General features: G+C 40.4%; 89 protein-coding genes, 1 pseudogene and 1 riboswitch (1 of these 91 running past the window's edge). Of the genes and pseudogenes, 53 read left to right on the forward strand and 37 right to left on the reverse strand.

Annotation, left to right across the window (positions count from 1 at the left end; genetic code table 11):
- The 11 genes from H5114_RS13790 to rfbD form a co-directional block, all read left to right on the forward strand.
- On the forward strand, positions 1-653 hold a 653-nt coding region (locus H5114_RS13790; RefSeq protein ID WP_182723234.1), incomplete at its 5' end, for an O-antigen ligase.
- Positions 646-1,284 carry a PIG-L deacetylase family protein gene (locus tag H5114_RS13795; RefSeq protein WP_182723235.1) on the forward strand — a complete coding sequence of 213 codons (639 nt, stop codon included), beginning with the start codon at positions 646-648 and terminating at the stop codon, positions 1,282-1,284. The genes H5114_RS13790 and H5114_RS13795, both read left to right, overlap by 8 nt.
- The gene (locus tag H5114_RS13800; RefSeq protein WP_182723236.1) at positions 1,269-2,138 is read left to right on the forward strand and encodes a UDP-3-O-(3-hydroxymyristoyl)glucosamine N-acyltransferase; all 870 of its coding nucleotides are present in this window, start codon (positions 1,269-1,271) and stop codon (positions 2,136-2,138) included. The genes H5114_RS13795 and H5114_RS13800 overlap by 16 nt, the downstream gene beginning before the upstream one ends.
- A 120-nt stretch (positions 2,139-2,258) precedes the next feature.
- Positions 2,259-3,104: a 3-hydroxyacyl-CoA dehydrogenase family protein gene (locus H5114_RS13805; protein ID WP_182723237.1), complete on the forward strand. Its 846-nt coding sequence runs from the start codon at positions 2,259-2,261 to the stop codon at positions 3,102-3,104.
- Between the two features lie 107 nt (positions 3,105-3,211).
- Complete coding sequence (locus H5114_RS13810) at positions 3,212-4,423, forward strand: glycosyltransferase family 4 protein (protein WP_182723238.1); 1,212 nt, start codon at positions 3,212-3,214, stop codon at positions 4,421-4,423.
- On the forward strand, positions 4,423-5,334 hold the full coding sequence (locus H5114_RS13815; protein ID WP_182723239.1) for an NAD-dependent epimerase/dehydratase family protein: 912 nt from the start codon (positions 4,423-4,425) through the stop codon (positions 5,332-5,334). The genes H5114_RS13810 and H5114_RS13815 overlap by 1 nt, the downstream gene beginning before the upstream one ends.
- A 16-nt stretch (positions 5,335-5,350) precedes the next feature.
- Positions 5,351-5,899 carry a sugar transferase gene (locus H5114_RS13820; protein WP_182723240.1) on the forward strand — a complete coding sequence of 183 codons (549 nt, stop codon included), beginning with the start codon at positions 5,351-5,353 and terminating at the stop codon, positions 5,897-5,899.
- 103 nt (positions 5,900-6,002) lie between these two features.
- Entirely contained in the window at positions 6,003-7,937 is a 1,935-nt protein-coding gene (locus tag H5114_RS13825) for a nucleoside-diphosphate sugar epimerase/dehydratase (protein ID WP_182723241.1), read from the forward strand.
- Positions 7,938-8,100: 163 nt separating this feature from the next.
- Positions 8,101-8,988 carry a UTP--glucose-1-phosphate uridylyltransferase GalU gene (galU, locus tag H5114_RS13830; RefSeq protein ID WP_182723242.1) on the forward strand — a complete coding sequence of 296 codons (888 nt, stop codon included), beginning with the start codon at positions 8,101-8,103 and terminating at the stop codon, positions 8,986-8,988.
- A gap of 220 nt (positions 8,989-9,208) precedes the next feature.
- A complete protein-coding gene (gene glmM, locus H5114_RS13835) occupies positions 9,209-10,558 on the forward strand; it encodes a phosphoglucosamine mutase (protein ID WP_182723243.1) in 1,350 nt (449 codons plus the stop codon).
- Positions 10,559-10,764: 206 nt separating this feature from the next.
- Positions 10,765-11,643 carry a dTDP-4-dehydrorhamnose reductase gene (gene rfbD / locus H5114_RS13840; protein WP_182723244.1) on the forward strand — a complete coding sequence of 293 codons (879 nt, stop codon included), beginning with the start codon at positions 10,765-10,767 and terminating at the stop codon, positions 11,641-11,643.
- A 317-nt stretch (positions 11,644-11,960) separates the two neighbouring features.
- Here rfbD and H5114_RS13845 read toward each other — a convergent pair whose 3' ends face one another.
- Positions 11,961-13,460, reverse strand: a complete 1,500-nt coding sequence (locus H5114_RS13845) for an MBL fold metallo-hydrolase RNA specificity domain-containing protein (protein WP_182723245.1) — start codon at positions 13,458-13,460, stop codon at positions 11,961-11,963.
- Positions 13,461-14,040: 580 nt separating this feature from the next.
- Positions 14,041-14,262, reverse strand: coding sequence for a DUF2375 family protein (locus tag H5114_RS13850; RefSeq protein WP_182698138.1), 222 nt, complete (start codon positions 14,260-14,262; stop codon positions 14,041-14,043).
- Positions 14,263-14,735: 473 nt separating this feature from the next.
- Between H5114_RS13850 and H5114_RS20530 the strand changes: the two are divergent.
- Positions 14,736-14,988: pseudogene (locus tag H5114_RS20530) on the forward strand (TonB-dependent receptor); the annotation flags it as partial.
- Between the two features lie 342 nt (positions 14,989-15,330).
- Positions 15,331-17,811 (forward strand): S9 family peptidase, encoded by a 2,481-nt coding sequence (locus H5114_RS13855; RefSeq protein WP_182723246.1) that lies wholly within the window; start codon positions 15,331-15,333, stop codon positions 17,809-17,811.
- Between the two features lie 160 nt (positions 17,812-17,971).
- Here H5114_RS13855 and H5114_RS13860 read toward each other — a convergent pair whose 3' ends face one another.
- Positions 17,972-19,018: a diguanylate cyclase gene (locus H5114_RS13860; protein ID WP_182698136.1), complete on the reverse strand. Its 1,047-nt coding sequence runs from the start codon at positions 19,016-19,018 to the stop codon at positions 17,972-17,974.
- A 331-nt stretch (positions 19,019-19,349) separates the two neighbouring features.
- On the opposite strand from H5114_RS13860, the gene H5114_RS13865 reads away from it, so the two are divergent.
- Positions 19,350-20,483 carry an FIST signal transduction protein gene (locus tag H5114_RS13865; protein WP_182723247.1) on the forward strand — a complete coding sequence of 378 codons (1,134 nt, stop codon included), beginning with the start codon at positions 19,350-19,352 and terminating at the stop codon, positions 20,481-20,483.
- 8 nt (positions 20,484-20,491) lie between these two features.
- Positions 20,492-22,390: a bifunctional diguanylate cyclase/phosphodiesterase gene (locus H5114_RS13870; protein WP_182723248.1), complete on the forward strand. Its 1,899-nt coding sequence runs from the start codon at positions 20,492-20,494 to the stop codon at positions 22,388-22,390.
- Positions 22,391-22,510: 120 nt separating this feature from the next.
- Here H5114_RS13870 and H5114_RS13875 read toward each other — a convergent pair whose 3' ends face one another.
- Positions 22,511-23,092: a TetR/AcrR family transcriptional regulator gene (locus H5114_RS13875; protein ID WP_182723249.1), complete on the reverse strand. Its 582-nt coding sequence runs from the start codon at positions 23,090-23,092 to the stop codon at positions 22,511-22,513.
- Positions 23,093-23,284: 192 nt separating this feature from the next.
- Here H5114_RS13875 and H5114_RS13880 point away from each other — a divergent pair, with 192 nt between their 5' ends.
- From H5114_RS13880 to H5114_RS13890, 3 genes are all read left to right on the forward strand, one after another.
- Entirely contained in the window at positions 23,285-24,352 is a 1,068-nt protein-coding gene (locus tag H5114_RS13880) for an L-dopachrome tautomerase-related protein (protein WP_182723250.1), read from the forward strand.
- 328 nt (positions 24,353-24,680) lie between these two features.
- Complete coding sequence (locus tag H5114_RS13885; protein WP_182723251.1) at positions 24,681-29,603, forward strand: PAS domain S-box protein; 4,923 nt, start codon at positions 24,681-24,683, stop codon at positions 29,601-29,603.
- A gap of 3 nt (positions 29,604-29,606) precedes the next feature.
- A complete protein-coding gene (locus H5114_RS13890; RefSeq protein WP_182723252.1) occupies positions 29,607-30,560 on the forward strand; it encodes a diguanylate cyclase in 954 nt (317 codons plus the stop codon).
- A 97-nt stretch (positions 30,561-30,657) separates the two neighbouring features.
- Here H5114_RS13890 and H5114_RS13895 read toward each other — a convergent pair whose 3' ends face one another.
- Both H5114_RS13895 and H5114_RS13900 read right to left on the reverse strand, forming a co-directional pair.
- Positions 30,658-30,969: an EscU/YscU/HrcU family type III secretion system export apparatus switch protein gene (locus H5114_RS13895; protein WP_182698129.1), complete on the reverse strand. Its 312-nt coding sequence runs from the start codon at positions 30,967-30,969 to the stop codon at positions 30,658-30,660.
- A gap of 11 nt (positions 30,970-30,980) precedes the next feature.
- Positions 30,981-33,143, reverse strand: a complete 2,163-nt coding sequence (locus H5114_RS13900) for a hypothetical protein (RefSeq protein ID WP_182723253.1) — start codon at positions 33,141-33,143, stop codon at positions 30,981-30,983.
- Positions 33,144-33,533: 390 nt separating this feature from the next.
- Here H5114_RS13900 and H5114_RS13905 point away from each other — a divergent pair, with 390 nt between their 5' ends.
- Positions 33,534-34,262 (forward strand): VacJ family lipoprotein, encoded by a 729-nt coding sequence (locus H5114_RS13905; RefSeq protein ID WP_404948310.1) that lies wholly within the window; start codon positions 33,534-33,536, stop codon positions 34,260-34,262.
- Between the two features lie 47 nt (positions 34,263-34,309).
- A complete protein-coding gene (locus tag H5114_RS13910) occupies positions 34,310-35,431 on the forward strand; it encodes a response regulator (protein ID WP_124017935.1) in 1,122 nt (373 codons plus the stop codon).
- Between the two features lie 172 nt (positions 35,432-35,603).
- Here the strand turns inward: H5114_RS13910 and H5114_RS13915 are convergent, their stop codons facing one another.
- A complete protein-coding gene (locus H5114_RS13915; RefSeq protein ID WP_124017936.1) occupies positions 35,604-37,112 on the reverse strand; it encodes a peptide MFS transporter in 1,509 nt (502 codons plus the stop codon).
- Between the two features lie 534 nt (positions 37,113-37,646).
- On the opposite strand from H5114_RS13915, the gene H5114_RS13920 reads away from it, so the two are divergent.
- From H5114_RS13920 to H5114_RS13940, 5 genes are all read left to right on the forward strand, one after another.
- Positions 37,647-38,291, forward strand: a complete 645-nt coding sequence (locus H5114_RS13920) for an OmpA family protein (RefSeq protein ID WP_182698126.1) — start codon at positions 37,647-37,649, stop codon at positions 38,289-38,291.
- A gap of 25 nt (positions 38,292-38,316) precedes the next feature.
- Positions 38,317-39,150 carry a mechanosensitive ion channel family protein gene (locus H5114_RS13925; RefSeq protein WP_182723254.1) on the forward strand — a complete coding sequence of 278 codons (834 nt, stop codon included), beginning with the start codon at positions 38,317-38,319 and terminating at the stop codon, positions 39,148-39,150.
- A 66-nt stretch (positions 39,151-39,216) separates the two neighbouring features.
- Positions 39,217-39,810 (forward strand): thiol peroxidase, encoded by a 594-nt coding sequence (tpx, locus tag H5114_RS13930; protein WP_124017939.1) that lies wholly within the window; start codon positions 39,217-39,219, stop codon positions 39,808-39,810.
- Between the two features lie 30 nt (positions 39,811-39,840).
- Complete coding sequence (gene ltaE / locus H5114_RS13935; RefSeq protein WP_182723255.1) at positions 39,841-40,851, forward strand: low-specificity L-threonine aldolase; 1,011 nt, start codon at positions 39,841-39,843, stop codon at positions 40,849-40,851.
- A 236-nt stretch (positions 40,852-41,087) separates the two neighbouring features.
- On the forward strand, positions 41,088-41,456 hold the full coding sequence (locus tag H5114_RS13940) for an acyl-CoA thioesterase (RefSeq protein ID WP_124017941.1): 369 nt from the start codon (positions 41,088-41,090) through the stop codon (positions 41,454-41,456).
- A gap of 114 nt (positions 41,457-41,570) precedes the next feature.
- Here the strand turns inward: H5114_RS13940 and H5114_RS13945 are convergent, their stop codons facing one another.
- Complete coding sequence (locus H5114_RS13945; protein ID WP_124017942.1) at positions 41,571-41,936, reverse strand: cytoplasmic protein; 366 nt, start codon at positions 41,934-41,936, stop codon at positions 41,571-41,573.
- Positions 41,937-42,227: 291 nt separating this feature from the next.
- The gene (yiaY, locus tag H5114_RS13950) at positions 42,228-43,376 is read right to left on the reverse strand and encodes an L-threonine dehydrogenase (protein ID WP_124017943.1); all 1,149 of its coding nucleotides are present in this window, start codon (positions 43,374-43,376) and stop codon (positions 42,228-42,230) included.
- Positions 43,377-43,677: 301 nt separating this feature from the next.
- On the opposite strand from yiaY, the gene H5114_RS13955 reads away from it, so the two are divergent.
- From H5114_RS13955 to H5114_RS13965, 3 genes are all read left to right on the forward strand, one after another.
- Entirely contained in the window at positions 43,678-46,743 is a 3,066-nt protein-coding gene (locus H5114_RS13955) for an EAL domain-containing protein (RefSeq protein WP_182723324.1), read from the forward strand.
- 135 nt (positions 46,744-46,878) lie between these two features.
- A complete protein-coding gene (locus H5114_RS13960; protein ID WP_182723256.1) occupies positions 46,879-48,150 on the forward strand; it encodes a DEAD/DEAH box helicase in 1,272 nt (423 codons plus the stop codon).
- Positions 48,147-49,232: a GTP-binding protein gene (locus H5114_RS13965; protein ID WP_182723257.1), complete on the forward strand. Its 1,086-nt coding sequence runs from the start codon at positions 48,147-48,149 to the stop codon at positions 49,230-49,232. Before H5114_RS13960 ends, H5114_RS13965 begins: the two co-directional genes overlap by 4 nt.
- A 189-nt stretch (positions 49,233-49,421) precedes the next feature.
- On the opposite strand, the gene H5114_RS13970 is transcribed toward H5114_RS13965, so the two are convergent.
- The 3 genes from H5114_RS13970 to nadK all read right to left on the reverse strand — a co-directional run bounded on the left by H5114_RS13970 (position 49,422) and on the right by nadK (position 55,176).
- Positions 49,422-52,226, reverse strand: coding sequence for an FAD-binding and (Fe-S)-binding domain-containing protein (locus tag H5114_RS13970; RefSeq protein ID WP_124017947.1), 2,805 nt, complete (start codon positions 52,224-52,226; stop codon positions 49,422-49,424).
- Between the two features lie 88 nt (positions 52,227-52,314).
- Positions 52,315-53,967: an L-lactate permease gene (locus H5114_RS13975; protein ID WP_124017948.1), complete on the reverse strand. Its 1,653-nt coding sequence runs from the start codon at positions 53,965-53,967 to the stop codon at positions 52,315-52,317.
- 330 nt (positions 53,968-54,297) lie between these two features.
- Positions 54,298-55,176 (reverse strand): NAD(+) kinase, encoded by an 879-nt coding sequence (gene nadK, locus H5114_RS13980; protein WP_182723258.1) that lies wholly within the window; start codon positions 55,174-55,176, stop codon positions 54,298-54,300.
- A gap of 162 nt (positions 55,177-55,338) precedes the next feature.
- Between nadK and grpE the strand changes: the two genes are divergently transcribed.
- Positions 55,339-55,944: a nucleotide exchange factor GrpE gene (grpE, locus tag H5114_RS13985; RefSeq protein WP_124017950.1), complete on the forward strand. Its 606-nt coding sequence runs from the start codon at positions 55,339-55,341 to the stop codon at positions 55,942-55,944.
- A 125-nt stretch (positions 55,945-56,069) separates the two neighbouring features.
- On the opposite strand, the gene dxs is transcribed toward grpE, so the two are convergent.
- The 3 genes from dxs to xseB are packed head-to-tail and all read right to left on the reverse strand — an operon-like array spanning position 56,070 to position 59,114.
- A complete protein-coding gene (gene dxs, locus H5114_RS13990; RefSeq protein ID WP_182723325.1) occupies positions 56,070-57,935 on the reverse strand; it encodes a 1-deoxy-D-xylulose-5-phosphate synthase in 1,866 nt (621 codons plus the stop codon).
- A gap of 22 nt (positions 57,936-57,957) precedes the next feature.
- A complete protein-coding gene (ispA, locus tag H5114_RS13995) occupies positions 57,958-58,839 on the reverse strand; it encodes a (2E,6E)-farnesyl diphosphate synthase (protein ID WP_182698119.1) in 882 nt (293 codons plus the stop codon).
- 38 nt (positions 58,840-58,877) lie between these two features.
- Positions 58,878-59,114: an exodeoxyribonuclease VII small subunit gene (xseB, locus tag H5114_RS14000; protein ID WP_124017952.1), complete on the reverse strand. Its 237-nt coding sequence runs from the start codon at positions 59,112-59,114 to the stop codon at positions 58,878-58,880.
- Positions 59,115-59,451: 337 nt separating this feature from the next.
- On the opposite strand from xseB, the gene pomA reads away from it, so the two are divergent.
- The 3 genes from pomA (at position 59,452) to thiI (ending at position 62,920) form a co-directional block, all read left to right on the forward strand.
- On the forward strand, positions 59,452-60,219 hold the full coding sequence (gene pomA, locus H5114_RS14005) for a flagellar motor protein PomA (protein ID WP_124017953.1): 768 nt from the start codon (positions 59,452-59,454) through the stop codon (positions 60,217-60,219).
- 3 nt (positions 60,220-60,222) lie between these two features.
- Positions 60,223-61,149, forward strand: coding sequence for a flagellar motor protein MotB (locus H5114_RS14010; RefSeq protein WP_124017954.1), 927 nt, complete (start codon positions 60,223-60,225; stop codon positions 61,147-61,149).
- A 316-nt stretch (positions 61,150-61,465) separates the two neighbouring features.
- Entirely contained in the window at positions 61,466-62,920 is a 1,455-nt protein-coding gene (thiI, locus tag H5114_RS14015) for a tRNA uracil 4-sulfurtransferase ThiI (RefSeq protein WP_124017955.1), read from the forward strand.
- 168 nt (positions 62,921-63,088) lie between these two features.
- On the opposite strand, the gene H5114_RS14020 is transcribed toward thiI, so the two are convergent.
- Positions 63,089-63,313 carry a hypothetical protein gene (locus H5114_RS14020; protein ID WP_124017956.1) on the reverse strand — a complete coding sequence of 75 codons (225 nt, stop codon included), beginning with the start codon at positions 63,311-63,313 and terminating at the stop codon, positions 63,089-63,091.
- Between the two features lie 178 nt (positions 63,314-63,491).
- On the opposite strand from H5114_RS14020, the gene H5114_RS14025 reads away from it, so the two are divergent.
- The 4 genes from H5114_RS14025 to rlmM all read left to right on the forward strand — a co-directional run bounded on the left by H5114_RS14025 (position 63,492) and on the right by rlmM (position 66,824).
- Entirely contained in the window at positions 63,492-64,403 is a 912-nt protein-coding gene (locus H5114_RS14025) for a transcriptional regulator GcvA (protein WP_124017957.1), read from the forward strand.
- A complete protein-coding gene (locus tag H5114_RS14030; RefSeq protein WP_404948355.1) occupies positions 64,384-65,094 on the forward strand; it encodes an alpha/beta fold hydrolase in 711 nt (236 codons plus the stop codon). The genes H5114_RS14025 and H5114_RS14030 overlap by 20 nt, the downstream gene beginning before the upstream one ends.
- 164 nt (positions 65,095-65,258) lie before the next feature.
- Complete coding sequence (locus H5114_RS14035; RefSeq protein ID WP_124017959.1) at positions 65,259-65,639, forward strand: DUF423 domain-containing protein; 381 nt, start codon at positions 65,259-65,261, stop codon at positions 65,637-65,639.
- 96 nt (positions 65,640-65,735) lie between these two features.
- Positions 65,736-66,824 (forward strand): 23S rRNA (cytidine(2498)-2'-O)-methyltransferase RlmM, encoded by a 1,089-nt coding sequence (rlmM, locus tag H5114_RS14040; protein WP_124017960.1) that lies wholly within the window; start codon positions 65,736-65,738, stop codon positions 66,822-66,824.
- A gap of 122 nt (positions 66,825-66,946) precedes the next feature.
- Here the strand turns inward: rlmM and H5114_RS14045 are convergent, their stop codons facing one another.
- Positions 66,947-67,957 carry an isocitrate dehydrogenase gene (locus tag H5114_RS14045; RefSeq protein WP_124017961.1) on the reverse strand — a complete coding sequence of 337 codons (1,011 nt, stop codon included), beginning with the start codon at positions 67,955-67,957 and terminating at the stop codon, positions 66,947-66,949.
- Between the two features lie 451 nt (positions 67,958-68,408).
- Here H5114_RS14045 and H5114_RS14050 point away from each other — a divergent pair, with 451 nt between their 5' ends.
- Positions 68,409-71,243 (forward strand): prolyl oligopeptidase family serine peptidase, encoded by a 2,835-nt coding sequence (locus H5114_RS14050; RefSeq protein ID WP_182698117.1) that lies wholly within the window; start codon positions 68,409-68,411, stop codon positions 71,241-71,243.
- A gap of 85 nt (positions 71,244-71,328) precedes the next feature.
- Here the strand turns inward: H5114_RS14050 and H5114_RS14055 are convergent, their stop codons facing one another.
- The 5 genes from H5114_RS14055 to H5114_RS14075 all read right to left on the reverse strand — a co-directional run bounded on the left by H5114_RS14055 (position 71,329) and on the right by H5114_RS14075 (position 77,837).
- Positions 71,329-71,727 (reverse strand): DUF3192 domain-containing protein, encoded by a 399-nt coding sequence (locus H5114_RS14055; RefSeq protein ID WP_124017963.1) that lies wholly within the window; start codon positions 71,725-71,727, stop codon positions 71,329-71,331.
- 61 nt (positions 71,728-71,788) lie between these two features.
- Complete coding sequence (gene xni, locus H5114_RS14060) at positions 71,789-72,556, reverse strand: flap endonuclease Xni (protein WP_182723259.1); 768 nt, start codon at positions 72,554-72,556, stop codon at positions 71,789-71,791.
- Positions 72,549-73,913 (reverse strand): nucleotide 5'-monophosphate nucleosidase PpnN, encoded by a 1,365-nt coding sequence (ppnN, locus tag H5114_RS14065; RefSeq protein WP_182723260.1) that lies wholly within the window; start codon positions 73,911-73,913, stop codon positions 72,549-72,551. The genes xni and ppnN overlap by 8 nt, the downstream gene beginning before the upstream one ends.
- Before the next feature lie 62 nt (positions 73,914-73,975).
- Positions 73,976-75,532: a GGDEF domain-containing protein gene (locus tag H5114_RS14070; RefSeq protein ID WP_124017966.1), complete on the reverse strand. Its 1,557-nt coding sequence runs from the start codon at positions 75,530-75,532 to the stop codon at positions 73,976-73,978.
- A gap of 202 nt (positions 75,533-75,734) precedes the next feature.
- The gene (locus tag H5114_RS14075; RefSeq protein WP_182723261.1) at positions 75,735-77,837 is read right to left on the reverse strand and encodes a lipopolysaccharide assembly protein LapB; all 2,103 of its coding nucleotides are present in this window, start codon (positions 77,835-77,837) and stop codon (positions 75,735-75,737) included.
- Positions 77,838-78,091: 254 nt separating this feature from the next.
- On the opposite strand from H5114_RS14075, the gene H5114_RS14080 reads away from it, so the two are divergent.
- Complete coding sequence (locus H5114_RS14080; protein WP_182723262.1) at positions 78,092-79,921, forward strand: M61 family metallopeptidase; 1,830 nt, start codon at positions 78,092-78,094, stop codon at positions 79,919-79,921.
- Positions 79,922-79,999: 78 nt separating this feature from the next.
- On the opposite strand, the gene H5114_RS14085 is transcribed toward H5114_RS14080, so the two are convergent.
- Positions 80,000-80,557 carry a glutathione S-transferase family protein gene (locus H5114_RS14085; protein ID WP_124017968.1) on the reverse strand — a complete coding sequence of 186 codons (558 nt, stop codon included), beginning with the start codon at positions 80,555-80,557 and terminating at the stop codon, positions 80,000-80,002.
- Positions 80,558-80,575: 18 nt separating this feature from the next.
- The gene (gene rdgC / locus H5114_RS14090) at positions 80,576-81,487 is read right to left on the reverse strand and encodes a recombination-associated protein RdgC (protein ID WP_124017969.1); all 912 of its coding nucleotides are present in this window, start codon (positions 81,485-81,487) and stop codon (positions 80,576-80,578) included.
- 325 nt (positions 81,488-81,812) lie between these two features.
- On the opposite strand from rdgC, the gene H5114_RS14095 reads away from it, so the two are divergent.
- The 5 genes from H5114_RS14095 (at position 81,813) to H5114_RS14115 (ending at position 89,240) form a co-directional block, all read left to right on the forward strand.
- Complete coding sequence (locus H5114_RS14095; protein ID WP_124017970.1) at positions 81,813-82,757, forward strand: porin; 945 nt, start codon at positions 81,813-81,815, stop codon at positions 82,755-82,757.
- A gap of 196 nt (positions 82,758-82,953) precedes the next feature.
- Positions 82,954-83,643: a phosphate regulon transcriptional regulator PhoB gene (gene phoB, locus H5114_RS14100; protein WP_011638217.1), complete on the forward strand. Its 690-nt coding sequence runs from the start codon at positions 82,954-82,956 to the stop codon at positions 83,641-83,643.
- A gap of 174 nt (positions 83,644-83,817) precedes the next feature.
- Positions 83,818-85,113 carry a phosphate regulon sensor histidine kinase PhoR gene (gene phoR / locus H5114_RS14105; RefSeq protein ID WP_124017971.1) on the forward strand — a complete coding sequence of 432 codons (1,296 nt, stop codon included), beginning with the start codon at positions 83,818-83,820 and terminating at the stop codon, positions 85,111-85,113.
- Between the two features lie 757 nt (positions 85,114-85,870).
- Positions 85,871-86,842 carry a PstS family phosphate ABC transporter substrate-binding protein gene (locus H5114_RS14110; RefSeq protein WP_124017972.1) on the forward strand — a complete coding sequence of 324 codons (972 nt, stop codon included), beginning with the start codon at positions 85,871-85,873 and terminating at the stop codon, positions 86,840-86,842.
- Positions 86,843-87,458: 616 nt separating this feature from the next.
- Complete coding sequence (locus tag H5114_RS14115; protein WP_182723263.1) at positions 87,459-89,240, forward strand: M1 family metallopeptidase; 1,782 nt, start codon at positions 87,459-87,461, stop codon at positions 89,238-89,240.
- A 1,869-nt stretch (positions 89,241-91,109) separates the two neighbouring features.
- Here H5114_RS14115 and H5114_RS14120 read toward each other — a convergent pair.
- Complete coding sequence (locus H5114_RS14120) at positions 91,110-91,595, reverse strand: glutathione peroxidase (RefSeq protein ID WP_182723264.1); 486 nt, start codon at positions 91,593-91,595, stop codon at positions 91,110-91,112.
- Between the two features lie 151 nt (positions 91,596-91,746).
- On the opposite strand from H5114_RS14120, the gene H5114_RS14125 reads away from it, so the two are divergent.
- Positions 91,747-93,144, forward strand: a complete 1,398-nt coding sequence (locus H5114_RS14125) for a magnesium transporter (protein ID WP_124017975.1) — start codon at positions 91,747-91,749, stop codon at positions 93,142-93,144.
- 167 nt (positions 93,145-93,311) lie between these two features.
- Here the strand turns inward: H5114_RS14125 and H5114_RS14130 are convergent, their stop codons facing one another.
- Positions 93,312-93,473, reverse strand: a complete 162-nt coding sequence (locus H5114_RS14130) for a small highly charged protein (RefSeq protein WP_124017976.1) — start codon at positions 93,471-93,473, stop codon at positions 93,312-93,314.
- A gap of 272 nt (positions 93,474-93,745) precedes the next feature.
- Here H5114_RS14130 and H5114_RS20535 point away from each other — a divergent pair, with 272 nt between their 5' ends.
- Positions 93,746-93,877 carry a hypothetical protein gene (locus H5114_RS20535; RefSeq protein ID WP_259395305.1) on the forward strand — a complete coding sequence of 44 codons (132 nt, stop codon included), beginning with the start codon at positions 93,746-93,748 and terminating at the stop codon, positions 93,875-93,877.
- A 110-nt stretch (positions 93,878-93,987) separates the two neighbouring features.
- Here the strand turns inward: H5114_RS20535 and H5114_RS14135 are convergent, their stop codons facing one another.
- Together H5114_RS14135 and H5114_RS14140 are read right to left on the reverse strand one after the other, a co-directional pair.
- On the reverse strand, positions 93,988-94,413 hold the full coding sequence (locus tag H5114_RS14135; protein ID WP_182723265.1) for a copper resistance protein NlpE: 426 nt from the start codon (positions 94,411-94,413) through the stop codon (positions 93,988-93,990).
- 247 nt (positions 94,414-94,660) lie between these two features.
- Positions 94,661-95,788, reverse strand: coding sequence for a patatin-like phospholipase family protein (locus tag H5114_RS14140; RefSeq protein WP_124017978.1), 1,128 nt, complete (start codon positions 95,786-95,788; stop codon positions 94,661-94,663).
- A 342-nt stretch (positions 95,789-96,130) separates the two neighbouring features.
- On the opposite strand from H5114_RS14140, the gene H5114_RS14145 reads away from it, so the two are divergent.
- Together H5114_RS14145 and H5114_RS14150 are read left to right on the forward strand one after the other, a co-directional pair.
- Entirely contained in the window at positions 96,131-97,672 is a 1,542-nt protein-coding gene (locus H5114_RS14145; protein ID WP_124017979.1) for a DUF3369 domain-containing protein, read from the forward strand.
- 31 nt (positions 97,673-97,703) lie between these two features.
- Positions 97,704-99,068, forward strand: a complete 1,365-nt coding sequence (locus tag H5114_RS14150) for a sensor histidine kinase (RefSeq protein WP_182723266.1) — start codon at positions 97,704-97,706, stop codon at positions 99,066-99,068.
- An 87-nt stretch (positions 99,069-99,155) separates the two neighbouring features.
- Here H5114_RS14150 and H5114_RS14155 read toward each other — a convergent pair whose 3' ends face one another.
- From H5114_RS14155 to H5114_RS14175, 5 genes are all read right to left on the reverse strand, one after another.
- Complete coding sequence (locus H5114_RS14155; protein WP_182698105.1) at positions 99,156-100,871, reverse strand: proline--tRNA ligase; 1,716 nt, start codon at positions 100,869-100,871, stop codon at positions 99,156-99,158.
- Positions 100,872-101,049: 178 nt separating this feature from the next.
- On the reverse strand, positions 101,050-101,661 hold the full coding sequence (locus tag H5114_RS14160) for a DapH/DapD/GlmU-related protein (RefSeq protein ID WP_182723267.1): 612 nt from the start codon (positions 101,659-101,661) through the stop codon (positions 101,050-101,052).
- A 4-nt stretch (positions 101,662-101,665) separates the two neighbouring features.
- A complete protein-coding gene (gene tsaA / locus H5114_RS14165) occupies positions 101,666-102,457 on the reverse strand; it encodes a tRNA (N6-threonylcarbamoyladenosine(37)-N6)-methyltransferase TrmO (protein ID WP_220492579.1) in 792 nt (263 codons plus the stop codon).
- Positions 102,458-102,571: 114 nt separating this feature from the next.
- Positions 102,572-102,967: an Rcs stress response system protein RcsF gene (gene rcsF, locus H5114_RS14170; RefSeq protein ID WP_124017983.1), complete on the reverse strand. Its 396-nt coding sequence runs from the start codon at positions 102,965-102,967 to the stop codon at positions 102,572-102,574.
- A gap of 162 nt (positions 102,968-103,129) precedes the next feature.
- Positions 103,130-103,540, reverse strand: coding sequence for an H-NS family nucleoid-associated regulatory protein (locus H5114_RS14175; protein ID WP_124017984.1), 411 nt, complete (start codon positions 103,538-103,540; stop codon positions 103,130-103,132).
- A 432-nt stretch (positions 103,541-103,972) separates the two neighbouring features.
- On the opposite strand from H5114_RS14175, the gene H5114_RS14180 reads away from it, so the two are divergent.
- The 4 genes from H5114_RS14180 to H5114_RS14195 all read left to right on the forward strand — a co-directional run bounded on the left by H5114_RS14180 (position 103,973) and on the right by H5114_RS14195 (position 108,594).
- Positions 103,973-104,722: an electron transfer flavoprotein subunit beta/FixA family protein gene (locus H5114_RS14180; RefSeq protein WP_124017985.1), complete on the forward strand. Its 750-nt coding sequence runs from the start codon at positions 103,973-103,975 to the stop codon at positions 104,720-104,722.
- Position 104,723: 1 nt separating this feature from the next.
- Entirely contained in the window at positions 104,724-105,647 is a 924-nt protein-coding gene (locus H5114_RS14185) for an electron transfer flavoprotein subunit alpha/FixB family protein (protein WP_182723268.1), read from the forward strand.
- Between the two features lie 358 nt (positions 105,648-106,005).
- A riboswitch (Lysine riboswitch) is annotated at positions 106,006-106,222 on the forward strand.
- Positions 106,223-106,304: 82 nt separating this feature from the next.
- Complete coding sequence (locus tag H5114_RS14190; protein ID WP_220487625.1) at positions 106,305-107,861, forward strand: Na+/H+ antiporter NhaC family protein; 1,557 nt, start codon at positions 106,305-106,307, stop codon at positions 107,859-107,861.
- Positions 107,862-108,015: 154 nt separating this feature from the next.
- Positions 108,016-108,594 (forward strand): thymidine kinase, encoded by a 579-nt coding sequence (locus H5114_RS14195; RefSeq protein ID WP_124017988.1) that lies wholly within the window; start codon positions 108,016-108,018, stop codon positions 108,592-108,594.
- A 130-nt stretch (positions 108,595-108,724) separates the two neighbouring features.
- Here the strand turns inward: H5114_RS14195 and H5114_RS14200 are convergent, their stop codons facing one another.
- Positions 108,725-110,515 (reverse strand): acyl-CoA dehydrogenase C-terminal domain-containing protein, encoded by a 1,791-nt coding sequence (locus tag H5114_RS14200; RefSeq protein WP_182723269.1) that lies wholly within the window; start codon positions 110,513-110,515, stop codon positions 108,725-108,727.
- Positions 110,516-110,860: 345 nt separating this feature from the next.
- On the opposite strand from H5114_RS14200, the gene H5114_RS14205 reads away from it, so the two are divergent.
- Positions 110,861-111,367 (forward strand): TlpA family protein disulfide reductase, encoded by a 507-nt coding sequence (locus H5114_RS14205; protein ID WP_182723270.1) that lies wholly within the window; start codon positions 110,861-110,863, stop codon positions 111,365-111,367.
- Positions 111,368-111,427: 60 nt separating this feature from the next.
- Here the strand turns inward: H5114_RS14205 and H5114_RS14210 are convergent, their stop codons facing one another.
- Positions 111,428-112,621 (reverse strand): cation:proton antiporter, encoded by a 1,194-nt coding sequence (locus H5114_RS14210; RefSeq protein ID WP_182723271.1) that lies wholly within the window; start codon positions 112,619-112,621, stop codon positions 111,428-111,430.
- A 250-nt stretch (positions 112,622-112,871) separates the two neighbouring features.
- On the opposite strand from H5114_RS14210, the gene H5114_RS14215 reads away from it, so the two are divergent.
- The gene (locus H5114_RS14215; RefSeq protein WP_182723272.1) at positions 112,872-113,729 is read left to right on the forward strand and encodes a universal stress protein; all 858 of its coding nucleotides are present in this window, start codon (positions 112,872-112,874) and stop codon (positions 113,727-113,729) included.
- Between the two features lie 262 nt (positions 113,730-113,991).
- On the opposite strand, the gene H5114_RS14220 is transcribed toward H5114_RS14215, so the two are convergent.
- Positions 113,992-114,648, reverse strand: coding sequence for a 3-oxoacid CoA-transferase subunit B (locus H5114_RS14220; protein ID WP_124017993.1), 657 nt, complete (start codon positions 114,646-114,648; stop codon positions 113,992-113,994).
- A 13-nt stretch (positions 114,649-114,661) separates the two neighbouring features.
- Positions 114,662-115,343, reverse strand: partial view of a CoA transferase subunit A gene (locus H5114_RS14225; protein WP_182723273.1) — the 3' portion only. 23 nt of this gene lie beyond the right edge of the window; 682 of the gene's 705 nt are visible here — the last part of the coding sequence; the start codon falls outside the window, past its right edge; it ends in the stop codon at positions 114,662-114,664.

Consider the following 115,343-nt stretch of genomic DNA (forward strand, 5'->3'; position numbering starts at 1 on the left):
TGATAATTTATTTTTCTTTAGCTAAAACGAAATATAATATTTTGGTGGTTACTCTATCTTATGTGTTTTTATTTCTTGGTTTGGTTGCAACAGGCTCTAGAGGAGGAACTGTTATTTTAATATTTTGTACACTTCCCTTTTTAATTTATATGAGAACAACGGGATTATTTAAATATATAATGGCAGTTTCTATTATGTTCATACTTTCCTTGGCTTGGGTGTATTGGGAATTTGTTAGTAATTTTATGGGGCGATTACTATTTTTTGATTTAAATAACTCAAGCGAGGCTACCAGAATTAGTATGTATGAAAATTTATTTTATTTTTTAAAATTTGAGAACTCATTAAATCTACTTTTAGGTCTCGGTAATTTGAATTACTTATATCCAGAAAAAGGATTTTATCCGCATAATTTGATCATCGAATTAGTAGTTTATCATGGCCTTATTTACTTTTTTATTGTTGTATTCTTTTCGATTTATGCATTGTACAGTTTTATATCAAAACCATTGATGTTTAAAGTTTTATCTGTTTTCATACCTATAGCAATTGGCACTATGCTATCAGGAGATCTCACTGATAATTATATTGTTTTTTTGTTCATACCTGTTCTGTTTTTTTACTCTAATAAAGATGAGTTGTTTAATGATTAATAGTTATAAAAACGTTTTAATTCTAGCCCCGCATACAGATGATGGGGAGTTAGGTGCAGGTGGCACTATTAGTAAGTTAATTGAAAATGGTGCAAAGGTTACTTATGTTGCATTTTCGACGGCTCAAGAATCTGTACCTGAAGGGTTTCCAAAGGAAATACTTAGTAAGGAAGTTAAAAATGCAACAACTAAATTAGGAGTATCGAAAGAAAATTTAATAATTCTTAATTATCAAGTTAGACGTCTAAATTATTTCAGACAAGAAATATTAGATGAGTTAATCCAACTAAAACGTGACAATTCATTTGATTTAGTTTTGACCCCATCATTGCAAGACATACATCAAGATCATGCGACTATTACTCAAGAGGCAGTTCGAGCCTTTAAAAATATAACAATACTTGGTTATGAATTAATTTGGAATAATTTATCTTTCGATACTACTTGTTTTGTGAAGCTGGATGAAATGCATGTTGAAAATAAGTATATGGCTTTACAATGCTATGAATCGCAATCGAGTCGAGATTATATGAGTCGCGATTTTATTTATTCCTTAGCAAAAACTAGGGGGGTTCAAATTGGCTCTAATTATGCCGAATGTTTTGAGGTAATACGATGGGTTATAAATTAAAAAGAACAATTTCCTTGTCAGAAATTGCAAAAAAAACAAATTTAGAATTAAAAGGTTTTGACATTACTATTAATGGGGTAGGTTCTTTTTTTGAGTATGAATTTAGTGAATTAAGTTTTACTAAAGATTTAAAAGGCCTTAAATTGAATACTGCTTTGGTCGTAGATAAAGAGGCTACCCTTGAGCATGAAGATAAAGTTGGTTATTTGCTGAGCGAAAATCCAAGGCTGGACTTTATTCGTATTTTATCTTTGTTAGAATCTAGTATCGGTTTTGTGACGTATGATTATCCTAGTGAGATCCATCCAAGTGTAAAGCTTGGTAAAAATGTTGTGATAGAAGATGGTTGCCACATCGAAGCAGGAGTCATTATAGAACATAATGTTGTTATACATTCTGGAACTCGTATAGGTAAAAATACAAGAATTCGATCTTGTTCATCCATTGGAAGTGATGGCTTTGGGTTTGAAAGGTTAGATGATGGTATACCAATTAGGTTCCCTCATCTAGGGGGGGTTGTTATTGGTGAAAATGTCGAAATAGGCAGTTGTACCACAATAGCTTGTGGTACTTTATCTAATACCGTAATAGATAATTTTGTAAAAGTAGATAATTTAGTTCATATTGCACACAACTGTCATATTAAAAAGGGGGCATTTATTATTGCATGTGCAGAATTAAGTGGAGGTGTTATTGTTGGTGAGAATGCATGGGTTGCACCAAATAGCTGCACACATCAAAAAGTAACTATTGGGGATAATTCATTAGTTGGTTTAGGGGCTGTCGTGACAAAAAATGTTCCGGATAACACTGTGTTTGCTGGTAACCCTGCAAAAAAAATTAGGGATCTCTAGTGCAGGATTTTGATTAACATCAGGTTAAATCTTATTTTTAAAATGATTTATATCAAGGTTGAAATTAAGTACCTATTAATAAAATATTCTATTTAGAATAATGATTAAAGAATCTAATAAATGAAAGTAATGGTTATTGGCTCGGGGACAATGGGAACTGGCATCGCGCAATTAATGATGGCTAACAATTCTGTTTCTGAGTTAATTATATATTCTAGGGATGCTTTGAAACTAGAAATATTGAATGATAAGTGTATAAGTAGCTTAAATCGATTGGCAGCTAAAGGGAAAATAGATTTAAAAATAGTAAAAAATGCATGTAATAAAACGATTTTATCTACTGATATATCTAATGCAGCTTGTGTTGATTTAGTTATAGAGGCCGTTTCTGAAAGTTATGAAGTTAAATATTCTTTAATAGATGTAATATCAGAGTATCTATCTAGTGATACATTATTTGCCACAAATACATCATCCTTGTCGGTTACAGCTTTAGCATCGCGATTGCCTTACCCTGAAAGAGTTATAGGTTTACATTTTTTTAATCCAGCTCCAATAATGGAGTTAGTGGAAGTAGTAAAAGGCTTAGCTACATCATCAGGTACAATTAATGAAGCCGTAAAATTTGCATCCGTTTTAGGGAAAAAAGCAATTGTTGTAAATGAGTGTCCTGGATTTGTAGTAAACAGAATGCTAATACCAATGATAAATGAAGCAATTTTCATTTTAGCAGACGGTGTAGCAACCAAAGAGGATATAGACAAGTCAATGATTCTAGGTGCACATCACCCTATGGGGCCTTTAAAGTTGGCTGATTTAATCGGAAATGACGTTATATTATCAATTATGGATACATTATATCATGAAACAGGTGATAGTAAGTTTAGAGCTTCGCCATTACTTCGTAAAATGGTGAGAGCAAATCATTTAGGAAAAAAATCAAAATTAGGATTTTATAGTTATTGAAATAATATCTATAATAATCATTAGTCTTTAACTATTGATTTTATCGTTTTTACTTAGCAATAAAGCTAAATTCCAGTCTCAAATAACTAACTTAATAGGCGCTAACTTTGAATATTTGGTATATCCACCCTTATGCAGGAAGCCCTAAACATGGTATGTCTTTTAGACCTTACTATTTAGCTAGAAATTTTGATAAAGTGGCTTGTACAACAACTGTAATTTCATCACTTCATCATCATTTATCTGATCTTAAAATAAAGAGTCCTGGTCTTGTAGATGTTGAAGGTGTAATGTACTACCTTGTAGGTACCCCTCTATATTCGGGTAATGGAGTTAAGCGCATAATCAATATGTTAGCTTTTGGAATTGGTTTATTTAAGTCTGAATTTCGAAAGTTTAGCGAAACTAACAAACCAGATATTATAATTGCATCTACAGCCCACCCTTTTCATATATTTGCTGCTAAATATTACGCAAAAAAATATAATGCAAAACTGATTTTAGAAGTTCGAGATATATGGCCGCTTAGTCTCCAAGAGCTTGTTGGAATATCTAAGTTTCATCCGTTAAGTATTATAATTGACTTTTGTCAAAAATACGCTTATAAACACTGTGATTATTGCGTTTCTTTACTTGAGAATTCAGAGCCTTTATTTATTAAAGAAGGTTTGAAAAAAAACTCATTCGTTTGTATTTCTAATGGTATTGAACTGAGTGATAACTCATCACCCAAAGACGAACGGCTGCTATCGGATTTAGAATCTAAATTAAATAAGTTTGATACTGTTATCGGCTATACTGGTGCACTAGGCATACCAAATAACCTTGCACCACTTATTGAGGCCTGTAAACAGTTGGAAAAGTACAACATAGGTGTCTTACTTGTTGGTGATGGTATTGAAAAACAAAAACTAATTACTAGAGTTCGTGAATTGGATCTTGAAAATGTAGTGTTTTTTGGAACAGTTGCCAAAGATCAAATCCAACATATAGTTTCATATTGTGATGCCATGTTTATTAATGCCCAACCTAAAGAACTTTATAAGTACGGTATTTCACCAAATAAAATATTTGATTATATGATTAGCAATAAGCTAGTATTTAATGGAATTGACTCTCCTAATAATCCAATGGAGAAAGCGGGGTGTGAGATTCGTTTTTGTGCTAGCTCTCATACAGATTTAGCATCTAAGATCATTGAGTTTCATCAAATAAAACCTAGTAGAACGATTGAGTCAGCAAAATTTGTAGAAAAAGAATATACGTACGAAAAACTTGCAGCTAAGTATATCAATTTGTTTAGAAGGCTCTTGAAATAATGAAAGTCATTTTAACTGGTTCAAATGGTTTTGTTGGCGGTCATTTGTTAGCTTTCTTACGTGCTATTAAGTTTGAAGTTATTGTGGTAAGTTCAACCAAAAATAGTAGTAATAGTAGTAATAGTATTGATTTTTCATATGAAGATTTTTTCAATAATAAGTTTTGCTGTGATGGCGTTGATACCTTTATTCATATTTCTGGTGCGGCACACCGCACCTTTTCTGATGAAGAAGCAAGAAACATAAATTATATTCTTACAAAAAAAATTGTAGATAAATGCGTTGGATTGAAAATACCTAGAATTATTTTTTTAAGCTCTGTCAATATGTATAAAGAGCAAAGAAGTAGGGTTGACTTAACTACTAAAATTTGCAAGGAATTAATTAATACATCATCTACAAAACTACAAGCTGAAGATTACATTAGGTCAATATCCTCTAAAGACCTCATTAAATTTGTAATTATCAGAAGCCCTCTCATTTATGGTTTAGGCGTTAAAGCTAACTTTGCCTCATTAATGCGGTTCGTAGGCGGTGGTTTGCCATTACCTTTTAGGTCAATTAAAAATAATAAACGTAGTTTGGTATCGGTTTATAACTTAGTTGATTTAATCAAGGTTTGTATTGATCATCCTCAAGCAGTCAATCAAATTTTTTTAGTTTCTGACGATAATGACTTATCAACCGCTGAAATGGTTGCCTTAATGGCTATGGTGCAGAATAAGACAAACTTAGCTTTACCTGTGCCTGTTTGGTGCTTTAAGTTAGCAGGGAGATTTCTTAACAAGCGTGACGTGATTGATAGATTGACGGGTTCATTGCAGTTAGATATTACTCATACAAAAAATACTCTTAATTGGAAACCGCCATATTCAGTTGAACATGGTTTTAAACTCGCCGCTAAAAAATAATTTTTTGGATATATAAATGATACGTTTACTCGACTTTTTGTTTTCACTTTTGGGCTTGCTTTGCTTCCTGCCATTTCTATTTGTTCTATACATTATTGGTTTGTTTGATACTGGTTCACCTATATTTACTCAAGAACGGGTTGGTCGTAACAAAAAGCCATTCACGTTAGTGAAGTTTAGAACAATGACCGTTGATACTGCATCGGTTGCCAGCCACTTAGCCAGTACCACATCAATTACTCCTTTCGGTGGTTTTTTACGAAAAACAAAGTTAGATGAACTCCCGCAGCTTTGGAATGTGCTAAAAGGCGAAATGAGTTTAGTTGGTCCTCGTCCTGGTTTGTTTAACCAAGAAGAGTTAACCCAAGCTCGTGATGCTAAAAATGTTTTTGCTGTTCGCCCTGGTGTTACAGGACTTGCCCAAGTAAGCAAAATTGATATGTCGACTCCTGAGCTACTTGCTAAAACAGACCGCGAAATGATTGATACTCTTACGATTGCTAGTTACCTTAAATATATATTAATGACAGTTACTGGCAGTGGTAGTGGAGACCGAATTAAATAATGATTTTCTAATATTTAATTAGTTATAGTATTTTAAACATATTTTATTTTTCTGTTCTTATAAGTTGTAGTAAATGAACATTCCCTTGCTTAAGGAGCAAAAGATGGATTTTTTGCAAATCATTTTTTCTTTATCACGCGCTAAAAAACGCTTAATTAGCCTTATTGTCGATTCTTTATTTTTAATGGTAGCTTTTTTCGGCGCATTATTAGTCCGACTTGATGATGTTAACGTATTGAGTAACAGTGCCAACTGGGCTGTTATGTTGACGATTCTGCCTTTTAGTTTATTTGTATTTACAAAGCTAGGGCTATATCGCGCAGTGTTAAGATACATGGGATTACAGGCTCTTATGGCCATTTTAGGAGGCGTTGTTTTTTCAACGTTCTCACTGATATTAGTGTCATTTTATGCCAATGTTGCAATTCCTAGAACCGTGCCATTAATTTATATTGCTTTTGCCCTTGTGCTTGTTGGAGGGGCCCGTGCGTTAGTGCGTTCGTTAGTGGGCACTGGGATGAAACGTGTAGGTGAGCCTGTGATTATTTATGGCGCTGGTGTTAGTGGTCGGCAGTTATTGACCTCATTAGTACAAAGCCATGAATATTATCCGTTTGCTTTTGTTGATGATGATGAATCCTTACATGGTTCTGTGATTCAAGGAGTACATGTTCATTCCCCCTCTATTATTCGTAAATTGATTAAACAGAAAACGGCCACTAAAGTGTTATTAGCAATGCCCAGTGCTAGCCGATCTATGCGTCAAACGATATTGACCCGGCTTGAACCACTAGCGGTACAGGTATTAACTATTCCTGCTATGTCTGATTTGGTTAATGGATCCAAGCTTTATACTGATATTAAAGAAGTCGAAATTGATGATTTATTAGGGCGTGATGCCGTTGCGCCTAGACAAGATCTGTTGACTGCCAATATTAAAGACAAAGTGGTTATGGTCACTGGTGCGGGTGGCTCTATTGGCTCTGAGTTGTGCCGGCAAATATTAAAACAGTCGCCTAAAAAGTTAATTCTTTTTGAACTGTCCGAGTTCGCCTTGTATGCCATTGAACGTGAGTTGAATTCTATGGCGAAAGAGCTTGGCTTAAACGTTAGAATTTTGCCTTTGCTGGGTTCTGTGCAACGCGAGAATCGTGTTCAAGCAGTTATGGAGTCTTTTGGCGTACAAACGGTTTACCATGCTGCAGCTTATAAACATGTGCCTTTAGTTGAACATAATGTGGTTGAAGGTGTGCGCAATAATGTATTTGGTACTCTTTACACTGCTAGAGCGGCTATTGCGGCAAAGGTTGAGACTTTTGTATTAGTGTCTACCGATAAAGCGGTGCGACCAACTAATGTGATGGGCACAACCAAACGTATGGCAGAGCTAGTTTTACAGGCTTTGTCACGAGAAAATAATAAAACCCGTTTTTGTATGGTGCGGTTTGGTAATGTGCTTGGTTCATCGGGCTCGGTTGTTCCTTTGTTTAGAACTCAAATAGCTAATGGCGGCCCTGTTACTGTAACGCACCCTGATATCACTCGCTTTTTTATGACTATACCAGAAGCATCGCAATTAGTTATACAAGCTGGTGCTATGGGCAAGGGCGGAGATGTATTTGTACTGGATATGGGGAACTCGGTTAAAATTGTCGATTTAGCTCGAAAGATGATTCGTTTAAGTGGTTATGACGTTCGTAGTGATAATAATCCTGATGGTGATATCGCTATCGAGTTTAGTGGGTTGCGTCCAGGTGAAAAGTTATACGAAGAACTGCTGATTGGTGATGATGTTACCGGCACTGAGCACGAACGTATCATGACGGCAAACGAGTTATATCTGACCTGGAAAGAGTATTCTGTCATCCTTGACCGTTTAGATGCTGCTTGTCATGATTTTGACCATGAATTGATTCGAGACATTTTACTTAGTACGCCAACTGGTTTTGCACCAACCGATGGCATTTGTGATTTAGTGTATCAACAAAAAGCTAAAAATATTGCATCAGTAAAAAAAGTGATTAACATTGTTTCTTAAGTCTTCATGTTAATGTTTTTCTTTAGTTATTGTAGATGTTATTTTTGCAGATAGTTTGTTACCGTGTATTGATATCGTATTGATGATAAAGCTTTTGATCACGAATGTTTATTGTTTGCCTGAGTCTACAGCTTTTTTTGGATCATTTTGACAAGGATTGAATATGAAAGTTGTTATTCCTGTAGCAGGTTTGGGTACTCGCATGTTACCCGCCACCAAAGCCATTCCCAAAGAGATGTTGCCTTTAGTTGATAAACCATTAATTCAATATATTGTTAATGAGTGTATATCTGCAGGTATTAAAGAGATTGTGTTGGTCACCCATGCCAGTAAAAACGCGATTGAAAACCATTTTGACAAATCTTTTGAGCTTGAGTCTACGCTTGAGAAGCGGGTAAAACGTCAGCTACTTGAAGAAGTACAAGCAATTTGTCCTAAAGATGTGTCCATAATGCATGTGCGTCAAGGCGAGGCCAAAGGCCTAGGCCATGCGGTATTGTGTGCTTATCCGTGTATTGGTAATAGTCCGTTTGCTGTAGTGTTACCAGACGTTATTTTAGATGAATATACTGCTAATCAGAAAACTGAAAACTTAGCGGCGATGATAGCGCGTTATAAAGCGACATTTGCTAGCCAGATTATGGTGGCTCCCGTACCTGAATGTGACGTAAATAAATATGGCATAGCCGATTGTAATGGTGTTGAGATAACACCTGGTGACTCAGCTAAAATTAAAAGAATGGTTGAAAAACCTGACGTTGGTGAAGCTCCGTCGAATCTCGCGGTTGTTGGCCGCTATGTATTATCAGAAAAGATCTGGCGATTACTAGCTAAAACTCCAGCTGGTGCCGGAGATGAAATTCAGTTAACTGATGCGATTGATATGCTGATTGAACAAGATACCGTTGAAGCCTTTAACATGACTGGTAAGTCGCATGATTGTGGCGATAAACTGGGATACATGAACGCTTTTGTTGAGTATGGATTGCGCGATGCTAAGTTAGGTGCCGACTTCAAAAAAAGTGTTGAAAAGATTATGCTTGAACAGTAAACGTTAATGCATTGTTAACACCAAAACCAACTCTTTGTAGTTGGTTTTTTGCTTTTGCTCAATGCCTACAAGCTATGATGCGGTGTGGCTAGAACGATAAAATCTTAGTAGTAAAGCTGTACCTTGTACCTAGAAGCGATCCTTTAAGGATGTAATTCGCACTATCCGCTTAGCGGCCTAGGCACGATTATTTTTATATAATTTTTAGATTGGAGTTTTTATGTCTCGTAAGTATTTTGGCACCGATGGTGTTCGTGGAAAGGTGGGGACATTTCCTATTACGCCTGATTTTGCGATGAAGTTAGGTTGGGCTGCTGGCAAAGTATTAGCATCCACTGGTACCCAGGAAGTGTTGATTGGTAAAGATACTCGTAGTAGCGGTTATATGTTGGAGTCTGCTATTGAGGCTGGTTTGTCTGCTGCTGGTGTAAACGTAGCTTTAATTGGCCCTATGCCTACGCCTGCAGTGGCGTATTTAGCATCAACTTTTAGAGCTGATGCTGGAGTGGTGATCAGTGCATCGCATAATCCTTTTTATGATAATGGCATTAAGTTTTTCTCAAATTCTGGCACTAAGCTTAATGACGAGCAAGAGCTTGAAATTGAAGCATTGTTAGATCAAGCCCTTAATCATAATGCGATGGAATGTGTTTCATCTGATTTGTTAGGTAAAGTCCGCCGTATTACTGATGCTGCGGGTCGTTACATTGAGTTTTGTAAAGGTGTTTTTGCTAAAGATTTAACCTTAGCAGGCCTTAAGATTGTCGTCGATAGTGCTAACGGTGCGGCGTATCATATTGCGCCTAATGTATACCGTGAGTTAGGTGCTGAGGTGATTAGCATTAACGATAAGCCTAATGGCACCAATATTAACGACCATTGCGGCGCGACACATTTAGACAGCTTGCAAACTGCAGTCATGGTGCACGAAGCTGACTTAGGTATTGCGATGGACGGTGATGCTGACCGGGTGATGTTTGTTGACCATAATGGCCATGTTGTTGATGGTGACCAAATTTTATATATTCTGGCTAAAACAGCCAAGCAGCAAGGCACATTAAGTGGCGGTGTTGTTGGCACATTAATGTCAAACCTTGGTCTCGAGATCGCGTTAAAAGAAATGGATATTCCATTTAAGCGTGCCAAAGTGGGCGACCGTTATGTGGTTGAGCAATTAACAGCCACTGGCTGGCGCATTGGTGGCGAAGGTTCTGGTCATATCTTGCACCTTGACCATGCCTCTACTGGTGATGCTGTTGTGGCGTCATTATTAGTATTACAAGCGGTATTACAATCTGGCCAGTCATTAGCTGAGATAGTATCGGGTATGAAAAAGTTACCGCAAGTACTGCTTAATGTCCGCTTAACCGCTAACAATGCTGATGAAATCTTAGCGTCAGCAGCCGTAAAACAAGCAGTGATAGAAGCCGAAGCCGTACTTGCTGATAATGGCCGTGTGCTTCTGAGAAAGTCGGGTACCGAGCCTCTTATCCGCGTGATGGTTGAATCTACCGATATTGAAATGTCGCAAGCTCAAGCAGAACATATAGCTAAAGCGGTTCGGGCATAACGTTTAGGTAATGACCTGAAGACTAGCTTGTTCGCCACGGTCTAAACGTGGCGAACCTGAATTTATCTCATTACTATATTTAACCGTAATACTTGGTTTAATTCAGATCAACTTGCTGAAAGATCAATACTTTTACCTATAAAGAGAATGATAATGAATAATCATTATGGTCAATATTTAGATCGTTTAATTAACGAGGCTTAAGCATGAGAATATTGGTCACAGGTAAAAATGGCCAAATTGGTAGGTGCTTAGTTGAGCAACTTAGCATTATGTCAGATATCACCTTGTTGGCATTAGATCGTGACCAGCTTGATATTACAGACTCTATTAACGTCAATAAGGTTGTTGCTGAATTCATTCCGAATATCATTATCAATGCTGCTGCCTATACTGCGGTTGATAAAGCCGAACAAGAGCGTGAATTGGCTTATGCTGTAAATCGTGATGGCCCCTATAACCTTGCCGTTGCAGCGAATAATATCAATGCCATGATTATCCATATTTCGACCGATTATGTTTTTGCTGGCGATAGTGTTGCAGCTTATGTTGAGACTGATGACACCGAACCTCAAAGTGAGTATGGCCGAAGTAAACTCGCTGGTGAACAAGCCGTTGAACGAGCGTGTTCGCGGCATATTATATTAAGGACCGGGTGGGCATTTGCTGAGCAAGGCCATAATTTTGTCAACACCATGCTGCGCCTTACTAAAACCACCGATACCTTAAATGTTGTAGTTGATCAGTTTGGCAGCCCAACCTATGCTGGGGATATTGCCAACGCTATTATGATTATCACGAAACAGCTGGCTGATAGGAATCAAGCTTATGGGGTATATCATTATTCAGGGTTTCCTTATGTAAGCTGGCATGCTTTTGCTGAAAAGATATTCGAACTTGCGCTAGCGCAAGGTGTATTGAAACAGTCCATTCAAGTTAATCCAGTAACAACTCCAGATTACCCGACACCTGCAAAGCGCCCGGCAAACTCACGATTAAATTGTCAAAAAATCAATCAAGAATTTGGTATCGTTCAAAGTGATTGGCAAGCAGCGTTAGTCAGAATTGGACAGTATTCACGATAAAACTCATCGCTAAAACAATTCCTAATGCTATTTATAACAACTGCATTTGTGCTTGGTTACTCTGCTTTTTAATACCATCTTCGCTATATCCATGTGCCTCATCTCTTTGATACACAGCATAGTTCACCCTTGCTTATATACTTTTACCGATAATATTTTATGGAACAGATAAACTAAATCCCTGTATTTGCTCCAGTTAGTATTTCCGCTTTTCAATAGTTTCCTCCGTGTATCTATTCTCTGCGCTCGTTACCTCCTTTTATCGTCTGTTATCTCTCGCTATCTTAATCATCATCCGTTATCGCCATCTCTCTTTATCATTCCTTACCGATAACGATTTCTGCCGTGGGTATGAGTTTTCTATATTCCTGTGCTAGTGCCTGTTTGGCTTCTTCGTCGCCGTGGACGATTCTGATGTGGCTGGGTTTGTGGTGCATGCGTTTGACGAAGTTGATGAGGTTGTGTTGGTCGGCGTGGGCGGAGTAACCACTGATGGTGTGAATAGTGGCTTTAATATCAATTTTTAGTTCGTCGATATAAACGTATCCGCCTTGTGGGCCGTAGGTTTGTATGTCTCTGCCTGTGGTGCCTTTAGCTTGATAGCCGACAAACAGAACATCTGTGGTTGGTTTTGATAAAAAGCGGGCGAGGTAGTTGCTGATCCGTCCTCCTGTGCACATGCCTGATGCCGCGATGATAATGGCGGGTTTATTGACTGAATCTAAATAATTGATCACCGCGAGATGGTCTTGATGGCTGTCGATAGTCGTTAGCTGATTAAAGTCGAGTGGATGGCGTCCTTGAGCTAGTTTTCGTTTGGCTTCGTTATCCCATAGCATTTTGAATTGACGATACTTTTGGGTAAAGTTAGCCGCCATAGGTGAGTCGACGATAATGTCGATGTCTTGCCATGTCGAGTTGTTTTTATTGCGATAAATGATGTGTTCAAATTCGTAGAGTAACTCTTGAGTTCTGCCGATGCTGAAGGCGGGAATGAGCACTACGCCATTATCTTTTACGGCTTTTTCAATAATGTTTTTAAGCTGCTTGCTACGATCTTTACGGCCTTGATGATTTTTATCTCCATAGGTCGATTCAATCACCAAGGTATCTGCTTTATATGGGCTTTTGGGGCTAGCAAGTAAAGGCGCATAGCTGGCGCCTAAGTCACCAGAAAACACCACCCTATGGCTGGTCTTAGCACTGGTTTCAGCATTAGATGTCGAGCTGGCCTTAGGGCCACTTAAGTCTATTTCCACATAAGCAGAGCCGAGTATATGTCCTGCGGGTTTAAATTTAAGTTTGGCTTTGGTGTACCTTGGTGGGTTTTCTAATGTATTTATCCCCGCCGTTGTTGAAGTCAATCTTGACGATGATGATTCGCCAGGGTTGATTGGCAGTGTTATCCACTGACCGTAATCTACCGCAACAAGCAGTTTGTTGAGTCTATTAATGCAGGCTTGTATAAGTGTGGTATCGCGAGTAACCCCGACTTTTAAAGCATCTTCTATGACCAAAGGTAATAATGCTGCCGTTGCCGTTGTGGCATAAATCGGTTGGTTAAAGCCTGCTGCGAGTAAGTAAGGAATACGCCCGACGTGGTCGATATGGCAATGAGTAATAATCAGCGCTTTGATATTGTTGATATCGAAAGTGATTTGTAGCTGTTCTGCTGAACTTTGCCCGGCGGTTTCTGCCCCTTGAAATAAACCACAATCGATAAGATAGCTGCTGATATGCTTGCTGTGGTGATTCACATCCAGTTGGTGACATGATCCTGTTACGCCGTTTACCGCTCCGTGGTGAATGATCTGCATGTTAGTCCCTTAATTGTATTAAGTGCGATTAGTTAACTTAGCAGTAGGCATTGTATTTTGCGAGGTTCTGGGCTCTAGGTTCTAGGCCTCTACGCGGATAGTGCGCTGCGCTTCTGGGGACAGCTTCGCTGCTGAGAAAATAGATAACAAGCGGTATCAAGCGAACTAGACCATAGTGCGCAGTGCTTTATTTAGGTGCAATTACAATGGATCAAGTTAAAGGTCATTTATTTAAGATGATTCGATAATGACTTACAACCACCATCAACCAACCGTAAGGTCGCCGACTAAGTAAAACTTAATTCAACATTTAGCGAGATTGCTGCAAGGCCTAGTACTTAGTATTCTGCTTTTTAGGCATGATTTATTTTGGTTAGATTACTAGAGGGATTAGATTAAGAGGATAATCATTCCTGATATCACGCCGGACATCATATCGCTCACCGATCTTGGTCAATTTTAAAGGCATGCTCATGCAAACAAGTCTCTTAAACCAGATAAAAGTGATTGTCTTCACGTCAAGCTTGTAAAGTTACTTCTATGCTGGTTAGGCTGTTTCTAGTTATGAATGATATTACCTTTAGGCAACGTCATTAAACTCAGATGCAACTCGGTCGCCAAGTGCATTCAACATTTCAACTTCACCTTTAAATACCGCCACGATTATTTTATCTACTTTATATTCCATTGGGATAATCACACGCCCGTTAACGCCCACTTCGAGATTGTATAACACTTCGGCTATGGGCTTAATTGCGAGTTCTGCAGGGTAGTAAAGTACTGTTATCGTCTGTGTTGTCATAGTTGTATCCATACATTGTCTGGGGGCCCAGATGATCCTTTCTTATATCAAATAGCGTACAAACCTAGCGCTGTTATCATGATTTAACTCTTTCACAAATGAGAGGATTAACCGTACCGTATACTCAACACCTAATGAATCCGAATCATAGTCGTTTAGATGGATGCAGTAAAGCGCAACAAACCCTTATTCAACTGTTTAAAAAACAGTTGTTCTTGTTTTAGCCTATAGCTATTTTAGTGTGCGTAAAATATTGCAATCTTTTATCTGATGGCTTTTACAGTAGTAGGCGAGTGCCGCTAATAATTTCTCTAGGAGTGCAAGTTATCGCTGGTTTTTTTGATGTGAGCAAGTTGTTCGATAATGTCTTGTTAAAAGGAAGTTGTATGTTTGGTTATTTCGCGGCGTCATTCATTTTATCGCTAAGTATTATTGGGATGAATTGAAGCGAGTGCGGTGGATAACGTCACTGATTAGAGGTTTTCTCTGTAAATAACGACGGCTCCTTAGATACGGTTAGGTTAGTTAATGCACCAAGTGAAAGTCAGAACCGTGGTTTTGAAGTATTGCTGCATTACTATTGGGCGACATTAAGCTGACCGCAAGTTATTTGTATTTAGATGCCACAAAAGTTTCACCCGATGGGAAGGGGGCTGAAGGGCCATTGCATTAACTCTACGTCATTCTGGCGGTTTTGTTGCTATTGGGGAGAGGCATGGCAACTACTGATATCTGATCCCGTAACGATGGGTTTATTGCTAATGCAGGCGTAAGAGTCAAATTTGGTGATTAATCGCGTTTTACTAGTGTATGTTGATCCGTCACAAAACAGATGAACCGTCAGTCTAATACTGACGGTTCCTACTTCACTCTCATTCTCATTTTACTATATCTCCTCTTGAATTTATTTATCCTTGTTAAACAATCATTCGCATATATAAAAGATGACAATTATTGATACACAAAAAATATGCATTTATCGGTCAGTTTTGTCACACTGTTTTATTAGACTACGACACATGATAAATAACTAAAAACAACTAAAAATAGCAATAACAAGGACTCTTCATGAAAGCTTTTACTCTGGTATTAACCAGTTTAGCCATTGCTCTATCTGGCATGGCTCACGGGGCAGATATAGATGCCAAATACATTCAACGCTTAGGCCCAGTTAATCAACCGTCGGCAACGCCATTATCAAAAAGTGCTCATGCAGATGCGCTGCGAGCTAACCTAGTCGCTAACTTAGTTGCTAAGTCTGGACAAACCCAGGCAAAAACGGTTCAAGTATTTAATCAACAACTCACTTGGCAAGCAGCCTCTGCAAAGATTGAAGGAGAAGGTTGGTTAGCCTATAAGTTGCCGTTATCGACTCAGCGATTTACCCAAGGTACGTTAACCGTCAAAGGGCTTGAAAATCCGCAAGTGTATTTGAATGGGCAGTTGCTTAAATCTGCTGATAAAGTCGAACTTGAGCTGGCTAATGCTGACTATCAGCTGCTGGTGTTGGCTGATGGCCAAATGCAAGATGTGCCATTTAGCCTTGATTGGCAGGGCAAAAGTGAGGTTGATACCCTCGACTTTTCGGCCCAGAAATCACAGCGGGTGTCTGCGCAGCAATTGTTCGACTCAAAAGTTATCAGTGGCTTAACCTTATCCCCAAATGGTAAGTATCTACTGCAATCGACCATTGAATATCAAGCTAGCCAGGGTGACTCGGCTATTCAAGTGACCGAGTTACGTAAATTATCGGACAACAGTGTGATGTATCGCTGGCAAGATAATCGCCCAAGCAGCGCAGTATGGTCGAACGACAGTAAACAGTTAGCCTTTGTGGCCAATAAACAAATTCAATTACTCAATGTGGCAGATTTAACCATTAATGTTGCCGCCACTGATGTTGATAATGTGTCGGGTTTGCAGTGGTACGCTGACAGCCTGTTATTTAGTTGGCAAAAACCGTTTAAGGCCGATGAGAAAGCGACCTCAAAACGCTTTCGTGCATTAGAAGACCGCTGGAGTTATTGGCGTGATAATAGCCAAATATATCAATTAGATGTGGCTTCCGGTTTTATTCGTCAGTTAACCGATAACTCAACCAGCACAGACTTAGTTGACAGTAATCTTGATAAGAATACTGTGCTACTGACGCGATCTCCGGTTGATTATTCTGAGCCTGCGCATTCATTAACCCAACTGATAGAGTTGAGCTTAAATGACTTAACAGAAACTGTGATAGGTGAATACCGAAGCTTTAACGGTGCGATATATGCCGATGATGGTATGTATATCACTGCTGGGCCGCGTTTTATGGACGGCACAGGAATACAAGACCCCAGCATTGAAGTGAATGATTATGATGGGCAATTATATTGGCGTGATGCTAACGGTAATGTCAGTGCGTTAAGTAAAGACTTTGATCCTGCGATTGGCAGTATGACTAAGCTTGAAAATGATGATCTGATATTGACGGTAACCGAAGGCGATCGCGCACCACTGTATCTATTTGATAAAAGTAACCGCCGTTTTACTAAAATAGATAGCGGCGTGGATATGGTCGACAGCTTTAGTGTCGCCATTGAGCAATCAAGCCCAACCATAGTTGTTGCAGGCACGTCTGCTACCGTGCCACAAAAAGCCTATAAAATGACCTTGAACTCAAGTCGCAAACAGATGTTGTTTGATAGTCAACAGCTAAACTATGCCAATACCCGTTTGGGCGAGATTGAAGATTTTGATTTCACTAATCAGCATGGTCACAATATTGATGGTCGAGTGTATTTACCCGCAGACTTTGATGCCAGTAAAAAATATCCTGCATTAGTGTATTACTATGGCGGGACTTCTCCGGTCGGTCGCCACTTTACTGGGCGTTGGCCATTTAATTTATGGGCGGCCGAAGGGTATGTGGTGTATGTGCTGCAACCTAATGGGGCCATCGGTTATGGTCAAGCATTCAGCGGCCGTCATGTGAATGCATGGGGCAAATACAGCGCAGATGACATTATTGAAGGCACTAAAGCGTTTTTAAAGGCGCATAGCTATGTCGACCCTAAACGCGTGGGGAACATGGGCGCATCGTACGGTGGCTTTATGACTCTGTATTTAGCCACCAAAACGGATATTTTTGCCGCGTCAATGTCGCATGCTGGGATCAGTAATTTATCATCTTATTGGGGACATGGCTGGTGGGGTTATGGCTATTCTGGTGTCGCCAGCCGTGGTAGTTTTCCGTGGAATAACCCTGAGCTCTACGTTGAGCACAGTCCGTTATATCATGCCGACAAGATCACCACGCCGCTATTGCTGATCCATGGCAATGCCGATACTAACGTGCCAGTGGGTGAAAGCCATTATATGTACACTGCACTTAAACTATTAGGCAAAGAAGTTGAATTAGTTGAGTTTAATGGCCAAGACCATCACATCAATACGCGCCAAGCACGTTTTGACTGGTGGAATACTACTATGGCCTGGTTTGACTTAAAGTTAAAAGATGAGCCTGAGTGGTGGAATAGTCTTTACCCGGAGACAAAAGAGCAGCAGTAAAAGTAAGTGTAAAATAGCCTCGCATTGCGGGGCTATTTTTATCTAATTTGTCGAGAAACGCCTCGTGATCAGAGTGAAGGGAAGTCGCGGGTAATTCACTGCGCGAGTAAGCTATTCAGATTGATACCAGTCACACCCTAGATGCTATATTGCTATCATGTTACGGATGGACTCTATTTCTTCCTAGCGTTTTCGCTTGATAGAGGCACTTATCAGCATTGTTGATCAGTTCATCGATAGTTTCATCTTCAGTGAGCTGAGATATGCCGATACTGATGGTGACCTGGATTTGATGTTTGAGAAAGTGGATGGTGTGGTTTTGCACACTGAGGCGAATTTTTTCAGCGATGATACCTGCTTGCTCTGCCGATGTTTGTGGTAATATCACCAGAAACTCTTCACCGCCCCAACGAGCAATGCAGTCCTGTTGCCTGACATTGTCCGTAAATACTTTGGCTAATTCCATTAGCACCATATCACCTGCGTTATGGCCATATTTGTCGTTGACGCTTTTAAAATGGTCGAGATCGCACAGCAATACTGAGAGCGGTTCATGATTACGATCAATACGTGCTTTTTCTTGCTGTAATACCGCAGATGCATTGCGTCTGTTAGCGAGTTTTGTCAGCGGGTCGCTCATGGCTAATTGTTGGTATTTGGCGCTTAATTCGAGCACATTGCGGTAAAACTGCATGCTTGAATATTCGTATAATGCAGATAAAAATGTCATGGTTAAAAATGACAGTATCAGGCGAAGTTTAAATTCTGGGGTATAAGCTTCATGTGCAACAAGATGCTGCGGTAAAAACATGATGATGCAGACGATGCAGAGAAATATAGCCAGGTTAATTAAGCCTAAACGAAAGCCTAAAACATAAACTGAAACGGGTGCCACAATAAAAATCCATAAAGGACCCGTTTGTGCGACTCCGCCACTAAAGACTAAGTAGAACATTAATAAATACAGTGAGTAAATGATGATAATCGCACTGACTTTAATATTGAATTTTTTTAACGAAAACAAGGCGATTAGATAGGTGGTACAGGCAACAAGGAGGATGAGGGTTAAGGTGTTGTTATTACCCAATAAGCTAAGTAAGCACATACCGCCTGTGATAGAGGCTCCTACCAATGAAAATAACTTAATCACCCTAGCATGCAGTAGGTTACCGTTACTTTTACTTTGATCATTGATGGATGCAAGCAATTGTTAATCCTTAATCTCATTGAATTATCAGTTCAGTCGCAAACCATTTTGGGGATGCTGAAACAATACAAGGTTATGATCAATGGGTATGCATTTGGATTGCGCTAACGGGTTATTTATCTTAAGACACCTTGTAATTAAAGTGTACCTTAATTGTTAATTAAGGTGTATTTATATTGTGTGGTCATACGGATAAAAACATGATAATTAACTAGGTTTCCTCTAATATCATGCTCATTGAATATTCTCTTCAGCCATTCTTTATCATTATTGCTTGCGGTAATATTTCAATTACAACATATGAGATAACCTTTTAGTGAGGGACAACTAAATGCACACTTTTCAAACGGTATATCAAGATAGTCACTGGGTTACTCCTTTGCCGCAACATGCTGACACAACTCTGGTGTTGGCCTTTGGTTCGCCTGAGCTCATGTTAGACAATAAGCTTAATGATGAGCTATCAAGCGCTTTCCCAAATGCACAGATAGTTGGCTGCAGCACTAGTGGTGAAATCCAAGATGATTGTCTGTACGACAACAGTATATGTGTTACTGCGATTGATTTTGAGCACACCCAAGTGCACGTCGTCAGCCATTCGATAAATCAATTTGAGCATTGCGCTGAATTGGCAAAGCAGTTGGTAAGCCAATTACCTCTTGAAGGACTCAAACATGTTTTAGTTATTTCTGATGGCCATTTAGTGAATGGTTCTGAACTGGTTGATGGTTTACAGCAATACTTGCCTCAAGGCGTCATGGCAACGGGGGGCTTAGCTGGCGATGGTGAGCGTTTTAGCCAAACCACGGTTTGGCACAATAAACGCATAGAAAGTGGTCTGATTGTGCTGGTTGGACTGTATGGTGAACGGTTATCTGTTGGTTGTGGCAGTTTAGGCGGATGGCGTCCATTTGGGCCTAAGCGCCTGATCACTAAATCGACAAATAATGTACTTTATGAACTTGATGGTCGACCAGCATTAGATTTGTATAAAGAATTTTTAGGTGAGTTTGCCAGTGATTTACCTGCATCTGCTTTGTTATACCCGTTGGCGTTACAACAACACGGTGAGCAAGAACATGTAGTTCGGACCATATTATCAATTGATGAATTACAAAAAAGTATGTTGTTCGCTGGTAACATGCCCGAAGGTGCAACCTGCCAGTTAATGCATTCTAACTACGAAGACTTACTCGATGGTGCTCAACTTGCGGCAGATCAAGCTGGAGCGTGTTTTAAAGGAACGCCGCCAGAATTAGCCATATTAATCAGTTGTGTCGGTCGCAGATTAGTTTTAGGACAGCATGTTGAAGAGGAATTAGAAATTATTAAAGAAGGCTTACCAGCAAAATGCGCTATTTCAGGCTTTTACTCGTATGGTGAAATATCGCCTATTCAATCTATTGGTCGGTGTGGTTTACATAATCAGACCATGGCTGTGACGTTACTTTCTGAGAAACAGTGATATTAACCATGCATAAACTGCTATTACGCCAGCTTAAGCGTAACCCAAGAGACGAGTTATTTATTTCAGAAAATGATGCCCTTTTGAATTCAATATCCGATGCTTATACGCAACATGATCAAAGCGTAAAAATGTTAGAGCGTTCTTTATACCTTATTTCCAATGAGTTAAACGATCGTAACCAAACCTTAAAAGACCAGCTAGCCATGATGAAACAGGTTCAAGACAAGCTTGAACATTCTATTGGTTTATTAAATGCAACCGTTAATTCCACTGGTGAAATTTTATTTGTCTATGGATTAAATGGCGAGCTGATGTCATTTAATACTATGGGGCAGGATTTTATTGACGAACTCGGTTTTACATTAGATTCACATTGGGAGGACCTTCTTGGCATTTTCAAAGATAAAAATCATATGTTATCGATTATTGATAATCTCAACCGAGACCCATTTCAATACTTAAGTGGCACCATTGAGTTGCTCGATAAACGCTTCTTTGACTTTAGGTCTCTCCCACAAATTCAAGACGATCAAATTTATGGTCGAGTGTGGTGCTTTCGCGATGTGACAACGCAAAAGCAGTATGAGGCGACAATTGAATATCATGCTTTTCATGATTCGCTTACCGGGTTACCAAATCGTGCATTGTTATTGGACAGAATTAGTCATTCGATTGCCACCAGTAAAAGAGAACATAAAAAGCTTGCGGTATTATTTTTAGATTTAGATGACTTTAAAAAGATTAATGATACAGAAGGTCATGACGCTGGTGATTTATTGTTGAAAGAAGTGGTAAGACGACTGCAAACACGCTTGCGTGAATTTGATACTTTATCCCGCCAAGGCGGTGATGAGTTTATTATTGTATTAGAACAAATAGAGTCTGAAATGACTATAAAACAGGTCTGCCAAGACTTGTTAGCACTGATTAAACAGCCTTTTACTATCGGTTCGCGTCAGTTCGTTGTGACATCGAGTATCGGCATATCACTGTTTCCTAATGATGATGACAATGCAAACGCGCTGATCCGCAAGGCGGATTTAGCCATGTATGAGTCAAAGTCATTAGGTAAAAATAGCTTCCATTTTTACAGTCAGGCGCTTGAGAAAGAAGCTTTAACCCAACTTGCTATTGAGCAAGAGCTGCGTAAGGCCATTGAAGATAATGCCCTGCATTTAGTGTATCAACCTAAAGTTGATTTACGCACAATGAAGATTGTAAGTGTTGAGGCACTATGTCGCTGGACGCAGCAAGATGGCACTGTTGTACCACCCGATGTGTTTATTACAATCGCAGAGCAAACTGGGTTAATTATTGATATTGGTTGTGTGGTGATTTCTAAAGCCTGTTTACAGTTAGCAAAGTGGCGAGATGCAGGTATCACTGAGTTAGCTATTTCCATTAATTTAAGCTGTATTGAGTTTCAAAATGAAGCGCTCATTGCACACCTCATTGATTGCTTAAATCATCATCAATTAGAAGGTAAATATCTGATTATTGAATTAACGGAATCGATTTTTATGGAAGATAAATTCAATGTCAAAGACATTATGCTTAGGCTTAATCAGTATGGCATTACTTTCGCGCTTGATGATTTCGGTAAAGGTTATTCATCATTTAGTTACCTACAGTTTTTACCGTTGCATTATCTGAAAATTGATAAAGCTTTTTTACAATACGTTGAGAGCAGCAGTTCATCGGCAGCCATTGCCAAGACCATTATCGATATTGGTCATAATCTCGGTTTAAAAGTTATCGCAGAAGGGGTAGAGGGCCAGTTTATGCTGGATTACATTAAGACCTATAAATGCGATTTAGCTCAGGGGTTTTATCTGTACAAGCCAATGTTACCCGACGCTATCGCATCCATATATCTTGCCAATCATGCTTCTGTTGATGCTTAAAAGTGACAGTAAGCTATGACGGATCAGGTTGATTACCAACACAATCTCACCGCGCAATCACTCAGCACTTAAGCGTGGTTACTTTTGAGTTTATTTGCGGGTCATTTTCACTGCTTATTATTAGCTGTTATCGTCTTCGGATAGCGTTGCTAACCAGGGCAGCAGGGCGTTAATAGTGTTGATTTGAGTTGTGGCAGATTCGGCTTGGTAACCATAAATACGAATGCCAAATATTACCGTCATTAACTGGGCTGCGTAGGCTTTTGCTTGTATCTGGGGATAATATTCACTGAGGTAATCAAGGTAAATATGTTCAATTTTAGTCAGTTGGGCGCTGGCAAATTGATAAAGTTGATTCCCTTGTGATGCCAGCTCTAGCTGGGTTTTTATCAAAAAGCAGCCGCAATAATCACATGACTTTGATTGTTCAATTAGAGTATTTAACATCTGCTTAATTGCGTTGTTTACGCTGCAGGCATTGGCCATCGATAAGTGTATCGCTTTAACGGAAAAGGTGGCATAACGCGCTAGCGCAGCTTGGAATAAACCTTCTTTACTCTCAAATTCATAATATAAGCTGCCGGGATTTAATCCGGTGGCTTTGGTTATTTGCTGAATACTTGTTGCGGCATAGCCATTTTGCCAAAACAAGGTAATCACCTTGTCTAATACGTCTTCTCTTGCAAAATTTTTCTTAGCCATGACATCGTTCCTCAACCATTTCTTGGTTGATAATATCACTACTTGAATGGTTGTTCAAAAACTGCTTGTGTCTTCAGTGGAAAATGTCTATCTTGAATGCCTGTTCAGAAAAGAGTTTATGCAGATTATCTTGGCTAGCTTAAGTCCGTTACATGATGACGGTATCAATCTGCCCTTTAAGGAATCCTAATTATGTTAAGGCAAGTCTTTGTTGTGTCATTGTTGGCACTGCTTAGTGTTATTACATTCACTACTCGCGCAGGCGAATTTTCAGTTTTTCGTGAGTTAGATAAGCAACATCCACCCGGCAATGTTGCAGTATCAGCTAATGGCCGGGTGTTTATGAGTAATCATCACTTTTACGGTGTAGATTCGAGAATAGTGGAGCTTAACAAAGATGGTTTGATAGTCGATTATCCTGATACTGAGTTTAATCAGCATCTTAATCCTGTTTTGGGTGTAGTCGTTGATGAACAGGGGATTTTATGGATGCTCGAAACGGCTTCTGCTGAAGGGGTTGGCCGACTTATTGGTTGGGATATTCAACAAAACAGCTTATACAAAATGATTACTTTAAAGGCTCCTGTATTGCCTGAAAACTCATTTTTAAATGATCTTGCGGTAGATAGAAAGCATGAAGCGGTATACATCACAGATCCCGCTGGTGGCAGTAATGCAGGATTAATCGTGGTTAACTTAACGACAGGCTCAGCAAAAAGAGTGCTCGATGGCAGTATTTATACCCGCCCAGAAGATGTTGATACTGTGATTAATGGCAACACCTTGTCTATTGGCGGTCAACCGATCCGCATTGGAGTTGATGCATTAACCATAGACCCAGCTAATGAGTGGGTTTACTTTGGTGCCTTAAGTGGTGAAAAGTTATATCGGGTACACACTCAATATCTGCTTGATGCCAAATTGTCGCCTAATATGTTGCGCAGTAAAGTTGAGTTCTATGCCAATAAGCCTATTAGCGACGGGATCACCATTGATAATGGCGGCAATATTTATGTCACCGACATAGGCAATAATGCTGTGGGGTATATCGACATCGAGCGTCAATATCATATCTTGCATCAAGATGATGACAAGTTCAGTTGGTCTGATGGCTTTTCAACTACGGCCGATGGTAAGTTGCTAGTCACTGTGAATAAATTACATCAGTCTCCTGCGGTGAATAACCAGCAAGACAAAAGTGATGGTCGCTACTATATCATTCAATTTGATGCGTTAACCGCCACCACTGTTGGACGCTAACTGCATGCGCCTTCTATGCCGCTAGTGGCGTAGAAGGCAAGCCGTGACAGCGTATAACAAGTGTTTTTTGCTAAAGCAATGACGAGAAGCCGATTGCAGAGGTGAGTCTGCGCTTGTAAGCTCTTTGCCAAGCAGCTATCGCTTGTTACCTATATCTGTCGTTTGTCATTGCTTGTTACCGTTTTTCGCTTGTTCTCATCCCATCGATCCATATCTTCTGTTTTGTCGCCATTATTTGATCTGTAAAAACGATATATTTCAATGTCTAGTTGTAAAAAACTCGTTTATCGTCCAAAGTTAAACTCTGTGACTCTTAACTAATAATAAAATGGTCAGACTATCTAGTTATAAAAATGCGCTTAAATTGGGTATTGGAATATTTGCTTTCGGATTAACCATTAGTTTTGTGACTGCTGTTAGCGTTAAGAATCAAAATAGTACTATCATTACTAAAGCACTTGATGAACTGTCAGAGCAAGTTGCTAATACGATTATTGATCGTATTGTATTGTATCAATATGGTTTGCGAGGTGCTCGAGGCGCAGTTGCGACTTCAGGCGAAGACAGAATTTCTCGTAAAATCTTTAGAAAATACAGCTTAACTCGTGATATTGAAACTGAATTTCCAGGGGCGCGAGGCTTTGGTTATATCCGACGTGTGCCCGCAGCTGATGAGGCATCTTTTGTCGTCAAAGCGAAACTTGATGACTGGCCCGATTACAGTGTTCGTCAGTTAACTCCTCATAATGATGAACGTTATTTGATTGATTATATCGAACCCGTTGAGCGCAACCTTGCGGCGATCGGTTTAGATATTGCCTCTGAGCCAAACCGCAAGAATGCCGCCCAACAAGCGTATTTAACTGGTGAAGTACGCTTAACTGGCCCTATCACCTTAGTACAAGCTACAGGCCATCCGTTACAAGCCTTTCTTATTTTGATGCCTATCTACCGCACAGGTTTTATACCAGCAACTGCCGAGTTGAGGGAGCAAAATGCTTATGGTTGGAGTTATGCGCCATTAGTGGCCAATGAAGTGTTTGACCAAATCAATTTATCTCGCAAAACGACCAAGATATTGATTAATGATGTGACTGATAATCAAAAAAATGTCATGTTTTATGAAACCCATATTGATGATGCGAGCCCGTTATCGTCTTTTTCTGTTGTCGTCGATCGTGAGATATTTGGCCGTAAATGGCAAATATCTTTAGTGGCTTACCCTGAATTTGTCAGTGGTTTACATTTAACTTCGCCTAATATTGTTTTTACTTATGGTGTGATTGTCAGTTTATTGTTGGGGGGCCTTATTGGCTTTTACAGCTTTGCGTTAGGTCGTAAACGCCTTATTTTGGAAGACAATGAAAGACGGGCTAACATTTTAGAACATTCGCTAGATGCGATTATTAGTTTAGATTGTGATGGGGTTATCACCAGTTGGAATGAGGGCGCGGTAACCATTTTTGGTTATAAAAAGCAGGAAGTCGTAGGCCTTAAAAAAACCTCATTTATTGTTCCTAGTGATGATTATGCCGCTGAAATTGAAAAATTTAATCAGGTATTGAACGGCAAATCATTGTTAAATTTTACCAGCCAACATAAACGCAAAGACAATCAGCTATTGTCTACATCGATGACCTCTTTGGCTATTTACAATGAGTTCGGCAAAATTATTGGTGTCAGTCAGACCATTAGAGACATCACGATACAACAGCATGCTGAAAAGCAAATTTTAAGCATTAATGCCAGCCTTGAACGAAAAGTGACTGAGCGAACCCACGCGTTACAACAAGCTCTGTCAGAAAATAAAACCCTACTGGATAACATTAATCAGCAGCTGCTTTATTCTGAAACCGATAAAAATGGCACTATTTTAGCGGTAAATGATTATTTTTGTTCGATATCTGGTTTGACTCGAGAGCAGATGATTGGTCACAAACATTCAATTGTAAAATCGAATCAACATGACGATGCATTTTGGAAAAAAATGTGGCAAACCATTCATGCTGGCCAGACTTGGCATGATGAAGTTTGTAATCATGATAGCCAAGGTAACGCTAAATGGTTTGATACTGTTATTGCGCCAATAATGGATGATAATGGTGAGCTTGAGCGCTGTTTGGCGTTGAGAATTGATATTACTGAACGTAAAAACACTCAATTAGAAAAAGATACTCTTAGTTCTTTACTCACAAATGTGCTTGCTGCTGCATCAGAAATTGCCATTATTTCAACGGATAATGACGGTATTATTAGCATGTTTAATCGTGGTGCAGAATTATTGTTAGGATATCAGGCTGAAGAGGTTGTTGGTAAGCAAAGCCCTGCAATACTGCATCTTGCTGATGAAGTTAGCCAGCGCAGTGTCGAATTAACGGAAGAGTTTGGTGAAGACATCAGTGCTTTTGATGTGTTTACTTACAAGCCAAGAGTCAAAGGGCCTGAAACGCGTACCTGGACCTATATTCGTAAAGATGGCTCTGAATGCCAAGTCTCATTGTCGGTATCGGCTATGCGTGATAATCGTGGGGAGATCATTGGTTACTTAGGCGTTGCAGTTAATATTGATACTATGCTGAAGCAACAAGAAGAGTTGTTATCTGCTAGCTATCAGTTATTCAAAGCGGCTGAAGTGGCAGAGTTAGGGATCTGGAACTTTGACATAAAAACCAACGAGCTACAGTGGAATGATCGTATGTTTAGTATTTATGATTATTCATTAGACATCAGAGGACAAGGAGTAAATTATCAGCATTGGCGTAACAGACTTCATCCTGATGACATTGAAATGGCTGAAAAGGCCCTACAAGATTCGATTACTTTCAACATCCCTTATGCCCCCTTGTTTAGAATTATTACCAGCTCGGATCAGGTACGCTATATTCAGGCCGGAGGACAAATTAGTTTCGACAAATTAGGCGCGGCAGTGCGCATTGTTGGGATTAATCGTGACATTACCGAGCAACGCGAATTAGAGCAAACGTTACGTTTAGCCAAGGCGTCAGCAGATGCAGCTAATGCGGCTAAATCTGCCTTCTTAGCCAATATGAGTCATGAAATACGTACCCCAATGAATGCTGTATTAGGTATGCTTCAGCTTATTCAGCATTCTGAGATGACTCGACAACAGGCTGATTATGTTAGCAAGGCTGAGATTGCTGCTAAATCTTTATTGGGATTGTTAAATGACATTTTAGATTTTTCAAAAATTGATGCCGGTAAGTTAGAACTTGATTTGCACTCATTTGAACTTGAAACATTAATGCGTGAATTAGCAGTAATGCTAGCCACCAACGTGCATAACAAAAATGTTGAAGTGATTTTTGATTTAGACCCAAGCATTCCCTATCTTATTGAGGGAGATGAGCTTCGTTTGCGCCAAGTGCTGTTAAATCTGGCGGGTAATGCGATTAAATTTACGGCAGAAGGCCATGTCATCGTCGGTGTGCGATGCAACACTATTGATGAAAAGCAAGTTAACTTAACCATCTCTGTTACTGATACCGGTATTGGTATTAGTGCAGAGCAAGAAACTAAGATTTTCCAAGGTTTTGTACAAGCAGAGTCATCAACGTCAAGACGATTTGGCGGCACAGGATTAGGATTAGCGATTACTAAACGTTTAGTTGATTTAATGGGCGGAGAATTAGCATTAACCAGCCGTCTTGGTGAGGGCAGTCGTTTCTGGTTTGATTTGAGCTTTAATATCATTGAATTGGATAATAATGATATTTTTATCGATTTACAGGATAAGCATATTCTGGTTGTTGATGACAGTAAGATGAGCCGTAAGCTTGTAGCAAAAAACTTAGCCGCCCACGGTGCTGATGTTAATGAAGCACATAATAGCCATGAGGCGATTAAGCTTATTGGAGAAAGTATCTCTGCCAATAACCATTACGATGTGATTATTATGGATTGGTATATGCCAGACGGTAATGGCATCGAAACTGCTAATCATATTCAAGCTATGTTTTCCCCAGCAACTGCGCCAGCCATTATTATGTTAACCGCCTATGGTGCTGAGGTGATGGAACAAACTAAGCATTATAGCCAACAGCCTTTTGTCAGTATGCTGACCAAACCTGTCACCGCCAATTTAATGCTTGAGGCTGTTTACCAAGCGATGAATGGCGAAGATAACGCGCCTCAAACGAGAAGGATTAGCAGTTTGGCCTTAAACGGCATTAAGGTCTTAGTGGTTGAGGATAATGCACTTAACCGTCAAGTGATTGATGAGTTATTGCGACTTCAAGGTGCTGAAGTTACATTGGCCAAAAACGGTACAGAGGGAGTAGAGTGGGTGACTCAGTCAAATAATCAATTTGATATTGTGATTATGGACATGCAGATGCCTGTTATGGATGGACTTGAAGCCACGCGCCTTATTCGTGCAGATGGTCGGTTTAATGAATTATCGATTTTAGCCATGACGGCTAATGCATCCGCGGCAGATAAAACATTGTGCCTGGCTGCAGGTATGGACGATCATATTGGTAAGCCAATTGACATGACGCTTTTAATACCTTGTATGCTTAAGTTGATAAATAAAGCCGATGTTACTCAATATCGTTTAACTGCAAATAATCTTGATGCGAGCTTGCTTGACGTGGTTAACGATAGCGATGATGATTTGATTATAGAAAACCCTGAGTCTATTTTACGTCGTTTTGGTGGTGAACTGGCATTTTTTATTGATGTTAAACATCATTTTGCCACCGAAATGAAACAACAATCATTGTTACTGACTCAAGCATTTGCACAGCAAGATAGCGAGATTATTTGTCGTATTGCCCATACAATCAAAGGAACTGCGAGTAATATGGGCGCTAAGCGACTGGCTGCTTTTGCTGCCACGCTAGAAAAAAATATAAACAATGCGACCGCTGATTCAAATAGCGACTTCAATAAAAAAGTAGTCATTGATTCAGAGACTTGTTTAACAGAAATGCAAGATCATATAGACGATAGTATTCGTATGCTGGATTCGTATTTTCCTGATGAAAGCGCAGAATCAACCGTTGCTATTGTTGATAAAGTGGGATTTTTCCCCACAGCAATCGTAAATTTGGATAAGATAGATCGTTTGATGGCGTTGTTAGTAGAGCAAAATCTAGATGTCATAGACTATCTTGAGCAGCTGCTTAGCAGTGGTGTGCCTAATGAACAGTGGTTAAGGTTGAAAACTCAAGTGAGTCAACTTGAGTTTTTGGATGCAGTCGATACATTAAAATCGATATTGAAGGAGTGATACTTGTTCATAGATAAGTATATTTCTGGCGCAGAGCCAGTTAGAGGTAAAATACTGTTAGTTGATGATCAGGTTGTTAATATCAAGATATTGCATCAACTCTTACAAGATGATTACGACATTTATATGGCTCGTGATGGTAATCAAGCCATTGAGATGTGTAAAAAAGTCAACCCGGACCTTGTGTTGTTAGATATTGAAATGCCAATATTAAATGGCTTCGATGTGTGTGCGCATTTAAAAAATGATCCCGACACACAAGAGGTGGCGGTTATTTTTGTCTCTGGTCATTTTGATGAAGATAAAGAAGTTAGGGGCTTTCAGTTAGGGGCGGTTGATTTTATTCATAAACCCATTAACCCCGTTATTACCAAAGCACGAATTAAAAATCAGATTAGATTGAAATTAAACACCGATTTATTGCGCACTATAGCGTTAATCGATGGATTAACTGGGGTGGCCAATCGACGTCAGTTTGAGCAAGTTTTACCGGTAAGCTGGTCGCAATGTGCGCGTGAAAAACAGCCATTAACCGTTATTTTATTGGATATCGATTTCTTTAAACACTTTAATGATACCTATGGTCATACCGAGGGAGATGTGTGTTTACGTTTAGTGGCGCAGAAGATACACGACACTGTAAATCGTCCTTATGATCTCGTGGCACGTTTTGGTGGTGAAGAGTTTATCTGTATTTTACCTAATACCGATTTAATTGGCGGGACTTATGTGGCTCAGCAAATTGTCGACAGTATTGTGTCTTTGAAAATCCCCCATATAAACTCATCTATATCTGCTTTTGTGACCATTAGCGCTGGCGTTTCAAGTGTGGTGCCTGAGTATGATATGTCGAGTACAACCCTGATTGAAGAAGCTGATAAACAATTGTATATAGCCAAGGACCGTGGCAGAAACAGAGTATTAGGTAGCCAAATACAAGCGACTCTGAATGAGTAGGACTTTCTAGATATAAGTTGTTAGATGTAAGCTGTTAAAGCTGATAGCGTGTGGCTTAGTACTGAGCAGTATTGTGGCTTAGTAGCGAGAAAATACTTTACACTTGAGCGACAATTTTTTGATGCAGATTATTCCATTGCTCAGGAAATTTTCCATCTAGCATATAAACAAATGCGATTAACTCTGCAATTAATAGGTACAGTTCTTTAGGCACTTCGTCGCCTAGTTCCAGAAGTTGTAAGAATTCACTCAAATGTGGGTCCTGGTGGATATGGATCCCTGCTTCTTTAGCAATCAAAATTATCTCTTCGGCAACTAAATCCTTACCCGTAGCGGTAATTTTGGGCGCACTTTTACCATCAAAACTGAGTGCAACGGCCTGTTGTATTTTTTTCGGTTCTTGTGTCATTGTGCCCTCTGTTATGCCCTTGTTTTAACTAAATAGTGATCGCCTGGCAATAAGGTCGCCGGAATTGGCGCTAGCTGTGTCGTCAGCTTACCTGGGGTAAAGCCTATTTGAGTGATTTTATCTGATAGTGCTTGGTTAAAGCGCTCTACTTTTGTGAGTAGCATTTGGTTGTTGCCTTTGAATTGAATATCCAGCACATCGCCTTGTTTATTTGCACAAATTAATAATGAACCTTGTGCTAAGTTAAATTTGAGTTGTAACTTCCAGCCTGCTTTTTTGTCTTTATCTTGATCATTTTCTTGTTCGAATTTGCCTTCAAATTGCTCATCACGTTGATTAATAGAATAGGGCAAAGCAAAGTACCATGTCATGGCTTGATTAGGATCAGTACTTGCGTGTTGGTACAGCGCAATACTGCTGGCTAATTGTGCTAAAGAGTCTGCACCGCCTAATTTATCCAGCGCTGCTAATAAACCTGAATTGGCGCTGAGTTTACTTAAGGTTCGTTGTTGTAATTGTGCCAGATGGGCTTGAAGTTTGTCGCTGATCGCAGCGCCGGTGGATTTGGTTTTTACCCCGAGTAATAGCTGGAATAGGGTGGTGATTGCACTGCCGGAAAACAGCGCCGAGGGCTGTGAGCCGCTTGAGTGACTTATCTGAGGGTTCGCTAGGTTAAGTGATGCTAAACTGTATAGCTCGCTGCTCAGTAAGGCAGGGTCGCTTAATGCACTTAATGGGTGTGGACTGATTTGGGGTAAATGTTTGAACAGTTCACTGGCGAGATTATTAGCCACTTGTTGTGTTAGCTGCTGCTTTATCGGCATTGCCCCTGCTTTTGATAAGGCTTTATTCAGTACCTCGATTGGGGCTGGGTCGCTAGTTAACTTATTGGTGGCCTCGTGATTGGCACTAACCGTCGTAGGGTTTGCTTTAAGTATACTTTGTTCCGTTGTGTTGCTTAGCTGAGCTTGTTGGTTTGTCTGTGACGACAGGGGTTTCTGTGTGAGCGCTGCCGTCGTTTTTACTGTATTGCTATCTTGAGCTGTTTTTAGGCTAAGGTTGCTAGAACTGGCATTGATGTTTAGTTGATTAGCGTCAGTTTTTGCAGGAGCGACATTGGGTTGACTACCATCTGTTTTTGCCGGATTGATATTAGGTTGATTAGCTTCAGTTTTTGCAGGAGTGATATTGAGCTGACTACCTTCAGTTTTTGTAGGAGCGGCATTGGGTTGACTAGCATCTGTTTTCGCCGCAGTGATATTAGTCGGTAACGGAGTCGATTCGAGTTTTTTTAGAAACTGGCTAAGAATTTGCCCTGGTTCATTTTTGGTTATGATGATGTTGGCCGTTTGCAGTGGCTCGGTAATTTGAGGCGCGGTCAGTTTGGTTAAATTAACGCTGAGTTCTGCTATTACAGGCGTTAGTGCAAGTTGTAGTTGCTGATTTTGTAGCACGACTTTGGCTAAATATTGCCCTGAACTTAACGCGGAATTTGGCGCTAATGTAATGCTTGTGCCACTGGCAAACGTCAGTTGTCCTTGGTCTATTACTGCTGTAGGCAGAGGATAGCCCTGAGGCCTTGTCGCCAATGTTGCCAACTGTTGTGTTGATACGCCATTTTGTTTTGCAAGTGCTTCAAGGGCTTGCGGTAGTGCCAGCTGAATGGCTTGCGCCAACAGTATTAGCTGGGTGGAGACTGTTTGTGTTGGTAATGGGGGCGCTGAAACTGTAGACCCAGGAACAAGGGTTACTGGTGCAACGGAATTATTGATGAGTTCGGCTTGAACTTGTGGTTGATTAACGCTGGCTACGGCACGAGTTACAAGTTTGGCTTGGTCGCTCGCGATGACCACTTGTGCAGTTTGTTGTAATAATTTTTGCAGTTCAGCTGTCTTACTCAGTTGATACTGCTGATTTTCAATGGTGACATCGAGTTGTGCACTTGTTGGCGGTTGCGACACTTTTACAGGCAGTAATACCGAAGATAAATCTGATTTTGAAGGTGCTGAAGTCGACGAAGATGAAACCGATTTATCATTTGATTTTTTTGTGGGTACAGCATCACTATTACTTTGAGTTGGCTTTCGTTCTGCCACCGATGACTGACTTGCATCAGCAGGTTTAAATGTGACGTTATTGACCGCTTTTGGAGTCAGCGTTGTTGGCACAGCCATAGAGATCCTATCAAACAATCATGTTTATCTATCGAAATCAATCAATCTGTTAGTGAACAATATCAGCTTCATTTACAATTTTTTGATTGATATTGTAAAAAGGCGCAGTATCCTTAGCCCTCTGTTACCTTTATTGGGCAACTCATTATGGTTTTATGACCATTTGCTGATCGATTGCGGCTAACAAACACGTACAAGCAAGGCCTAGTTATTGAATATTGTAAAATATTAGCCTAATACTAGCTTGCTAAATTATATCGACTTGAACAAAAATTGCTTTAATAAAAAGACAGAGTTAGCAGTTTATTGAGCAGGACCTTTTGTCATTTTAAAGAGAATTATATGAAGTATAAATGGATATTACTTCAGGTGCTTGTGATTAGCATACCTATGTATGCCCAAGCCGAAGCACCTCAAGTTGTCGCTGCGCCAGTACCTGCGGTTGAAATTAAATATAATGATCCTCTTGATCCATTTGAGGAGGTTAACCGCACTATGTGGGATTTTAATTATCTGTTTTTAGACAGATATATTATTCGTCCAGTTGCTCATGGCTATAAAGATTATGTGCCTAATCCGCTAAGAACTGGGGTTAATAATTTTGTTTATAACTTAGAAGAGCCCAGCTCCCTAGTCAATAATACTCTGCAAGGAAAGTGGAAATGGGCTGCTAATGCTGGTGGGCGTTTTACCGTTAACACCACCATTGGTTTATTGGGCTTGGTAGATGTAGCCGACATGATGGGGATGCACCGTAAACAGGACGACTTTAACGAAGTTTTAGGTTATTACGGTACGCCCAATGGTCCTTACTTTATGGCGCCATTTTATGGTCCAATTGTGACAAGAGAATTAGCCTCTGATTGGGTGGATGGTCTATACTTTCCCTTATCGGAGTTAACTTTTTGGCAATCAGTATTAAAATGGGGCTTAAAAGGCTTAGATGCTCGTTCTAAGGCCATTGATCAAGAACGATTATTAGACAATGCTCTCGATCCATATGCTTTTGTAAAAGATGCCTATTTACAGCATATGGATTACAAAGTGTTTGATGGTGATGTGCCATCAAGTCAAGCAGACGATGAGTTACTTGATGAGTATTTAGATGAGCTAGAATAGTCGAGGCATACAGGCACCTCGACAGTGAATGTCTGTGAGGTTGTTGTATGGCGCTAACTGATGTCGAGATCCTCTTTGTTGAAGATGACCCGATATTTCGCCATGTCGTTGCTAGTTTTTTGCAAGGACAAGGTGCTCGGGTTACTCAAGCTTGTAATGGCTATGAAGGTATAGCCCTTTTTTCTGATTCTATTTTTGACATTGTTATTGCAGATTTAAGCATGCCAGGCCTTGATGGCTTATCTATGCTTAAGCAAATGCAAGATATTAATCCTGCTATACCTGCTATTGTTATTTCTGGTAACGATGTGATGTCAGATGTTGTAGAGGCATTGCGCATCGGTGCCAGTGATTATCTGACTAAGCCGATTGCAGATTTACTTATTATTGAACAAGCTATCATTCAAGCTATGATGTCAGCTGCGACGCCTATGAACGTGTCTGGGCAATTTCATTTACAAGAAATGAATGAGCTTTCATATCAAGAACTCACTGATAATTTATCGCTGCTTGAGCAAAATGCTCAAGCAGCCAAAAGTGTTCAGCAGCAATTATTTCCGGCTTCACATATCTATTATCCTAAAGCGGATATCAATTATAGCCTGTTTAAAAATAATGATATAAGTGCCTATTTTATTGACTCTACTATGGTGGGCGATCATCATTTAGTTATGTATATGGCCCACTTTTCGCCAGAGGACAATAGTGCTGCTTTTGGCTGTGTATTACTCCGCAGTTTTATTAATCAAAAACTTAAGCTGTTTAGAAATGGCCTAAGTAATACCTTAATTGAACCCAAGAATATGCTGACGTATCTTAATGAACGTATGGTTAAGTCAGGATTACATATTCATACCGATATTATTTATGTGTGTATCGATTTGAGCCAGTATTTGTTATCAATAGGCCAATCAGGTAAGGGCCTGCGGTGTTATTTACGCAATGGCAATATACTCACGCCCTTAGCTTTGCCTGAATCAGCGCCGCTTGGTAGCGCGATGTGGGATAAGCCCAGTATGCAAGTTAGAACTTTACTAAGAGATGAACAAATTTGTATTGGTACACATTTCTATGAGCATAAACAACAATTGCTTGATAATCGATTTACAGGCTTAGTGTATCAGTCAGATATTAAAGCGGGTGGCTTTATGCAGTTAGCGTGTCGCTGATCATTGTTAGAGGCTATCTAGACACTAGAAATCTAGAGCGCTGCGCTGCTAGGACGCTTCGCGGCTAGAGGCTATAAAAGCAAACAGCATAGCGAAGCGATTTATAAAAAAATCCCCTCACAAGAAAACTTGGAGGGGATGTTATTAAGAGTAACAATTACGTCAACACGAATTAACGTTGAATACCTTCGTGTTCAGCTGTGACTGCAATCTCTTCTTCTAACACTTCTTCTTCAGTGTCATTTTTACTTTCAGCACCGTGCATCCAGTCAACCAATTTGTTTGACATGAAGTACAAAATAATCCCTGAAATAACCGCAGTAATACCGATACCAGCAAAAATAGCCATCGCGTTTGCTAGCTGCTCTTCTACTTCACCGCCATGACCAATCAATGAACCAACTAGGCCACCAATTTTATTGGCTGCAGCGATAAATAGGAACCATGCACCCATCATTAACGAAGCGATGCGCAGTGGAGCCAGTTTGGTTACCATTGATAAACCAATAGGTGATAAACATAATTCACCCATGGTGTGGAAGAAGTAAGCTCCAACTAACCACCACATGCTTGATTTAACCGAAGCGTCGCCACCCATTTCGAATACAGCGCCCATCATAAATAGGAAACCAATCGCCAATAAGAATAAGCCTATAGCAAACTTAATTGGTGAGTTGGGTTCACTTTTACCAAGACGAATCCAAATTGAGGCAATCACGGGAGCAAAAACAACAATGAAAATAGCATTGAGTGATTGGAAATAAGTGGTAGGCACTTCCCATGAGCCAATCATACGGTCGGTGAAATTGTTGGTGAACAAGTTCATTAAGCCGCCAGCTTGCTCGAATCCCGCCCAGAAGATAATGGTAAATAAACCCATTACCATAATCACTTTAATGCGGTCACGTTCAATCTTGGTCAGTGGCTCACTTCTGATCTCACCTTTGGCTTCATTTTTTCTTTGTTCTACTCTTGCAGCCGGTTCAGTACCGATATCACCAAGTAATTTTTGAGCAAAGAAAAATTGAATAATTAAGGATAAAATCATACCAACACCAGCACAGAAGAAACCTGCTTGCCAGTTGTTGATGAACACGTCTTTACCATCGATAACAACGTCATGACCAAATGAAGTGTAAGCCCAGGCAACGATAAAGCCTGATAAGGCCGCACCTAGGTTGATCCCCATGTAAAATATCGTAAATGCACCGTCACGACGGTGATCACCAGCAGGATATAAATCACCTACCATGGTAGAGATATTGGGTTTAAATAGACCGTTACCTAAAATAAGCGTTCCTAAACCAATATAAAACACAGTGGTTTCTAAGCCTGGCATCCAGCTATGCGGTGCTGCAAGTGTAAATTGACCTGCTGCCATTAAGAAGCCACCAATATAAATGGCTTTACGTTGACCTAATACGTTATCAGCTAGCCAGCCACCAATTAATGGTGTCAAGTAAACTAAACCAGTAAAAGTACCATATAGTGATAGTGCGTCTGCTTGGGTCCAGCCTAAACCGCCACCTGCTTGATCGCTTTGCACTTTATCGACGAGATAAAGTACTAAAATTGCACGCATGGCGTAATAACTAAAACGTTCCCATAGTTCTGTTGTAAAAAGTAAGAACAACCCCTTAGGGTGCCCAAACAATGTACCTTGAGGTTTTGCGTCACTCATTAAGTCTTCCACCTTAAGCTTGTGATTGCCTGTGAGAAAAATATCGTCACAGAAATAATTGTTTGCAAGAGTTGTCTATGACTGACTTTTCCACGAACACCTGAAATAGCGGGTATTTGAATGTGATAAAGCAATACTGAGCAACTTTATTGTCTATTTTTTATAATAAATAATGTCATTTTGATGCTAAAAGCTGACCAAACATCAAAAAGCTAACCTTATATACCCTTTAAGAGGCGACAAAGTCAATGTTAATGCGGGGAACAGAGAGGTTAAGCTTGTTATCAATTGTGTCCAAGTAGACTGTTAACATGCTTGAATGTTAAGGGATTGTTTTTAAGCTTGCGCGATAATAGCACCTAGGCTGATAAGGTTTTCTAAGCTGGCGCCGATATCCTTATCATGCTTAAGTGACATTAGCGTGAAGCCTATCTAGCAAGGTATTGATTATAAAGTGTTGTCTTTTAATTTAACTTATAAACAGGTAAAATACGTCTCATTAACATATTTCGATGTCATGTCGAAGGGGTATTTATGGCTATCATTCGTACGTTGACATTGATCTTAATGGGGTGTTTTATCTTCACAGCCCATGCTTGGGTTGATACTGATTTTGACGGGGTACCAGACAAAAAAGATGCGTGTAATGACACACCTGCTAATAGTGTTGTTATGGCAAATGGCTGTATTGATACTGAGTTGTTGATTGTCGATGAAGATGCCGAAGATGATAGCGCTTTTGATGCGGAGCTAGGCGCAACAGTTACTAATAATGCTGCTCTTATCGCTGAACAATGTCGTCAACAGCGAGATCTCTCTGTGGCTGTTGATTGTTTTGGGTCTATTCTTCAACCAGTATATTTTGATTTCGATAAATCAAAGGTATTGTTAACTCAACGACCAACCTTAGTGAGAGTGCAACAATATATTGAGCAACACCCTGAGGTCGTCATCCGTTTAGAAGGGCATACCGATAGTATTGGTAGTGATGCTGTCAACCAGGCGCTATCACTTAAACGTGCTGCCACGATTAAAAATTTGCTGGTTAATGAATACCAATTTCAGCCAACGTCGATTGGGATTGTTGGAATGAGTAACAAAAATCCGGTCGCTGATAACGCCACTGTAGAAGGGCGGCAGCGTAATCGACGTGTAGAATTTATTATATCGGCAGAATAATACTGCTATTTAAAGGGAGAAGGGAATGGAAAACATAGAAGGTTTAGATGCTTTAGTGGAGCAGGCACCTGAGTTTTTGATGACTTATGGTCTTAAAGCGCTAGCTGCTATTGTTATTTTTGTCATCGGTAAGTATTTTTCCGGTGTAGCAAAACGCATAACAACCAAATTACTGACAAGCCGCAAAGTGGATGCAACAGTTGTTTCGTTTGTGGCAAACTTAGCGTGGATGTTGGTCTTTGTATTTACAATTGTCGCTACACTTGGTCAGGTTGGCGTGCAAACCGCTTCACTCGTTGCGGTTATCGGTGCTGCGGGCTTAGCGGTTGGTTTAGCATTACAAGGTTCTCTTTCAAACTTTGCATCAGGCGTATTAATGGTGCTTTTCCGCCCATGTCGTGTTGGTGACTTTATTGAAGCGGCTGGTGTTGCTGGCGTAGTTGATGAGATAACGATTTTTTCTACCCGTTTACGTACTGGTGATAACAAAGTTATCATCGCGCCTAACTCTTCGATTATGAACGGCACGATTACCAATTACTCGGCATTAGAAAAGCGTCGTATCGATTTAATTATCGGTGTTTCGTATACTGCTGATATCGCTAAAACTAAGAAAGTATTAGCGGATATTCTTGATAACAATCTACTGGTATTAAAAGATCCAGCTTATACCATCGGCCTTGCAGAACTCGCTGATAGTTCAATTAACTTTGTGGTTCGTCCATGGGTTAAAACATCAGACTATTGGCCTGTACGTTTTGAATTGCTTGAGCAAATCAAGAATGCACTAGATGCAGCTGAAATTGAAATTCCATTTCCACAAATGGATTTACATGTCAAAGAAGTTCCAGCAAAATAACATTGCAGGCAATTTAATATTTTAAAAACCAGCATTTGCTGGTTTTTTTATACAAGGAGTTTTTCCATGAAGCTATTTTCAACCTTTGCGGCGATCACACTATTATCCTCATCTGTGATAAGCGCTCACAGTTTTGCTGGCGAAAAAACCATGATTACCATGGGCGGTAACCCGGTTGCATTAGAGGGTAAGATGCCGAGCTTAAATAAGACTGCACCATCATTTACAGTGGTTGATGATAAGTTTAACCCAGTAAGCTTAAGTGATTTTAAAGGTAAAACAGTACTGATTAGTGCTGTACCAAGCTTAGACACTGGCGTATGTGCGTTGCAAACCAAGCGGTTTAACAAAGAATTTTCTCAATATGATGCTGATGTTGTCATGCTAACCATCAGTGAAGACTTACCATTTGCCCAAAAGCGTTTTTGCCAAACTGAAAATGTAGATAAAATTAAAGTGTTATCAGATTCAGTATGGCGTGACTTTGGTGATAAATATGGTTTGTTAATTAAAGACCATGGTTTATTGGCTCGTTCTATTTTTATTATTGATCCTCAGGGGATTTTAAAGTACCAAGAGCTAGTAACAGAAGTCAGCGAGCACCCAAACTATGATGCAGCTTTAGCGGCATTAACAGAAATATCGTCACTCGCTAAGTAATGGCTGAGTGAATGAGGATAGAGACGCAGTATGATTGATTTTCGAAGTGATACAGTGACTAAACCGACACAAGCAATGCGCTTAGCTATGTCGAATGCTGAAGTTGGTGACGATGTTTATGGTGATGATCCGACCGTGAATAGTTTACAAGACATGGCAGCCGAGATGTTTGGTTTTGATGGTGCCTTGTTTGTGAGCTCTGGTACCCAAGCTAATTTATTAGCTTTAATGTCCCATTGTGAACGTGGCGATGAGTATCTTTGCGGTCAACAAGCTCATAACTATAAGTTTGAAGGTGGTGGAGCGGCTGTATTAGGCAGTATTCAACCTCAGCCGCTGAATAATCAAGCCGATGGCAGCATTTTATTGCAAGATATTGAAGCCGCAATTAAGCCTGATGATGTTCATTTTGCTCAAACTCGATTATTGAGTTTAGAAAACACCATTGGCGGTAAGATATTAAGCCAAGACTATTTAGCCCAAGCACAAAGCTTGGCGTTTAATCGCGGTCTGAAAATTCATTTAGATGGTGCCCGTGTGGCCAATGCTGCGGTTGCACAAGGCATTGGTATTGCCGATATTACTCAATACTTTGACTCTGTATCGATTTGTTTATCAAAAGGCTTGTGTGCGCCGATAGGCTCGATTCTGTTGGGTGATGAGCGCTTAATCAGTAAAGCGACACGCTGGCGTAAAATGCTCGGTGGCGGAATGCGACAAGCAGGTATTATTGCGGCAGCGGCTAAGCTAGCGTTAACTGAGCAGGTTGACCGTTTAGCGGATGATCATCACAACGCGAGTACTTTAGCTTTATTGTTGGCAGACATGGATGAATTTACTGTTGATCTGAGCGCTGTGCAGACTAATATTGTCTTTGCTACATTGGCTGAACATATCGATCCTAAAGCGCTTGCGCTAAAACTGGCTAATAAAGGTATTATCATTAGCCCGAACAGGCAGTTACGCCTAGTGACTCATAAAGACATCAGCGCGAATGACATTAGTGTTTTTGTGAACACGCTAAAGCAAATTATTCGTTAATCATTAGTCGTTAATCATCTGCGGTTCATTATCAGGTAAAGGCCACACTCAGTGTGGCCTTTACCTTTTTTGGTGCGTGGTTGCATTTATTTTGGGCATTTTAATCATATATTTATTAAGGTTATATTTTATCTATATGATTTTTATAGAATAATACACTTGGCTTAATCATTGCTAATTGTTTAAGGGTATGCGCCTAACGACGCAAAATTAATTAGTTAGATAATGAGGTCACTATGAAATATTTCTCACGTCATATCATCATGCCTGTCCATCTCAATAGCACTAAAAGCTTATGCTGTGGTCAATTGTTAAGTTGGGTCAACGAGGAAGCGACTATTTTTGCCAGTTGCCAGATGCGCAGTCAATTCCACATCGCTAAAGTTATCTCGGAAATTAGTTTTATGGCGCCAGCACAAACTGGTGACATCATTGAGTTTGGTTTTGAGTTAGTGAGTTTAGGTCAAAGTTCAGTGACTGTGCGTTGTAAAATACGCAATAAAGTGAATCATGCACCGATTGCCTTTATTGATAAAATGGTATTTGTTAACGTAAATGAAAATGGTTTACCTATTCCACACGGTATGCGAGCCAATGCGGCTTAGTTGTTCTATTACTCACAGTAGGGTTGCGTTTATGTTGATTGAGCTGAAGATAAACAGCAAAAAATAAGGAGCTATGATAGCTCCTTAATATTGATGGTAAATAGACTTAGTGTATTACTCGACTTTAGCGATACGCTGTTGATAATCATTGATTAAATGCTCCATTATTTGATTTGGAGAAGCATCTTGGCAGCAGTTGTCTAAATAGATTTTAAATGTGACAAGGGCATGGCCATCATGCTTAAGGCGGCTACTTTGCATGGCAAAATAGGCTTCTTCATTATCGGCTTTTCGAACCACAAAATCGTCTAGTTCAAATGATTTGGTGCCTGAGAGGTTGTGCCATTTAGTGATACGGTCTAGAGCAATTTCACAAGATTGGTTTACTTCGATATGGTTGAGCCATGTTGCCGTTTGTTCGTTTTCTTTATAGTGCGGGCATCGAACGGTGTAATTATATATATGAGTAATCGCTGTCATTGTTTACCTACCTATTCGCTATCTAAGTGTTTTCATCATAGACCTTATTTTTTGTATTGGTCAATCCTTATTTCAAGAACTTAGATCTAAGCATCACTTTTTACTAAATTAAAAATAAGCTGTTGTCATTGTTGGTTTTTTACATTAAACACCAGCTAAAAAAGCCCGTAAATAAATACGGGCTTGGGGCTGCTTAACTAAACGAGTTAACCTTAATTCGACCTCAGAGATAAGTTAGCTAAAGTTGACATACTCATCCCTTTATATTGGTTTATGTTCTGTTATTGAATTTTATAGCGCGTTAGTGAAAATTTGGCAAATTTCTGCGTGTGTAGCCTGTTTTGGATTTGTAAAACCACAAGCATCCTTAAGGGCATTATCTGCTAGGGTAGGAATGTCTTCAGCTTTAACACCTAATTCAGTTAAATTTGCAGGGATGTTTACTGCTGTAGACAGTTGCTTAATGGCATCGATTGCTGCTTTAGCGCCTTGATCGTCTGACATTGCTGTGATGTCGATGCCCATTGCTTTGGCTACGTCAGCTAAGCGTGCAGGTACGACTTGAGCGTTATATGTTTGAACATGCGGCAGAAGCAATGCGTTACATACGCCGTGTGGTAAATCATAAAAACCACCCAGTTGATGTGCCATCGCATGCACATAACCTAGGCTGGCATTATTAAATGCCATACCCGCGAGAAATTGGGCATAAGCCATGTTTTCACGAGCTTGGATGTCATCGCCGTGTTTTACAGCATTGATTAAGTTAGCTTGAATAAGCTCAATGGCTTTTATTGCACATGCATCGGTGATCGGATTGGCAGCAATAGAAACATAGGCTTCAATGGCATGCGTTAATGCATCCATACCTGTGGCTGCTGTGAGTGATGCTGGCTTTTCAAGCATCAGTTCTGGATCATTTACAGAAAGTATTGGGGTGGTATTTTTATCGACAATGGCCATTTTAATGTGCCTTGCTTCATCGGTAATAATACAAAAACGGGTCATTTCGCTTGCCGTGCCGGCAGTGGTATTAATGGCCACTAATGGCATTTGTGCCTTAATTGAGACATCTACACCTTCATAATCTTTAATGTTGCCGCCATTAGTGGCAACAAGCGCTATGCCTTTAGCGCAATCATGAGGCGAACCACCGCCTAATGAAATAATAAAATCACACTTATGACTTGTTAATAGCTCAAGGCCAGCGGCAACATTACCTGTAGTAGGGTTGGGTTGAACACCATCAAAAATAACCACTTCAATCCCATTAGCATTGAGCTTTTTAGTCACCTTAGCCACTAAACCAATACTCACTAGTGGTTTGTCGGTAACAATTAGTGCTTTGGTAAATCCAAATGCGTTGATGTCTTTAATGGCTTCATCTACGCTACCTTGACCCAGAATGTTGACGCTTGGAATAAAAAATTTAGTCGCCATATTGATTGTCCTTTATATAAGATTGAATATTCTCTGTGGTAAACGTAGCAATAACACCAACAATATTATGTGATCTGAATCTGATTAACGGCGATTAAAAACAATTATTGATCTGATTTTTCTTACTGTTTATATCAAGAGTCGCAGAAAATTTTAGATGAATATTATCTTGTTTATATATAGAATGATTCACGGTAAAACATGAAGGGACCATGGTTTTAGATTGTTTTTACATGACTAGATCGAGATAGCTTGGATGCTAATGTGCTTATTAAGGATAGATAAGGGAAATATATAGATGTTGAATCTAAATGTTTTTTTCTCAATTTTAGAAAATTCAGCGCTACTTCTGGCGCTAGTTTATGTTTGCTCACTCTCTCCTTTGTATCAACGTAAAGTGGATCCTGCCCTGTGGCCATTTTATATTGGTGCACTTGTCGGTGTTATTGGCATCATTATCATGATGTTTCCAGTGGTTGAACAACAGCCAATATTGTTTAATGCAAGCTCAGTAGCGATCAGTTTAAGCGGATTATTCTTTGGTGCTATTCCTACTGCTATCGCCATCATTATTATGGCGCTATACCGCTATTTCTTGGGTGGTGAAGCGGTCGCGGTGGGCATATTCATCTTGATCAGCAGCGCTATGATAGGGCTAATTTGGCGCCGATTTCGGGTGGATAAATTAGATCAAATTAGCTATGTTGAGTTTTACCTTTTCGGTGTAGCAGTGCATGCGGTATTACTGAATTGGTTATTTTTATTACCTTCCGAACAAGCGTTAGCCATTTTCACTCTTATGTCACTGCCTATCATGACGGTATTACCGTTACTGACGCTGATCATTGGTCATTTTCTTAGCCAAATAGTATCCAGTAAAAACGATATACAAGTTAAACTTCAAGACGATTTTCTATTTAAAAATCAATTTGATATTGGCAATATTGGTATTTCCATTAGTACAAAAAATAAATATTGGCTGCGAGTTAATCCTTATTTATGTCGTATGTTTGGTTACAGCGAAAAAGAATTAACATCGCTAACCTGGCAAGCATTAACTCATCCAGATGATTTGAATAAAGATTTATTACTCTATGAGGAAATGCTTAAAGGCCAACTCAACGAATACGAAATTGATAAACGTTTTATCGCCAAAGATGGTTCGGTTGTTTATACCCATATGACCATTACATGTCGTCGTCATATTCAAGACGATACTTTTTTGGTGATTGCAGCTTTTCTAGACATCACCGAACGAAAGCAAGCGGAGCAAGCTTTATTACACAGTAAAGAACAACTCGCTTTGGTACTCGATAGTAGTGAATTAGGCGTCTGGGACTGGGATGTCGTTAGTCATCGTATTAGCACTAATCGATACAGTGCTGAGATTTTGGGCTGTACCATGGACGAGCTTAATTTGCAGCCAGAGCGATGGATAGATGCAATACATGCAAAAGATAAATTTAAGTTTTTGCGCAGTATTAATGAAATTATAACAGGCCGCAGCATTAGTCAGCGTGTGGAATATCAATTAATTGATTCTCAAGGTGTGTGGCGCTGGATTTTACAAACCGGCAGCGTTGTTGATGTTGATGCTAAAGGTAAACCTCTGAGAGTGTTTGGCACTCATAGTGATATTACTGATATTAAACAGGTTGAAGATTCGTTAAGTATTGCCTCATCTGTGTATCAAAACTCCAGTGAAGCCATGAGTGTGTTTACTGCTAATGGCATTATTATTGATTCAAATCCGGCATTTTCTTTTATCACAGGATTTACTCAGGAAGATATACAAAATCAGCATTTGAGTATGTTTGAAACAGATCTGCAGCCTAAACACTTTTATCAGCAGTTAACACAGCAGCTTAGCCAACAGGGGCATTGGCATGGTGAAGTGTGGATGCGGCGTAAAAATGGTGAAAGTTACCTTATCTTGTTAACGATTAATTCAATCGTGAGCAAGAAGTCGCAGGCAGATCGATTTGTTGCGTTATTTTCTGATGTTACTGAGAAAAAACAAACGGAAGAGTTGATATGGCGCCAGGCCAATTATGATGCACTGACCGGATTACCTAATCGGAGGATGTTACTAACATTTCTGAATCAAGAGGTTTTATTAAGTGACCGTAAGCATAATCATTTTGCATTGATGTTTTTAGATTTAGATTATTTTAAAGAGATTAACGACACATTGGGCCATGATATGGGCGATGTATTGTTGCTTGAAACGGCGGCTCGTCTAAAGCAATGCATTCGAGAAACTGATGTTGTTGCTCGTCTTGGTGGCGATGAATTTACCATAGTACTGGCCAATCTTGAAGATACTCATGGTGTCGATCGCGTCGCACAGCAAATACTCAAACAACTGTCAAAACCTTATTTATTAGGTGAGCAAACGGCTTATATTAGCGCCAGTATTGGTATCACTCTATTTCCTGACGACGCAAAAACAACGGAAGGATTGTTAAAGAATGCCGATCAAGCTATGTATTCAGCTAAAAAGCTTGGGCGTAGTCGATTTAATTATTTTACCTCGGCAATGCAAGATAGTGCCCAAAAGCGGATGCTACTGATCCGGGATCTCAAAGTTGCCATCACTCAACAGCAATTTGAACTGTATTACCAACCCATTGTTGATTTAAGTTGTCAGCAGGTGATCAAAGCTGAAGCGTTAATTCGTTGGCATCATCCTACCGTGGGCGTTATTCCGCCGGCAGACTTTATCTCTATTGCCGAAGAGACTGGCATGGTAGTCGATATTGGTAATTGGGTCTTTTATCAGGCTTGTGAGCAAGCAAAGAAATGGAAAGCACAGTTTGATGCTGACGTTCAAATCAGTATTAATATGTCTTCTGTGCAGTTTAAAGATGAGTCGACTCAGGTTGAAGACTGGCTCAACTACATGCATTCGCTCGCATTACCGACCAATAGTATCTGCATTGAAATCATTGAAAGCTTATTGCTTGAAATTGAACCTAATGTTGAGGCTAAATTATTAGCTTATGCTGATGCTGGTATACAAATCTCGCTTGATGATTTTGGCTCAGGTTATTCATCGTTGGCCTATTTAAAGAAATTTAACATTAATTACCTTAAAATTGACAAAGGTTTAGTCAATAGTTTGTCTGCAGAAAGTAATGAAAAGTATTTGTGCGAAGCGATTATTGCCATGGCCCATAAGCTTGGCATTGAAGTGATTGCCGAAGGTATTGAAACTGAAAATCAACGACAGTTAATGGAGCTTGCTGGTTGTGATTATGCCCAAGGATATATTTTCTCGCATGCCTTGTGTCGACACGATTTTGAGCAAAAGTATTTAGTTAATAAAGTAACACAACTAAAATTGACTAAGGTCATGTCACGTTAATGTCATCGCGACACACTCAACACCTGCATCATCCACCGTGATAAATGGTTGCTAACACCATTAATGTAATAGTTAATGGTGTTTAGATTAGTATACAATAGCGACCTATTTTTATTTGTTTTTACTGAGTCTGTTATGTCATTTACGTCGCTAGGGTTATCGCCACTATTATTAGATGCGGTGAGTCAATCTGGGTATCAAACTGCTACTCCTGTCCAACAAGCTGTGATCCCACTAGCGCTAGATGGCCGAGATGTGTTGGCCAGTGCCGAAACCGGTACCGGAAAAACAGCCGCTTTTGCTTTACCGTTACTCAGCCATTTAATGGCCCAAGATGATGCGGATTTACCATCATCACATCGTTTACGTGCATTAATCATGACACCGACCCGTGAGTTAGCGATTCAGATTGAACAAAATTTAGTTAAATACAGCCAATTTATTAATCTGATTAGCTTAGCTGTGTATGGCGGCGCGAGTATAAACCCTCAGCGCAAAGCATTAGAGCAAGGTGTCGACATATTGGTCGCTACCCCAGGGCGTTTGTTTGACATTATTGGTCAACATGAATTGGATTTATCTTTTGTCACTCATTTAGTGATTGATGAAGCAGACCGTATGCTCGATCTTGGCTTTGTGAAAGATATTGAAAAAGTGAAGCGCTTAATTGCCAGACAACATCAAACCATGATGTTTTCTGCTACTTTTTCTGAAGAAGTTAAAACCCTAGCAGCTAAAATGCTAAACAATCCTGAATATGTTCATGTTGAAACCCAAACCACAGCGGCTAATGTTGTCCAGCAGGTGTATCAAGTCGACACCCGTCGTAAAGCCGAGTTGTTATCTGAATTGATTGGCAAGCATAACTGGCAGCAAGTGATGGTGTTTACCAGTCGCAAAGAAACCGCCGATCATTTATATCGCGAGTTAAGCCTAGACGGTATTAAGTCATCGGTATTTCACGGTGATAAAAGTCAAGGCGCACGCAACCGCGCTTTAGAAGAGTTTAAAACTGGTCAATTACGCGTGTTAATCGCTACCGACTTGGCCGCTCGCGGACTTGATATTCAAGCGTTACCAAGAGTGATTAACTTTGAATTGCCTGAAGAATGTGAAGATTATGTTCATCGTATAGGGCGCACTGGCCGTGCGGGATTAGGCGGTGAAGCGATTTCGCTGGTCAGCCCGCAAGAGCTTGAGTTACTTGCCGCAATTGAACTACTTATTGGACAGTCTTTACCGTTACTGGTGCCAGTCGGATATGAAGAAGGGGCGCCACTACCTGCTAGATATCGTGATGTGGCGATTGAGAAACCTAAAAAAGTACTTAAGTATAAACGGGGCAAGCCATCGCAAACTGATGCTAAGCCGACTCGTAAAGGTAAATATTCTAAAGCGAAAAAATGATCACTAAACCGATTAATACCAATATCATTACCGGTTTTCTGGGCGTGGGTAAAACCACGCTCATTAGCCAGTTATTAGCGCATAAACCCAAAGATGAAGTGTGGGCTGTGTTGGTGAATGAGTTTGGCGAAATAGGCATAGATGGTGGATTGTTAAATGCCACTGTCGGTGATAATTACGCATCTGAATCATCAAAAAAACAGCCTGCTGTGGTGATAAAAGAAGTACCCGGTGGTTGTCTTTGTTGCGTGTCTGGCTTGCCAACACAAGTGGCGATAAATCAGCTTATCCAACAAGCAAAACCGGATCGATTACTCATAGAACCCACAGGGTTAGGTCATCCAGCCGAAATTGCTAAGTTGTTAACATCTGAATATTATCAGCATGTTATTAAGCTACAAACCAGTATCTGCCTAGTGGATGCCCGCAAAGTTGGCGATCCTCGCTATCAAAACCATGATACGTTTATACAGCAATTACAGCTGGCAGATGTGCTGCTTGCTAACAAAGCACAGCATTACACGGCAAACGATCATCTGCAACTGCAGCAATTCCTCAGCAAGTTACACTTACAACACACGCCACTTATCACAGTCGCTAATCACTTCACTGATATTGACTTGATCCAGCAGATTTTGGCGCACTTAAATGTTCCGACAAAGTATCGTTGTTCAACAACAGCACAACGCTTATTGGGCCGAAAATCGCTTGCAGACAATTGGTTTTCGAGCGAGCCACCACTGAGTGATATTGATGCCGCTGAGGTTTCTGCTAGTGGTTTTATCCACAAAACCAATCAAGGTGAGGGCTGCTACAGCAGTGGGTGGATATTCTCCGCGGTGCATTGTTTTCAGTTTGAGCGCTTTATGGCCTGGATTGACACGGTTAAAATAGATAATGTATTGAGATTAAAAGCGATAGTGATCACTAGCGACGGAGTATTAGGGGTCAATATGGTTGATGGCTCGTTAGCGCTAAATGAGCTTGATGATACTCTAGACTCAAGGGTAGAAATTATTAGTGATATACCACTTGAACATGAAAAGTTGCAGCAACAATTACTGGCGTGTTTATTGAACTAACTTTATTAAATTAGCGTTTATTAAATTAGCGTTAATAGGCCAACTTGATTGGGGTGAATAATTCGTTTCATGACGCCAATTAACCTTGAGTTCAGAAATTAGCGTTAAGTATGGTAACAAAAAATAAGGGCATTGATATCATATCAATGCCCTTATTATTTTCGCTATTTACTCTGATGGCCGGTTAATTTAACGGGTACATTCTTCTAGTAAATATGCTAAATGGCGGTATGAAATACCACTGTGTTGGGTTAAGCCTACCTCACACATTCTGTTGGCGTAGTAACCTTCTTTAGTTTCAGCAGGAATAAGCTTTTTAATGTTACGCAATGCGCTGGCATTAATTTCAGGCTTATAAAGCCCTTTCTCACCAGCATAACCACAACAAGTAATGTCTGCTGGTAACACGACGTGGTTAGCACACGCATCAGCAATTGCCTGTTGTTTAGGTTCTAATTTCATCTTACGGGCACTACAGCCTTGGTGTAAAGTGACATTAGATTTCTTGGTTATGGTCATCTTAGGTAGCATCTCGTCGTGCATAAACTCGACTAAATCGGTTATTTTGACCTTAGGATTACCGGTTAAGGTACGATAAGTACAAGACAAGGCATCAACAATAATAGGCACCTTGCCATTATCAGACTGTTTACTCAGAGCATCAATCAGTTCATCACGCTTAGCATCGGCGTTTTTAAAATCACCTTTTGATTCCCACATCTGACCGCAACATAAATGGCGAGTGTTTTCTGGGATGATCACATTGTAGCCAGCCCGTTCGAGCAAAGTGATAACGACTTCAGGTAAGGTGCGGTTATCAGGATCTTTTGGTGTTGGACCAAAGGTTCTGCCACCGCATGCTGGGAAGTATAAAACTGTTTTCTGACCCGGTTTGTGAGCCGATGGTTTTGTGACTTTACCGCCTTTAGGGAAGTCAGGGTTCCAATATGGCACTTCTTTGGAAATCAAGCGTCCAGCTTTCATCAAGGAGTTAGTAATGCTATCGCCGGTTATTTTGTGCACAATGCCTAAAATATCGAAACCTGTACTGATCACTTGGTTTACTGCGCCAAAATGTTTGGCTTGGAAGTCGAGTACTTTTTGCTCTGTGGTCGTGATGTAGGGGGTACGCAGTTTACGTACTAACTGACCCATACTGTTATCAACTGGGCAGGCAATAGTACATAACTGACATGCTGCACACGTATCAACAACATCATATTTAGCACTGGCACGCATTTCGGCTGCGGCTTTTTTATCACCAGATTGCTCTAAACGTTCAATTTCACGTAGTACCGCAATTCGTTGTCGTGGAGAGAAGTTGAGTGCCGAAGTCGGACATGTTTTCTCGCAAAAACCACACTCAATACATTTGTCGACGAAATCATCAACAATAGGGCAAGGTTTGATGTTTTTAACATGTACCAAGCTATCATCGTTAAGGATAACTCCTGGATTTAACAGTTTACTTGGGTCGAATATTTGTTTGATTTGCTTCATTAACGTGTAAGCGTCAGTACCCCATTCCATTTCAACAAACGGGGCTACAGCGCGACCGGTACCATGTTCTGCTTTCATCGAACCGTCGTACTTATTGATCACCATGTCAGCGACATCTTTCATAAAGCCTTGGAAGCGATTGATGTCATCTTGTGAGGCAAATGTAGGCGTGATAATAAAGTGGAAGTTACCGGCTAAGGCATGGCCATAAATTACCCCTTCAGGGTAACCGTGCTTATGGAACAAGGCGGTTAAGTCTGACGCTGCACTGGCTAAATGCTGTAATTCGAATGCTACATCTTCAATAATGACGGATGTACCTTTTGGCCTTGCACCGCCAATAATAGGGAATAAACCTGAGCGCATTGCCCAATACTGGCCAAATACCACTGGATCATTACTAAATTCTGTTGGGCGTTCGGTGTCAATATGGGCAATTTTTTGAATAACATCTTCAGTGTATTTCACTAATGTTTGTGGATCATTAGCGCGACACTCAATCAATAAAATAGCCGAACCTTCAGGTAAATCACTTAACCACTTCGGCATACCGGTTTTTCCGGTAACCGACTTAATTGATGCCCAGTCAAGCAATTCTGCTGCGGCAACACTATCGCCTTTAATAGGGGGAACCGCTCTGGCGGCATCTTCCATATTAAAAAATACTGCCATGGCAGAAGCCTTAAATTGCGCTTCTTCAACTGTGTGATAAGTCACTTCATTAACAAACGCGAGTGTACCTTCCGAGCCAACAATTAAGTGATTAATTAAATCGAATGGGTCACTAAAATCCACCAGTGCATTAATGCTGTAACCCGTGGTATTTTTAATTGAGAACTTCTTACGGATTCTGGCTGATAAGGTTGGATTGTTCTGTGTGAGCTGTGCTAAATCGGTTAATGCTCTAAGTAACATTGAATGCGATTGACTAAATGCTGCTTTAGAATCTGGGCAACCCGTATCGAGTTCAGTCCCATCGGCGAACATTAACTTAGCAGATTTAATTGTTTGATAACTGTTTTGAGCTGTACCACAACACATGCCAGATGCGTTGTTTGCTACCATACCCGCAATTTGAGCCGAGGCTAATGTTGCTGGATCTGGGCCAATTTTTTTATTGAAGGGTTTTAATGCCATGTTGGCATCAGAACCAATGACTGCAGCACCTAGAGTGATCGATGTTTTATCTTCACTAATGTCTATGTTTCTAAAACCATCATGACCCAAAATAAGTAAAATGCCTTCACCAATAGCCTGGCCAGACAAACTGGTGCCCGCGGCGCGGAAGGTCACTGGGACATTATGTGCATTGGCAATATTGAGGGTTATTTTAACTTGTTCTGGAGTATCAGCATGTACCACAATTTCAGGTACAATCCGAAAATAACTGGCATCTGTAGACCAAGCAAAACGACGCACTGGATCGTTAGATACGGCCTGGCTTCCCAGTTGTGACGTTAACGTGTCCATCACTACTTGATAATTAATCGTCATAATATGCTCTCTTAATATTTGAATATACAGCAGGAATAGTGTGCCTGCTGTATTGTTATCGTTAGAATAGAAGCCACTTTACAGTGAATTAAAATCCACCCCAGAGAACGGCAATGGTACCTGCGACTAAGGCATATCCAATTGCGATAGGCATTGTTTTACGAATAATTTCAGATTCACGTCCAGCCATACCCACAACTGTAGCAGCAGCAACAACGTTCATGACACACATCATGTTACCCGCATTTGCCCCAATACCTTGAAGTGCGAGTGCGATGGCGTGATTCATACCAATGTTGTCGGCAACAGAATACTGTAGGCCTGAAAACATCATGTTTGAGAAGGTTGCAGAACCAGACAAAAAGGCACCAAAAATACCGACGATAGGCGAAACCCAAGCCCACACTGAGCCCATGCTATTCGCCAATAAGTCTGCTAAGGCCACAGGCATTGAAGCCAGACCAGCACCATTTTCACCTGAGTTAAGGAATATTTTCACCATAGGTACAGATGCACCGAGTGAAATAATAGTAGGCAACATCGATTTGCACGATACGGTAATTGATTGCTTCATCGTGGCAGGTTTCATTTTAAATAACATAAAACCGAATAAACAGACGACGACAAAGAAAATACCAGGCGCATACAAGGTTGCAAAACCTGCTTTAAGCTCAGTACCTAATAAACCCGTCCAACTGATATTAAAGCCGAGTAACCAGGTTTTAAATGGAACAACCACGCGAGATAAAACTAACAACGCGGCCATAATGATGTATGGAGACCAAGCGGCAATTTGTGAAAATTTAACCGGTGTTTGGTTTAGGGCTATTTCTTCATCTGATTTATGATCGTTTTCGCTGAAGTCACACCAAGGTTTTGCCGGCAGTAACCAGCCTTTTCTAGCGACAGGGATAACTAACGCCATGCCCACAAGAGCACCAATAACGGATGGGAATTCAGGGCCTGCAAAATAGTTAATTAACCATGCTGGTATCGTAAAGGCGAAACCTGCAAATATGGCGAATTTCCAAACTTGTAAGCCTTCTTTGATTGATTTGTTTCGACCAAAAAAGCCAGTTAACACACACACCATCACTAACGGAATTAATGTACCCGTAAATAAGTCAATGGTGATCATATGTTTAGCGATAAACTGTGCGTAACCTGCAAAAGTGCCGCCATGTTCAGCAATTTGCGTTGCTGCCATGTTAACGCCGCCTTCAGTTAGACCTTGTTCCATCCCAAATAGAACTGGTAAGCCAATAGCGCCAAATGATACCGATGTTGAATCCGCAATCAAGGCGACTACTGCAGCTGCAATAGGAGGAATACCGAGTAACACTAGCAGCGGTGCACCGATTGCTGCAGGTGTGCCAAAGCCAGCTGAACCTTCAATAAACGAACCAAACAACCAACAAATAATAATGACCTGAACACGTGCATCGGCACTAATGTTAGTAAAGCCTGAACGAATAGTGTCCATGGCGCCAGAATATTTAAGGGTATTTAATAAAAACACCGCGCCAAAAATAATGGTTAGCGGTGTTAGTGCAGCAAGAAGACCTTCAACAACCGAAGCGGCAAGAAGTTGTGTATCCATTTGCCATATAAACATTGCTACAAGGCCTGTAGCAACCATTGATATGGGCATTGCTTTCGACGCTGGTAAGCGCATAAGCACCAAAAATACCATTACGCTAATAATGGGGGTTAAGCTTGCTAGTATCTGTAATATTGTCATGCATACCTCGAATCACTATAAGTGGGTATTGAATTGTTATTATTTGTTAGCATTTGGCTAACTAGGGCGTAATAGACGTTATTTAGGTGTTAAGGATGTTGATCGAGATCATCTAATACACGAGAAAGTGTAATCGTCGACAGAACTGTGAGGCGAGTCAGTATGAGGTTATTAAGTGCGTGTTTGAGATCACGCTTTTTAAGGATGCAACAGGTCATATAGAGTAAACCAAACGAGTTTTCGATTGGCTTTACAATATAATTAATTAGTATTTGGTAATGTGAAGAAGCTCACTGGAAAGGGAGGTAGGCTGTGACTTAGATCAAACTGTTAGAAAAGTTTACTGCCCCAGCCTAATTTATTGCGCAATACGTGAAAATAATTATGTCCTTTGGGATGAATAAGTCTTAGGCGTTCATTTGAACGCCGAATTAAGATTTCATCACCAGGTAATACCGCTAAATGGACGTGGCCATCACAACTGACCTCAAGGTTTTCACCGTTATCAGGTGACACGACTAATTTAATCGTGCTGCATGCATCGACGACTATAGGGCGGCAAGACAAGGTGTGCGGGAACATAGGCACTAAAATCAGAGCTTGTAGATTAGGGGTTAAAATTGACCCACCTGCTGATAATGAATATGCCGTAGAACCTGTTGGTGTCGAGACAATCATGCCATCTGCGCGTTGGCTATACATAAATTGGTCGTCAATATACACTTCAAACTGGATCATATGAGCAATTTTGCCCGGATGGAGCACAGCTTCATTCACCGCGGTATTACTTGCGGTTATTTTTCCGTGGCGATGAACTTCAGCCTCGAGTAAAAAACGGTTTTCGGTTTCAAATTCGCCGCCAAGTACTTTGGATAAAGCTTCTTCGAAATTATCAGGTGGCAAATCGGTTAAAAAGCCTAAATTACCTCGGTTTACCCCAATAACCGCCACGTTGAAACGTGCTAATACCCTTGCAGCACCCAGCATATTACCATCACCGCCAACGACGATAGCTAGATCACAATGCTCACCCATTTCAAGTAGGTCCATTGAACAAACATCAGGCCCTAGCTCTGAAGATACTCGTCCTTCAACGATAACTTTAAAGCCCTGTATGCTCAACCAATGATGCAATCGGGTTAACGTTAGGTTAGTCCCTTGATGATGTGGTTTGCCGATGAGTCCGATAGTCTGGAACAATTTAGTCATATTCGCGTTTGTTATGCCTTTAGGCCTTGAAACATAAGAATTGATCCCCATAATATACTCAAACTTATTAGAAGTGTGAGATTTGCTGTTAATTTTCAGCAAATGGCCACTTTATTTATTGTCGTAGAATACGAAATAACGCATTTATGAGCTGGAGCGAACATGAGCAACGAATCGAACAATACATCGCAAGATCAAGTAGAAGATCAAATTACTTCTGAAGTCGCGGCTGATGAAGTTAGTTTGATGGATGAATTAACCCAAGCAAATTTTCGTATTGAAGAATTAGAGCAACTACTGGCTGAATCTGAAGCTGCGTTAGCTGAGCGTAAAGATGTTGAAATGCGCGCAGCAGCAGAAACACAGAACATCCGAACTCGCGCGGCAAAAGATGTCGAGCAAGCGCGTAAGTTTGCCTTAGAGAAGTTTGCTAACGAACTGTTACCTGTCATCGATAATATGGAACGTGCCTTACAGGGAACCAATCCTGAAGATGAAGCGACCAAGGCGATTTATGAAGGTGTTGACCTGACAATGAAAGGCTTTTTAACGTCAGTGGCTAAGTTCGGCGTAACCCAAGTTAATCCTCAGGGTCAAGCATTTAACCCAGAACATCATCAAGCTATCGGTATGCAGCCTAGTGCTGAGTTTCCAGCTAACACTGTGATGATGGTCATGCAGAAAGGGTATTTACTGAACGATCGTTTATTGCGACCTGCTATGGTGATGGTATCTCAAGGCGGTGCAAGTGTGGATGTTGAAGCTTAACGTTTAAGCCGATACAAGGTCGAAAGACTGAATCAATAGACACAAAAAAGGACTGAATTTTCAGTCCTTTTTTATTAGCATCATCAGCGAGTCATGCTCATAGCACACGTAACCGCCGTTAAACCTTAGGCCATAAAGGCTTGGATTTGGGCTAAAATACCTGCTGCATCGAGTTGCAGATCTGCGATTATCTCATCTGGCGCACCGTGCTCAATAAACTCATCAGGTAAGCCAATTTGTAACACGGGTTTCACAATCCGCATTTTATGTAATGCTTCAATCACTCCTGAGCCTGCACCACCCATAATCGCATTTTCTTCTATCGTCACAATAACATCATGGCTGTTGGCGAGTTGTTCAAGCAAGCTTAGATCCAGTGGTTTAACAAAGCGCATATCAGCAACCGTGGCATCCAGCTTTTCAGCCGCATCAGTCGCTGCTTCAAGTGTGGTACCAAAGTTCACAATCGCAATTTTTTGACCTTGGCGGGTTAATACCCCTTTACCGATAGGCAATGCCATCATACTTTCTACTTGTTCTGCACCTGTGGCAAAACCGCGTGGATATCGCACCGCCGTAGGACCATCTTGGTAACAATACCCGGTATAGAGCATTTGGCGACATTCATTTTCATCTGATGGCGCCATAATGATCATATTCGGAATACAGCGCATAAAGCTTAAATCGAATGCACCTTGATGGGTAGGGCCATCGGCTCCCACAATACCGCCGCGATCAATAGCAAATAATACCGGTAAACGTTGCAAAGCTACGTCGTGAATAAGTTGATCGTATCCGCGCTGCAGGAAGGTCGAATATATGGCGACCACAGGCTTTAGTCCTGCACAGGCAAATCCTGCGGATAAGGTGACCGCATGTTGCTCGGCAATCGCAGCATCAAAATATTGGCTTGGGAAGCGTTGTGAAAACTCAACCATGCCAGAACCTTCGCGCATAGCAGGAGTGATAGCCACTAATTTCTCGTCTGTGGCAGCCATGTCGCATAACCATTTACCAAACACTTGTGAAAACGTAGGTAAACCAGGTTTAGTGGTCGGTTTCTTAAACTGGCTTGGATCAAATTTAGGCACTGCGTGCCAGCCGATAGGATCTTTTTCAGCAGGTTCATAACCACGACCTTTTTTAGTCATGATATGCAGTATCTGTGGACCTTTGAGGTTACGCATATTACGCATGGTTTCAACGAGCGAATCGACATCGTGACCATCTATAGGGCCAATATAATTAAACCCTAGTTCTTCAAATAGCGTTGCAGGCACAACCATGCCTTTAAGGTGTTCTTCAGTACGCTTAGCCATTTCTTTAATGACTGGCATCCCTTTAAGGACCTTTTTACTGTTCTCTCTAATGGTGGTATAAAAACGTCCTGACATCAGTTGTGCTAAGTGGTTATTCAGTGCACCAACGTTTTCAGAAATCGACATTTCGTTGTCATTAAGTACCACCAGCATGTCATTGTGCAAGTCGCCCGCATGATTAAGGGCTTCAAACACCATACCGCCTGTCATGGCGCCATCACCAATGACGGCAACCACTTTACGACCCACAGCTTCTTTTTCAGCAGCGATCGCCATACCTAATGCTGCACTCACGGAAGTGCCTGAGTGGCCTACGCTAAAGGTATCGTATGGGCTTTCTTCACGCCATGGGAAAGGATGCAAGCCATTTTTTTGGCGAATGGTGTGCATCTGTTCGCGACGATCAGTGAGTATTTTGTGTGGATAAGCTTGATGGCCTACGTCCCAAATTAATCGATCGAATGGGGTATTGTAGACGTAATGAAGTGCCACAGTTAATTCAACTGTGCCTAAGCCAGAAGCGAAATGTCCGCTAGAAATACCAACAGACTGAAGTAAGAACTGTCTGAGTTCATCAGACACTTGTGGAAGTAAACCTTGAGGTAACTTCCTCAATTCTTCTGGTGTATTAGCTTTTGCTAGTACTGGGAATTTAGAAATATCGAAGCTCATAGCGAGATTGTCTGACTCTTTATTATAATCTTCGCTCAATAATGTAGTGGGCGAAGTCTGCAATTAACTGGCTATTGTATGGTAATTTAGTCAGCGCTGATAGTGCATCTTGTATTAGTTGTTCTGCACAGGCTTTGGCACCATCGAGACCGAGTAGTTTCGGAAAAGTGCTTTTATTCGATTGCTGATCGCTGCCTTGGGGTTTTCCTAGCTCTTCAGTGCTTGCGGTGATATCTAAAATATCATCCTGAACTTGAAAAGCTAATCCAAGCGTGTGAGCGTATTTCATCATGAGTTGATAGTGCTCATCGGGTATGTCTGCAGCAATCAACGCGAGCTCTACGGCACAAGTAATCAACGCACCGGTTTTTTTATTATGTAATTCGGTTAATCTTTCTATATTGATACTGTGATCGGTAGCACTAAGATCAATTGCTTGTCCACCACACATGCCCTGGTACCCAGAGGCTTTGGCAAGTGCTCTCACCATGGCGATTTGCTGTTTTGGGTGTAAGTCATTGCTCGGGGCGGTGATAATTTCAAACGCTAATGTTTGAAGTGCGTCTCCAGCAAGAATTGCAGTGGCTTCATTAAAGGCAACATGTACCGTGGGTTGACCACGACGAAGTGCGTCGTTATCCATAGCCGGTAAGTCATCATGTATTAAAGAATATGCATGAATACATTCAATGGCTGCGGCAGCTTTATCCAAGGCATTGATATTGACACCCAGCATATCACCGACACTGTAGACCAAAAATGGTCTAATGCGTTTACCGCCTAATAATGCCCCATGCAGCATGGCCGCTTTTAAATCTGGGGCGGCATCATCAAGCAAAGTTAAATGCTCGTTAAGAGTAACATTAACGCGCTTTTGGTATGTTGTTATCGCTTCAGCTAACACGTATCAAGACCTATTATTTAATACACACTCTGTGACGATTATTCACTTTCAACAGTGAATGGCACAAATTCAGCATCATCTTCATTTAGTAATATAGAGACTTTTTGCTGTGCTTGTTCAAGTTTTGCTTGGCTTTGTCTGACTAACTTAATACCACGCTCAAATTGTTTAAGCGCGTCATCCAGAGACACTTCGCCTTGCTCTAAATGAGCAACAATGGTTTCAAGTTCAGTTAATGATTGTTCAAAACTGAGGTTTTCTGGTTTTTTTGCCACAATTAATATTCCTTTCATTACGCGAGTGACAAGGTATATCAGCCCAGCGTATCGGTCAAATACAGTCGCTGGATATTTGCTCAACAGCACGCTTTGTTATTGAATTTTGTTTAGAATGTGCAAAAACAAGCTAAACTTGAGCCGAGTTTGTCCGATAACAAGTCATAATTTAAAATTGATAGCATAAAATAGTATTGAAACTGTTGCTGTAATACATAACGATGGGCAATATAGTTAAGCAACAATATGCCCCGTTGTTCAAGTTATACAGTATGTGCTCACAGCACGATAAAGCGGCACAAATAGGCAGCGCAATGACTGCGATTGAGGAGAGGTTGTGGATTTAGCTACCCTAATAGGTATTATTGGTGCTTTTGCATTTATTATTGGTGCGATGGTGACTAGTGGTGGTATCGGATTATTTATCGATGTACCGTCAATTTTGATTGTTGTTGCTGGCTCATTATTTGTTGTGATGATGAAATTTAACCTAAAACAATTTTTAGGTTCGATAAAGATTGGCATGAAAGCCTTCATGTTCAAATTAGACAAACCTGAAGATTTAATCGAACAAGCTGTCACCATGGCTGATGCAGCCCGTAAAGGGGGCTTCTTAGCATTAGAAGAGGCGGTTATAACTAACAGCTTTATGCAGAAAGCTGTCGATATGTTGGTTGATGGCCATGATGGCGATGTCGTGCGTAATGCGCTAGAAAAAGACATTACCTTGACAGAAGAGCGGCATAAAACCGGTATTGGCATTTTTAAAGCCATGGGTGATGTTGCCCCAGCAATGGGAATGATTGGTACACTTGTCGGCTTGGTGGCGATGTTATCTAACATGGATGATCCTAAATCCATTGGGCCATCAATGGCGGTCGCTTTGCTAACGACTCTTTATGGCGCAGTGATCGCCAACATGATCGCTATCCCAATGGCGGATAAATTATCATTACGTATGAACGAAGAATTGCTTAATCGTAATCTTATTATGGATGCGGTATTAGCTATTCAAGATGGACAAAATCCACGGGTGATCGAAGGCTTCCTGAAGAATTATTTGGCTGAAAAATTAAGAAAAATCGATACAACGGACGGAGAGTAACTCATGGCTAAGGCCAAGTGTGATTGTCCACCAGCAGGCGCCCCCATGTGGCTTGCCACCTTTGCAGACTTAATGTCATTGCTTATGTGCTTCTTCGTGTTGTTATTAGCGTTCTCTGAAATGGACGTGATGAAATTTAAGCAAATTGCCGGTTCAATGAAGTATGCATTTGGGGTGCAAAACAAAGTTGAAGTAAAAGATATCCCCAAAGGCACCTCTGTTATTGCATTGGAATTTCGCCCTGGTCGACCCGATCCCACGCCTATTGAGATCATTAATCAACAGACTAATGAAATGACTCAACCGACCATAGAATATCAGGCCGGCGAAGATGACAATGCAGGTGGAACCCAAAAACAAAGCGGTGAACAGCGTGGCGGTAATGCCGCAGCAACAGCGCAGCAAGAAGCTGAAGCAGTTAAAAAAGATGCTGCATCTTCACAAGAAAATATTAACGAGCAAGTTAAGAAAATGGCTGAAAAGCTTAATGAAGAAATCGTCGATGGTGCGATTGAAATTGAGTCTTTAGGTCAGCAAATTATTATCCGTATTCGTGAAAAAGGCTCGTTTGCATCTGGTTCTGGCTTTTTACAACCTAAGTTCAAACCCATAGTGCGATCGATTGGTGAATTATTAAAAGATGTTCCCGGCGTGATTACGGTATCCGGTCACACTGACGGGGCCGACATTAGTAATGAGCTGTACAGTTCAAACTGGGAGCTATCAAGTCAACGTGCTGTTTCCGTAGCTCATGAGTTAAGAAAAGTCCCCGGCTTTGATGAGACACGAATGAAAGTGGTTGGAGAGGCATCTAATCGGCCATTAGTGGCTAATGATTCTAATGAGAATAGAGCAAGAAATCGTCGCGTTGAAATTTCTATCGAGCAAGGTAAGCCTAAAGAGTCGAATGAAATTGTAGTCTCGCAATAGTAACAACTCATCAGTTTACATCATTATTAGCGCAGTCTATGAAGGTTAAATAGATTGCGCTTTTTTGTGTCAAAAATGTGCTTTAACAGCCGTTTCATTTACAAAAAACAGATAAAAAAGTGAATATGTTTGGTTAATAGACATCATTTGGTATAATTGGCAGATTATTGCATAAGTTATGCTATTTACTGGATTATCTACACATCTAGCAAATAGATCTGTGTTGTTTTTTAATTTATTATCAAGGCATTACTGTCCTTTTTACTTAGCAAAACCGAGTGTGGTGCTATTTGATGGTGATACCTGTGGAACCCTGATGAAGTTTATTGTAAAGCTGTACCCTGAAATCATGATGAAGAGCAAGTCTGTAAGAGTGCGCTTTACTAAGATGCTCGAAACCAATATCCGTAATGTACTAAAAAACGTCGATGAAGGTGCCAAAGTTCTGCGTCAATACGATCGTATTGTAGTCAAGGTACCAATTGATAAACCGGAATTGTGTGATGCATTTGCAGACCGATTATCTTGCATTCCAGGTATTGCTCACATCGTACAGGTCAGTGAATACAGCTTTGATTCTATTGATCATATTTACCAGCAAACATTACCAATATACCGTGACGAAATTGCCGGTAAAACATTTTGTGTTCGCGTAAAACGTTCTGGTAAGCATGATTTTAATTCAATTGATGTTGAGCGATATGTGGGTGGCGGATTAAATCAGCATACGGATGCACTAGGGGTAAAACTTAAAAATCCAGATGTGACCGTTAATCTTGAAATCGATCAAGATAAGCTTTACATGGTCGAACGCCGTATAGAAGGTCTGGGTGGTTTCCCAATGGCAACTCAAGAAGATGTGTTGTCGCTTATTTCGGGTGGTTTCGATTCTGGTGTATCAAGTTTTCAGTTTATTAAGAAAGGTGCGCGTACTCATTATTGTTTCTTTAATCTAGGTGGCGCTCAGCACGAGATAGGTGTTAAGCAGGTGGCTTATCATTTATGGAAAAAATATGGTGAGTCGCATAAAGTACGTTTTATCTCTGTGCCATTTGAGCCTGTTGTTGAAGAGATTCTTGAGCGTATTGATAATGGTCAAATGGGTGTAGTACTTAAGCGTGTAATGATGCGAGCAGCTACTCGAATCGCTGATAAATTTGGTATTCAAGCCTTAGTTACCGGAGAAAGCTTAGGACAAGTTTCTAGCCAAACACTGACTAACTTAAATGTGATTGATCGGAGTACTGAGTTACTGATTTTACGTCCGCTGATCACAATGGATAAACAAGATATTATTAATCAGAGCCGTATTATTGGCACTGAAGATTTTGCGAAGTCGATTCCTGAGTATTGTGGGGTTATTTCACAAAAGCCTACGGTTAAAGCGATATTGTCTAAGGTTGAAGCCGAAGAGATGAAATTCTCCGAAGACTTAATCGAACGGGTGGTTGCATCTGCTGTCGTGATGGATATTCGTGATATAGAGGCTGAAATGAATCAACAAGTTACCGAGACCGAAACGGTTAACAATGTGGCATCAGGTGAGATCATCATTGATGTTCGCGCTCCAGAAGAAGAAGAGCGAAGCCCATTATTGATCGATAATGTGATGATTAAAGCGATTCCATTCTTTAAATTAGCGACACAATTTGCTGACTTAGATAAGTCTAAAACGTATTTATTGTATTGTGACCGTGGGGTTATGAGTAAATTGCAGGCTTTATACCTTGTTGAGCAAGGCTATACGAACGTTAAAGTGTATCGCCCTTAACCACAGGAGCGGTTTGCGCGTGTGTTGGCCGCTTTTATCTGTATGAGTATTTAGGTCATAGCAAGTTGAATCAGCATACTTTTTAAGTTTGCATGTAACAGACGTAAAAAAACCGCATTGAATGCGGTTTTTTTTATTGTTTGGATAACAGGCTAAATCACAATCGTATTAGTTTGCTTGGACCACTTGTGAAGTTTTTTGTTGTTGTTCATTGTCAGCAACAAGAATGCTGTTAACATCGTTATTAATATCGATTTGCATGGCTTCAATACTTTGCGATAGTTCAGCATGTAAATCGGCCATATCGATAGGTTCTAGTTCAGTTGCTTGGGCTGTTGATAATCCGATGATGGATGTCAGCGCAACTGCAAACAGAGTATTTAGGTTGAACATAGGGGTGAGCCTCCAGGCTAATGAATCACATTTGGCGGACCATCCCAGTTACGTCGTAGAGAGTGTCCAACGGTATTTTTAATGCTGCTAATTTAACCAAACACAGTGTTCTTTACAAACGACAAAAAATAACCATAATCATTAGAAAAACTAATTATAAACCGAGAGATTGATCACTATGTCTAGACGATTACCTCCTTTGAATGCAGTTAAAGCATTTGAAGCTGCAGCAAGACATTTGAGCTTTACCCGCGCTGCAGAAGAGTTGTTTGTCACTCAAGCTGCTGTGAGTCATCAAATTAAGGCGTTAGAAGATTTTTTAGGGCTAAAGCTGTTTAGACGTAAAAATAGATCATTATTGTTAACAGAAGAGGGCCAAAGCTATTTTCTGGACATTAAAGATATTTTTATTGAGCTAGGAGAAGCGACAAATCGCTTGCTTGCTCGTAGTGCCGTCGGTTCGTTAACTGTGAGTATGTCACCGAGTTTTGCTATCCAATGGTTAGTGCCGCGTTTAGCTAAATTTAGTGAAAAAAATCCTGATATTGATGTGCGTATCAAAGCGGTAGACAGTGATGCAAGTTCGTTAACTGATGATGTTGATGTCGCTATTTATTATGGTCAAGGAAATTGGCCGGGTTTACGTGCAGACAAATTGCGTAATGAAGTGCTTATTCCGGTATGTTCGCCACTCTTACTCAATGGTCCTAAGCCACTAACCCTACCGAGCGATTTGAAGTTTCATACCCTACTGCACGACTCTAACCGTCAGGATTGGCAGGCATGGTTTAGGCAATGTGGCGTGACAGATATTAATGTCAATCAAGGGCCGATATTTAGCCATTCTTCATTGGTATTGCAAGCTGCAGCGCATGGCCAAGGGGTTGCTTTAGGTTATAGCGTACTTGCTCGTCCAGACATTAAAGCGGGGCGCTTAGTGTGTCCGTTTTCTGAAGTATTGGTTAGCAAAGATGCCTATTACTTAGTCTGCCAACAAAACCATTCTGAAATAGGCAAAATTTCAGCCTTTAGAGAGTGGATGGTGGACATGTTTGCAGAGGAGTCTCGAAGTGAGCTGCTTACCGGATAATACCAGGATGTTGGCCCACGACTCCCTATTACAAGGCCCTAAAAGTGATACTTTGATTGTTTTTGCTCATGGTGCGGGTGCCAATATGCATCATGAGTATATGGCGACGATGACGGATAAGTTAATCGCGCAAGGCTATCAAGTGTATCGATTTAATTTTTTGTATATGCAAGCCAATATGCAAGATGGAAAACGACGTCCGCCTGATAGAGCGCCTAAACTCCTCGCGCACTATGAACAAGTGCTACAGGATATTAAGCAAAAAATCGCCCTTGGTCAGATCAACTGTCAGCGAATCATCCTTGTGGGTAAGTCTATGGGCGGGCGGATGTCAGCGACATTGACCAGTACCGATTATCAACGACAACAGCCCGGACTTGATGATGTCATGAGTAAAGTGGCAGCCATAGTCTGTTTAGGTTACCCGTTTATTCCCCTCAAAGGTGGCGAACCGCGTCTTGATCCTATTGTGCATAATGCTCTACCGATGTTAATTGTGCAGGGTGAGCGAGATAAGTTTGGCGATGTTCAGCAAGTGCCTACATGGACGTTAGGCGAGCATACTCAAGTGTGTTGGATTGGTGATGGTGATCATAGTTTGCAACCGCGAAAATCGTCAGGTTTTACCCTCGAGGGCAATCTTAATCATGCTATTGAGTACATTCGGCAGTTTATTTCGCAATTAGGCTAATGCTTAAGTGCTATATGCTGTGTCTATTATGCTGATATCGGTATCAACGCCAGTAGCAACTTAATTACAGCTCTGATACTCATGGTGATGGCTTAAGTCTCGAAAATGAGCTTGCTTCGGTAGTATGATGGATGATTAGTTTATGTTGTATGAGGTTAAGTAAGATGAATAAAGGTCTATTACTCTTTGCCACTTTTAGTGGTTTTCTGGCCGTAGCACTGGGGGCTTTTGCTGCTCACGGACTTAAAACTATCGCCCCACCAGAGCTGGTGAACATTTTTAAACTCGGGGTCGACTATCAGTTTTATCATACCTTCGGATTGATTGCATTGGCTTTTTCTGCCCATTGGATCCCATCTAAGTTGATCAATTGGGCTGCTTATAGCTTTATTGCTGGGATAATATTTTTTTCAGGTTCGTTATACCTTTATGCTTTTACGGGCGCTAAATGGATTGGTCCAATTACGCCAATCGGAGGATTATGCTTCCTAGTCGGCTGGTTGTTATTTGCCGCGGCAATTTGGCATACAAAATCGCCTGAATAATGGCTTGGGTAAATTCTCCCACCTCGAGTATTTTTGGGTATAATGGCGGGATTATTATCTCGCGGTTATGCGAATATCCTTACGCTAAGGCTCCAAATGAAAAACCTATTCCTATTTTGTCGCTCAGGCTATGAAAAAGATTGTGCGGCAGAAATTCAACAACGTGCTGCAGAATTAAACGTCGGTGGCTTTGTAAAAACAAATCTCAACGATGCTTATGTTATCTATCAATGTTTTGATGATAATGGTGCCGATACGTTAGCCAAGGATTTAGCGCTTAGTTCATTAGTGTTTGCGCGACAAATGTTTGCTGCCGGTGAGTTGTTGACTGATTTACCTGAACAAGATCGCGTTGGGCCGATTGTGGCTTCACTTGCCCAATTGTCAAAGTGTGGCGAGCTGCGTGTTGAAACACCTGATACAAATGAAGCTAAAGAATTATCGGCATTTTGTCGTAAATTGACCGTACCGCTTCGCCAAGGGCTAAAAAAGAGTGGCGCATTGCTCAATGCTGAAAATGACCGTCGTCCAATTATTCATGTGTGTTTCATTGGACCTGGTAAAGCGTATGCGGGTTATTCCTTAAGCCATAATAGTTCACCACATTTTATGGGGATCCCGCGCTTAAGAATGGCTACGGATGCGCCGAGTCGCTCAAGCCTTAAGTTAGATGAAGCCTTCGGTGCTTTTTTAACCAAAGAAGAACAAGAAACTCGCTGTCGCAGTGGCCTAAATGCGGTTGACTTAGGGGCTTGCCCTGGTGGTTGGACCTACCAATTAGTTCGCCGTGGCATGATGGTTGCGGCCATTGACAATGGTCCTATGGATCCAAAATTGATGGAAACCGGCCAAGTGAAGCATTACCGTGCCGATGGCTTTCGTTTTGAGCCGCCACGTAAAAATATTTATTGGTTAGTGTGTGACATGGTTGAAAAGCCTGCTCGTGTTGCTGAGTTAATGGAAGCATGGGCAATTAATGGCTGGTTTAAAGAAGCTATTTTTAATCTTAAATTACCAATGAAGAGCCGCTATAAAGAAGTAAGCACTATCTTAGAAACCATGGCCACCATTTTAACTGAAAATGAAATCGATTTTAAAATGCAGTGTAAACACCTTTACCATGATCGTGATGAAGTGACGGTACATTTATGGATTTTCCCTGAAAAGGGTGTGAGCTACGCATAAGCATGCAATAGTATCGCAAACAAAAAGCCCCTTATGCAGTAGTGCATAAGGGGCTTTTTGGTGAATGGCTGAGCAGATTAATCGCTGATGAGCTGAATAAACCGTCAGCCGTACGCTTAGTCCTAGACTAAACGATCCAGTACTGCTTGAGTAAAATCGGTCGTGCCGTGAGTACCGCCTAAATCGCGAGTCGTACGATCGCCTTCTTCTATCACTGCCGATACTGCACTGCGGATCATTTCAGCTTTATCAGACATGCCTAGGTATTCTAGCATTTGAATCGAGGCTAAAATAACGGATGTAGGATTGGCTAAGTTTTTGCCTGCAATATCAGGAGCACTGCCGTGTACCGCTTCAAAAATCGCAGCATCACGACCAATATTTGCGCCCGGTGCCATGCCTAAACCGCCCACTAGACCTGCACATAGGTCTGACAAGATGTCACCAAATAGGTTTGTCGTCACGATAACATCAAAGTTTTCAGGATTCATAACCAGTTTCATGCAAGTAGCATCAACAATCATTTCTTCAGTGGTAATGTCTGGGTAACGTAAGCTCACTTCACGTGCCACTTTCAAGAATAAACCTGAGGTTGATTTCATGATGTTAGCTTTATGAACGATAGTCACTTTTTTACGATTTTCTTTACGTGCAAGCTCGTAAGCAAAGGTGGTGATTTGTTCTGCGCCTTGACGGGTAATAATACTCGTCGCTTCTGCAGTTTGACCATCATCAGAGATTTTTTGTCCTAAACCTGAGTACATACCTTCAGTGTTTTCACGCACGGTAATAATATCAATGTTTTCATAACGCGCTTGAGTGCCTTTAAATGAAATCACAGGGCGCACGTTGGCATAAAGGGCAAACTTCTTACGTAAGCTCACATTAATAGAGGTAAAACCTTCTCCCACAGGAGTGGTTAACGGACCTTTAAGAGTAATCCGGTTTTTCTCGATAAGATCTAAAGTACGTTGTGGTACTAATTCACCGTGCTTTTCTAACGCCGTTAACCCTGCATCTGCAAATTCATATTCAAAGTTACATCCTGCTTTGTCGAGGATTTTTAATGCTGAATCGATAATGCTTGGGCCAATCCCATCACCTGGGATCACGGTTATTGTACGTTTTGACATGAATAGTCCTTCCACGGTTGTGGTTACTGCAATTGATAGACCGTATACATGACACGGCTAGGTGACGATAAAAAGCGTCGTTTTTCTGCGGCGTATTTTAACGACTTTTAATGTTTATTTACAGAAAATAGTGAGTATTATCACATTAATTCCGTTATTTTTAAGTCAATTCTAATTTGATTGTTTTACTATGAACCTTTATTACAAATTGTTTACGTGTAAAGCATCTCAAGGCTGAATGATGTTGGTCGGTTTATGTTTTATTGTCGTGCATTAGCTTATTCGGTGAGCTTTTTTTATATAGACGACCTTGGTCGAATGCAATGCGTTAAATCGATTACAGACTGCTTAAGTCAACTGTTGACTCGTTAAGATTAAAGATGATCTATTTACGAGCCCATTACGATAATCTGTTCCAGTTATGGACTATGGGAACTATTAGAGGAAAACTGTGAAATTATTTAATTTAATTCCATTGGCAGTCTGTCTGTCATTGAGCGCCCATGCGGCGCCCCAACGTGCATTGTCTCTCGATGACATTATGCATTTTGAAACCCTTCAGCAGCCGGTTATTTCTGATAATGGCGCAGTGATTGCTGTACAGGCTACTCCTGATAGAGGCGATAGTCGTGCATTAATTCGTTTTAGTGATAATCGTAAACAATATGAAATTGCCAATGGCACCAATGTCCAAGTCAGTGCTGATGGTAAATTTGTTGTAGCGACAATTGAAGCGAGCTTATTTGACCGAGAAACGAAAAAGAAAGACGACTTGCCTCATCAAGTGGTGTTACTGAACACCGAAAATGGCAAGCAGCAGCAATTTGATAAGGTCGACTCCGCAGTATTTAGCGATGACGGTCATTTTCTGGTGTTAAAGTTTGACGTGGCTAAAGCTGAATCAACAGAGACTAAAACAACATCTCCAGCAGCTCAGTCCGGTTCATCAGCGCTTGAAGCGAGTATTGTTGAACATAGCGCCAAGACTGATTCTGCTCAGCCTCAAACTGAAAAAGCCGATAAAGGCGCTGATATTCAGCTGATTAATTTAGCCACTGACCAACAAACATTATTATCGAATGTGACTCAATTTGCCTTTGATAAAGTTGCACAACATTTGGTTGCGGTAGTCAACCAAGATGATAGTCAACTACACCAAGTCGTGTTAGTCACGCTCGATAATCAACAACAGCGTCCGCTTTACAGCAGTAAAAATGAACATATTGAAGCATTAGCTATCAGCGACAATGGCCAATATGTTGCGGTAACTAAAGGCATGGCAAGTGCTTTACGTTATGGTCGAGAGCATAATTTGTTGTTACTCGATGTACAAAATAATCAACAACAGCAGTTTGCTCCGACCAAGAAGTGGACATATAACCAATATTCAAGCTTACAGTTTTCAAAAGATGGTCAGCGTTTATTTGTTGGCCGAGTGCCAACAGTAGGGCAGCAAGCTGAATTAGCTGATTATCAAAATCCAAATGATGTCTTTAATCCTGAGATTATTACCGCCAAAAAACAGCTACGTATTTGGCATGGTGATGATGCCAAAATTAAGCCTCAAGAAGTTAAAGAATATGAGCAAGAATTAAAACGCACTTATCTAGCGGTTTTACACCTGGACTCAAATAAGGTTGTCCAATTAGCAGACCAAGTTGTGCCTGATGTGACCTATGGCGAACAAGCACGTTTCTTGTTAGCCAGCTCAGATGTGCCATATCAGAAGATGGTGACTTGGGCAGGCTTTTATCGCGATGTCTATTTAGTGGACGTTAACAACGGTAACAAAACGCTAGTGTTAACTCAGCAACCCAGTGATGCGATGCCGACGTTATCACCCAATGCCAAGTTCTTAGCTTATTACCAACAAGGTAACGTATTTTTATTTGATGTTGCCTCTCAGCGTCGGGTTAATTTAAGCGCAACTATTGCGACTCCTTTTGCTGATGAAGACCATGATTATCCCAGCGCAGCTCCCGGTTACGGCTTTGGTCCTTGGTTGGCCGACGATAGTGCGATAACGGTATATGACAAATATGATGTCTGGCAGTTTAATACTGCATCAAAACAAGGCTTTATGTTGACCAATGGGGAAGGGCGTAAACAGAAAACTCAATTTAGGCTAGTCGGCCTAGTCAAAAAAGATGAATTATTACCTGCGGTCGTTAACAATGCTGAGACTGTGTTGTTGCAAGGCTATAATCATCTATCAAAAGCGGATGGTTTTTTTAGCGCTAAAATCGGCGTGGCTGGTGTGAGTCGTTTAACTGAAAGTAATAGCAAATTAACCTTACTGGCTAGAGCGAATAAAGCCGCTGCAGTGGTATTTACAAAGCAGCGCTATGACTTATATCCAGACTTGTATGTTGCCGATAATACCTCACCACAGAAAGCCGTTCAGTTAACCACGCTTGATAAACAACGAGAACCATTTAACTGGGGCAATGCAGAATTAGTCCATTGGCGAGATGGCGATGGTGTCAAAATGGACGGGGTATTAATTAAACCAGCAAATTATCAAGCAGGCAAACAGTATCCCACGCTGGTGTATTTTTACCGCTTTATGAGTGACAGGTTATATGCTTTTCCTGATATGAAGCTCAACCACCGACCAAATTTTGCATGGTATGCAGACAATGGTTACGCTATTTTCTTACCCGATATCCGTTTTGAAATTGGTTATCCAGGCATTTCGTCAGTAAAAGCATTGACTGCAGGAGTACAAAAGCTAATTGAAATGGGCGTGACTGATCCAGATGCCGTGGGTATTCAGGGGCATTCATGGGGTGGGTATCAAAGCGCTTTTGCGGTAACACAAACCAATATCTTTAAAGCGGTTGTTACTGGTGCACCAGTGTCGAATATGACCAGTGCTTATAGTGGTATTCGTCATGGGTCAGGCTTAGCAAGACAGTTTCAATACGAAACTGGCCAGAGCCGAATCGGAGAAAGTTTATTTGCTGCGCCGCAAAAATACATAGAAAACTCGCCTATTTTTTATGTAGACCGTATTCAAACTCCAATGATGATCATGTTTGGTGATAAAGATGATGCTGTGCCTTGGGAACAAGGCGTTGAGTTATATCTGGCTATGCGCCGCGCAGGGAAGGATGTGGTGTTTTTACAATATCAAGATGAGCCACACCATTTGAAAAAGTATCCTAATAAGCTTGATTACAGTATTAAGATGAAGCAGTACTTTGATCATTATTTGAAAGGCACACCTGCTCCAGATTGGCTGCGCCAAGGCGAATCTTATCAGGAGTACAAAAAAGCAGATTAATGTTATAAGCTATTGCGGATGAACAAAAAGGCCCTAACTGTTTCGGTTAGGGCCTTTTTGCTGAATTTATTGATTGTCGAAAGTATTATTGCGGGGCTTTACCTGCGATAGGTAGATCAAAATATTGTTGCTGAGTATCTTGTCCCCATGCCACTAAAAGATTATCTCTGAACAACAATGGCGTACATTCTTCTTTAGTGGTTTCGCCATCTGACTTTACATGATGGGTGCGGTAATACATCACTTGATATTGACCATCAACACCCGTTTTAGCTTCGACAAAATCTGCGCTGCCTAGTAAGGTTCGGATCTCATCAAGACTTTGGCCAAAGTGAATGTCACTCATTTTTTGTAAATTAAATGCTTGGCGATCGTCCCAAGCTCGGTCTTCTGGTTGAGGTTCATAAACAAAAATGACGACAGCGACAAACAACAAATAGGCTGTGAAAATGCCACCTATGATATAGCTTACTTTTGAGTTCATAATGCGTTTAATCCGTTATGCTATGAAGATCGTTTTTATTATTGGATGATTTATTATTACACTAGTTTGATATTGGTTTAGTTCTAAATTGTTTCAAATTAATATTCAACGGGATATTGCATTGTAACTGCGCTAATTTGTAGCTAATGCGGGCGATTTCTTTTCCTTCCGCTAACTTAAGTGCTTGTTTGGCGCCAAGGTTGTCTAGCGAACGATATAAATTAGCTAAGGTTCTGAACTTGTTGAGCAAGTCGGCTGCTGATTTTGGACCTATCCCCATAATGCCGGGAATTTTATTACCACTGTCTCCGGCCAATGCAATAAAGTCGAGCATTTGATATTGCTCTATTCCGAGTTTTTTCCCATATTCTGCAACATCAAAAAACTGTTGATTAAAGTGATCCCATAAGGTGAGATTTTTGCTGGGTAATTGACTAAAGCCTTTGTCGGTTGACACTATGATAACCTCACCACTGTTACTGATCATCTTCATCGCGAGAGTTGCGATGACATCGTCAGCTTCTGATGGCGCATCGAAAGAGTTAATGTCTTGCTCGGCTAAAGTCGCTTTGATATTTACCAGGCCATCACTTAATGCTGTTGGCATTGGTTTGCGACCTTTTTTATAATCGTTATACAGTGTTTTGCGCCAAGAGGGCTCATTGCCGTCCCAGACAACAATACAATGCGTGGGTTGATGCTGTAGCAACATTTTTTTAGATGCGGCCAGCACACGTTCTTGTACGCTGGCTATATCGTTTTCATCTGGCAACACCGCATGAATACGGCGCACCAGATTAAGTCCATCGATAATGAGTAATTTATTCATTGGTTTTTATTATGTTGTAGCAGGGCACGTAAGCACTTCCTGGCAGTTTCATTCGTTGTTGTTTAACAAAAGCGTTTAATAGCTTATCCATCATCAGCATGAGTTTAGGATCACCTTTAATCTTAAAGGGGCCGAACTGTTGGATCAACTTGATTGTGTCACCTTTTACGTTACCGGCAACAATTCCTGAAAATGCTTTACGCAAGTTGGCGGCAAGTTCTGCTTTGTTATCTTGAAAGTAGAGATTTAAATTTGCCATAACCTCATGGGTTGGTGCAAAGGGTAATTGAAATTCGGGTTCAATTTTTAATGACCATTGATATTGGTAAGCATCACATTTTTGTTTGCGATAGGCTTTGACTTGCTCCATACCTTGTTTCATTATTTGAGCCACTTTGACGGGATCATCAATAATAATTTGATATTTGCTTTGTGCTTCAATGCCTAACGTGGCACCAATAAATTCATCAATAACAGTAAAGTAGTCAGCACTTTCAGCTGGTCCCGTTAGCACCAGTGGAAAACATGAATCGCTATTGTCTTTATTTAATAAGATACCCAGAAAATAGAGTAATTCTTCTGCCGTTCCGGCTCCGCCAGGAAAAATAACAATCCCATGGCCTAAACGAACAAAGGCTTCGAGGCGTTTTTCGATGTCGGGTAAAATGACCAATTCATTGACGATTTGATTGGGTGGTTCAGCGGCAATAATACTTGGCTCGGTTAAACCGATATAGCGGGCGTTGTGTACTCTTTGTTTGGCATGTGCAATAGCGGCACCTTTCATTGGGCCTTCCATTGCGCCTGGTCCGCAACCGGTACAAATATCTAATCGGCGTAGCCCCAGTTGGTAACCCACATCACGTGTATATTGATGCTCAACTGCGTTGATACTGTGTCCTCCCCAACAGACCACAACATTAGGATCTTTCATTGGTGAGATTGCCTGAGCATTGCGTAAAATATCAAACACTACATTAGTAATGTGAGTCGCATTGCTTAAATCTATGTGTTTTAAATTCTCGTATTTATTGCTGATATAAATAATATCGCGCAGCACAGCAAATAAGTGCTCTTGAATACCAGTGATAATTTCACCGTCGACGAAGGCTTTCATCGGCGGATCAATGAGCTCAATCTGTATGCCTCTTTCGCGTTGTAATATATTGATGCTGAAGGATTCGTAACGATGAAATAGTGCTTCAGAGCTATCGCTGATGAGGCCTGAAGCTAATACTGCTAGTGAGCAGTTTCGGTATAATTGATAAAGGTCGCTTTTTGCACCTTGTTTTAGTCGCTCTACTTCTAATTGAGAAAGCTGATCTAGGCTACCATTTGGACTAATCTTTACTATCATAAGCAACTCCTTTGGACTCGAGTAATTGATGCCGAGTCCAAAGAGAACTGTCTTAGGATGGGCTAGATATCAATAACGACTCGGTCCCTGCCGTTGTTTTTTGCTTGGTATAATGCAGCATCTGCTCTTTCGAAAGCTTCTTCAAGCGTTTCGTTTTCCATGACTTGTGCTGCACCTATAGATAATGTAACTGTAATTCTCTGATTTTTAAACTTAAATGGAATATTTTTGATTTTATCTTTAACGCGATTCAATAATTGAGAGATATTTTCGTCTGTAATATCAGGTAATAGTAATACAAATTCTTCGCCACCATAACGGGCAACAAACTCACTATCTCGTAATGAGTTTTTTAAGGCCATAGCAATAACTTGTAGGGTTTTATCTCCGGTGCTGTGACCAAAGGTGTCGTTAATCACTTTAAAATGGTCTATATCAGTAATGGCTATCCATAATGGCGTTTTAAAGCGGACATGGTTGCGATAGTCTTGCTCCATTCTATCTTCTAATGCTGTCCTGTTTGCCAGTTGGGTCAGCGGATCGAGTAGGTTGAGCTTTTGATGTTCAAACAGTTTTTCTTTGTAATTGTTGGCTTCTTGACTCATCGAGTTGAGTTCTTTACGCATAGATTCAATCGACTTACGTAACAGTGTTTGTTCGCGCTGCTCTAGGGCTTCTTTACGAGAAAGAGCATCACGAAGAGAGGATAACTGTATCGTTAGTTGGGTCTTTAATTCGTTAAGACTATCAGCATCAGCGACTAACTCGTCAGCGTTGTTAACGCGTAAATTAATCTCTTTATTTAATTGGCCTTTAAGCTGCTCACTGCGTTGGTTATTGTTATAGCTGTTATTGACGACATCGCGGACTATGGACAAGGCATCGTTAAGTGCAAATAAAAAGTCTTGTGATGCGCTTTTTTCACGTGCGATATTTTCTAACAGTAAACTCAATATTGATTGGTAAGAGTCGAGCAAACTGCTCAAGCTAATATCACCAAGTAATATTTCTTTTATGACTAGAATTTGGTCGCGTTGATCTTTTCTAAACTCAATTTCGGCAATCTTAGCAGCAAGCTCTTTGGCAAGTTGAACGTGCTGAGGCAAAATCTGGTAATCGTCTGCATCGGCAAATTCGTTTTTTAAAATTTCTTCATAGAAAAAAATCAGCTTTTCGACTTTTGGGATGTATTCCCATACTGTATGAAATGGTTTACCGAGTTCTTGTTTAAAATAAGTCAGTTCTTTTTTGAGTTTTTCTGGGGCTGAATCAATGCGTTGGATCTGACGGATGACTCGATTAAGCCCGTTACGGCTGTCTTCTAAACGCGTCATTGTTTGGTTGTATTGAGATTTTAACAAGCGTTCAATGTCGACTAATTCTGGCAGTGCTTCGTCAATTTGTTCAAAATTGTGCATATGATGGCGCAATTTTGCCAGTTTATTGTCGAGTTCAATACATTGTCCTTTGCAGGCAAGACTGAGATGGGAGATAAATTGAATCAGTGTTTTCAATTTACCATTGCGATCGACGTTTATCTCTTCGAGAGCAAGTTTGGCTGCGTGGAGCTTTTGCTTCATCAACGAAATTTGTGTTATCGCTGTATTTGACTCTTTCATGTTGCAGTGCCTACTCTCATTTTTCATCTAAAGGCATAGGTTGCCGTGATTGTTGCCATATTGAAGACATAATTTCGTTTTTTCATTAACTAATCTCTGATCAGTTAACACTATAGTAATATTATCTCAATAATGTTGTGCAGCAAATCCAATTACCGTACAAAACAGTATAAATAACTATAATTGCCAGTTTATTACGCGATTAATTATTTGGCCAATTTATACTTTGGGCATGACGATTACTTTCTGCACGAATGATGCCTCGGTTAAGTGCTTGAGTCAGATTTAAATAAAGTGGCCGCATAAAAATAGCCGCTGGTGCAAAATTAAGCGGCCTCAATGAGACATAAGCTGGTTGCTCGGCAATATCCATTGCCGCGGCAAGCGCATATTGTAATGTCTCAAATTGTAATTCTGCACTAATACTGACATCAGGGTTGGCGAGCAAGGGTAAACTAATGTGGCCAATGCTGGCATAGTGTTCGGTCGATTTTTGCGCAAAATTTGGAATCGTAAACTGCGTTGTTTTTAATTGCTTAAGACTCTCAATAACGGCATTTAATATAACATCAGCATCATACTGTTGATTAAAATAGCATCCAATCAGTCCTGAGCGTATGGTAAATACCTGAGTATCTAAGTGCTTACTGAATTGAATATTAAATTGTTGCATCAATGCCGTTGATTCTGTGAGTCCAAGTTGAATATCAATATTATTTAATTCGTTGATATTTACCAAAGCTAATGTTTTAGGTTCGGTATTTTTCAGCGTGCTGATCAGTTGAATAAATGCTCGGTAACCTTGTGCTTGTGTTATGGGATCGATTGTATTTAAACGTTGTGCGTTAAGGTACTGAGTATTGCGCTGTTGAAATTTTCTGTAGATAAAAATCAATAAGATAATCGCAATACTAAAAATAAGTACTAATACTAAAATGATAAATTGGTTGTATTTATTTTTAGTCGTTTGCAGTTCCAGTTTATTGCGCATTAAACCCAGTTCAAATTTTAATTTCTGTTCTGTTAGCTCTGAAAAGTCACTAGGTTGTTCGGTTTTACTCTGTGAATTATTGACTAATTCGACTATCTCATCGACAGTTTTAAGCGCTGCATTAATGTTGTTAGTTTTGCGATATGCGGTAGATAAATACCCTAAAGCCTCGGTTTGCACCTCGGTTAAATGCTTCTGTTTAGCCAGCTTAATCGCTTTATTTGCATGCTCAATCGCGTTTGTCCACATGCCTTCGTTGGTTGTTATTTGAGCAAAGAGGAGTTCGTTATGGACTAAGTAATGATCTACTTTTCGAGCTCTAAATATTTCATTTGCTCGTTGCATTACATCCAATGACGCCTGAATATTATGCAATTTAAAATAAGCCTCGCCTAAATTGTGATATGTGAGCCCAATTGCAATTTGGTTCCCCATTCGCTCATTTACTTGCTGGACATTTAAATAATAATCGATGGCTTTATTCCATTCCCCTTTGCCTGCGTAAATCATCGCCATAACAGTTAATGATTCTGACAAGTAGACATCCTGGCCGATTACTTGAAATATTTCCGCCGCATTGTGGGCATATTTGAGTGCATCATCCCATTGTTCTAAATCACGGTAGGTCCGCGCGAGATTGAGCTGTGTTTGGGCTTTAATGCCAGGGTAATCTAAGATGTTGGCTAAACGAAATGCTTCACTGTAATGCTGCAGTGACTTTGCTTGATCGCCATTCAGATTGTAATAACGGCCTAATTGCGATTCCGCATCGGCGATAAAATAATTATTGTGTAACTGATAAGCCATTTCACGATAACGATTTAAATGAGACAAGGCTGGCGTAGGTTGAAGTAACAATGAATGTAACATGTTCAATTGTTCATGCAGTGTTAACTTGAACAGGGTGCTTTCTAAGCTGATATCGGCGTTAACCATATTCAACGCATCATTGAATTCAACGATCACTTGATTATATTCTTGGTTTTTACGTCCCTTTATCCGTGCTTTAAGCATAATCACCATGGCTTTTTCAAGCGTTGTTGATGCAATGCTGTCTAACTGCGATATGAGTAATTCTGCATCTTGGTACTTAGTTGGCGATGTGAGTTTTGCTTGTAAATTAAGGCGAGCTAATAGCTCTAAATCACGATGGAGTTCATTTGGTTGAAAACCTAAATTTTCAGCGACTTGGTCGAATTCTGCTTTGTTTGAAAAGTGCAAAGGAAACTCGGTCGTTCTCAATAACTTGGTATAAATTTTTTGAGGATTTTCTTTGAACAATATTTCTTGCTGTTCAATATCTCTTGCGCACACTGCTGAACTTAATAGTATTGAACATAATATGATCAGAGGAAAACATCGCAGCATAGTAAAAGATACCTTTTTAGGATTAAAAAATGTGGACGTCATTATCAGCTGGTATCGATGAATAAATTAACATTGGTTTGTCATTGATACTAAGTATTCTCACTCAGTTACAAATTGCCACTGTGTTAATGAGTCTAGATCGTTATAATTGTTCGGAATTTAAAATAAAAACAATAGAATCATACCAGAAGGAACCTAGAGTGAAACCTACTTCTCTTGCAATTTTAGCTAGCAGTGCCATTTTTTTGATGACTTGGGCCATGCCAGCCCTTGCTGATGTTGATTACCATATTGATATTAATCAACCCGCACACCATTTAGCTCAGGTGAGTGTGTCATTTCCTCAAACTGATTCGCAGGTGCTAACGGTTAATTTACCAGTATGGCGAACCGGCCGTTATCAAGTATTGCCTATTGCTGATGGGGTTAGATTGTTTAATGCGACCGACAGCAAGGGTCAGTCGCTACCTTGGAAACGCACTGCCAGTGGTGAATGGCAAGTAACCTTAACTCAACCTACATCGGTTAAGGTGACATATCAGTTGCATGCTAATGAGCTTGGTGACCGATTACGTCACATTGATAGTAGCCATGCTTTCTTAGATGCCAGTGGTGTGTTTATGTATAGCCCTGCGTTTCGCCAGCAACCTATTACGGTCAATATGCAAGTGCCAAAAGGCTGGAAAAGTTATTCTGGAATGGACAGAGACGGCAAGTCACATTCATTTAAAGCAGCTAATTATGATGTCTTAGTTGACTCACCGATTGAGACGGGAATAAGCCAGCACTTTAGTTTCGATGCCGATAATCGCCAATATGAGGTGGTTTTTTGGGGGGAGGGGAACTACGACACCACGCAAATTATTGCTGATTTAGGTAAAATAAGCGCTCAAGCGTCAGCTATTTGGAACGGTTACCCGTTTAAACGTTATGTGTATATGGTGCATGCCACTAGCGGTGCACGCGGAGCCACAGAACACCTGAACTCAACAGTTATTCAATTACCGCGATTTAACTTTCGTGAGCGTGAAGATTATTTACGCTTTATTAGTACCGCATCGCATGAGTTTATTCATACTTGGAATGTAAAATCGTATCGTCCTCAAGGATTGGTGCCTTACGATTATCAGTCAGAGAATATGACGGATTTATTGTGGGTCGCAGAAGGTTCAACCAGCTATTTTCAAAATCAGTTGTTGTTACGTGCTGGGGTGATGACGGCAAAAGAATTCTTTGATGATTTGAGCTTACGGATAGTACTTAATCAGCATAATCCTGGGCGTGAAACCCAATCGGTTGCAGAAGCCAGTTTAGGTCAATGGAGTAGCACTTGGGGCGATTATGCGGTTAACCACAGTGTGAATATTTATTCTGAGGGATATTTAGCTTCACTGGCATTAGATTTCAGTGTGTTAACTGACAGTAAGCTAGCGCATTCTTATCGTGATGTGCACAAGGAGTTATATGAAAACTTTAAAATTCCAATGGGCTACACAGTGGCAGATGTGCAAAACATATTAACTACTCTCACCGGCAAAGATTATCAACCTTGGTGGCAGAAATTTGTGAATCAGCCAGTTAGTTTAGAGTTTAATGATCTATTAGCTCAAGCCGGTTTGGTAACCACTTATGGTGATAAGCCCAAAATACAAGTTGATACAGGCATGGGCTTATCCGGCTTATATGCAGATTTAGTATTAGCAACTGTGGCTAAAAATAGTCCAGCTTGGAAAGCCGGTTTAACGGCTGGTGATGAGTTAGTGGCGGTCAATGGTTTAAAAGTCACCGCAGACGGTTTTGCTAAACGCTTTAACGATTTTAGCCCTGGTGACACTGTCAAGGTGACGGTATTTAGTAATGATCAACTAAAAAATGTGAACTTAGTGTTGGCAGAACAACCGAAAGATAAGTTAGCGATTACTGCGGTTGATAATGTGACTGCTGAGCAAAAAGCTTTCTTTAAAGCATGGTTAGGTATTGATTGGCCTTTTGATACCGAAGGTAAATGGATTAACGCTGACGGCGAATAAGCTCTTACGTATGACTGAGTTATTTTGTTGTAGATAAAAAAATGCCCTGAAATTCAGGGCATATTTTATCGTGTTAACTTATGTCTGCGGGGCGGTTTCAATAAAAAACGGCTCTTTTTCAACTGCCGCTAAAAACAGTTTTAGCTTAGGGTAGTTAGCGATATGTATACGTTGGCGGAATATCGCCCAACTGAGGTAACAGGCCAGTCTTAGCTGTACATCATTAAAAGGGCCATGCAAAGGCAATTCAAATGTTTCAAGCTGCACTAATGTCGACTCAATTCGCTGCGCCTGTCTGATGGTATAATCAAAGCGCTCAATATCGACCCCATCACGAGACAAGAAGAATAAATTGATTGTGCTGTCCAGTGCTGTATTGATCATACAATATTGATCAAGCTCGACAGTGCTTTCAAGGAACGGCTTGTCCGACTTGCTGCGGATATATCGCAATATGGCACTAGAATCGGTTAGCGTTAACTCACCATCTTGTAAAAAAGGCACCCGTTTAGTCGGCGATAACGTCGCGCTGGTGGCGTGATCGGTTTCAATAAATTGGTAATCGAGCGTTGACTCAAGTAGTGCAATTCTACAATGGCGAACAAAAGGTGACGTATAACTTCCGTATAGTTTCATATTGTGTCCTTAGTTGGATTACACGCTTTGCTCTAGTGGACCAAAAGCTTGATTAACCGCATTAATAAACGCGACTAATTCACTGCCCATTAAGGCAAAATCTGCATCTAAACGGGCTAATGGGTCTTCTGTACCGACTTCATCATTACCTGCTCTAAATTCTTCAGAAAACTTAAGACGTTTAATCGTGGCATCAGATTGCATTAAAAAGGCAATCGACTGGCCAAAATGTAAGGCTAGTTTGTGTACTTGCTTGCCTGTTGCAATATGAGCGAGCACTTCATCTTCTTGGAGCACTTGTTGCTTAAAGCGTACGATACCGCCTTCATCAGAGTCAGACTTAAGTTCGGCTTCATCTTGCATCTCAAATGGTGCAGGAGCTTCACCTGCTTGTAACCACTGGGTTAACGTTGACTCGATTGGAGTTGCATAGCTTAACGGGATCACAGGTAAGCTGCCTAAGGCTTTACGCAGTAATGCTAATAACTCTTCCGCTTTAGTCGCACTAGAGCTATCGACTAAAATCATTTCCAGTTCAGGCATGATAAGTGCGTGTGTCTGGCTACGACGAGAAAATGCCCGAGGCAACAACGTCATGGTGATTTCATCTTTAATGGTGTCTTTTTCTTTTTTAGTGACTTTACGGTTCTCTTGATCTTCAATCTCCGCCACTTTTTCATCTAAGGCTTCTTTAATCACTTGGCCTGGGAGAATTTTTTCTTCTTTAGTGACACAAATTAAATGACGGTTTTCAGCACTGTGCACTAATGCTTGGCCTTTTTTACCTAAAGCATTTGAAAAACCAAACTTGCTGATGTCTTGGCTCGAACAAGGAGAAAAAGTGAAGTCAGCTAAGGCATTCTCTAATGTTTCGGTATCTGTCGTAAACGGTTTGTTGAAACGGTACAAGGTGAGATTTTTAAACCACATAGAAGGCTCTCATTAATTAACAGGAAAATTCAGTGACAGCAGTTTACGGTATAGAGGCAAAGTGGTAAACCATCAAAAAAGCATCAGTCGCAACACAGGTTCAGTCATCAGGATGAGAATTCATTAAACTGTCACATTACAATAACTCAGCTTGAAACCCTTGCTGTATCGAGGTTTCCTATAGGGTTAAATGGTTTGAAACAGTCAGAATGTGGATTTCATCTATCAGTGAAATATTTCTGAAACATTTGCAAGGCAGAATTCATCTCGTTCCGATACAACTAACCCAGAATAACCATGACGATATATGCGTCGAAAGGATGAAATGATGAACGTTTTTTGCAAAACACTATTAGCCTCTGCAATCGCAGCCTCAGTAGCTTCAAGTGCATACGCCGCAGATCCTCTTCAAGTTTACGGTAAGTTAAACGTAACAGCACAATCAAATGATGTTGCTGATGTCACTGAAACGACAATTCAAAGTAATGCATCACGTTTTGGTGTAACCGGTGCGTTTGAGTTAAGCAAATCATTAGAAGCTTTCTATACCATCGAATATGAAGTCAACACAGGTGATGCAAACAAAGAAAACTTTTTAGCACGTAACCAATTTGTTGGTTTAAAAGGTAACTTCGGTGCAGTATCAGTTGGTCGTAACGACACAATCCTTAAAGTATCTCAAGGTAAAATTGATCAATTCAACGACCTTTCTGGCGATATGAAAACCATGTTTAAAGGTGAAAACCGCATGGCTCAAACCGCAACTTACTACACGCCAGTATTTGGTGATTTCCAAGCGGGTGTGACTTATGTTGCCTCTGGTGATGCAGATCAAGTTGTTGGTAGTAACGTAGAAGGTGAAGATGGCGTGAGTATGGCGCTAATGTACGGTGATGCTGGATTAAAAAGCACACCAATCTACGCTGCAATTGCTTACGATTCAAAAGTAAAAGGTTATGACACTGCACGTGCTACTGTTCAAGGTAAAGTGGCCGGTTTAGTTATTGGTGGTATGTATCAGCAGCAAGAAAAACTAGACAGCGGTATTAAAGACAATGGCTACTTATTAAGCTCAGCATATGACATCAATGATGTTACTTTGAAAGCACAGTACTTAGACATGGAAAATAAAGGTAATTCATGGTCTGTTGGCGCTGACTACAAGTTAGGTAAGCCAACCAAGTTATTTGCTTTTTACACTGCAAACTCATTTGATTCAAACGATCAAGATGACAGCTACGTTGGTGTAGGTATCGAACATAAGTTCTAAATCTGTCGTTATTTGACGGTTAAATCTGCAATCAATAAAAAAGGGCTTTAAGCCCTTTTTTGTTATATCTAAATAACAGTAATGAATTTTTTATGACAAAATGGCGTATTTAATGCCAGAATCAAGCGTTATATCATAAATCTGTAACAAAAATGTCCAATAATAGTCCCGTGGCAAATTAACGTAGAAACCCAATATGACAGCTAGGATTTTAATAGTAGAAGATGAATCAGCAATCCGTGAGATGCTGACATTTGTGATGGATCAACATGGTTTTACGACAGCTGCTGCTGAAGATTTTGATTCGGCGATTGAGTTGCTTAAAGAGCCATACCCAGATTTAATCTTATTAGATTGGATGTTCCCTGGTGGCAGTGGCATTCAATTAGCTAAACGTTTAAAGCAAGATGAATTTACTCGTCAGATCCCAATTATTATGCTGACAGCACGTGGAGAAGAGGAAGATAAAGTCAAAGGCCTTGAAGTCGGCGCTGATGACTATATAACTAAACCTTTTTCACCTAAAGAACTCGTCGCTCGCATTAAAGCCGTTTTGCGAAGAAGTGCACCAACTCGGTTAGAAGAGACTATTGATGTGCAAGGACTGCAACTTGATCCTGTCAGTCATAGGGTGACCGTCGGTGATGCTGTGCTCGATATGGGGCCGACTGAGTTTCGTTTATTGCATTTCTTTATGACCCATCCAGAGCGAGTTTACAGCCGAGAGCAGTTACTCGATAACGTGTGGGGCACCAACGTGTATGTTGAAGATCGCACTGTCGATGTTCACATCAGACGCTTACGAAAAGCGGTCGAAGAGGGTGGACACGATAAATTGATCCAAACTGTTCGCGGTGCAGGTTACCGATTTTCAACCAGAATGTAATTCGTATTGGCAGCGCTAAAAGTTTTGTCATGTTAGACAGAGCTTTTAGAAACGCTTTTTTTGCTGTCTAGCCATAATAGCCTTTTTAGGCTATCTTGTGCTTCGTTGTTAGCCCTAATAATCAGTAACGGCACTGAATGTGTTGGCGGCGTTACTTTCGAATTTAGGTAGCCTATGTTTATCTCGTATTCTGGATATCGCTTATTTTTTCGCTTAGCGATGTTGCTTGTTCTATTTATGCTGGTCGGGGCTTTATTTGACCATGTTGTCGGCGTTATGCTTACGGGGACAATTGTATTGCTCGTGTGGCACTATCGCCAAATCGCTCGGTTAAACTTCTGGTTATGGAAAGATAAAAAGCTTACACCTCCTCAAGGTAGAGGAAGTTGGGAAGGAGTGTTTAATGGTCTTTATCGTTTACAAGGAAAAAATCGTCGTCGTGTAGGTCAACTTGCTACCTTATTGGGCCGCTTTCGCCAAGGAGCTGAAGCATTACCTGATGCTGCCGTTGTTCTGGATGCCGAGCACAATATTTTATGGTGCAACAAATTGGCTCAGCTAATCTTAGGATTTGTTTGGCCTCAAGATAATGGCCAGAGAATAGATAACCTTATCCGCCATCCTGATTTTTCAGTTTATTTAAAAGATGCCCAATATAACGAACCATTAGAAATTCCGTCTCCTGTCTCAGATAAGCGTTTACTTGAAATTCGAGTCATGAGCTATGGTGATCGTCAGTTGCTGCTAATCGCTCGAGACGTTACCCGAATACATCAATTAGAAGGCATGCGTAAAGATTTTGTGGCTAACGTGTCCCATGAATTGAAAACGCCATTAACGGTATTGCAAGGTTATTTAGAAATCATGCAAAGCATGGAGGATGCAAATTCACCTAACCAAAAACCATTATCACTAATGCAACAACAAACGACTCGAATGCAGTCGATGGTTGAGCAGTTGTTGGCATTGTCACGTATTGAAGATGCTGTCGATCTCGATTTATCGAAAATCGTCAATATGACGTTGATGATGGATATTCTTAAAGAAGAAGCTAAAGCTCTTGCTGGTACCGAATATACCTTAGTGTTTAATTGTGAAGCGGGGTTGAATACTCATGGTAATGAGTTGCAATTACGCAGTGCTTGCTCAAATTTAATTTCAAATGCAATTCGCTACACCTCTCCTGGGGGGACGATTGCGGTATCGTGGCGAAGTGTGGCAACTGGCGCACTTTTTTCGGTTAAAGATTCCGGTGTTGGCATCGCGCCGCAACATATTAATCGCTTAACTGAACGCTTTTATCGAGTCGATAATGCTCGCTCGAGTAAAACCGGTGGCACAGGCTTGGGGTTAGCTATTGCTAAGCACGCTTTAAACCATCATCACACCGAGCTTAACGTTACCAGCGAGTATGGCAAAGGCAGTATCTTCAGTTTTATCATTCCATCTCATTTGTTAGTGCGACAATAGTTGCAGTTATTAATAAAAAAACAGCATTTATGCTGTTTTTTTATGACTTAATTTTGGCTAATCTTAGTTGAGATTGACTGATATGACTCAGGCACACTTGTGTTGCGAAAGACCGCTTACCAAGTAGGCTTGAGCTAAGCTGAACACATATATCTATCTCGTTTATCTTTGCATTATGCATAGGCTTAAGCTGTTGGTTTTCGTTAGGCTAAACTTTGCATTATCAAACATGTTAGCTTTCTGTGTGGCATTAGCTATCACTAAGCGCTAACAACAAGGGATAACAATCGCTAACAACCGACAACAAGAATACCCGTCATAATGCTGTGACATATAGGTTATAAACCTTGCCAGTAAGTGATTAAGGTTTAATTTATTATTTTAAGCTCGCTAAAGTTTATCAATAGTATCAGCGTTTGCCTTCTTCGGTGAGTTTAGGCCATTTTACACTTCTTAAGTGCGATAAACTTATGCGGGGTAATTTTGTGTCATAAGCTTGTCTTGTCAGTATTATTGTGACAAGTAGTTAATTTAGTTAAGCTGGAATTGGCTATTGTTTATTATTTTACAGGCAAATTTATATTCGCATTGATTTTAAGTGTTTGATATTAATTGTGTTATTTTTTGTATTTGTTCATGTAATACTTTTGAACCTTGTGTCATCTAACTGTCACATCAACGTCATAGACTTGTCATCAATGAGGTCGATACTGACTACGTTTTAAAAACTTAGTACGCTTAATTCTGGAGCATTACAATGAAACTGAAAAAACTTGTCGGCGCAATTACTCTTACAGCCGCTGGCGTATTCTCAGCAGCATCTATGGCTGCTATAGATCCAACTTTACCATCATATGAAAAAACAAGTGGTGTTTCTGGTAACTTGTCTTCTGTTGGCTCTGATACATTAGCAAACATGATGACGTTATGGGCTGAAGAGTTTAAACACATCTATCCAAACGTTAATATCCAAATCCAAGCAGCGGGTTCTTCAACTGCGCCACCAGCATTAACTGAAGGTACTTCTCAATTCGGTCCTATGAGCCGCAAAATGAAGCCTAACGAAGTTGAAGCATTTGAAAAGCATTTCGGTTATAAGCCAACAGCGGTTCGTGTTGCTATCGATGCTTTAGCTGTATTCGTACACAAAGATAACCCAATTACAGGTTTAAGCATTGAACAAATTGATGCTATCTTCTCTTCTACACACAAGTGTGGCGGTAAAGAAATCAACCGTTGGGGCGATGCTGGTTTAGACGGCAACTGGGCAGCTAAAGACGTTCAGCTTTACGGTCGTAACTCAGTATCTGGTACTTACGGTTACTTTAAAGAAAAAGCATTATGTAAAGGTGACTTCCGTGCAAACGTGAACGAGCAACCAGGTTCTGCTTCTGTAGTTCAGTCTGTTTCTCAGTCACTTAATGCCATTGGTTACTCTGGTATTGGTTATAAAACAGCGGGCGTAAAAGCGGTAGCTATCTCTAAGAAAGGTGATAAGTTTATCGAAGCATCAGCAGCCAACGCAGCAGATGGTACTTACCCACTATCACGTTACTTATATGTTTACGTGAACAAGCATCCTAATAAAGACCTATCGCCAATGGATCGTGAATTCTTACGCTTCGTATTGTCTAAGCAAGGTCAGCAAATTGTTGAGAAAGATGGTTATGTTCCATTACCAACATCTGTGATTTCAAAAGATTTAGAGAAAGTCGGTATTACGCTTTAGTTAACTCACTTTCAGTAAACTTAAAAAGGCCTCTTTGAGGCCTTTTTTGTTTTTTAACGTGAAAAAAAATATAAAAAAAAGCAACCTAACTAAGAGGTTGCTGCTATTGCTAAGGGCAATGCTGTTGATAGATTTTTACAACTATCGAATAGGAGAATGATGATGAACAATAAGAAGCTACTTGGTACATAAAAAGTAATTCAAATTTGGTTCATATAATATGACTCATCATTTCTGAGTTAGTTCCCGATGATACTAAAAAAATGCATTTTTATATAAAAATAAGATTGGCAAAATAAGATGTGAGATTAAAACGTTTTATTTTTTAATGGGTTGTATTCATTATAATCTAGATAGATTTTTCTGGTTTCTGGCGCTTTATTCGTCTTTTACCCGAAATACATTAAGGCATACATTGTGAATGTGATTTACTTCGCGTTATGTTTTAGGTTTATGCCATTCGTCGCATGGCAAACATCAAGTCTAAATTGATGGCTTATTATTTTGCTTTTCCTGTGATCGATATTCCTCTGTGACCCAATACGGCACATTTTGATGATGCTAATGCTATTATCGTTACTGGATTTGATGTTTCTCTGCCAAGTAAGGGTTTTTTGTGACTGCAAAATGGAACGTACAACACGATTACCATTCAAGCGCCAATACGGATGCTTTATGTGTGCATCATCTTGATCTTAATCTCGTGGTTGATTTTGACTTACAGCAACTTATCGGCGTTGCCCGATTGCAATTTACGCGCACCATATCGGCAGTCTCATTAGTGTTAGATTGCCGAGATTTACTCATACAAGCTATCACCGACAGTCACGCTAATCCGTTGTCGTATACTATGAGTGATGTGAGTGACATACTCGGTCAAAAGCTGGTGATAGATATTGGGGAGCAAGTCGATGAGGTGGTGATTGATTATCGTACATCCACAAACGCTCAAGGGCTTCAATGGCTTACACCGCAACAAACCTTAGGTAAAAAATTACCTTACCTATTTAGCCAATCACAGCCCATCAACGCGCGTAGCTGGATACCTTTGCAAGATACCCCAAAAGCACGAATAACCTTTAATGCAACCATCAATGTGCCCCAGGGTTTACGTGCGGTAATGAGTGCCGAAAATATCCCTGACATGCCAGATGATGGTGTATTTACATTTTGCATGAATAAACCGATCCCGACACATTTACTCGCGATAGCGGTTGGAGAGCTAAGCTTTCAAGCAACAGGTCCCAGAAGTGGTATTTATACTGAACCCGGCATGCTTGCTGCGGCTGTCAAAGAATTTGAAGATACCGAGTCGATGATCCAAATCGCTGAGTCCATATTAGGACCTTATGCTTGGGGCCGCTTTGACATGATTATTTTGCCACCAAGCTTTCCATTTGGTGGCATGGAAAATCCCATGTTAGCGTTTATGACCCCGACATTAATTGCTGGTGATAAAAGTCTTGTTTCAACTGTTGCTCACGAATTAGCTCATTCTTGGACGGGTAATTTAGTCAGTAATGCAACTTGGCGAGATTTATGGCTCAATGAGGGATTTACCACTTATTTTACTAATCGTATTGTAGAAGCGGTTTATGGCGAAGAGCAGGCAGAACTCGAATGGGTTATCGAGTACGGACGTTTGCAAGAGGAAATGGGATCTACTCCCTTAGTCAGTCAAACCTTACCAGCCAATGTGCAAGATCGCGATCCTAATCTGGCATTTAATCGCTTTACCTACGATAAAGCATCGATGTTTGTGCATGAGCTTGAAAGTCGATTAGGCCGAGCTGCATTTGATAAGTTCCTATTTCAATATGTCGATTATTTTTCGTTTAGCGCCATTACCACTGAAACATTTATTGATTATGCCAAGCAAACGCTGTTGGTGGAATATCATGATAAGTTAACGTTATCAGAGCTTAACGAGTGGGTGTATGGACAAGGATTACCTCAATGGTTTATCGGTCCAACCTCAAGCAGTTTAGATAAAGTTGAGTTAGCCGTTGAGGCTATTATTAAAGGTACTCCTGCAATTGAGTTACAGGTCGATGGGTGGCGAGTTCACCACTGGCAGTATTTCCTCACCCAATTACCTTTAGTGGTCAGCCAAGCGGTATTATTAGATTTAGACGCTACATTTACGTTAACAAATAGCCCGAATGCAGAAATAGCCTGTGATTGGTATCGAGTTGCCATCCGTAATCATTTTGATCCTGTGTTACCTGCATTAAGTGGCTACCTATGCCGTATAGGTCGAGGCAAATTTGTTAGACCCTTGTTTGTTGAGTTACAAATAGCCGGTTACCAACAAGAATTACTCGATATTTATGCAAAAGCGCGCCCTGGCTATCATCCTTCTCTTCAAGTACAGCTAGACAAACTACTGATAATTTAAGTATTAACCTTTTTATTGCGTTGTTTTTGTCAAAAAATGATAAAAAAATGGCAGCCATATTGGCTGCCAAAATAATGCTTTGCGGGTTGTTATTAACGGTGCGCTAGCGTGTTAATACTTCCCAATAGGGATGATGATGAACAATAAACTGTGTTGCAATAACTTAATCTAAACTGGCGTATGGCATAAGCCGCGTGAATCATTTAGCCGTATAATCAATTAACTCGGGGGATGAAGATTAACTCATTATATGGCAATCATTTGAAACTACATTTTATCCGTACAATTAATAAGACTGGGCATAATCAGGAAAGTTCACTGAAAAAATGATTTTTTTGAATTTATTTTGCGTGCGATAAATCGCTTCAGTTATCGATGGACTTTTGCACAGATGCTGATCTCTTTTGAGTGGCCTTTATCGGAGTGAAGCCAGTATTTTGATAATAACTGCGCCATTAAAGATCAAAATTTAACCTAACTCGTTTGGGATTGTTGAGCTATTAGCATTATTGATGCTGCTCAATTCTTTGGGCGGATGATCAATATCATGTGTAAAAGGATTTCACACATTAATGGCAAAAAAATGGCAACCAATGTGGTTGCCTAAGTCGTTCTTTGTAGGTCGTAATTAACGGTGCGCTAGCGTGTTAATACTGCCTAAATAGGAATGATGATGAACATAAAACGGTATAGTAGTAATAATCCTAACTAAAAACTTGTGATAAGTGATGTCAATAATTTAGCAATAATCAATTAACGCTGATGGAGAAGCTAACTCATTATGCTGCACTTACTTAAACTATTCTTACTCCGTACAATTAATAAGACTGGCTGTCATCAGGAAAGTTCACTGAAAAAAAGATTTTTTTTGAATTTAATTTATCAGAGTCATATTTTCGGTGTCTTCAGCGTATATCTTTGCGGATAATAGCCAAAGATCATGAGTATATAGCGTTTATATTATGCAATGAGTGATTTTTTTTATTTAGTTTATCAATAGGTTGGTTTTTAGCGCTTTAGCTGGGTCTGGTCTTATAAGCTACTTTTAAACTATTGTGTATGCTCAGGAAGGCGTCGATGTGATGCCAACAGATAAAGATTATTGGCAAATATAAGCTAAAAAAATGGCAACCAATATGGTTGCCTAAGTCGTTCTTTGTGGGTTGTGATTAACGGTGCGCTAGCGTGTTAATACTCGCCAAATAGGGATGATGATGAACAATACACATAAAGCTGTTGTAACAAGTAAATACAAACTAAACATTGGAGAACGGTTTAACGAGTTTGTCTCCTTACTGGTTACATATATTCTGACTAGGGGGATTGGTAAAAGTTCACTCAGTGACAAAAAAATTTAAAAATAATTGCTGAGTAAGATTTCGTTAACGTTTATCGCGCAAAGCCGGTAACTAAGATTTAGCGGCAAATAAGCTTGTATCAGAATAATGAGGTCATGTAATCCAGAGTGAATGATGTGTTTAACAAACATAAAAAAAGGCAATCAAATGATTGCCTATCGATCGACTTAGCGATCAAGGGGACCGCGCTAGAAGTCCCAGGGAGATGATGAACAAAAAGTGAATATCACTGTTACTAAGTTTGAGTACCTGATGGTTAAAAAGTTCAATCTAGATACAAATTTTTATCGAAATAAAGATATAAATTTTATATTTTATAACTATCAGTAGCTTAGGTTTGTATTATTTTTGCTGTTTTTGAGATTTAAATTTGATGGTTAAATTTAAACATTGCAAAGGGAGCTAACGCGTCAATTTATTTCTGTCTTCTTGGTAACAGTAAGGCGATTAATATGATATCAATCGCCTAGCGTAAACACCTATTGCGCACGTAATGACAATATTCGAGTGATTAACTGAGTAACTTTTCAATAATAGTATTAAGCTCTTCTGGCTTAGTGGTTGGCGCATAGCGCTCAAGGATATTCCCTTGTTTATCAACTAAAAACTTAGTGAAGTTCCATTTAATAGATTCACTCCCTAAAAGACCTTTGGCAGACTTTTTAAGATGTTGGTACAAAGGATGACTGTTATTACCATTAACTTCAATTTTGCTAAACAGTGGAAATGTTACGCCAAAATTTAGTTGGCAAAATTGGCTGATCTCATCTTCGTTACCTTGTTCTTGTTTACCAAATTGATTACAAGGAAAGCCTAAGATAACTAAACCTCTATCTTTATATTGCTGATATAAATCCTCAAGTGCTTTGTATTGCGGAGTAAATCCACATTTACTTGCAGTGTTAACAATAAGCAAGACCTTATCTTTAAACTGCTCCATGACAAGGTCTTTGCCTTGAATATCTTTTACGCTAATAGAATAAATTGCTGCAGTCATCAGATGCTCCTTTATATGAAAGATAGACTATATTATAAACATGATTAGTTGGCAATTAAGTTGTGGGCAATTTAATTTATCTGTTTGCTTATCAATACTAATTTCAATATAGTTTGCGCATATTTTACTACTAAGAATTAAGGACGGGCTTATGAATGATGTAAAGAACGAACTTAACTCTGAAGATGAAATCGACACCAGTTCGCAACCACAAGCAGATGTCAGCCAAGTGGTACATTTGTTAACTGAAGCAGAAGGTGATGAGCAGGCTGAAATGTTCAGTGAGATCTTAACTGAAGCCGAGCCGGGCACCATTGCACTATTACTCGAATCGTTACCACTGGATGAGCGTTATGAACGCTGGCAGCAAGTTGATGTTGAAGAACGTGTCGACGTTTTAAATTTAATGCGCGCCGATCCTCGTTTAGGCATTGTAAAGAAAATGCCCGACGAGGAATTAGACTTACTCTTTTCTCAATTAAGTCCTGAAGATCTTATTGAGTGGAGTGATTCGTTACCTGACAATATTACTGATCGTGCATTGGCTCAGATGGGCGAGCGTCAGCGTAAGCACTTCGAACTGTATGATCAATATTCTGAAAATGAAATCGGTCGTTATGCCGATCACCAGATGCTGGCATTAAGTCTTAATTCTACCGTTGCACAAGGACAACGTTTTTTTCGTCGAATCGATTTAGATTGTAATGACCACCTATTTTTGGTCGATAGTAACGATAAATATTTAGGAACAGTGCGGCGTTATGACGTATTCAGAACGGCAGATCTTGACACTCAACTGCACGTCTTAAAATGGGATGACAGCCGAGTTATTTCCGCTGATTCATCTTTAATTGAAGCCGCCGAAGCGATTGAGCATAGTCGTGAGCTTGAATTACCGGTTGTTGATGAAGACGGTATATTGATTGGCCGCATGACATTGCGAACAGCGACAGCCTTAGTGCGTGAACATTATGAAGCACAACTAATGGCAACCGCAGGTATGGATGAACACGACGATTTATTTGCTCCAATTGTCATTGGTGCCAAACGTCGTGCCGTGTGGCTAGGGATTAACTTACTTACTGCATTTTTAGCTTCTGCTACCATTGGTTTATTTGAGAATGTATTGTCGCAGGTTGTTGCATTAGCGGTATTGATGCCCATTGTGGCATCAATGGGGGGGATTGCGGGGAGCCAATCATTAACGTTGATGATCCGTGGTATGGCAATGGGTCAAATTTCAGCTGGTAACGTCATGTCGTTGATGAAAAATGAGCTAGGGATCGGTGCGCTTAATGGCATGCTATGGTCAATTGTCATTGGTATCATTGCGGGTTGGTGGTTTGACGATACGATCATGGGTATTGTTATTGCTTGTGCAATTTTAATCAATATGGCGGTTGCTGCTATTGCCGGGGTGATGGTACCGATGATTTTACAGCGTTTTAATCAAGATGCGGCTTTATCGGGATCGGTTATTCTCACCACTGTGACCGACGTGGTAGGTTTTTTTACCTTCTTGGGATTAGCGACCATACTGTACCTGTAAACAGAAATACTCTAATCACTGATTGCTCACGTTTTACAGCATGAACATCCACAATAAATTAGTTTGTCTAAATGGTCTTGAATTGCTCAAGGCCATTTTTTTTAGCCAATAAAAAAGCAAGTTTCAGGCAACTTGCTTTTTAAACTTGATGAGAAAATCCTGATAAATTACTTCCACTTAGCAGGTGCAAACTCCGTTTCAGCATTATCGTCAAAGTAACGTCGTTTAGTATCTCGGCGGCGCTGTTTTACTTTTTTCGACTTCGGTTTTCCCTTGATGTTATCGCCCCATGGCGCATCATCTTCATCAAATTCAAATGAGTGTGACATTTTCAACATTCCAGATAACTGTACCTCTGTTGGTACAGCCTCTTTTTACCTAAAGTTAATAATAAGCTAAAGCGAAATATTTCATCCTTGATGGTAAAAATTATTGCACGTGAAAATGACATTGAGATGACAATTGAATCTTTGCTAAAAATAAATCATCTTTTCTTTGTACGAGTTCATGCAGACAAAGTGTTAATTACAGTTAATAAAGTTTTGCTATAGCAATGATCACTGATACATGGCTGTCTAGCGCGCTAAATTGAGGTCTTGTGATGATTAATACACATTGTTTTGATGTTATAGGCGAGAGTCAATTAGCCGATGCAAAAAAGCTTATCACAGATGCTGGTGTTGTTATTGCTTGGGTAAACGCTTATCAAGTGCATTGCGCCAATAGTAAATAGCAGATCATTGTTTTGTGAATAATGTTTTCATAGATTGCGCGCAACAGCGTCAATCATTATTGAATGCCAAATTAAGCCTAATCACGCTGAGTATCACAAGCGTTATGAAATTATTCTGTGGTTGTTGTTTGCTGATCTAATGCTTGAATTTTATTAACTCTATATCGCTGTGCATCAGGTCCTTTAATCTGCCGGGATTTAACATCTAATAGGTATAAGTGATCTGAATAAACGCGGTAAATATGACCACGGTCTAAGATAATAATATTACCGGTTTTATCCCATTTAAAGGTACCGCTTCCTTGAAAGGGAATGTTATCAGTGCCTAAACGGACAGTATAGATGGTGTATTTGTTTGGTTTGATAAGTTCTAGTGTGGTGTCCATACCATCACAGCTTGGGCATGGAAATATTCCATGGTATACACCTTGCCATTGCAAGTCTGTTTTACTGCTTGTTGTGGTATCAATATTAGAAGTGTCTTGTTGGCCGCAGCCAAGTATTATTAGTATGAATATCAACCATACATTTTTCATCTAAAATCCTTTTAGATACAAAATTGTCGTGCATATGACGCTCGGCAGTTCTGGGGTGATTCTTGTTAAGTTAAAAATAAGCCATCTACAAGAGTACTATTTCTCATCATGAATATTGCAATATTCACGATTTAATTTATGTTCAATCGGTATCTCAAGACCCAGAGTATACTTCTGGTTTTAACATCGACCGATGTGGTTAGCTTATCTATAGATATATCATAAATTTTGAGCCCTAACGTTAAATTTATGTTTTGATGTCAAAAAATTGTTTTATCTCGTCAATTCTGTCCATTGCATCCTGATAGCCTAAGTCTATCAAGGTACTAGTATAGGTTTTTTCGAATAACAGGTATGACACAATACTTGAATCTGATTGTCGATTAATGCCGAAAAATTTTAATAACGTTTTGATGGCAAACGGCATGTCATCATAAAATCGCTCTGCAATGCGACTTAAATCTTGGCTTGGTTTAATCACTAAGGTATCAATATGGCGTAAGTTTAATGTCTCACGATCTGTGGCGGATATCATTGATAAGGTGTTATTGACCCGCTGTAAACGTTCTAAGTCACTGTTTAAGGTGTCCGAGAAAATCGTATCTAATAAATGACCAGCAATGGTTGCCGTTTTTGGATGATATTCAAATTCGATGGGGAAGTGTTTGTGAGGACTGTCTAAATTAATCACAAATATTTTACTCGCACCAAGGTGGATCGGACTTGATAATGGCGATAATTGATGGACAGAACCATCACCATAATAGGCCTGATTAAGTTTAATTGATGGAAATACCATTGGGATTGCTGAGCTTGCTAGCAGGTGTTCAGTGTGCAATAAACTTCGGATACCAACGCGTCTAGCACGTTGCCAATCGTCAATGTGATCATTACCTTGATAGAAGCTATATGATCGTGAATTGTTGTAGCACGAGCAATCGATACTGACAGCTTTGAGTGCTTTATTACCGATATTGCGATCAATTCTTTTAAAATCAATCAGTTTATTCAACAAATGTCGTAATGGCTGATTATCGAGTAGGCTGCCAGCATCCGGGTTTACTTTATCGTCTTGGAGGCCTTTAATTGCCATTTTTCCCAAATGCCTCAACACTTGCGCAATCGATGCCCGATAAACCTGATGGGTTTCAAAATGGCGCCACACCCAATCCAGTTTTTTTATGCCTAAATGGAAGCAAGATGCGTGGGTGGCCAGGGACGTTGCATTAATGGCTCCAGCGGATGTACCGCAAATTATATCAAATGGAACATTATGGTTGCGGGGATAAAACTGTACTAGGGCTTTTAATACCCCTATTTGATATGCCGCTCTAGCACCACCACCACCTAATACCAATGCTGTTGATATTGACAAGCTTTATCCCTTAATCTTTTTGATGGACGAATTTCTAGTATGAGTGGTTTTAATGTTATATACCAGTTGTCAATAAGTCGACTATGCTATTTATTGTCTATACTTTAATCTGCTTAAAACATTCGCCATAAGACATAACGATGAGTATTTATTGCATAAAAAAATATCCAGATTAATACTAGATAAGATCTAAGGTGTTTTTTTGCTCGTATATGTATTATTAATGTTAACTAAATGTCATGATTAATGATGTTTTTATGGTCTAAGATGTTGATTTTGAAAATGGCCACTCGTTGATTTTTAGCTAGTATTCAATTGGTAATTCAATTTTAAGGATGGCATGTGGCACTGTTTAAGACAAAATCAGAAGTATCGGTTGATAACGATTCAATCAATAAGGCTATCAGACTTTCGCCTTGGAAAATTGCTATTATCGATGATGAAATTGGCATCCATGATGTGACTAAGTTTGCCTTGGGTCATTTCGAATTTGACGGTAAAAAGCTCGCTTTCTACTCCAGCTTTACTGCTAAAGAGGGCTTTGCTTTACTACGTGATGAGCCTGATATCGCACTCGCGTTTATCGATGTGGTGATGGAAAATGACCATGCGGGGCTTGATTTAGTTGAGCGTATCCGTAATGAGTTAAACAACCACAGCACGCGGATTATTCTCCGAACAGGGCAGCCAGGTTGTGCACCAGAAGAAAGGGTCATTAGAGAGTTTGATATCAATGACTACAAGGCTAAAACTGAGTTAACTTCGACTAAGCTTAAATCATGTGTTTATACATCGTTACGCTCATATCGAGATATTAAAACGATTGAACAAAGTCAGCGAGGGATGGAGAAAGTTATTCAAGCTTCTTCATCTGTCTTGTTAAGCCATACCCTGCATAATTTCGGCAGCGCGGTTCTCGAGCAGACATTGCAATTGCTTAATTTAAGTAATTCAGCGCTATACCTGACCAGTTTTCGCGAAGACTTGTATCAAGATACTCAGATGAATTTACTTGCGGCAACAGGCAGTCTGGTCAGTTATCGTGAGATAGATAATGTCGAATCACTACCCGGTGAAGTTAAAGAGTATATTATTGAAGCCATCACCTTAGGCAAGTCGGTTATTCATGACAATATTTATGTGGGATTTTATAAATTTGGCCTAGATGTCACGAGTATCTTGTATCTACAACATGATACCGAATTAACCCCTTTGCAAGTCAGAATACTAGAATTATTTGCCGCCAATGTCAGCCTGACTTTTGAAAACCTTTCTAGCAAAGAAAATGTCCAACAAACCCAACGTGAGCTAATCCTTATTATTGGTGATGCCATTGAGCAGCGCAGTAAAGAAACCGGTGCCCATGTAAGGCGTGTTGCTGTGATGAGCGAAATGTTAGCTCAATATGTTGGCATGAGTGATGATTTTGTTGAAACAATTCGTTATGCCGCTCCGTTACATGATGTTGGTAAAATCGGTATTCCTGAGAGCATTCTCCATAAACCCGCTAAATTGACTCCTGATGAATGGGAAATAATGAAAACCCATGCAGAAAAGGGTTATGCCTTGCTTGCTGCATCAAACCGTATTATTGCCAAAATGGGCGCGAGAATTGCCTACACCCATCATGAGCGATGGGATGGTAAGGGCTACCCTCGTGGCTTAGTGGGTAATGAGATACCTATTGAAGGTCGAATCATGGCTATCGTTGATGTCATTGATGCCTTACTTTCTAAACGTAGTTATAAAGAGGCATGGCCCGCTGAAAAGGTAAGAGATTATTTAATTGAGCAGTCTGGTAATCAATTTGATCCACTTATGTGCACTGCAAGTTTGGCATTACTGAATCAGTTTGTGAAGATTCAACAGGAAATGCCGGATTAATAACTGATACCAACAGATTAAGCTATTTAATATGAATCCAATATGTGAGCGGGTATTGCTAGAAGTCAGCCAGTCTGAGTTGATTGATTTGGGCGATTTAGATTTTGCGTCAACCTTGATTATTAAATCAGTATGTCGTGGGCTGAATATAGGTCGAGCCGGTATTTGGTTATTAACTGACGATAATCAGTCAATTGATTGTTTTTTATTAATCGACAATGACACCAAACAACATAATATTACCTTAACCCGATCCCAGTTCCCCAGTTACTTTAAGGCTCTTGATACAGAGAGAATTATTGCTGCCAGTGATGCTTTGACCGATCCAGCCACATACGAATTCGCTGATATCTATTTGCGCCCTAACGCAATTACCGCAATGTTGGACAGCCCTATTAGGCATGCGGGTAAGATGATCGGGATTATTTGTTGTGAGCATAAAGGTGAGATTAGGCACTGGACCTATGATGAACAAGCATTCGTGAGTTCGTTAGCCGATTTGTATGGCCGTGCAGTCAATGCTAAAAAAGTCAAAGCTTATCAAATTGAACTTGAATCGATTAATAGTGCTTTAGAAACACAAGTTGAGAAAAGGACAGCAGAACTCAAAAGAGCCATCAAAAACTTGCAGATAACTCAAGCGAGCTTGATAGAAAATGAGAAATTAGCCGCATTGGGGAATCTCGTTGCGGGTGTTGCGCATGAAGTGAATACCCCACTAGGTATTTCGGTCACCTCCACCAGTCATTGTATTGATGAGCTCAATAAACTCAAAAAGTATTATGGGGCAGGTGATCTTGATGAACAAAAGTTTGTTGATTTCATGGACACACTGACCGACGGCCTTAATCTTGTCGAACGCAATTTGTCGCGAGCCGCTGAATTAGTACATAACTTTAAGCGCACGGCGGCAGATCAACTTGTTATAGAGAAAGAAAATATTAACTTAACCGAGTATTTAGAACAGATTTCATCGCCATTACGACCACTCACTCGTAAGCAAGGCATTGAGCTGAATATTCAATTAGAACAACAGCTGTTTGTTAATTCTTATCCTGGTGCCATCGCGCAGATTTTTACTAATTTAGTCTCCAATTGTTTTAGACATGCTTTTCCTGAGGGATTTCCAGGGAAGAAACGCATTCTCTTAGGCGCAGAGATGTGTGGCGATGAAATAAAAATGTTCTATAAAGATAATGGTAAAGGATTAAGTAAAGACGTTAAAAGTAAAATTTTTGAGCCATTCTTTACCACTGCACGAAATGTCGGCGGTACTGGTTTAGGCATGTCTATTGTGCATAACCTAGTAACACAAAAATTGGCCGGTAGGATTGAGATTGTTTCAGAACTTAATCAAGGTTTTGAAGTCGATATTTATATTAAAGATCTAGATTAAAGATCTAGATTAAAGATCTCGATTAAAGAGAATTTAAGAATAAAAAAACGCACTCGAAAGTGCGTTTTTTCCATGCTATATCAATAACTAGCCTTTTGCTGCGTTTGTCAAGAAAGCCACAATCTCATCAAATGGAATGTCTTGTTTCTCACCTGTGCGACGGTTTTTATACTCAAACACCCCAGCATCGATATTGCGATCGCCAATCACCACAACATGCGGTAGGCCAATCAGTTCCATGTCGGCAAACATAACACCTGGACGCTCTTTACGATCATCCATTAATACTTCAACACCCGCATCAGTTAAGTCTTGGTAAAGTTTTTCGGCAATGTCGGCCACACGATGTGACTTATGCATGTTCATTGGCAAAATACCTACCGTAAACGGTGCGATAGCTTCTGGCCAAATAATGCCGCGGTCATCGTTATTTTGCTCAATGGCAGCCGCCACAATACGGCTTACACCGACACCATAACAACCCATCAACAGAACTTGTGCTTTACCATTTTCATCTAACACAGTGGCATTCATGGCTTTAGAATAGCTAGTACCAAGTTGGAAGATATGTCCCACTTCAATACCACGAGCCATGGCATAGGTGCCTAGGCCATCCGGCGTTGACTCACCTTCAACAACATTACGAATGTCCGCTGAAGTGATTAAAGGTAAATCACGTTCCCAGTTAATGCCAAAATAATGCTTATCTTCAACGTTAGCACCGGCAGCAAAATCGCTCATTACAGTGACACTATGGTCAATAATAATTGGCATCGTTAAGCCTACAGGCCCGATAGAGCCTGGCCCTGCGCCAACGGCTGCGCGGATTTCCGCTTCTGAAGCAAACTCAAAGGGTGAAGCGACTAATTCAAGCTTGTCGGCTTTGATTTCGTTAAGCTCATGATCGCCACGAATAACTAATGCTACCAATGGTGCTTCTTCCGTTGCACCTTTAACGATTAAGGTTTTAACCGTTTGAGTGATAACGACATCAAATTGTTCAACTAATTCTGCAATTGTTTTGGCGTTAGGTGTATCCACTAACGTCATTGTTTGAGTTGGCTCTGCACGTGTGCCGGCTGGCATTGCTGCCTCAGCTTTTTCAATGTTAGCGGCATAGTCGCTACCTGTTGAATAAGCGATTAAATCTTCACCGCTGTTAGCCAGTACATGGAATTCATGCGACATGCTACCGCCAATAGAGCCTGTGTCTGCAAGTACTGGGCGGAATGATAAGCCCATACGAGTCAGAATATTGCTGTATGCGGTGTGCATTGCATGGTAAGTGCTGTCCATGGTTTGTTGATCTAAATGGAAAGAATAGGCATCTTTCATCAAGAATTCGCGTGCGCGCATGACACCAAAACGTGGACGTACTTCGTCACGGAATTTGGTTTGTACTTGGTAAAGTGTTAGCGGCAATTGCTTGTAAGAACTTAATTCTTTACGGACTAAATCGGTGATCACTTCTTCATGGGTAGGTCCCAATACAAAATCACGATTGTTGCGGTCTTGAAAACGCAATAATTCAGGACCAAACTTGTCCCAACGGCCTGTTTCAACCCATAGATCAGCTGGTTGTACTAATGGCATTAATATTTCGATAGCGCCTGTTTTGTTCATTTCTTCACGAACAATGGCTTCAACTTTACGTAATACACGTAAACCTGACGGTAACCAGCTGTAGAGACCTGAAGCATTGCGACGGATCATACCGGCACGTAACATTAACTGATGACTAATCACCTCTGCATTTGCAGGAGTTTCTTTTTGTGTTGAAAGCAGGTACTTACTAACTCGCATTACCAATGTCCAAAATAGTTGCTATGAATTAGCGTCATTTTAGCACCTGCATTAATGATGTCACCTGCTAATTCGACTCAAAAGCAGGCTTTGTGATGCTTAAATGCCAAGTTTGAGATAGCTAAGTTGAAATAACGTCATTTTTATCGATTTATCCTTGCGTTATCACTGCTTGAGGCTATTTGTCGCGTCTATCGCCAATGACTCGAGCCGGATTACCTGCAACGATGGCGTAGTCTGCTACATCTTTGGTCACAATACAGCCCATACCAATAACGGCGTAATCTCCAATCGTCACGCCATCGACAATACCTGCCTGAGCGCCAATCCACACATCCTGGCCTATTACGATACCTTTTGATGTCGCGGGTTGTTTATATATGGGCGTAGTAGGTGACATGCCATGATTAAAAGCATAAATAGTGACGTTATTGGCTATCCGTGTTTGGTTGCCTATTGTTATGCCATAACGACCACCATCTAAGCTGCAGCCATGATTGATTGCCACTTCATTACCTAAGGTGATAGGGCCATGCAGAAATACCTCTGCTGCAATCATGCATTGATTACCGATGCTGATATCTCGTCCGGGTTCGGCAAACAGTTGAGCTTGTGGGGCAATAAAACTGTGCTCGCCAATATGAATGGTTTCCAGCTGGCTCAACTGCTGTTGAATCTCATCTTGCCATGGTTTTGCCCAGGCTAAATGCTTAGGCTTGAGTGAAAAATACAGCCATGGCATCCATGATAAGCGTCGTTTGTGTTGAGCTTGGTAATCAATTTCTGCCATAGGGTTAATCCTTTAACAATGTCACTTTGGTCGGTTTAAGCTCTAGTACTTCGATACCTTGTGCTGTAACACACCAAAAAATATCTAAATCGTACAATGCAACTTGATATAGTTTGGGATCGTCTTTGGCTTTTTTATACGCGGGCCTAGGGTCTTGGGACAATACACCTTCAATAAGCGCGGCAAGATCTTGATATTGTTGTTGTTGTTGGCTATAAAGATTAATTTGTTGACTGGCTAGGGCTGTATAAGTCAGTGGAACCAAGATAGGTGCATCTTGCGCAATACCACCTTTTGCATCAGTAATTGCATCGGAAAACGGAACATAGGGCTTAATATCAACAATTGGCGTACCGTCTAATAAATCCATACCCGATATCACCAAACACACTTTACCTTTACGTTGAACCACCCCGTGTAGCTTTACCACTGATTGGCCAATACCATTGGGGCGAAATGTAGACCGTGTGGCAAACACGCCTAGTTTTTCATTACCCCCTAGTCGAGGAGGGCGCACTGTGGTTTTCCAACCTTGGGCTAAATTCTCATGAAAACTGAATAGTAACCATAAGTGTGAATATTGCTCTATGCCTCTGACTGCATCAAGATGATTAAAATCAGGTTCAAACTCAATATAACCGACAGCATTGACTAGTCCCGGTTGACGCGGAATACCAAACTTTTGTTTATAGGGGGTTCTGCATATTGCAACCGCATTTAATTGGCTACTAAACGGCACGCTAGATTGGTTATTAATAGGAGTTGTTTGGCTGTGTTGATCGTTGCCTTGTGTCATGCGGTACCTGAATTAAACAGAAAATAGGAAATGAAAAATCAAATATAAAAAATATTGATGAGTGTGATATGAGCACTCATCATCTATAGGCTGCGAATATACTCTATTGAGTTATTATTTTTTTGCAGCTGTTTTAATCGCTTGGCCAACGCAAAGCGCTCGACTAAAACAACTATTGTCAGCTTCAGTAATCATAAAGCAGCTTTTAACGACAAAACCATTTGCGCCTATGTCTGCTGCAGCTCTTCTGGCATTAGTGCGAGCAACTGACATTTGTGGTGGTGCATCCTGTTTGGTTTCTTGGCAGGCTTCACCTTCAATTAAACCTAATATTTCAAATGTCCCTTTGGGTTGCTCATTGCCTTCGTATAACTGCACATCACCGACTTTAAAATAATCATTGATAGCTTTACTGTCTAAATTACTTTTGAACGTGTAATCACTGGCACAAGCACTCAATAATAGTGCTATGCCTGAGATTATAAATGCATATTTAAGAGAAAACGTCATGGCCGTAACCTTATTATTAATGGGTAATAGATCTGAAACAGTTAGTTTACCCTGTCTTATGGCGATGATAAAGCAATCAAATGCCACAAAAAAAGAGCTTACCTAAGTAAGCTCTTTTTTATTTTAAAGAATTAACCGTGAGATTATTCTTAGTTAAAATATTTATTCCATGCCTGGAATTAAAAATTCGCTCATGCTTTTGCCGCTATCAACTTGTTGTTTGAATACGGTTGGCATACGACCTTGACCTGTCCATTGAATTAATTCACCGTCAATGGTGATTTGATATTTTGGCGGACGTGGTGCACGCTTTTTAGTTGATGTTTTAGCAGAGGCTGTGACTTCACCTAAATCTTCGATTGATAAACCACTGTTTTCAATTTGAGCAAGAATTTCAGCAATACGAGCATTACGCTCTGCATTGGCTTCAAGTTCTAATTTTTCTTCTTCTTCACGTTCAGTAATGATCTTTTCTAATTTTGCCGCGGTTTCGCGTAAATCATCAAGAGACAATTCTTTTACTGCAGCTTTAAAACGACGGCCGTGGGTTAGTATGTCTAAAAAATCACTCATTTTGTGTAGTTTCCTAATGATTTATTTATAAAATAAAAAGTTATCAAAGATGTTTTTTAATGTTTCAGGTAAATTTCAGTGCATCATTTGGTTTGTTGTGGTCTTTATTATTAATATAAATAACATTAACTCACTGATTATTACCAAGACAGCTTAATTAATACTGAATATAACTGTAATAATAGAAACTATTTGTCATTGAATCAAATTAAATCATCTAAATATTGAATAAATTTTAATTAATCGCTTGTATCAAATAATTAATGTTCCACAGTTTGTTTTGTTTGATTGCCACCACAATCATAAAAAAAATATAAACAGTCGTTTGACTTTGATTGACGTTAACGTTAACAGGACGTAAAGTTAGCTTATCTTGCATTGGCAAACGCCAGTGTGTTGTCCACATACATTGAAGGTGTAGAAGGAAAACCTATGAAAATATTGGTGCCTGTTAAACGCGTAGTTGATGCCAATGTAAAGGTCAGGGTAAAAGCTGACAACACAAGTGTTGATACGACGAACCTTAAAATGGCGTTAAACCCATTTTGCGAAATAGCAGTTGAAGAAGCAGTTCGCTTGAAAGAAGCTGGCGTAGCCACTGAAGTTATCGTGGTGAGTGTTGGCGCAAAAGCAGTGCAGGAGCAATTAAGAACTGCAATGGCATTAGGTGCTGATAGAGCCATTCATATTGAAACTGATGAAGAATTGGTGCCACTATCAATTGCGAAACTGTTAAAAGCTGTGCAAGAAAAAGAACAAGCGCAATTAATTATTTTTGGTAAGCAGTCTATTGACGGCGATAACAACCAAACTGGACAAATGTTAGCGGCACTAACTGATATGCCACAAGCGACATTTGCATCAGAAGTAAAAGTTGATGGTGATATGATCACCGTTACTCGTGAAATTGATGGCGGACTGCAAACCCTGAAAATGCCTTTACCTGCCATTGTCACGGTTGATTTACGTTTGAACGAACCTCGCTATGCTTCATTACCCAATATTATGAAAGCTAAACGCAAGCCATTAGACATTATGACTGTGGCTGATTTAGGTGTGAGCTTGAAAACACATCAAACAGTGATCAGCGTAACACCTCCGGTTGAGCGTAAAGCTGGCATTATGGTGTCTTCTGTTGAGGCGTTAGTCGATAAGTTAAAAAATGAAGCGAAGGTGATCTAACATGACCATTTTAGTATTAGCAGAACACGATAATGTGAGTTTGAAAACTGACACGGCCAAAGTCGTTAGCGCAGCTGCCGCCATTGGCGGTGATATTCATGTACTGGTAGCGGGTGTTGATTGTTCTGCTGCGGTAACGGCAGCACAACACTTAGCCGGTGTGAGTAAAGTATTAGTTGCTGATGCAACTCAATATGGTGCTCAATTAGCGGAAAACGTTTCTAAGTTGGTCGTTGAGATTGCGGCTGATTACGAACATATCTTGGCTGCAGCAACCAGTATTGGTAAAGATACATTACCTCGTGTCGCAGCATTGTTAGATGTTTCTCAAATTTCAGAAGTCATTGAAGTGGTCAGTAGTGACACTTTTGTGCGTCCTATTTATGCCGGTAATGCGCTGTCGACAGTGCAGAGTTTAGACGCGAAGAAAGTCATGACTGTGCGTTCAAGTGCATTTGATGCTGTCGCGTCAACGGGCAATGCTGAAGTGGTTAACCTAAGTCAAGCTATTGATGCTCGCACTGAGTTCGTGTCTCAGTCGTTAACTGAATCAGCCCGTCCAGAGCTAGGTAATGCAGGCATTATTGTCTCTGGTGGCCGCGGCATGGGGAGTGGTGAAAACTTTGCTATTTTAGAACAGCTAGCCGATAAGCTTGGCGCAGCAGTAGGTGCATCTCGTGCCGCTGTGGATGCTGGCTTTGTGCCTAACGATTTACAAGTGGGACAAACAGGTAAGATTGTTGCCCCTGATCTGTATATTGCTGTGGGCATTTCTGGTGCGATTCAACATCTTGCCGGAATGAAAGACTCTAAGGTGATTGTGGCTATTAACAAAGATCCTGAAGCGCCTATTTTCCAGGTGGCAGATTACGGTTTAGTCGCGGACTTATTTGAAGCCGTTCCTGCATTAAATAATCTGCTTTAATGGCTTATTATTGACCCAAATTGAGTCATTAGCTTGTTTAACGTGTCGTTCTACTAGCCAATCGTTCAGATTAAAAGGTTTCTACTTGGTAAAGTAGGAACCTTTTTTATTGATATTTTTTATCATATGGATGTTTTTATGAGCAAAGGTGTCAGTCGGGTTATCCAGTTGCCGTTTTTGTATTCAGTGCGATAGTGTGCATTTGCATTAGAAACGTTAAACTAATGCTATTAAATTGTGGCTATAGTTAATAATATTGTTATTTGTGCTGTAGTTTAGGACTTTTTTGCTGGTATAGAGCGTGTGGTTTATGATTGTATGTGCGCGCTGTTTGTAATGGGCTATTTATGATTACAAATACAAAAGTAGAGGTGCATTGCATAATAGTCAGGTTGAATTGGGTGATGCCAATAATTCAACCTAAAAGGATGCAATGCCGAAATAAGTGAGGTGATCGCCCTCATTTGTTGGGCCAGTTCTCGAAAGGGGCTGTACTGTCATAGTGTTTTTATCTACGTGATAAAAATAATGATATTCATATTAAATGGATATTTCTGTGGAGTGCTACTAGATAAGTTAACCCATATACTTTCTGTGTATGGCGAGTCTTATTTCTAGTTTTTCTCTATTCGTATCCAACGAAGAAATAATTAAATTATGATAATAAGTTATGCCGATTCGGCACTTTCTGTTTTGCCACCACTTTTGGCAATTACACTGGCTATTTTAACCCGTAAGGTATTGCTGTCTTTGGGGTTAGGTATTATTTTTGGTGCCTTATTGCTGACCGATTTTTCATTGGTTGGCAGCAGCGAATATATTTTAAGTACAGCGAGTCAGCTCGTTTGGAAAGATGCTGCACTGAATAGTTGGAACGTATATATCTTAGGTTTTTTGGTTGTGCTGGGCATGATAACCGCATTGATCACCGTTAGTGGTTCTGCTCGTGCTTTTGCTGATTGGGCCAAACTGCGCATTCGTAATAAGCGCGATGCTAAGTTAATGACCATTTTTTTAGGCTGTGTAGTCTTTATTGATGACTACTTCAATAGTTTAGTCGTAGGTTCTATTTCAAGGCCTATCACGGACAGATACCATATTTCACGCGCAAAACTTGCCTATATTTTAGATTCTACCGCGGCACCGATTTGCGTTATTTCCCCGGTATCAAGCTGGGGGGCCTATATTATTGCGCTTATTGGCGGCATTCTAACTGCACATGGTTTTGCTGACTCAGGTCATTTAAGTGTCTTTATACAGATGATCCCGATGAACTTTTATGCCGTGTTCTCATTATTATTACTAGTGTGTGTGGCGACGTTCAGTTTAAACATAGGACCAATGCGTCAGCATGAATTAAATGCACTTCGTGGTGAGTTGTATGATGAATCAAAAGGCCAACCACCGGGAGCAGTTACTGATTTACCTGAAGCTGATACCGGTAAAGTGATTGGTTTATTTTTACCGATTGCGATATTAGTATTTGCGACCCTTTATTTTATGGTCTCTAGTGGGGCAGAAGCATTAGCGGCTAAAGAGCAGATGTTTAGTGTACTAGGTGCATTTGAAAATACTGATGTGAGTTCATCATTGTTTTTTGGTTCTATCGTCGGTTTGATTGCGACAGTGTTGTTGGCATTTCAACAGAAAGTAGAGCTGTCTATGTTGCTCAAAGGCATCTCTGTTGGTGCTCGTTCAATGTTACCCGCTATTTATATTTTATTGTTCGCTTGGACGATATCAAGTGTCATTGGTCAGCTTGAAACCGGTAAGTTCATGGCCAGTTTAGCAACTGATAATATTCCGTTTGCGCTATTGCCTGCCATGTTATTTCTATTGGCTGGGATCACCGCATTTTCAACGGGAACGAGTTGGGGAACCTTCGGTATTATGTTGCCTATAGCGGCCGATATGGCGATGGGAAGTGATAGCACCATGATGCTACCTATGCTAGCAGCTGTGCTTTCTGGTGCCGTATTTGGTGACCATTGCTCACCTATTTCCGATACCACTATTTTGTCATCAACGGGGGCGAGTTGCCATCATATCGATCATGTGGTGACCCAGCTTCCTTATGCACTTATCGCTGCATTGATTAGTTTCGTCGGTTATATTGTGCTTGGGTTTACGGGCTCGTTAATGGCTGGATTGATTTGTTGTAGTGCGTTGTTTCTTATCAGTATCCTAGTATTGTACTTTTGGGCAAAAAAGTAATGCTACATCCTTATACTTATGAGTAATAAGCCGATTGATTAAGCTTTGAAAAAATGCCGTATACATAACGAATACGGCATTTTTGTTTGTTGTTGCGAAGTTAAAAAAGGTAATATGGACGGTACTGACTGTCTAACCATTAGGACGCTATATTTTGGCGCAACTGTACTTTTATTATTCGGCGATGAATGCCGGTAAATCAACTTCGTTACTGCAGTCTTCTTATAATTATCGTGAGCGCGGTATGCATACCTTAGTGATGACAGCATCAATAGATAATCGATATGGTATTGGCAAAGTGTCTTCGCGTATTGGGATTGAAACCGATGCCCAGGTGTTTGGTAGTACTGACAATTTAATTGAGCTGATTTCGACATCCAATGACGAGCAAAAAATTCACTGCGTACTGATTGATGAGTGTCAGTTTTTAAGTAAAGAGCAGGTTAGGCAGATAACCTATGTTGTCGATAATCTCGATATTCCCGTATTATGTTATGGATTACGTAATGATTTTCAGGGTGAGTTGTTTTCAGGTAGCCATTACTTGCTCGCTTGGGCAGATAAGCTCGTTGAATTAAAAACCATTTGTCATTGTGGCCGTAAAGCCAATATGGTGGTTCGCCTTGATCATGAAGGTAATCCTATGCGCGAAGGTGAACAAGTGGAGATTGGCGGTAACGAGAGTTACGAGTCAGTTTGTCGTAAGCATTTTCGCGAGTTTTTGTGGGATTAGTTGGCCATTAAAGACGTATTAGAATTACGTTAGCGACCGCTGCAGAATAAACAAAGCCGCTTAAATTAACATTGAAGCGGCTTTGTTATTTGTGTTTTAGGTGCTTATGTTTTAGTTGCTTATGTGGAGATTAAAAGTCAGCTGCTGCGAAATTGACAATGTCGGCACTGCTAGCTTCAATTTGTTTGCGTAAGCTGCGAGTTTGGCTGCCCCAATAGCTCATGAAGAATTTTGCCGTATTAAGTTTAGCTTGATAAAACTCACTTTCTTCAGTACCAGCTTCTAATGCTGCCAATGATGTTGCCGCCACACGGGTCCACATCCAAGCCAGAGCGGTAATGCCAAAGAGTTGCATATATGGCATTGATGCTGCGCCAATAAGGTCTGGGTTTTTACTGGCCGATTGAACAATAAAACCAGTGGCTTTTTCAAGATCGCCCGCAGCGTCCATTAACCCTGCAAGATAGGGCTTCATGGCTTCGTTGCCGGAATTATCTTGAATTAACTGTTTTACCATGCCTGACCATAACGTCAATGCTGCCCCTTTGTCGCTCAGTAATTTACGGCCTACTAAATCCAAAGCCTGAACGCCATTTGTGCCTTCATAAATCATTGCGATACGAATATCACGCACATACTGCTCCATACCCCATTCATTAATATAGCCATGACCACCATAAACCTGCTGTGCATCTACGCATGCTTTAAAGCCTTGGTCGGTAACGAAACCTTTAACAATCGGTGTAAATAAAGCTGCCAGGGCATTTGCTTGTTTGGCTTTTTCCGGGTCAGTATGACGTTCTACTTGGTCAAGCCATAATGCCTGTTGGCCCATTAACGCACGTGTTCCTTCATTGAAAGACTTTTGCGATAACAGCATACGTCTTATGTCACCATGGACTAATAATGAGTCTGCGGCTTGTTCAGGCTGTTTAACACCACTTAATGCACGACCTTGAATGCGCTCTTTGGCATAAACAAGTGCATTTTGGTAAGCAATATCAGATACGCCTAAACCCTGAATACCGACACCCAGACGTGCTTGGTTCATCATGGTGAACATGGCTTTTAAGCCCTGATGTGGTGCACCAACTAATTCGCCAATTGCGCCATCAAAATGCATGACACAAGTTGAGTTACCGTGAATGCCCATTTTGTGTTCCAGACCCGTCGCACTCAGCGTATTGGCGTCACCTAAACTGCCGTCGGCATTGACTAAAAATTTCGGTACCGCAAATAATGAAATGCCTTTAACACCTTCTGGTGCATCGGGTAGGCGTGCTAATACTAAGTGAATAATATTATCAGCAAGATCGTGATCACCAGATGAAATAAAGATTTTCTCGCCGCTAATGGCAAACAGCTCATCTCCGGCAGGAATAGCTTTAGTGCGTAATAACGCTAAATCGGTACCAGCATGCGATTCAGTTAAGTTCATGGTTCCAGTCCATTCACCACTGACTAGTTTAGCTAAATACTTTTGTTTTAGTGCATCGCTGCCATGGACATGAATAGCAGAATAAGCGCCATGGGTTAACCCAGGATACATAGCAAAAGCCATGTTGGTCGCGGTTTTCATTTCGGTGGCAAAGGTACCAATCACTTCTGGCAGGCCTTGGCCGCCAAATTCAGGATCGCAGGTTAGTGTGGCCCAGCCATCTTCGACATACTGCTTGTAAGCTTGCTTAAACCCAGAAGGGGTGATGACTTTACCGTCAACCAATTTACAACCTTCCAAGTCACCGCTTGCATTGAGTGGCAACATGATGTCGGTAGTAAAGTCGGCGACACCTTGTAAAATCGCATCAGTTAAATCTGCATCTAATTCATCAAAACCACGTAAGTCAGTTTGTTGATAGACATCAAGCAGTTCAGACAGAATGAATTGATAATCACGCAGGGGAGCTTGGTAAATTGGCATAAGGTCATTCCTTGGTTATGGGGTCGTTAAGTTTGGTCGCGGCAGCAAGGTATCGTCTTGTTACTGGTCCAATCAGATTATGTTAGTTCAGCTAACATAACCAATTTCGAGTAAAAACTCAGTATTATTTTTACGTAAGCGTAAACTTATTTTGGTGCGTGAAATGTACCGATTTATTTACTCTTCAATATCCGAGTGACTTATTTGTTGTAATACCGTCTTCAGGCTTGGAAAGATCAACAAGTGCTCGCGAAACGATTATCTGAAATGCACATGAATACATAATGGCAACACTCCGGTCTATATAGGTTAATACATAAAAATAATCCATAAATAGGGCGCGTTATGAAATTTGTTTGGTCAGTAGTCAGTATATCTGCATTGCTATTATTGTCTTTTATATCCCAAAGCACAGCCGATGCTGCTGCGAAAGTGGATGAGTCTGTTGCTACTAATTTTGAATTAATGACCTCTGATGGCCAATCATTTACTCTGCATGATTACGCCGGTAAACCGGTTATTTTGCATTTTTGGGCTACCTGGTGTCCATATTGTAAAAAGCTGCAACCCGGTTTAGAAAAACTACGACTTAACTACCAACACACTGACTTGCAAATGATTGGTATAAGTTTTAGCGAAGATGCTGGCGCCAATCCAGGGCAGAGTTTGCTCGATCGAGGTATAAAAATGACCACGCTGGTTTTAGGTGATGAGGTTGCTAATTTGTATGGCATAACAGGTACCCCAACAACAGTGTTTATTGACCGAAGTGGCCACATTGCATGGATGAGCAATACGTCTGATCCTGACGACCCTAATTTGGACAAAGCGATACAGTTTTTATTAAAATAGCCATGATGAAAAGCCGATTGTTGTTTGCTCATCTATGATAGGTCATTGAGCTGATTATATTTATTCGGCTTGTTTACTTGAGGTATATTTTAAAAGAAGCGGCCCTATCAGGGTCGTTAGGGCGATAACCATGACTAATATGGCAAACTCTTTGGCTTGAATGACGTCAAGTTGGCGTCCCATCTCTGCAAATACTAATCCTACTTCACCTCTGGGTACCATTGCTGAACCCACAATCATTTTTTCGTGCCAGTTTGAGCTGGCCAACAATCCGGCCATGAATTTACTTGCTACGGCGATAAAAGTTAACCAAGCGAGTAATAGTAAGCCCATGAAGCTCATATCAAGTTGACTTAGATCCAAGCTGATGCCGACATAAACGAAAAAAATGGGGCTAAAGAGCTGTACTAGCGGCTTTGCTGATTGTTCCAGTTTGTGGGTATAGCTAAAGGGGTTTTTAAGGTATTGATTAAATGGCGAGGTAAATTGTCGTGACAAGCCCATTCCGACGGCAAAGCCACCTAAAATAGCCGGGGTACCAAACCAATGAGCTAACCAAGCAAATAAGCAAATCATTGCCGTGACGACAAACACTTCATAACCGGGAATGCGTGTTTTAAGGTGAAACCAGCGGGTTAAATAAATTATCACTCTGACCAGTGGCGGGCTGAAAATGATAAAGCAGGCAATCATGATAAATAATACTAAGGTTGAGCTTACGGCTAATTCTCCAGATGAGGCGAAATTAAACAACACGCTCAGTAGTATCACGCCAACGATATCATCGATAACCGCCGCCCCTAGAATAATTTGCCCTGCCGCACTTTGAGTTTGATTATTGAGTGCTAAAACTCGCATTGAAATACCAATGCTGGTGGCCGTTAATGCGCAACCAAAAAATAATGCTGTAAAAGGAGGTAGAGAAAGCCAATACAGGCTGGCCAATCCTGTGAAGAGTAAGGGTATTGTAATGCCTAACAATGCAACACTTACGGCTTTAGTACCAGAATGGGCAAGCTTTTTGATAGAGGTTTCACAGCCAATATCAAATAATAAAAAAATCACCCCCAGTTCTGCGATGATGGCTAATGTACTATGAGGTACAACCCAATTGAGTAGTGACGGGCCAATTAACATCCCCGCAGTGACTTCACCCACTACGCTTGGAAATCCTAATCGGTCACTAAGCTCACCTAATAATCTGCCCACAACAAGAATGAGAAAAAGTGACATTACAAAGCTGTTTATTGCCATTTATCCTCCTTCAGGTTAGGCAATATGTTATTGATTTATCTGAACCCAATAAAGTTGATGTTGATCAATTTTAGTTGCGATACTTAAGCACAAACTTACGCTATTAGCTAAGCTAAAGATAGTTACTAGCTCACGTTTACTGAGTTTCTAATCGCAGAATATAAGGCAATGCTTGATAAGTATAATTTTAATGTTTACATACACTTGTTACAGTAGAAATGTAGAAAAGATCTGAAATAAGGAGGTTTATATGAACAAAATGTTTGTTATCGCACAAATGGAACAAGCGCATATTGATGCAGTCGCGATAGGATTATCATTAGCCAAGCAGATGAACAAGCAGGCTGAAGTTTTTGCTTATACTTACGCCTATTTAAGTGGCACAGACAGTGATCAACCACGACTTGCTGGAGTGGTGCAAAAGCAGTTAATGCAACAACAAGAAGCGCAACTTCAGCAGCACTTAGATTCGCTTGATGCCGAAGATGTGCCGTTACATGTGATATGGAGTAAGTATCTTTTTGAACATGCTTGTCATCACTCTGCTCGCCATAGCTTTGATCTTATGGTTAAAGCTGTCCATCATTCTGATCATTATCTGCCTACTGATTGGCAGTTAATTCGCCATACCAAAATCCCACTATTACTCCTTACAAACAACCCACTTAATACCGGTAACACCACGCTAATTTCAATCGATTTAGGTACTAAAAATCCGACTAAGCAACGGCTTAATGACGCCGTTATTGCTAATGGCCTGCAGCTTGCTAAAGCGACTGGAACACAGTTGCATGTGGCTTATGTGTTACGAATTCCGGAAATTGTTCGCGACATGGATTTGCTCGACATTAATGCTTTAGTTAAAAAAGCGTATGCAGAACATCAGCAAAAAATTGCTGACATAGGAGTTGACGCTGATTGTATGCATATTATCTCAGGTGAGCCTGAACTGTGTCTGTTTGAACTGGCATGTCGGTTAAAAAGCCAATATTTTGTGATTGGTGCGCGGCAACGGCAAGGATTACTAGGGCGCATTATTGGTAATACAGCGGAATCTATTTTGAGCCGGATGCGCAGTAATGTGTTGGTGATCCCAGCAGAAGATTAAATCGACAATATCACGACTCATAGCGTCGCCATTTAAGCCTATTTCATCGTTGAAAAATGCTCATTTAAACCATAAAACTGCGCATTTTTTCCTTGAACTCAGCATAAATGGCTTAGCCTGTGCATTTACATTTTGATATTCACATCTCAAAGTAGAAAAGGGGCTGAGTCGCTACAGTAGTCATATTAGATAAAAGTATAAAAAAGCCCGCATCATTAAGTTAAATTGGCGGGCTTGGTTGATCTTAACTGTTTAATAGAGATTAAAAGGTCATTTCCGGTACGTGGTCTGGTACCACTAACTTACCTGCTGTTTTAGCAACAATTTCATCAACCGTCACACCGGGCGCGCGTTCAAGTAAATGAAACGCACCATCTTTAATTTCGATAAAGGCTAAATCTGTCATCACCCGTTTAATACAGCCATAGCCCGTTAATGGTAACTCGCAGGTTGATAATAGTTTCGAGTTGCCGTATTTGTCCGCATGCATCATGGTGACAATAATATTGTCGGCGCCCGCGACTAAATCCATGGCGCCGCCCATACCTTTAATCAGTTTGCCTGGGATCATCCATGAGGCGATAGAGCCGTTAACATCCACTTCAAATGCGCCCAGTACCGTGAGGTCGACATGGCCGCCACGGATCATGGCAAAGCTTTCTGCTGATGAAAAGAATGACGCGCCTGCAACCGCGGTTACCGTTTGCTTGCCAGCGTTGATAAGATCGGCATCGATGTTGTCTTCGGTAGGAAATTCGCCCATACCCAGTAAACCATTTTCAGATTGCAACATTACTTGTATGCCGTGTGGAATATAGTTAGCGACTAGGGTAGGGATACCGATACCTAGGTTAACATAAAAGCCATCTTGTAATTCTTTTGCTACGCGCTGGGCGAGTTGTTCTCTGGTCAGTGCCATGGTGTTGTCTCCCTTATTTCGCAGCTTTGACGGTACGTTGCTCGATACGTTTTTCAAAGCTAGCTTTGATCACGCGATCGACATAAATACCCGGTGTATGAATATGGTCTGGATCGAGTTCACCAGGTGCAACAATTTCTTCGGCTTCAACTATGGTAATTTTACCTGCAGTGGCCATCATCGGATTAAAGTTTGCTGCGGTTTTGCGAAACACTAAGTTACCCATAGTGTCCGCTTTCCACGCGCGAATTAAAGCAAAGTCAGCGGTCAACGATTCTTCTAATACGTAGTGACGCCCTTTGATTTCACGGGTTTCTTTACCGTCGGCAATCGGCGTGCCGTAACCTGTGGCGGTAAAGAATGCCGGAATACCTGCACCGCCGGCACGGATTTTTTCAGCCAGTGTGCCTTGCGGGGTTAAGATAACGTTGAGCTCGCCGGATAACATTTGCTGTTCAAAGGTGGCGTTTTCGCCTACGTAAGAGGCAATCATGGTTGAAATTTGGTGCTGTTTCAGTAACAGTCCTAAGCCAAAGTTATCAACCCCAGCATTATTTGAAATGGCGGTTAAGCCTTTAACATCCATAGTCACCATATGATTAATTAGGCCTTCAGGAATGCCACACAATCCAAAGCCGCCGACCATAATGGTCATATCATCTTTCAGTCCTGCTAGCGCTTCTTCATAGCTGTGG

It is taken from the genome of Shewanella sp. SR43-8, from assembly GCF_014163775.1.
Lineage (GTDB): Bacteria > Pseudomonadota > Gammaproteobacteria > Enterobacterales > Shewanellaceae > Shewanella > Shewanella vesiculosa.

Coding starts and splice junctions, on each gene's coding strand:
- H5114_RS13795 (WP_182723235.1), top strand. CDS start 646: ATGATTAATAGTTATAAAAACGTTTTAATTCTAGCCCCGCATACAGAT.
- H5114_RS13800 (WP_182723236.1), top strand. CDS start 1,269: ATGGGTTATAAATTAAAAAGAACAATTTCCTTGTCAGAAATTGCAAAA.
- H5114_RS13805 (WP_182723237.1), top strand. CDS start 2,259: ATGAAAGTAATGGTTATTGGCTCGGGGACAATGGGAACTGGCATCGCG.
- H5114_RS13815 (WP_182723239.1), top strand. CDS start 4,423: ATGAAAGTCATTTTAACTGGTTCAAATGGTTTTGTTGGCGGTCATTTG.
- H5114_RS13820 (WP_182723240.1), top strand. CDS start 5,351: ATGATACGTTTACTCGACTTTTTGTTTTCACTTTTGGGCTTGCTTTGC.
- H5114_RS13825 (WP_182723241.1), top strand. CDS start 6,003: ATGGATTTTTTGCAAATCATTTTTTCTTTATCACGCGCTAAAAAACGC.
- galU (WP_182723242.1), top strand. CDS start 8,101: ATGAAAGTTGTTATTCCTGTAGCAGGTTTGGGTACTCGCATGTTACCC.
- glmM (WP_182723243.1), top strand. CDS start 9,209: ATGTCTCGTAAGTATTTTGGCACCGATGGTGTTCGTGGAAAGGTGGGG.
- rfbD (WP_182723244.1), top strand. CDS start 10,765: ATGAGAATATTGGTCACAGGTAAAAATGGCCAAATTGGTAGGTGCTTA.
- H5114_RS13845 (WP_182723245.1), bottom strand. CDS start 13,460: ATGCAGATCATTCACCACGGAGCGGTAAACGGCGTAACAGGATCATGT.
- H5114_RS13850 (WP_182698138.1), bottom strand. CDS start 14,262: ATGACAACACAGACGATAACAGTACTTTACTACCCTGCAGAACTCGCA.
- H5114_RS13855 (WP_182723246.1), top strand. CDS start 15,331: ATGAAAGCTTTTACTCTGGTATTAACCAGTTTAGCCATTGCTCTATCT.
- H5114_RS13865 (WP_182723247.1), top strand. CDS start 19,350: ATGCACACTTTTCAAACGGTATATCAAGATAGTCACTGGGTTACTCCT.
- H5114_RS13870 (WP_182723248.1), top strand. CDS start 20,492: ATGCATAAACTGCTATTACGCCAGCTTAAGCGTAACCCAAGAGACGAG.
- H5114_RS13875 (WP_182723249.1), bottom strand. CDS start 23,092: ATGGCTAAGAAAAATTTTGCAAGAGAAGACGTATTAGACAAGGTGATT.
- H5114_RS13880 (WP_182723250.1), top strand. CDS start 23,285: ATGTTAAGGCAAGTCTTTGTTGTGTCATTGTTGGCACTGCTTAGTGTT.
- H5114_RS13885 (WP_182723251.1), top strand. CDS start 24,681: ATGGTCAGACTATCTAGTTATAAAAATGCGCTTAAATTGGGTATTGGA.
- H5114_RS13895 (WP_182698129.1), bottom strand. CDS start 30,969: ATGACACAAGAACCGAAAAAAATACAACAGGCCGTTGCACTCAGTTTT.
- H5114_RS13900 (WP_182723253.1), bottom strand. CDS start 33,143: ATGGCTGTGCCAACAACGCTGACTCCAAAAGCGGTCAATAACGTCACA.
- H5114_RS13905 (WP_404948310.1), top strand. CDS start 33,534: ATGTATGCCCAAGCCGAAGCACCTCAAGTTGTCGCTGCGCCAGTACCT.
- H5114_RS13910 (WP_124017935.1), top strand. CDS start 34,310: ATGGCGCTAACTGATGTCGAGATCCTCTTTGTTGAAGATGACCCGATA.
- H5114_RS13915 (WP_124017936.1), bottom strand. CDS start 37,112: ATGAGTGACGCAAAACCTCAAGGTACATTGTTTGGGCACCCTAAGGGG.
- H5114_RS13920 (WP_182698126.1), top strand. CDS start 37,647: ATGGCTATCATTCGTACGTTGACATTGATCTTAATGGGGTGTTTTATC.
- H5114_RS13925 (WP_182723254.1), top strand. CDS start 38,317: ATGGAAAACATAGAAGGTTTAGATGCTTTAGTGGAGCAGGCACCTGAG.
- tpx (WP_124017939.1), top strand. CDS start 39,217: ATGAAGCTATTTTCAACCTTTGCGGCGATCACACTATTATCCTCATCT.
- ltaE (WP_182723255.1), top strand. CDS start 39,841: ATGATTGATTTTCGAAGTGATACAGTGACTAAACCGACACAAGCAATG.
- H5114_RS13940 (WP_124017941.1), top strand. CDS start 41,088: ATGAAATATTTCTCACGTCATATCATCATGCCTGTCCATCTCAATAGC.
- H5114_RS13945 (WP_124017942.1), bottom strand. CDS start 41,936: ATGACAGCGATTACTCATATATATAATTACACCGTTCGATGCCCGCAC.
- yiaY (WP_124017943.1), bottom strand. CDS start 43,376: ATGGCGACTAAATTTTTTATTCCAAGCGTCAACATTCTGGGTCAAGGT.
- H5114_RS13960 (WP_182723256.1), top strand. CDS start 46,879: ATGTCATTTACGTCGCTAGGGTTATCGCCACTATTATTAGATGCGGTG.
- H5114_RS13965 (WP_182723257.1), top strand. CDS start 48,147: ATGATCACTAAACCGATTAATACCAATATCATTACCGGTTTTCTGGGC.
- H5114_RS13970 (WP_124017947.1), bottom strand. CDS start 52,226: ATGACGATTAATTATCAAGTAGTGATGGACACGTTAACGTCACAACTG.
- H5114_RS13975 (WP_124017948.1), bottom strand. CDS start 53,967: ATGACAATATTACAGATACTAGCAAGCTTAACCCCCATTATTAGCGTA.
- nadK (WP_182723258.1), bottom strand. CDS start 55,176: ATGACTAAATTGTTCCAGACTATCGGACTCATCGGCAAACCACATCAT.
- grpE (WP_124017950.1), top strand. CDS start 55,339: ATGAGCAACGAATCGAACAATACATCGCAAGATCAAGTAGAAGATCAA.
- dxs (WP_182723325.1), bottom strand. CDS start 57,935: ATGAGCTTCGATATTTCTAAATTCCCAGTACTAGCAAAAGCTAATACA.
- H5114_RS14010 (WP_124017954.1), top strand. CDS start 60,223: ATGGCTAAGGCCAAGTGTGATTGTCCACCAGCAGGCGCCCCCATGTGG.
- thiI (WP_124017955.1), top strand. CDS start 61,466: ATGAAGTTTATTGTAAAGCTGTACCCTGAAATCATGATGAAGAGCAAG.
- H5114_RS14020 (WP_124017956.1), bottom strand. CDS start 63,313: ATGTTCAACCTAAATACTCTGTTTGCAGTTGCGCTGACATCCATCATC.
- H5114_RS14025 (WP_124017957.1), top strand. CDS start 63,492: ATGTCTAGACGATTACCTCCTTTGAATGCAGTTAAAGCATTTGAAGCT.
- H5114_RS14035 (WP_124017959.1), top strand. CDS start 65,259: ATGAATAAAGGTCTATTACTCTTTGCCACTTTTAGTGGTTTTCTGGCC.
- rlmM (WP_124017960.1), top strand. CDS start 65,736: ATGAAAAACCTATTCCTATTTTGTCGCTCAGGCTATGAAAAAGATTGT.
- H5114_RS14045 (WP_124017961.1), bottom strand. CDS start 67,957: ATGTCAAAACGTACAATAACCGTGATCCCAGGTGATGGGATTGGCCCA.
- H5114_RS14055 (WP_124017963.1), bottom strand. CDS start 71,727: ATGAACTCAAAAGTAAGCTATATCATAGGTGGCATTTTCACAGCCTAT.
- xni (WP_182723259.1), bottom strand. CDS start 72,556: ATGAATAAATTACTCATTATCGATGGACTTAATCTGGTGCGCCGTATT.
- ppnN (WP_182723260.1), bottom strand. CDS start 73,913: ATGATAGTAAAGATTAGTCCAAATGGTAGCCTAGATCAGCTTTCTCAA.
- H5114_RS14070 (WP_124017966.1), bottom strand. CDS start 75,532: ATGAAAGAGTCAAATACAGCGATAACACAAATTTCGTTGATGAAGCAA.
- H5114_RS14085 (WP_124017968.1), bottom strand. CDS start 80,557: ATGAAACTATACGGAAGTTATACGTCACCTTTTGTTCGCCATTGTAGA.
- rdgC (WP_124017969.1), bottom strand. CDS start 81,487: ATGTGGTTTAAAAATCTCACCTTGTACCGTTTCAACAAACCGTTTACG.
- H5114_RS14095 (WP_124017970.1), top strand. CDS start 81,813: ATGATGAACGTTTTTTGCAAAACACTATTAGCCTCTGCAATCGCAGCC.
- phoB (WP_011638217.1), top strand. CDS start 82,954: ATGACAGCTAGGATTTTAATAGTAGAAGATGAATCAGCAATCCGTGAG.
- phoR (WP_124017971.1), top strand. CDS start 83,818: ATGTTTATCTCGTATTCTGGATATCGCTTATTTTTTCGCTTAGCGATG.
- H5114_RS14110 (WP_124017972.1), top strand. CDS start 85,871: ATGAAACTGAAAAAACTTGTCGGCGCAATTACTCTTACAGCCGCTGGC.
- H5114_RS14120 (WP_182723264.1), bottom strand. CDS start 91,595: ATGACTGCAGCAATTTATTCTATTAGCGTAAAAGATATTCAAGGCAAA.
- H5114_RS14125 (WP_124017975.1), top strand. CDS start 91,747: ATGAATGATGTAAAGAACGAACTTAACTCTGAAGATGAAATCGACACC.
- H5114_RS14130 (WP_124017976.1), bottom strand. CDS start 93,473: ATGTCACACTCATTTGAATTTGATGAAGATGATGCGCCATGGGGCGAT.
- H5114_RS20535 (WP_259395305.1), top strand. CDS start 93,746: ATGATTAATACACATTGTTTTGATGTTATAGGCGAGAGTCAATTAGCC.
- H5114_RS14135 (WP_182723265.1), bottom strand. CDS start 94,413: ATGAAAAATGTATGGTTGATATTCATACTAATAATACTTGGCTGCGGC.
- H5114_RS14150 (WP_182723266.1), top strand. CDS start 97,704: ATGAATCCAATATGTGAGCGGGTATTGCTAGAAGTCAGCCAGTCTGAG.
- H5114_RS14155 (WP_182698105.1), bottom strand. CDS start 100,871: ATGCGAGTTAGTAAGTACCTGCTTTCAACACAAAAAGAAACTCCTGCA.
- H5114_RS14160 (WP_182723267.1), bottom strand. CDS start 101,661: ATGGCAGAAATTGATTACCAAGCTCAACACAAACGACGCTTATCATGG.
- tsaA (WP_220492579.1), bottom strand. CDS start 102,457: ATGACACAAGGCAACGATCAACACAGCCAAACAACTCCTATTAATAAC.
- rcsF (WP_124017983.1), bottom strand. CDS start 102,967: ATGACGTTTTCTCTTAAATATGCATTTATAATCTCAGGCATAGCACTA.
- H5114_RS14175 (WP_124017984.1), bottom strand. CDS start 103,540: ATGAGTGATTTTTTAGACATACTAACCCACGGCCGTCGTTTTAAAGCT.
- H5114_RS14180 (WP_124017985.1), top strand. CDS start 103,973: ATGAAAATATTGGTGCCTGTTAAACGCGTAGTTGATGCCAATGTAAAG.
- H5114_RS14185 (WP_182723268.1), top strand. CDS start 104,724: ATGACCATTTTAGTATTAGCAGAACACGATAATGTGAGTTTGAAAACT.
- H5114_RS14190 (WP_220487625.1), top strand. CDS start 106,305: ATGATAATAAGTTATGCCGATTCGGCACTTTCTGTTTTGCCACCACTT.
- H5114_RS14200 (WP_182723269.1), bottom strand. CDS start 110,515: ATGCCAATTTACCAAGCTCCCCTGCGTGATTATCAATTCATTCTGTCT.
- H5114_RS14205 (WP_182723270.1), top strand. CDS start 110,861: ATGAAATTTGTTTGGTCAGTAGTCAGTATATCTGCATTGCTATTATTG.
- H5114_RS14210 (WP_182723271.1), bottom strand. CDS start 112,621: ATGGCAATAAACAGCTTTGTAATGTCACTTTTTCTCATTCTTGTTGTG.
- H5114_RS14215 (WP_182723272.1), top strand. CDS start 112,872: ATGAACAAAATGTTTGTTATCGCACAAATGGAACAAGCGCATATTGAT.
- H5114_RS14220 (WP_124017993.1), bottom strand. CDS start 114,648: ATGGCACTGACCAGAGAACAACTCGCCCAGCGCGTAGCAAAAGAATTA.